We start from the raw sequence: 111,976 nt of genomic DNA, 5'->3' as shown, positions 1-111,976 counted from the left end.
TGAGGCGCTGGATGTCCGCCTGCGTCGGCTGGACCGCCTGCGGGAGGCTGGACAGCAGTCCACCACCGCGGGTCGGCTGCCCGATGACCGTGGCGTCCCCCGGGGTGAGCAGCGGGTTGCCCAGATACAACGAGCCGATGAGCTGGCCCCGCTCCGCCAGAGCCTCCTCCTGGGGAGCGAGGACGAGCGCGCCCTGGGAGTAGCCGATGAGAATGTAGCCGGGCGCACACCCGGTCCGCTCCTCCCAGGCGTCGATGTAGCCCGGGGTGCCCCGCACGCCGGCCCGCAGGCTCTGGGCGAAGCCCACGGTGGCGTCGTACGCCATGAGGTGGGCGGGACGCTCCTTGACCGCCCCCACCGCGCGACGGGCGAACTCGCGATTGTCCACCTCCTCGTCCTTCTCCGTGAGCTGCGGGGACGGGAACTCGGCCGGGTACACGCTGGCGTCCAGCCCCAGCACGTACACGTCCTTCATCAGCGAGGTGCCGGTGTTCGCCCGGTGACGCTCCTCGGAGTACTGCAGGAAGGCGCGGATCGTGCGCTCCTCGTAACCGTTGGAGATCCAGGGTGCCTCCGCGGAGTAGCGGGTGGGTTCGAGAAACTCGTTCTGGTCACTGCCTCGGGCGGCGACGACCGCCACCGCGGGGCACTCCTGCGCACCCGCCTGTGCCTCCACCGACGGTGCGACGATGACCCCCGCCGCCACCGCGGCTGCCACGAGAAAGCGAAAAGACCACATAACTCGTGAGCATACCCTGAGGGGCTCCTAGGGGCGCGTCTGGCCGGTACCCTGCAGGATCCACTTCGTGGAGGTCAGCTCCGGCAGGGCCATGGGGCCGCGGGCGTGGAGCTTCTGGGTGGAGATGCCGATCTCCGCGCCCATGCCGTACTGCTCACCGTCGGTGAATGCGGTGGAGGCGTTGACCATGACGGCCGCGGCGTCGACCTCGTCGGCGAACTTCTGCGCGGTGGCGATGTTGCTCGTGGCGATGGCCTCGGTGTGGCCGGTGGTCCAGCGGGCGATGTGCCCGATGGCCCCCTCGACGCCGTCGACGACCTTGGCGGCGATGTCCATGGACAGGTACTCGTCGCCCCAGTCCGTGTCGTCCGCCTGGACGATGTCCTGCGCGCCGAAGGCCTCCAGCTCGGCGATCTCACCGTGGACGGTGACACCTGCCTCCTGGAGAGCCTCGATGATGCGCAGCTTGGCGGCGTCGTCGTGCGCGGCGTCGATAAGTACCGTCTCGGTGGCGTTGCACACCGAGCAGCGACGGGTCTTGCCGTTGAGCATCATGGCGATGCCCTGCTCGAGGTCGCCCTCGGCGTCGATGTAGAAGTGGCAGTTGCCGGTACCGGTCTCGATGGCCGGGACGGTGGCGTTGGTGACCACCGTCTCGATGAGGCGGGCACCGCCGCGCGGGATGACCACGTCGACGAGGCCGCGGGCGGTGATGAGGTCCTGGACGGAGTCATGGGTGTCACACGGCAGCAGCTGCACCGTCTCCCGCGGCAGACCGAAATCGGCGACGACGCCCTGCAGGATGTCGACGAGCTTGGCGTTGGAGTGCTTGGCGGTGCGCGAACCGCGCAGCAGCGGCACGTTGCCCGACTTCAGAGCCAGGCCGAAAGCGTCGACGGTGACGTTCGGGCGGGCCTCGTAGACCATGCCCATGACGCCCAGCGGGACGCGGATCTGGCGCATCTGGATGCCGTTGGGCATGACGCCGCCGGTGAGCACCTCACCCACCGGATCCTTGAGGCCGGCGACCTGGCGCAGGCCACCGGCGATGCCCTCGATGCGCGCGGCGTCGAGGGAGAGACGGTCGATGAGGGCCTCGGTCAGGCCCTCGGCGCGACCGGAATCGATGTCCTGCTGGTTCGCGGCGATGATGTCGTCGGTCTGCGCGATGAGGGCATCGGCGGCCGCGTGGAGGATGTCGTTCTTCTTCGCGGACGGCAGCTGCGCCAGAACCGGGGCGACAGCCTTGGCCGCACGGGCCTTGGTCAGGACTTCTTCACGTTCAATGGCGCGGGTGTCAGTCATGGGTATCGAGTGTAGCGAAACACTCAGTACCCTGCGTCGAGGTTGACCTCGTTCGGCATCCTCTCCCCCGCCTCGAAGGCGGCCGCATTCTCGACGACCAGACGCCCCGTCCGCTCCTGGATGATCGTGTACGTGTTCGCGGTGTGCGGCGTGATCATGCAGGTCTCGATGTCCCACAGGGGGTGGTCGTCGGGCAGGGGCTCAGGCTCGGTGACATCCAGCGCCGCACCCGCGATCGTGCCGTTCCGGAGCGCCTCGACGAGATCGTCGGTGTGCACCAGCGGGCCGCGGGCGACGTTGACGAGCACCGCGTTCGACCGCATCTTCCCGAACACGTCCCGGTTGATCATGTGGCGGGTCTCCGGCGTGAGCGGCGCGAGCACCACGACCACGTCCGCCTTGCCCCACACCCGGTCGACGTCGGCGATGGCATAGGACTCGTCGGCGCCGTCGACCATGCGCCCCGAGCGGGTGACGGCGATGATCCGCACCCCGAACACCGACAGCATCTCGATGAGCTTCACCGCGATGCGCCCGGCACCGATGATGGCCACCGTCTTGTTGTCGAACAACCACTGTTTCCGCTTATCGACGTCCCGCCGCACCGACCACTGCCCCGCCAGCGTGATCATCTTGTGCATGTGCATCTGCGCCAGCAGGATGGCGATCGTCGACTCGGCGACCGTGTCGTCGTACAGGCCCGAGGCACACGCCCAGCGCACCCCGCCGGGGCGGATGAGGCCGGCCTCGTGGAGGGCGTCGATACCGGCGAACGTGGCCTGCACGTAACGGATGTTCTCGGGCAGCGGATCCGGGAACTTGCCCGGACCGCCGTTGAACACGAGGAAGTCCGCGTCATGGACGTCCTCGACGAACGTGTGACCGGCGGCCTCGATCTCGGCGATGGCGTCCGGCCACTGCTGGGGCTGGAATGCGAACTTCATGTGCCCACGCTACCGAAACTCAGTAGCCGAGTGTGATGTCCACCTCAGTCGGCATCCGCTCGCCCGCCTCGAAGGCCGCGGCGTTGGCGATGACCTGAGGAGCGATCATCTGCTGCGCGATCCGGCCCGTCGCGGCGATGTGCGGGGTGATGGTGCAGTTCGGCAGCCGCCACAACGGGTGTCCGTCCGGCAGGGGCTCCGGGTCGGTGACGTCCATCGCGGCCCCGGCGATCTCCCCGTCCCGCAGGGCGGCGACGAGGTCGTCGGTGACGATGAGCTCACCACGCCCGACGTTGACCACCACGGCGGAACGCTTCATCCGGGCCAGCACGCCCGCGTCGACCATGCCGGAGGTCTCCTCGGTGAGCGGCGCGGCGAGGATGAAGGCGTCCGCCTCCTCCCACACGTGGCCGGCCTCCGACTGCGGGTACGTCTCGTCCGCGCCCTCCACGGGGCGACCGGAACGGTTGACCGCGATGACCTTCACCCCGAAGGGGCGGAGCATGGGGATGAGCGCGTCGGCGATGCCACCGGCACCGATGATGGCGACCGTGCCGCCGTCGATGAGCCAGCCCTGCGCGGCGTCGATCGGGCCGCGGGCGCTGAACGACGACGCCAACGTCGCGGTCTTGACGTGGTGGAGCTGCGACAGAAGCAGGGTCAGGGCGATCTCGGCGACGGGACGGCCGTAGACGCCCGCGGCGTTGGCCCAGCGGACGCCGGGGCGGATGACGCCGGCGTCGAGAAGCCGGTCGATCCCGGAGAACACGAACTGGACGAAGCCGACGCTCTCCGGCAGCGGATCCGGCAACGGGCCGCCGGTGTAGATGAGGAACTCCGCCTCCTCGAGGCCCACGGGCTCGTGGCCGGCGGCCGCGACCTCGGCGACGACCCCGGGCCACACGCCCGGGTGCATGCAGAACTTCATGTCTACAGGCGCGACGCGTAGTTCGACAGGTAGTCCGCGTGGACCACGGGGCGTCGCTGCCCCTCGGGAAGTTCATCGGTGTGCTTGCCCAGCATGCCCGTGAGCTGCTCGGAGTCGTACGCCACCTCGCCGCGGCCGACGACCTGGCCGTCCGGGCCGATGATGTCGACGATCTCCCCGGCGTGGAACTCACCCTCGACGGCGGTGATGCCCACCGCGAGCAGCGAGGTGCCGCCGGCGGTGACGGCCTTGACCGCGCCTTCATCGAGACGCAGGGTGCCGCCGGTGTCCGCGGAGTACAGCGCCCAGAATTTCCAGGCGGACAGGCGCCCCTCGCGCGGATGGAAGACGGTGCCCACCGAGGCGTCCTCGAGGGCGGGGCCGATGTTGTCGGCCGAGGTGAGCAGCACCGGCACGCCGCCACGGGAGGCGAGACGCGCGGCGGAGACCTTCGAGGCCATACCGCCGGTACCCACCAGGCCACCGTCACCGGCGACGACCCCCTTGAGGTCCTTGCCCGTGCGCACCTCGGAGATGAAACGCGCATCCGGCTCGGCCGGGTTACGGTCGTAGAGGCCGTCGACGTCCGACAGCAGCACCAGGGCATCAGCGCTGGTCAGGTGCGCCACGATGGCGGATAGGCGGTCGTTGTCGCCGAAGCGCATCTCGGAGGTGGCCACCGTGTCGTTCTCGTTGACGATCGGGATGGCACGCAGCTGGCGCAGGCGGTCGATGGTGCGCTGGGCGTTGCGGGCCCGGTCACGGCGGCCGGCGTCCGACGCGGTGAGCAGGACCTGACCGATGGTGCGGTGGTAACGGGCGAAGGAACGACCCCACTGGTGCGCGAGGTGCACCTGGCCCACGGCCGCCGCCGCCTGCTTCGTCGCCAGGTCCGTGGGGCGCTGGGTGAGACCGAGCGGGCCCATGCCCGCGGCCACGGCACCCGAGGACACCACGATGATGTCCGAGTTCACCATGCGGGCCTGCAGGGCGTCGACGATGTGGTTGATCTTGTTGGGGTCGACCGTGAAGTCGTCGTTCGTCAGGGACGAGGAACCGATCTTGACCACCACGCGCTTCGCCTGCGCGATGTGGGAACGCATCTCCGACTCGTGGCCGAACGCGGGACTCTGCTCCGGCGGTACGGCCGGACCCGGGAACTCGACGTCGTCGTCATGATTCCGGTACGGGGACAGGGGCAGTCCAGAAGGTCGCGTAGTCATGATTAATCAGCCTACCGAACTGCCCCGGCCCGGACCGCCCGGCCGGCGTCGGCAGGCGGCAAAGAAGGCCGCGAAGGCCTCCCCGCCTCGGCGGAAAGGGGGCTTCGAGGCACGTTCTGCCGCGCCACCCGGTTGCCCCGGTCCCCTAGCCCTCCCAGCGCTCGCGGGAGGCCTCCTCGCCGTCGCCGTAGTCGAACTCGTCGATGAGACCACGACGGGCCTGGGAGGCACGCTTGCGCTCCGCCGCCGAGGTGCGCTCGGTGGACATGAGGCGGGCGTCCTGGCCGCGGCCGGCCACCGTCGGGTCGACGCCGGAGCCGGTGAGCGGCTCCCACTCGAAGGAGATGTCGCCGATGGTGACCTGCGCGCCCTCGCGGGCCCCGGCCTTACGCAGCGCGTCCTCCACGCCGATCTTGTTGAGGCGGTCCGCCAGGTAGCCGATGGCCTCGTCGTTCTCGAAGTCGGTCTGGTTGATCCAGCGCTCGATCTTCGCGCCGCGCACGATGAACGCGCCCTCGAACTCCGGGTCCTCCTCGACGGTGAACTCCGGCTCGCCCTTGCGGCGCGCATCGACGGCCTGGGGGCGGATGATGGTGTGCTCGGTGTCGACGGCCACCTTCGGCCGGCGACGCCGGTCCTTCTTCACGATCTCCAGCAGCTGGTACTTCAGCGGCTCCAGGCCCTGGTGGGCGACGGCGGAGACGATGAACACCGGCCAGCCGAACTTCTCCTCCAGGTCCTCCTTGAGGAACTCCGCCAGCTCCAGCGCCTCCGGGACGTCGGCCTTGTTGAGCACGACGACGCGCGGGCGGTCCCGCAGGTCACCGAGGCCGAGGTCGCCGTCGAGAACCGACTCGTAGGCGGCGAGCTCCGCCTCGAGGGCCTCGATGTCGGAGATCGGGTCGCGGCCCGGGTCCATGGTGGCGGTGTCCACCACGTGCACGAGCACGGAGGTGCGCTCGATGTGGCGCAGGAAGTCCAGGCCCAGGCCCTTGCCCTCGGAGGCACCCGGGATGAGACCCGGGACGTCCGCCATGGTGAAGGACTCGTGGCCGACGTTGACGACGCCGAGGTTCGGGGCCAGCGTCGTGAAGGGGTAGTCGGCGATCTTCGGCTTCGCCGCCGACAGCACCGAGATGAGCGAGGACTTGCCCGCCGAGGGGAAGCCCACGAGGCCGACGTCCGCCATGGTCTTCAGCTCGAGGACGAGGTCGTGCTGCTCGCCCTCCTCTCCCTTGAGCGCGAAGCCCGGTGCCTTCCGACGGTGCGACGCCAGCGCCGCGTTACCCAGACCACCGACGCCACCCTCGGCGGCGATGAAGCGGGTCCCCGGGATGGTGAGGTCCGCGAGGAACTCCCCCGCCTCCGACATGACGACCGTGCCCACCGGCACCTCCAGCACGAGGTCCTCGCCGCGGGCGCCGTGGCGGTGGCGGCCGGCGCCGTTGGCACCACGCGGGGCCTTGAGGTGGGGGCGGAAGTGGAAGTCCATGAGCGTGTGCACCTGGGTGGACACCTCGAGGATGATGTCACCGCCGTGGCCGCCGTTACCGCCGTCCGGGCCGCCGAGCGGCTTGAACTTCTCGCGGTGGACGGACACGCAGCCGTGGCCGCCGTCGCCGGCGGACAGGTGCAGGACAACGCGGTCTACGAAGCGGGACATGGGGTCTCCTCCTGGAGGTGTGGTGTGTTCACCCAGAATAGTCGGGTGATGCGCGAAGCCCGCCGCTCCCTCACGGGATGCGACGGGCTCCAGGCTGTTGCGGGCGACTAGGCGTCGACGGTCACAGCCTCGTTCTCGACGATGTTGACCATGCGACGGTTGCGCTTGATGCCGAACTGGACGGCACCGGCCTTCAGGGCGAAGAGAGTGTCGTCGCCACCGCGACCGACGTTCTCGCCCGGGTGGAACTTGGTGCCGCGCTGGCGGACCAGGATCTCACCGGCCTTGACCTGCTGGCCACCGAAACGCTTCACGCCGAGGCGCTTGGCCTCGGAGTCGCGGCCGTTGCTGGAGCTGGATGCACCCTTCTTAGTTGCCATTGGTTACCCTCCTTGGCTTACTTGATACCGGTGACCTTGATGACCGTCAGCGGCTGACGGTGACCCTGGCGCTTCTTGTAGCCGGTCTTGTTCTTGTACTTGAGAATGTCGATCTTCGGGCCCTTGGTGTGCTCGACGATCTCCGCAGCGACGCTCACCTTGGCGAGGTCCTCGGACTTGGAGGTGACGTTGGCACCGTCGACGAGCAGAACCGGGGTGAGAGCCACGGACGCGCCCTGCTCACCCTCGATCTTCTCGACCTTGACGAGGTCGCCTTCGGCAACCTTGTACTGCTTGCCGCCGGTCTTGACGATCGCGTACATAGAGGGTTACCCCTTATCTAAACTCGGATCAGGCCCGCCGACCGCGCACCTGAATGGACGTATTTCATTTGCGTTCCGGGGCAGCAGCACGCCTGACCTGCTAAGATCTGGCGGCGCAATATCCCCAAAACAGCGACTGTCAAAGACTACCCCGTCAGGGGCGGAAAAGACAAACCACTGCTAGCGGCCACTTGTCCGGCGCGCCACGCGACGCCGCCCACGACCCCGCTTCTCGACGTCGCCCTGTTCCTGCTTCGCAGGCACCTCCGGCTTCTCGACGCCCGCCGTTGTCCGGCGCACCGCGCGACGGCGGCCCCGGGAGCGGGTCACCGTCGGCGCGCCCGAGGAGACCTCGGACGGCCGGTTGGAACGCGGCTTCTCCTCCTGCGGCTCCTGCGGTTCAGTCTGCTCCACCTGCTCCGGCGCGCGGCTGCGGGTGGCGCGCCGACGACGGCGACGGCCGCCCTCCTCCTGCTCCGGCTCCGGCTCGGGGCGCTCGGACACCTTGATCATCGTGTCCTCGGCCTGCGCGACGGGGCCGCTCGGGACGGATCCCGGGAAATCCTCGCGCTGCGGGCGACGGTCCGAGCGGGAGTTGCCGCGGGTCCGGCGACGACGACGCGGGGAGGCGTCGAACTCGGCGACGGCCTCCTGGAAGGACTTCTCCGGCACATAGTCGGCGCCCGTCGGCTCGTCCGGGTCCTCCTCGCCGGCGTGGTCGAGGGCGGCGGAGACGATCTCCTCGATCTCGGTGACGTCGGTGACGTCGGTGGCAGCCTCGCGTCCGCGGCTCGTGCCACGGCGCCCGCGGCGGGAACGGCGGCGTCGGGAAGCTCCCTCCCTGGCGTCGTCCTCGGTGACGACGACCGCGGCGGCGAGCTCCTCAATATCAGAGGTGTCGGAGGTTTCGGTGGTGTCGGTGCTCTCCTCCGTCTCCTCCTGCTTCTCCTCGCGGTGCATGGCGCGGGCCGCCGGGTGCTCCTGCGGCTTCTTGCGCGGCTTCTCGGGGATCTCGATGGGCTCCTCGACCGGATCCTCGTGGAGGATGAGGCCGCGGCCGCCGCAGTGCTCGCACTCGGTGGAGAAGGTCTCCAGCAGGCCGGTGCCCAGGCGCTTGCGGGTCATCTGGACGAGGCCGAGGGAGGTGACCTCGGAGACCTGGTGGCGCGTGCGGTCGCGGCCGAGGGCCTCCTTGAGGCGGCGCAGGACGAGCTCCTGGTTCTCGGGCAGGACCATGTCGATGAAGTCGACGACGATCATGCCGCCGAGGTCGCGCAGGCGCATCTGACGGACGATCTCCTCGGCCGCCTCCAGGTTGTTGCGGGTGACGGTCTCCTCGAGGTTGCCGCCGGAGCCGGTGAACTTGCCGGTGTTGACGTCGACGACGGTCATGGCCTCGGTGCGGTCGATGACCAGGGAGCCGCCGGAGGGCAGCCACACCTTGCGGTTGAGGGCCTTCTGCAGCTGCTCGTCGACGCGGAAGCGGGCGAAGGCGTCGACGCCCTCGTGCTCGGAGCGCTGGTACTTCTGCAGGCGGTCGAGCAGGTCGGGGGCGACGGACTTCACGTAGGCGTGGACGGTGTTCCAGGCGCGGTCGCCGTCGACGATGAGGGAGGTGAAGTCCTCGTTGAACAGGTCGCGGACGACCTTGACCAGCATGTCCGGCTCTTCGTACATGGTGACGGGCTTGGAGCCGCGGGAGTTGATCTCGGAGTCCGCGCGGGTCTGGATGTCCTCCCACAGGCGGTGCAGACGATCGACATCCGCCGCGATGGCCTCCTCCGAGACGTTCTCCGCGGCGGTGCGGATGATGGCGCCACCCTGCCCCGGCACGACCTTGGCCAGGATCTCCTTGAGACGCTTGCGCTCCGGCCCGGGCAGCTTGCGGGAGATGCCCGCGCTGCGCCCGCCCGGCACGTACACCAGGTAGCGGCCGGCCAGCGAGATCTGCGTGGTCAGGCGGGCACCCTTGTGCCCGACCGGGTCCTTGCTCACCTGGACGAGCACCTGGTCGCCGGACTTCAGTGCCTGCTCGATCTTGCGGCTGCGGCCACCCAGGCCGGCGGACTTCCAGTCGACCTCACCGGCGTAGAGGACGCCGTTGCGACCCTTGCCGATGTCGATGAACGCGGCCTCCATGCTCGGCAGCACGTTCTGGACGCGGCCCAGGTAGATGTTGCCGATCATCGAGGCCTGCGCCTCGCTGGTGACGAAGTGCTCGACGAGCAGATCGTCCTCCAGCACGCCGACCTGCGTCACCATGCCCGGATGATCGTGGCGCTGGCGCTCGCGCACCACCATGGTGCGGGCCACGGATTCGCGGCGCGCCAGGAACTCCGCCTGCGAGACGATGTGCTTCTTGCGACGCCCCTCCTCGCGCAGCTCCGCGCGACGGCGGCGCTGCGACTCCAGACGGGTCGAGCCCTTGAGGGCGACGGGCTCCTCGGGGAGATCGTCGTCATCCTCCGGCTCCTGCTTGTCGACGCCGCCTTCCTCGGCCTTCTCGGTCTCCTCGGCACCGCGACCGCGGCCTGCACCGCGGCGGCCGCGACGGCGACGTCGGAAAGCGGCGGGCTCCTCCTCGTCGTCCTCCTCCTCGGCGGGGGCCGGCGCGGGTGCGGAGGTGTCGGGGGCCATGAACAGCGGCACGAACTGGGCCGGTTCCTCGGACGGCTTCGGGGTGACCTCCGGGGTGACGTCCTCGAGGAGGTCCTCCTCCGGCTGCTCCTTGAGCAGTTCCGCGAGGTCCGCCTCGACCTTCTCCTCGATCTGGGAGATCTCGTTGGCGACGTTCTTACGCACCCGGGTGCGGATCTTCTCCTCGTCCTGTGCGGGCTCCTCCGGCGCGGGCTCCAGCGCGGCCTTGACCTTCTCCACCTCCTCGACGGTGAGGGTGGACTGGGCGACCTTCTTCAGGTCCATGCCCGCGAGGACCTCGATGATCTCCTTCGAGGTCCTGCCCAGCTCCTTGGCCAGGGCGTGGACGCGGACCTTCGAGGCGGCGGGCTCAGCGGTCTTCCGGGTGGCCCGGCGCCGCTTCTTCGGCGTCTCCGCCCCTGTCTGGCCGTCGTTGTGGTCGGTGGGTTCGGTGGAATCAGCCACGGGTGCTCCTGTAGTTGTGTTCGGCCGACTCCCCGGGCGCTGGCGAAAGAGGCTCGCCGCCGCCGCACAGGGGCCGACCGCAAAATTTCTCGGTCGTCTTCTGTATTCACTTGTGACTTCTGCGGGTACCGCATCGTGCGGCCCGCGTCCCATTGTGGCACACCACGGGCCGGAGGTTCGCGAACGACTATGGTGAGCGGCGATGAGCACTCCGACGGTCCCCCTGCACCGGGCGCTGGCACCCAGCCTCGGCATCGCCGCCAGCTTCACCCTCCTCCACCTGGGGATGGTTCTGGCGGGGCTGGTCGCGGCGGTGGTCTCGGCCGGGGTGGCGTTCCTGGTTCTGCCGCGTCACGTTTTCAGCGGCGGCATGGACATGATGAGCACCTCGGACGCCGACTACACCCGCTGGGATCACATCCGACCCTTCCTCCCGGGCGCCCTCGGTTTCCTTTCGGGGTCGGTCCTCGCCGACCTGCCGACACCCTCGGTCGTTTGGCCGTTCTACTTCGTGTCGGTCACGGGAGTGATCCTGTGGTCCTTCGCCGCGGAGGGGCGGCGTGCCGCAGCGATCGGTCGGCGGCGGGCCCGGCGTGCCCTGGAGCAGACGTCACTGGAGGATGCCACCACCACCCGCCTCGACGCCGCGGACGCCCACCGCGAGTTGCTCAAGGGTCTGGCGGAACTCGGCGCGGTCGACGGGATCCGCGCGCGGATGTGGCGGCTGGCCGGGCACCTCGACCGGGAGGTACCCGGAGTACACGAGGAGGTGCGTGCGCTGCAGCAGGTCGGGGTGGTCGGCGTCTCGACGGTCGACGCCGGCGCGGACATCTCCCGCCACCTGGTGGAGATCACCCCGGTGGGGGTGCGGGTCCTGGAGGAGCTGCGGAATCGATAAGGGCCGCCCCAGGTGGTGCGGCCCTTCGTCGAGAAGCGAACTACAGGTTCGGGAACCAGATGTTGATCTCGCGCTCGGCGGACTCCGAGGAGTCGGAGCCGTGGACGACGTTCTCGCCGACGGTCAGGGCGAAGTCACCGCGGATGGTGCCCGGGGTGGCCTTGGAGACCGGGTCGGTGCCGCCGGCCAGCTGACGCCAGGACTCGATGGCACGCTCGCCCTCGACGATGCCGGCGACCAGCGGAGCGGAGGTGATGAACTCAACGAGCTCACCGAAGAAGGGCTTGTCCGAGTGCTCCGCGTAGTGCTGCTCGGCGGTGGCGCGGTCGGCGACGCGCAGGTCCAGAGCGGTGAGCTTGAGGCCCTTGCGCTCGATTCGGGCGATGATCTCGCCGACGTGGCCGTTCTTGACGCCGTCCGGCTTGATGAGGATGAGAGTGCGTTCAGTCATGGTTGGACATCCTACCGGACACCCGCCCACCCGGCGCGGGAAGGTTGTGGGACAGGCATCACATCCCGGCGCCTACCTCAGGTCCCGGACGACCTCCCGGGCATGTTCCGGTGTGGCGTCGCGGAACCACAGCTGGACCTGGCGGACGGCGGCCCCCTCGTCACCGCGGTCGAGCATGGCGCGGAGGGTGTCGCGCTTCTCGTCGTCGAGGACGATGGGCTTCGGCTCGCGGGTGGCGGCCGTCATCTTGAGCCCGAGGACGAGGAAGACGCCGGCGACGAGCAGGGCCAGCACCGCGGCGATGTCGGAGACCGGGGAGAACTTGAGGACAAGTGCCGCCACGCACAGGGCGGCGGCGAGTCCGAGGTAGAGGGCGCGCATGGGGGTCATCCTACCGCCGCCCCACATTGCGTATATGTCAACAACTTCGGTGGTATGGTGAACTCATGTCCGTCACCGATGCCCATCCCGAGGAGCTGGTCCTCTCCCCCGACGCCCCGCACTGCGCGGACGGCGCCCGCGTCGAGATCATCACCTCCCGCCCCGTCCCCCTCGGTGGGCCCCGCGCCATGACCGTCAACCGCACCCTGCCGCAGAAGCAGCGCAGCCTCATCGGCGCCTGGTGCTTCGTCGACCACTACGGCCCCGACGACGTCTCCGTAACCGGCGGCATGGACGTCGCCCCGCACCCCCACACCGGCCTGCAGACCGTGTCCTGGCTCTTCGAGGGCACGATCACCCACCACGACTCCGGCGACAACCACGCCGTCGTCCGCCCCGGCGAGGTCAACCTCATGACCGCCGGCGCCGGCATCTGCCACTCCGAGGTGACCACCCAGGCCACCACCACTCTCCACGGCGTCCAGCTGTGGACCGCGCTGCCCGACGCCGACCGCCACGGCCCCCGCCGCTTCGACCACTACGCCCCCGAACCCGTGCTTTTCGACGGCGGCAGCGCCCTCGTCTTCCTCGGCTCCCTCCTCGGCTCCACCTCGCCCGTCACCACGTTCTCGCCCCTCGTCGGGGCGGAGATCCGGCTGGACGCGGGGGCGTCGATAAGCATCGATGTCGACCCCGCCCACGAGCACGGCTTGCTCGTCGACGCCGGGGACATCGACCTCGAGGGCGTCACCGTCGCCCCCACCGAACTCGCCTACACCGGCGTCGGCGAGAAGCGGCTGCGCATCCGCAACAACGGCTCCGACAAGGCCCGCCTGCTGCTCATCGGCGGCGAGCCCTTCGAGGAGGAGATCATCATGTGGTGGAACTTCATCGGCCGCACCTACGACGAGATCGAGACCTACCGCGCCGAATGGCAGGCCGAGGACGACCGCTTCGGCGTCACTGAGGGCTACATCAGCCACGACCCCGACGGCCTCCCCCGCCTGCCCGCCCCCGAGCTCCCCAACGCCCGGATCCGCCCCCGCGTCAACCCCGCGCCCATCGCCCGCCCCGAGGAGAGGATCTGATGATCACCCAGGAGACCAACCGCTTCGTCATCACCGACGACGGCCACCGCGCCGGCCACACCGACTACCGCGACCACAACGGCGAATGACTCTTCTTCCACACCGAGATCGGCCCCGAGTTCGGCGGCCGCGGCCTCGCCGGCCGGCTCGTCGAGGGGGCGCTCGAGCAGACCGACCTCCCCATCGTCGCCATCTGCCCCTTCGTCCGCGGCTGGCTGGAGAAGAACGACCACACCCACACCTGGCGCACCCCCACCCCCGCCGACATCACCTGGCTGCAGAAGGAGCTCTCCCGATGACCCGCAAGGCCCCCTACCTCGACAAGTTCTACCCCGAGGTCTACAAGTCCCTTACCGAGGTGTCCAAGAAGCTCAACATGCTCTACCCGGACGTCGACCTGCCGAAATCCCTCATCGAGCTCGTCGCCGTCCGCGTCAGCCAGATCAACGGCTGCGGCACCTGCCTGTCCATCCACGTCCCCGCCGCCCGCAAGGCCGGCGTCCCCGACAACAAGCTCGACGCCCTCCCCGCCTGGCGCATGGTCGCCGAGTTCACCGAGCAGGAGAAGGCCGCCCTCGAGCTCGCCGAGACCCTGACCCTCCTGCCGCGGGACCGGGACAACTCCCGCGCCGCCCTCCCCGCCTGCGAGATCTTCGCCGAGGAGCAGGTCGCCGCCCTGGAATGGTCGATCATCATGATCAACGCCTTCAACCGCGTGTCCATCGCGTCGGGACACCCGCTGCTGTCGCGGTAGGCGGAACATCATACTTCCAAGGCCACTCCGCCAGGGGGCCGAGGGGCCTTCGCGGTACTTACCGCATTCCGACGGCACTCGGCTGCACCCAGGCCGCGTGCCACTCCCCCATGAGTTCCACCTCCCGCTCCTCCCCCTCGATCACCGCGACGATGATGTCCACGACCCGCGCCAGGTGCAGGTCAATGCAGATGTCCGAGAAACTCAGGTGCCGGTACCCGCGGGCCACCGCGTCGTTGGCCTTCCAGTAGTCCTTGACCTGCACGTTGATGTGGTTGTGGTACCTGTGCCCGTGCACCTCCACCATCACCTTCTTCGGCTCGTACACGCCGTCCCGGAAGTAGTTGCCGACCAGCTTGTTGCACTCGAAGGCGTATCCCCGTTTCCGCAGCGCACGAAAGAGGGTCCGTTCCGTCTCTGAGTCGGCGCCTATCGACGCCCCGTTGATCTGCCTCCGCAGTATCGTCGGTGTTCTTCCGAAAGCGGTGAGGTCCTTCTCCACCTGCGCCCGGGCGTGTCGGCCCGTGTAATGGCGGTCGAGCAGTGCGACTGCGGAACCGTCCTCCTCGGCGGGGATGTCGAGAGCCGCCCGCAGTGGGGTGGCGACCCGGAGGCCGTCGATGAGCGTGAACGGCCGGTGCTGTGCCCTGATCACCGTGACCAGCAGGCCGGAGCGGAAGGTTTTGTCGCGCGCCACGAGCACCGTGACCGGTGTGGTGACCCGATGGCCGTTGTGCAGCTGGGCCGCGGTGCGGCCGGTGAACACGATGTCGGGGCGTTGATGCTGGAGCGCCTGCAGGAGAAACTTCCCGTAGGGGCGGGAGGTGGTGTAGAGCCCGGGTATGGCGCGATGGAGTGCGCCGCGCCGGACCAGAGATGAGATGCGGTGCCTGCCGATGCCGGCGTCGTAAAGCTCTTGAGTGGTGAAGATGCAACGGCCGAGAGGGAGAGTCATGCCCTCTTAGACTGCGCCGACGGCCGGAAGGTTCCCCCCGTCGGCGGAAAAGAACGCCGCGAGGCCCCTCCGGGGATGCTCACGGAGGGGCCTCGCGGTACGTTTTACCGCGCCTACAGGTGCTGGGTGGTCAGCCAGCCGCGCTTCATGCGCTCGATGAGCGTGGAACGCAGGTGCAGCAGGTACCACCAGACGATGATGAAGATGATCGCCACCATCACCGCGGAGTAGTGCACGAAGAACCCGCCGATGAGGAGCACGGCCTGGAGTACCAGGTTGACCGGCAGCGCCCAGGAGAAGCGCTGCAGGAACGCCATGAGGATGTGGGCGACGCCGACGGCGGTGATGAATCCCCAGTTGAAGGTCGTCCAGTAGACGCCGTCGTTGACCTTGAGGATCACGGTGAGGATGAGCAGGATCGTGATCGCCTCGAGGAAGAGCGTGCCGGCCATGACGCCGCGGATGCCCTTCATCGGGTCCTTTTCCGGGGCGTGGCCGGGGCCGAGGGGGCTGACCTCGGGCTGTTCTGCCTGGCTCATGCGGGGTCCTTTCCGAAGAGGGTACGGGCCTCGCCCGCGGTGACCACCGAACCGGTGACGACGACCCCGGCACCCGACTGGATGTCTGCGTCCTCGGCCAGTTCGACCGCCAGCTCGTAGGCACCGGCGAGGTTCTCGTCCACGTGGACGCGTTCCTCACCGAAGATGTCACGGGCGTACTCGGCAAGATCGTACGCATCCAACGCCCGGGGGGAGGAATTCCGGGTGATGACGACCTCGGAGAGGTACGGCTCCAGCGCCACGAGGATTCCGCGGGCGTCCTTGTCGTCGAGCACGCCGACGACGCCGATGAGGCGCTGGAAGTCGAAGTCGCGGTCCAGTGCCGCGCCCAGGGCGGTGGCGCCGTGGGGGTTGTGGGCGGCGTCGACGAACGTGGTCGGCGAGGTGCGGACGCGCTCGAGGCGGCCCGGGGACTGTACCTGGGCGAAGCCGTTGCGTACCGACGCCACGTCCAGCGGCCGGCCGGCGCCCGCCCCGAAGAACGCCTCCACCGCGGCCAACGCGACGGCGGCGTTGCGGGCCTGGTGCTCGCCGGACAGGGGCAGGAAGATGTCCTCGTACTCGCCGCCGAGGCCGCGCAGGGTGAGCTGCTGGCCGCCGACGGCGACGGTGGCGGAGACGACGCCGAACTCGGCACCCGCACGGGCGACGGCGGCGTCGACCTCGACGGCACGCTGCAGGATGACCTGCATCGCGGCCGGGTCCTGCTCGGCGACGATGGCGACGTTGTCCGGCGGGGTGAGCAGGTCCCCGGTGTCCCAGCGGGACTTGATGATGCCGGCCTTTTCGGCGGCGATCTCCTCGATGGTGTCGCCGAGGTAGTCGGTGTGGTCCATGCCGACGGGCATGACGACGGCGACGTCCGACTGGATGACGTTGGTGGCGTCCCAGGTGCCGCCCATGCCGACCTCGACGACGGCGACGTCGACGGGGGCGTCGGCGAACGCGGCGTACGCCATGGCGGTGAGGACCTCGAACTTGGACATGCGGCCGGCCTTGTCGTCGACAAGCTCGACGTAGGGCTGGATCTCCCGCCAGGTACGCACGTAGTCGCGCGGGTGGATGGGCAGGCCGTCGATGCCGATGCGCTCGGTGACCAGCTGCAGGTGCGGGCTGGTGGTGCGGCCGGTGCGGCGGTGGAAGGCGCGCAGCAGCGACTCGATCATGCGCACCGTGGAGGTCTTGCCGTTGGTGCCGGAGACGTGGATCGCCGGGAAGGAGTGCTGCGGCGAACCGAGCAGGTCCATGAGCAGCTCGATCCGCTCGAGCGACGGGTCGATCTTGGTCTCGGGCCAGCGGGTGTCCAGCTCCGCCTCGACGGCGGCCAGCTCGGCGAGGTCCTCGGGGGTGATCTCCACCGGTTCCGGCTTGACGACGTCGCCGAGCTCGATGTTGAGCTTCAGCCCCTGATCGGTCACCTCGACGGCGTCGTTGAGGTCGGCCAGATCCTCGAGGTCCTCGTCGTCGGCGGCGTTGTTGAGGATGTCCTCCTCGCGGCTCACTTGAGGGCCTCCAGACGGGCGGTGATGCGCTCGACCTCCTCCTGGGCGACCTGCTGACGGGTGCGGATCTTGTCCACGACGGCCTCCGGGGCCTTCGCCAGGAAGGCCTCGTTGCCGAGCTTCTTGGCGGTGCCCTCGAGCTCCTTGTGCGCGGCGGCGAGATCCTTCTCGAGTCGCTTGCGCTCGGCCTCGACGTCGACGGTGCCGGAGGTGTCCAGGGCGACGGCGATGGTGGCCTGGGACAGGCGCAGCTCGATGGAGGCGGACTCCGCAAAGCCCTCCTCCGGGGCGGTGACACGGGCCAGGGCGCGGACGAGGTCCTCCTGCTCGGCTAGGTCGGCGGCGGCGAAGTCGATCGAGGCCGGGACCGGCTGGGAGGGCTTGACGCCCTGGTCGGAGCGGAAGCGGCGGATCTCGGTGATGAGCTTCTCGGCGTCGGCGATGCGGCGGACGGCGGTCTCGTCGGTGGGGGCGCCGCCGTTGGTGTCGTCGGCGGTGGGCCACGGGGCGGTGACGATGGTGTCCTGCTCGGTCAGTGCCTTCCACAGGACCTCGGTGACGAACGGCATCGCCGGGTGCAGCAGACGCAGGACCACGTCGAGGACGCGGCCGAGGACGATCTGGGTGTTCTCGCCCTGCGGCGTGGAGCCCTCGCGCGGGATCTGGGTCTTGGCGATCTCGAGGTACCAGTCGCAGACCTCGTCCCACGCGAAGTGGTAGAGCTCCTCGTTGGCCTTGGCGAACTGGTAGTCGTCGAGGAAGGTGTCGACGCTGGCGCGGACCTCCTCGAGGCGGTCGAGGATCCAGCGGTCGGCGTCGGTAAGTTCTTCGCGGGCCGGGAGCGGGCCGACCTCGGCACCGTTGAGCAGCGCGAACTTGGTCGCGTTGAACAGCTTGGTGGCGAAGTTGCGCGACGACTGGGCGGCGTCCTCGCCGACGGGCAGATCGACGCCCGGGTTGGCGCCGCGGGCCAGGGTGAAACGCAGGGCGTCGGCGCCGTACTCGCGGACCCAGTCCATGGGGTCAATGCCGTTGCCGAGGGACTTGGACATCTTGCGGCCGTGCTCGTCGCGGACGAGGCCGTGGAGGAAGAGGTCGGTGAAGGGGATCTCCGGGCGTCCGTCCCGGCCGGTGCCGAGCACCTCCGGGGTGATCTGCGCGGCGAAGGTGCCGAACATCATCATGCGGGCCACCCAGAAGAACAGGATGTCGTAGGCGGTGACCAGCACGGACGTCGGGTAGAACTTGGCCAGCTCCGGGGTCTTCTCCGGCCAGCCCATGGTGGAGAAGGGCCACAGGGCGGAGGAGAACCAGGTGTCCAGGACGTCGGGATCCTGGGTGTAGCCCTCGGGGGCCTGCTCGTCGGGGCCGACGCAGACGATCTCCCCGTCCGGTCCGTACCAGATCGGGATGCGGTGGCCCCACCACAGCTGGCGGGAGATCGTCCAGTCGTGCATGTTGTCGACCCACTCGAAGTAGCGGGGCTCCATGGACGTGGGGTGGACGGTGGTGTCGCCTTCGCGGATGGCGTCGCCGGCCATCGCGGCCAGCTCCTCGACCTTGACGAACCACTGCAGCGACAGGCGCGGCTCGATGGCCTCGCCGGAGCGCTCGGAGTGGCCGACGGAGTGCAGGTAGGGGCGCTTCTCGGCGACGATGCGGCCCTGCTCGGCCAGCGCCTCGCGGACGGCGACGCGGGCCTCCTCGCGGGTCATGCCGTCGAAGCGGGTGCCGGTGTCGCAGATGCGGCCGGTCTCGTCCATGATCGTGGGCATGTCGAGGTCGTGGCGCAGGCCGAGGGCGTAGTCGTTGGGGTCGTGCGCCGGGGTGATCTTCACGGCGCCGGAGCCGAACTCGGGGTCGACGTAGTCGTCGGCGACGACGATGAGGGAGAGGTCGTCGCGGAAGGGGTGCGGCAGGGTCCGGCCGACGAGGTCGGCGTAGCGGGCGTCGTCCGGGTGGACGGCGATGGCGACGTCGCCGAGCATCGTCTCCATGCGGGTGGTGGCGACGACGATGTGCGGCTCGGAGTCATCCATCGAGCCGTAGCGGAAGGACACCAGCTCGCCCTCGACGTCCTTGTACACGACCTCGATGTCGGAGACGGCGGTCTCGAGCACCGGGGACCAGTTGACCAGGCGGTTCGCACGGTAGATGAGCCCGCGGTCGTAGAGCTCCTTGAAGATGGTCTGCACGGCGCGGGACAGGCCCTCGTCGAGGGTGAAGCGCTCGCGGGACCAGTCGACGGAATCACCGATGGCGCGCATCTGGTCGGCGATGGCGCCGCCGTACTGCTCCTTCCACTCCCACACCTTGGAGATGAACTCCTCACGGCCGTAGTCGTAGCGGTCCTTGCCCTCGGTCTCCTTGAGCATCGTCTCGACCTTGGTCTGGGTCGCGATACCCGCGTGGTCCATGCCCGGCAGCCACAGCACCTCGTAGCCCTGCATGCGCTTGCGGCGCGCGAGCGCGTCCATGAGAGTGTGGTCGAGCGCGTGGCCCATGTGGAGCTGGCCGGTGACGTTCGGCGGCGGGAGGACGATGGAGTACGCCGGCTTGTCGCTTCCCGGGTCGGCCGTGAAATGTCCGGCGTCGACCCAGCCCTGGTACAGCCCGGCCTCCACCGACTGCGGATCCCAGGACTTCGGCAGTGCGTCTGCTCGGTTCTTACCCATCAGTTCTCATTCCCCTTGGTCTGGTCGGTCACTCGCACAATCATAGCGCCCGCCGCTCGGGCCTTGACCCTCACGTGACGTCATGGTTCATGCTGGTGCCATGAGAATCTCCGAGGTCGCCCGCGCCGCCGGTTGTTCGGTCCGCGCGGTGCGTCATTACCACGCCTCCGGGGCGCTGCCGGAGCCTGCTCGCACCGCCGGCGGTTACCGCGATTACGGTCTCGCGGACCTGGCCGCGCTGCTGCGCGTCCGTGCGCTCGTCGACGACGGCATCACCCTCGCCGACATCCGTTCCGACTCGTCCTCGCTTATCGACGCCGCCCTCCACCGCATCGACTCCCAGCTCGCCATCCTCCGCTCCGGATCCGGGAACTGCTCGGAGACGGTGCCCCCGCCCGGATGGAGATCGACGCTCTCGACCTCATGGGGCTCACCGGGGTGGCCTCCCCGGAGACGTGGGAGGTGCTGCGCCGCAACCTGGCCGAGCCGGCCCGGCGCGCGGAGACCCGGCGCTTCCGGGACCTGTGGGAGGAGCTCGGCGACACGGCCCCGGCGGACGCCGACGACATCATCGCCGAGCTGCGGACGCTCCGCGGGATCACCGACGGCGTCCTCCCCACCCTCACCCCGGGCGATGCTCCGCTGACCACCCGCGACATCACGACCCGCGGTGCCCAGTCCCGGGCCCTGGCCGAACTGGCGGGTGCGCTGTGAGGCGGCTACTGCCGGTGGCGGTGGTGGCCGTCGCGCTTGCCGACGCCTGGCTCTGGTGGACGGGGCGGGTCTCCGGGGTCGGCGCGGTGGCCCTCTTCCTCGCGGTGGAGGCAGCCCTGGGCGGAACCTACGTGTGGAGTTCCCTGCGCCGGGGGATCCGGCCGCTGCCGGTGCGGATCCTCCTCCACGAGATCCGCGCCACACGCCGACCTGGGACAGTTGCCCGCGCGGACCAGGTGGTGGCACCTCCCGGCGATGTTCACGGTGGCGATCGTCATCGAGATCATCGTCATCGAACTGCTCGTGCCGTGGCCCTGGCTGCGCCTGCTGCTCCTCCTCGGCTCCCTGTACTCGATCCCGCTGCTGTGGGGATACCTCGCCGGGCGGGTCGTTCACCCGCACTATCTCGGCGAGGACCTCGTCCTGCGGGAGGGGCGCACGGAGGTCCTCCGGGTGCCGGCCACGGACATCGTGGCGGTCAGGGAGGTACGGGGCTTTGCGGCCCGGCGCGAGGGGCTCATCCTGGGCGGGCCGGAGGGAACCAATGTGGAGATCCACCTCGCCGGCGGCCGCACGGTGGCGCTGTGGCTCGACGAGGGGGTGGCTCCGCTCACTCCCCCACGGACACCGTCGCGGTGACCTCGAAGCCGTCCTCCGGGCACTGGATGCTGATCGACGCGATGCCGTTGGGGTCGATGCGCACGGTCTCGATGACCTCGGGGCCGTTCTCCTGTCGCTCGACCGGGGTGGCGAGCAGCTCGGCGTCGGTGAGCGAGCGCAGCGCCGGGTCGAAGGGGACGACCACCTCGGCCAGCAGGGTGAGGTCGCCGGGCTGCGCGGAATCGGCCTCGAGGGCGGAGTACTCGACGTAGCGGAACCAGCCGACGTTGTGGGCGGCGCGGTAGCGGCGGGTGACCGTGATGGCCTCCCCGGCGTCGGCCTGGGCCTCCGGGCCGACGAGGGTGTCGAAGCTCACGGCCGCGCCGGCGTCGCGCTCGCGGAAGACACCGATGCCGCGGGAGAGACGGTCGCGCAGGAGGTAGTCGGAGTCCGGGTCGGCGGCGATCGCCAGGCCGACGGCGGTGGAGGCGGTGGGCAGCGGCGAGCGGTGGACGCGGCGGCCGAAGCGCTCGCGCAGCATGCGGGGCACGAGCGGCAGGGCGCTGGCACCGCCGACGAGGTAGACGCCGGCGATGTCGGTGTCGGCCAGGGACTCGTCGGCGCCGATGAGCGGGGCCATGGCCTCGAGGGTCTGCTCGACGAGGCCGGTGACGGTGGCGTAGTACTCGGGCACGGGGACGATGACGTCGTCGTCGCCGAGCTCCATGATGATGCGGCGCGACTGCGGCTTGAGCTGCTCCTTGGCGGTGCGGGCCTCGTCGAGAAGCTTCTGGCGGGCGCGGCGGCCGAAGACGTCGTCGGCGCGGCCGGCGGTGGTCAGGGCCAGGTCGGCGAGGGCCTCGTCGAAGTCGTCGCCGCCGAGGCGGGAGATGCCGAGGGAGGTCTCGACGACGTGCTCGGTGCCGTCGATACGCATGAGCGTGACGTCGAAGGTGCCGCCACCGAGGTCGTAGACGATGACGCTCGACCGGCGGGCCGTCAGCGTGCGGGCGTGCCGGTGCGTGTACTCGAAGGCGGCGGCCGAGGGCTCGTTGACCATACCGAGGACGTCGGCCCCGGCACGTCGGAAAGCATCGAGGGTGAGCAGACGCTGCGCGGAACGCGCGTTGGCGGGCACGCCGAGGACGATCTCGATCGACTCCCCGCCGGCGTGGGCCCGCAGATGCCTGACGACGCCGTCCGCGAAGGTCGCGAGCACATCCCCGAGGAGGCGTTCCCGGCTGCCCATCGGCACGGGGGTGTCGGCGGTGACGCTGCCCGAGCTGAGCAGCCGCTTGAAGGAGCGGGTGACGGTCGGGTTGTCGACCGCCAGGGCCTCCCACCCGCCGACCAGGCGGTCGCCGTCCAGGGCGACGACCGAGGGAATGTACTCCCGTGGGTCTCCGTCGGTGTCGACGACGTTGACCACGGGATAGTTCCCGCGGTCAACGGCCGCAATCACAGTGCGGGTGGTGCCGAAATCAATCCCGAAGCGCATGCCCCAGAACACTACCGGGAATGAGCGCAGATGCTACTTGAGCAGGTTGGCCACCGCGTCGCGCTCGGCCTTGAGCTCGGCGACGTTCCTGGCGATCATCTCCCGCTGGAAATCGTTGAGCTCCAGACCCTGGACGATCTCCCACTGTCCGTTGCGGGAGACGGTCGGCAGACCGGCCACGAGGCCCTCGTCGATGCCGTAGGAACCGTCGGACGGCAGAGCGGCGGAGGCCCACTGCTCGGTGCCCTGGACCCAGTCACGCATGTGGTCGATCGCTGCGGAGGCGGCGGAGGCGGCGGAGGACTTGCCGCGGACGTCGATGATCTCGGCGCCACGCTTGGCCACGCGCGGGATGAACTCGTTGACGTACCAGTCGTGGTCGACCTTGTCGATGACCGGCTCGCCCTTGACGGTGGCGAAAGTGATGTCCGGGAACTGGGTGGCGGAGTGGTTACCCCACACGACGACGTCCTCGAAGTCCGTGGTCAGCACGCCGAGCTTCTCGGCCAGCTGGGACAGGGCGCGGGAGTGGTCCAGGCGCATGAGGGCGGTGAAGCGCTCGGCCGGGACGTCCGGGGCGTTGCGCTGGGCGATGAGGGCGTTGGTGTTCGCCGGGTTGCCCACGACGAGGACACGGACGTCGTCTGCGGCGTGGTCGTTGATGGCCTTGCCCTGCGGGCCGAAGATGCCGCCGTTGTTCTTGAGCAGGTCAGCGCGCTCCTCACCGGCACCGCGCGGCTTCGCGCCGACGAGGAAGGCGGCGTTGGCACCGTCGAAGGCGGTCTCGGCCTTATCGGTGATGGTGATGTTGCGCAGGAGCGGGAAAGCGGAGTCGTTGAGCTCCATGGCGACACCCTCGGCCCCACGGAGGGCGTCCGGGATCTCCAGGAGGGTCAGCTCGATCGGGGTGTCGTGGCCGTAGACGTCGCCGGCGGCGATGCGCCACAGCAGGGAGTAGGCGATGTTTCCGGCGGCACCGGTGACGGCGATCTTCACGGGGTTCTGGGACATACGGGGTTCCTTTCGTGGGAGGGCACCAACGCCGCCGAGTCTAGCGTCTCGGGCCGTTCGCGGCAGGCACCCCCGGATGGGCGTAACAGCCCGGAGGAAGCGGCTGTTTCCGCAGGAAAGCGGCCCCGGAATCGGGTGGTGTGCAACTTTTGTTGGTCGGCAGCCCCACGGTCAGACCACCAATCGGGCACGATGGTGGTCGACGCACACCCCGCGCCTCCCCCATCCCCACCCCGACCCACACTCCCGGAGGGCACCCAGCCATGCACGACGACGATCTGACGCTTCTCGACGACACCACCTCCCTGGACTCCGTCGTCGACATCGCCATCGGTCAGTTCGCGGAGCAGGGATTCCAGGAGACCCGCCTGGAGACCATCGCGAAGATGTCGGGCATGTCGAAGCGGATGATCCACTACCACTTCGGCGACAAGAAGGGCCTCTACCTGCGCTGCCTCACGGAGGCCGCCCTGCGGATCCAGCCCCCGGCGGAGGAGCTCCACAGCGACACGCTCGTCCCGGTGGAGGGGGTGACCCGGGTGGTCGATGCGGTGTACCTCACGATGCTCCGCCATCCGGAATCACTGCGCCTTCTACAGCATGAGTGCCTGCACCGTGTGCTCAATCTCACCGGCGTGGCCACCCTCATCCCGGGCACGCAGGTCCTGCTCCAGCTGGACAAGCTGCTCATGCAGGGCCAGGATTCGGGAGCCTTCCGCCCGGGCATCAGCGCCGAGGACATCTTCTTCCTCATCTCCTCCCTGGCGTTCGCGCGGGTGAACAACCGGGATCTCATGGTGAACCTCATCGACGTCGACACGTGCAGTGAGGACAACACGGACGGTCTGCACCGGATGGCCGTTGACTCGGTGCTGGCGCTGCTCACCGCGAACATCGCGGACTCGGGGCACGACAGCTACCTCACCGCGGACCGCATGGACGAGGACTCGCAGTCCGGCCTGGGCATCTACGACGAGCTCACCGAACAAGAATAAAATCACCTTTAGCTGGCTTTTTCTTCGTCATACTTGATACCCCCTGGGGTATATGGCATGGTAGTGTCACATCCAAACGGATATTTATTCAACCCCAGGAGTGACCACCATGCTTCTCGAACGTTTCTATGACGAGGACCTCGCGCAGGCCAGCTACTTCATCGGCTGCCAGGCCCAGAACACCGCCGTCGTCGTCGACGCCCGCCGTGACATCACCGAGTACCTCGACCTCGCCGAGCACCACGGCATGGAGATCGTCGCGGTCACCGAGACCCACATCCACGCTGATTACCTCTCGGGCACCCGCGAGCTGGCCGCCGCCACCGGCGCCAAGATCTACCTCTCGGGCGAGGGCGGCGAGGACTGGCAGTACGGCTTCGAGGGCGAGCTGATGTACGACAAGGACACGATCCAGATCGGCAACATCACCATCGAGGCGCGCCACACCCCGGGCCACACCCCGGAGCACCTCTCCTTCCTCATCACCGACGGCGCCTTCGCCGACACCCCGGGCTACATGCTCTCCGGTGACTTCATCTTCTCCGGCGACCTCGGCCGCCCGGACCTGCTCGACGAGGCCGCCGGCGGCGTCGATACGCGTTTCGGTGGCGCGAAGGACATCTTCCGCAGCCTCAAGGAGGTTTTCCTCCAGCTCGACGACCATGTCCAGGTCTACCCCGCCCACGGCGCCGGCTCCGCCTGCGGCAAGGCCCTCGGCGCCCTGCCGTCGACCACGGTCGGTTACGAGCGCAACTACGCCTGGTGGGCCCCCTACCTGAAGAACGACGACGAGCAGGGCTTCGTCGACGAGCTGCTCGACGGCCAGCCCGACGCCCACGCCTACTTCGGCCGCATGAAGCGCCAGAACAAGTCCGGCCCGGCCGTCCTCGGTTACCCGCTGCCGGAGCTGCCCGAGGTCGAGGCCGCCGAGCTGGCGGACCGCATCGAGTCGGGTGACGCGATCGTCGTCGACACCCGCCACCACAGCGAGGTCCACGAGGGCACCGTCAAGGACGCCGTCAACGTCCCGGGCCTGGCCAAGGCCGCCACCTACGGCTCCTGGGTCTACGACCCGGAGACCGACACCGCGGACCTCATCGTCCTGGCCGCCGATGCCGAGGAGGCCGCCGAGTACCGCGACCACTTCATCCGCGTCGGCATCGACGAGATCACCGGCTTCATCACCGGCTTCGACGGCCTGCCCATGGTCACCCCGGAGGTCCTCTCCCAGGACAAGCTCTTCGACGCCGCCCCGGACATGCTGCTCGACCTGCGCAACAAGACCGAGCACGCCGACGGCCACATCCCGGGCTCCTACCAGCTCTCCGGCGGCCGCGTCCTGTGGAACCTCGACGAGCTGCCCGCCCCGGGCGAGTCCACGATCATCTCCTACTGCCAGTCCGGTGTCCGTAACTCGGTCGCCGCCTCCGCGCTCCGCCGCAAGGGCTACGACGTCCAGGAGCTCGAGGGCTCCTACCTGGGTTACCTCGATCACCAGAACAAGAAGTAAGCCGTGTCCGGAACCCTCATTGCGGTTCTGATCCTCGCCATCGCCATCGGACTCTCCCTGGGTCTGCTCGGCGGTGGCGGATCGATCCTCACTGTCCCGCTGCTCACCTACGTGGCGGGCATGGACCCCAAGGAGGCCATCGCCGCGTCACTCTTCGTCGTCGGAGCCACCTCCGTGCTGTCCACCCTCACCCACGCCCGCATGGGCAACGTGCAGTGGCGCACCGGACTCATCTTCGGTGTCGCCTCCATGGCGGGTGCCTTCCTCGGTGGCCTGCTCGGCGGGCAAATCCCCGGCGTCATCCTCATGCTGGCCTTCGCCGCCATGATGATCGCCACCGCCGTGGCCATGCTCCGCGGCCGCAGGAAGCGCGAGGGCGAGGGACCGACGACGCTGCCGCTGGGCAAGATCCTCATCGAGGGTCTCGTCGTCGGCCTGGTCACCGGTCTTGTCGGCGCGGGCGGCGGTTTCCTCGTCGTCCCGGCGCTGGCCCTGCTCGGCGGGCTGAGCATGCCGGTGGCGGTGGGCACGTCGCTGCTGGTCATCTCGATGAAGTCCTTCGCCGGGCTCGCCGGCTACCTGACCACCGTCTCCCTCGACTGGCCGCTGGTCCTGTCGGTGACGGGCATGGCGCTCGTCGGTGCCCTCATCGGCGCACGCCTGACCAAGGTCGTCCCGGAGAAGGCCCTGCGCAAGGGCTTCGGCATCTTCGTCCTGGTGATGGGCGTGTTCGTCCTGTCCCAGGAGCTGCCGGCCCTGTTCAACTAGCTTATCGACGCCGCCCCGGCCCCTCCTGCACCCGGAGGGGCCGGGGCGGTGTCGTTGTCGGTGGCGAATTCACCCTGTCGAGTTCAGTACCCCCGGGTTCGAAAGGACCCTGGATTCGACCGCGTGATTTCGCAGCGGTCGCGCCTACGCGGTCTCCTGCTGCTCGCCCTCGAGGACCAGCTCCGGCTCGGCCTCGCCGCGGACGACGTCGGCGGTGATGAGGACCTCGGCGACGTCGTCACGGTCGGGGATGTCGTACATGACCGGCACGAGGAGCTCCTCCATGATGGCGCGGAGGCCACGGGCACCGGTGCCGCGCTCGAGGGCCAGTTCGGCGATGACCTCGAGGGAGTCCGGGGAGAAGCTGAGCTGCACGTCGTCCATCTCGAAGAGGCGCTGGTACTGCTTGACCAGGGAGTTCTTCGGCTCGGTGAGGACCTGCACGAGGGACTCGCGGTCGAGGTTGTCCACGGTGGCGACGATCGGCAGACGCCCGATGAACTCGGGGATGAGGCCGAACTTCACCAGGTCCTCGGGGCGGACCTGCTCGAAGAGGTCGGTCTTCTCGCGGTCGGTGGCGGACTCGATCTCCGCGCCGAAGCCGAGGCCCTTCTTGCCGACGCGCTCCTGGATGACCTTCTCCAGGCCCGCGAAGGCACCGGCGACGATGAACAAGATGTTGGAGGTGTCGAGCTGGATGAACTCCTGGTTGGGGTGCTTGCGCCCACCCTGCGGCGGGATGGAGGCGGTGGTGCCCTCGAGGATCTTCAGCAGCGCCTGCTGGACGCCCTCGCCGGAGACGTCGCGGGTGATCGACGGGTTGTCGGACTTCCGGGAGATCTTGTCCACCTCGTCGACGTAGATGATGCCGCGCTGGGCGCGGGGCACGTCGAAGTCGGCGGCCTGCAGCAGCTTGAGCAGGATGTTCTCCACGTCCTCGCCGACGTAGCCGGCCTCGGTGAGGGAGGTGGCGTCGGCGATGGCGAAGGGCACGTTGAGCATGCGGGCCAGGGTCTGCGCGAGGTAGGTCTTGCCGGAGCCGGTGGGGCCGAGGAGCAGAATGTTGGACTTCGCGATCTCGACGTCGTCCTTCTTACGACGCCCCGTCGTCGCCGCGGCGGCCTCCTCGGTGCGGATGCGCTTGTAGTGGTTGTACACCGCGACCGCGAGGATGCGCTTGGCCTTGTCCTGGCCGATGACGTACTTGTCCAGGAAGGCGGAGATCTCGGAGGGGCGCGGGAGCTTGTCCTCCTTCTGCTCGGCGGCCTGGGCGGCTCCGAGCTCCTCCTCGATGATCTCGTTGCACAGCTCGATGCACTCGTCGCAGATGTACACGCCGCCACCGGCGATGAGCTTCTTCACCTGCTTCTGGCTCTTTCCGCAGAAGGAGCACTTGAGCAGGTCGGCGCTTTCTTGCATGCGTGCCATGAGGGGTATCTATCTCGCTTTGCTCTACGCGGACTTCGGACAGGTTCCCCACCACTGTAGTCGGAGGGTCAAACCGTGGGTGGTTGCCACGGGGAGGGTGCCTCACGGGGCGTCGATAAGCGGCAAAGAAGGCCGCGAAGCCCCGCTCCACGCACGGGAGACAGGGCTTCGCGGGATTCTCTGCTGTTTAGACGGCGACCTCGAAGGGGGCGTCGGTGACCGCGCGGACGGACTCGACGGTCTCGCCCTCGGCACACTGCACCAGGGTGAGGCCCTCCTGGGCGTCGACGGTGAAGACGGCGTAGTTGGTGACGATCATGTCGACACACTTCGCGCCGGTCAGCGGCAGGACACACGCGGGCAGGACCTTGGAGTCGCCCTTCTTGGTGGTGTGGTCCATCATGACGATGATCTTCTGGGCGCCGTGGACGAGGTCCATCGCGCCGCCCATGCCCTTGACCATCTTGCCGGGGATCATCCAGTTGGCCAGGTCGCCGAACTGGGAGACCTCCATGGCGCCGAGGACGGCGACGTCGACGGCGCGGGAGCGGATCATGGCGAAGGAGTCGGAGGAGGAGAAGTAGGAGCCACCCTCGGTGATGGTGATGGTCTCCTTGCCGGCGTTGATGAGCTCGGGGTCGAGGGTCTCCTCGGTCGGGTACGGGCCGACGCCGAGGATGCCGTTCTCGGAGTGGAGGACGACCTCGAGGTCCTCGGGCAGGTAGCCCGGGATGAGGGTCGGCATGCCGATGCCGAGGTTGACGTACTGGCCGTTGACGAGCTCTTCCGCGACGCGGGCGGCCATCTGTTCCTTGTTCCAGGTCATCAGTTGCTCACCGTCCTGTTCTCGATACCGGTTTCCTGCTTGCCCACTTCGACGACGCGGTCGACGAAGATGCCGGGGAGGTCGACGTCCTCGGGGTCGATGACGTCGACAAGCTCCTCGACCTGGGCGACGGTGACCTTGCCGGACATGGCGGCGTCCGGGTTGAAGTTCATGGCGGTCTTGTTGAAGACGAGGTTGCCGTAACGGTCGCCCTTGGCTGCGTGGACCAGGGCGTAGTCCGCGCGGATCGACTCCTCGAGGACGTAGAGCTGGCCGTTGAACTCGCGGGTCTCCTTCGGCTTGGAGGTGACGGCGACGGTGCCGTCGGAGTTGTAGCGCTGCGGGAGGCCGCCCTCGGCGACCTGGGTGCCCACGCCGGCGGTGGTGTAGAAGGCGGGGATGCCGGCGCCGCCGGCGCGCATGCGCTCAGCGAGGGTGCCCTGCGGGGTGAACTCGACGGTGAGCTCTCCGGCGAGGTACTGGCGGGCGTACTCCTTGTTGGATCCGAGGTAGGAGCCGATGGACTTGGAGATGCGCTTGTCGGCCAGCAGCAGGCCGAGGCCGAAGCCGTCGGTGCCGAGGTTGTTGGACACGATGGTGAGGTCGGTGGCGCCCTGCTCGCGGAGGGCGTCGATGAGACGGGCGGGGATGCCGACCAGTCCGAATCCGCCGACGGCGATGGTCGCTCCGTCGGGGATGTCGGCGACGGCCGCATCAGTTGAGGGGAGGGTCTTGTCAAGCATGGCCCAGACTGTACACTGGTGTTCAGATAATGCACAAGGGTTCACAAAGCGAACCGCTTTTCCGTACAGAAAGGAGTCGGACGTGGGCACACCGGACACCCCCAACGTCCAGTCGCTCGTCCGCGGCCTCGCCGTCATCCGGACGTTCAACGCCGACCGACCCCGCCAGACTCTCGCCCAGGTGGCCGACGCCACCGGCCTGGCCCGCGCCACCGCCCGCCGCTTTCTCCACACGCTGGTGACCATCGGGTACGCGGGCACCGACGGCACCGATTTCTGGCTCACCCCCCGGGTCCTCGAGCTGGGCTACAGCTACATGTCCGGCCTCGGCCTGCCCGCCATCGCGCAGCCCCGGCTGGAGGAGCTGTCCCGCCACATCGGCGAATCCTCCTCCCTGTCCGTGCTCGACGGGGAGGACGTGGTGTACGTCAACCGGGTGCCGGTGCGGCGCATCATGACGGTGTCCATCACCATCGGCACCCGTTTCCCCGCCTACGCCACCTCCATGGGCCGGGTCATCCTCGCGGGCCTGCCCCCCGAGGAGCTCGAGGCCTACCTGGGCAGCGTGGAGTTCCAGGCCTTCACGCCGTCCACGCTTGTCGACGCCCCCTCGCTCCGCGCCGAGCTCGACCGCATCCGCGAGCAGGGCTTCGCCATCGTCGACCAGGAACTCGAGCCGGGCCTGCGTTCCCTCGCGGCGCCCGTCCACTCCCCCGCCGGCACGGTGGTGGCGGCGGTCAACGTCTCGACGCAGACCGTGGTCCACGACCTGGAGGAGCTGCACGACCGCTTCCTCCCGGCGCTCATCGACACCGCCGAACTCATCTCCGCCGACCTGGCGGCCACCGAACTCTTCTAGATAGGAACACCACACATGACTGAGAATCAGCCCACCGACATCGTCCTGTGCACCCCGCTGCGTACCGCCGTCGGCGCGTACGGCGGGCAGTTCGTCGGCGTCCCCGTCCAGCAGCTCGCCGCGACCGTCGTCAAGGCCGTCATGGAGCGCTCCGGCCTGAAGGCCGCGGACGTCGACGACCTCATCCTCGGCCAGGCCTCCCCCAACGGTGCCGCCCCGGCGCTGGGCCGTGTCGTGGCCCTCGACGCCGGCCTCGGCGAGACCGTCCCGGGCATGCAGCTCGACCGCCGGTGCGGCTCCGGCCTGCAGGCCGTGGTCACCGCCGCCGCGCACGTGGCCACGGGTGCCGCCGATGTCATCATCGCCGGTGGAGCCGAGTCCATGTCGCGCACCGAGTACACCGTCGACGCCGACGTCCGCTGGGGCAAGAAGGGCGGCAACATGGTCTTCCGCGACCGCCTCGCCGAGGCCCGCGAGACCGCCGGCGGCAAGAACCACCCCATCCCCGGCGGCATGATCGAAACGGCCGAGAACCTCCGCGAGGAGTACTCCATCACCCGTGAGGCGCAGGACGAGATGGCCGTCGAGTCCCACAGTCGCGCCGTCGCCGCGCAGGAGAACGGCATCTTCGCCGAGGAGATCGTGCCCGTCGAGGTCCCGCAGCGCAAGGGTGACCCGCTGGTCGTCGACTCCGACGAGCACCCGCGCCCCGACTCCACCCTGGAGAAGCTGGCCAAGCTGCGCCCGATCATGGGCCGCCAGGATGCCGACGCCACCGTCACCGCCGGCAACGCCTCCGGCCAGAACGACGGCGCCGCCGCGATGATCGTCACCACCCGCGCCAAGGCCGCGGAGCTGGGCCTCACCCCGTCCGTCGTGCTGCGCGGCTGGGCCGTGGCCGGTGTCGCCCCGGAGACCATGGGCATCGGCCCGGTCCCGGCCACCAAGAAGGTCCTCGACCGCCTCGGCCTCACCCTCGACGACATGGACCTCATCGAGCTCAACGAGGCCTTCGCCGCCCAGGCCCTGTCCGTCCTGTCCGAGTGGGGCATCTCCGCCGACGACGAGCGTCTCAACCCGCTGGGTTCCGGCATCTCCCTGGGCCACCCGGTCGGCGCGACCGGCGCCCGCATGCTCGTCACCGCCTCCCACCAGCTGGCGCGTACCGACGCGAAGACCGCCCTGGTCACCATGTGCATCGGCGGCGGCCAGGGGCTGGCGGCCGTCATCGAGAAGGCGGAGGCCTAAACCATGATCCTCAACCACGTTGCCTACGGTCCCGAGTCCGACGCGGAGCCGGTCGTCTTCCTCGGTTCCATCGCCTCCACCACCGACATGTGGCTGCCGCAGCTGGACGAGCTGTCGAAGACCCGCCGCGTCATCGCCCTCGACCACCGCGGCCACGGCGGTTCCCCGGACCCGGATGTCCAGCCCGGTGAGACCACCTTCGATCACCTCGCCGCCGATGTCCTGGATACCCTCGACGAGCTCGGCGTCGACAAGTTCCAGGTCGTCGGCCTGTCCCTGGGCGGCGCGATGGCGCAGTACCTGACCGCCACGTCCCCTCGTGTCACCCGCGCGGCCTTCCTGTGCACCGCCGCCTACTTCGGTGGCACCGAGAAGTGGCACCCGCGTTCCGAGCTCACCCGCGCCCAGGGCCTCGAGCCGATGGCCGACGGTGTCATCGACTTCTGGCTGACCAAGGAGTTCCAGGAGTCCCACCCGGCGACGACCGCCGCGTACCGGCGAATGGTCACCTCCACCCGCGGCGTCGGCTACGCCTCCTGCTCCGACGCCCTGGCCCACTGGGACTTCCGCGACCGCCTCGGCGAGATCACCGTCCCCGTCCTGGTCCTGGCCGGCGTCGACGATCAGTCCACTCCCCCTTCGGCCCTCAAGGCGATCGCCGAAGGCGTGTCCGGCGAGACCACCTACGTGGAGGTCTCCCCCGGCGCGCACGTGCCGACCATCGAGGTGCCCGAGCAGGTCACCAAGGCTCTGGTCGACTTCTTCGGCTAGGCCCCTTCACCGCCTGCTTATCGACGCCGCCGCCTCCCCGTTTCCGGGGAAGCGGCGGTGTTGTCATTTGGTGAGCTGGCGGATTCGGAACTCCTCCGGAGGCTGCCCAGTCACCAGTCCCCGGTACGGTAGGTGGTGTTTTCGCATGGCTTCAGTTCCACGTATCGGTGACGGATAGGATCAGATCCATGGATGATGTTCAGGTTCGGGATCAGCTACGGAAGTTCGTCGAGGAGCGGGACTGGCGACAATTCCACACCCCTGAGAACCTGGCCAAAAGCATCTCGATTGAGGCCGCCGAACTTCTGGAGTGCTTTCAGTGGAATTCCGAAGGTGACCGCGACGCTGCCCGGATGGAGCTCGCAGATGTCCTCACCTACGCGTTTCTGCTCGCCGATGCTCTCGGAGAATCACCGCACGACCTGATCGTCGAGAAGCTTGCTCTCACCAAGGCGAAGTACCCCGTCGACCGGGCATTCGGGAAGGCAACGAAGTATGACCAGCTATAGCATTACCCCTTTCGACTTCACGTCGACCATTGAGAAGCAGGCGGCCGAGCACGAACATCTCCGGAACTGGCCCGTCGTGTACGTCCTCAACTCCCCGCCCTCGAGCGGTGAAAAGCAGGGTTACGTCTATTTCGGAGAGACACTGAACTTTTCCGTACGGATGCGCCAGCACTGGGCCAACGAGGAAAAACGGGAGAAACTCCGCACGGCCCGGGTCATCATTCACGAGGAATTCAACAAGTCGGTCTGCCTGGATCTGGAGTCCTTCCTCATCAAACACGCCGCCGGCGACGGTTCCCACGAGGTCATGAACCGCAACACCGGTGTGGTGGACTCCGACTATTTCGACCGCGAGCGGTACAACACGATCTTCCAGGACATTTTCCAGGAAATGCTGGAGGAAGGAGTCTTCCAGCGCTCGATCCCGGAGATCGTCAACTCGGAGTTGTTCAAGCTCTCGCCTTTCAAGTCACTCAATCATGACCAGGCGACAGCCGTCGTGGACATCATGGAGGGGCTGATCGAGGATCTCGACAAGGAAACCGAGCCCGGGAATCTCCTGTTCATCGAGGGTGATCCCGGCACGGGGAAAACGGTCGTCGCAATCTATCTGATGAAACTGATGCAGGACATCGGTGACGGCCGCGACGTCGGAGAAGGTGAAACCGGCGACACGGTGTTCTCCGAGTTCTTCGTCGAAGGAAACCGCGAGAGATTCGACGGGAAGCGCATTGCGCTTGTCGTCCCCCAGCAGTCGCTTCGGAAGTCCATCGGCAATGTCTTCGACAGAACCCCCGGCCTGAACCGGAACATGGTGATGACCCCGCACCAGGTCGCCAGGGATCCGGGGATGTTCGACGTCGTCATCGTCGATGAGGCGCACCGGCTCAATCAACGCTCCAACCAGAATTCCGGCCCGGCGAACAACGAATTCATCGAGATCAACCGCAACCTGTTCGGTGAAGGCGGGGAACTGAAGTCGCAACTTGACTGGCTGCGCAAGAAGTCCCGTCATATCATTCTCATGCTCGATCTGAGGCAGACCGTCAGGCCGCAGGACATCGCCCGCGAGGAGTTCGAGGAGATTCTCGAGCAACAGGGAAAGAAGAAGCGATATCGACTCCACACTCAGATGCGGAGCCTGGGTGGCAACGACTACATCCAGTACATCTACGACGTGCTGTCCCCGATGCCGCCGGCGAAACGACTCAGTTTCGGGGAGTACGAAGTCGGTCTGGTTGACTCACCGCGACGCCTCTACGAGCTCATTCTCCAACGGGACAGGGAGCACGGATTGGCGCGGATGGTTGCCGGGTACGCATGGGAATGGGCATCGAAGAAGAACAAGTCCGCCATCGATATCGATCTGGCCCCAGATGCGCGTTTCCAGTGGAACCAGACGGACACCGACTGGGTCAATTCCCGCAACGCGCTGCACGAAGTCGGGTCGATCCACACCGTTCAGGGTTACGACCTGAACTATGCGGGTGTGATCATCGGCAGAGACCTCCGCTACGACCCCGAAAGCGGGGAACTGATCATCAACCGGGACAATTACCACGACAAGAAAGGTAAGGAGAACAACAAACTCCGCAAGCGTGACACCACCGAAGAGCTTCTCCGGTCGATGATCCTCAACATCTACGCGGTGTTGCTGACCCGAGGGATCAAAGGCACGTTCATTCACGTTGTTGATCCGCCGCTGCGGGAGTACCTCGGCAGGTATTTCAGCGTGATCCACTGACCCTGACCGCAATGCAACGACGGACGGCTCAGGAACGCACAGAGGCTGGTCAGCTCTCCGCCGTACCTGAGCCCAGTGCCGCGCCCACCCAGACCCCCGTGCTCTCCACAACTGTCTCCCAGGAAAGATCCTGCACCCAGGGAGTATGACGCCGAAAAGCGTCCCACAGACCTTCCAACCGACCACTCAATCGCACCCTCTGGAGAATGTCACCGGCGTCATCGAGAACATGCAGTGTCCGGCGTTTGCGAAACGTGGCACCGCATGCCTCCCGGACCTCCCTTGAGAAAAAATCTGTCGCGGTAGGCGGACCGCGACACACGATCAAGAAATCGTTCCATCATGTAAATGCGGAGGAGTACGCGAGGATCGACCCCCTTCTCCCGGGCAAGGTTCTTGATGCGCGCCTTCAGTCCCACACCTCGGGCCGGAGCAGTTCCCGCGCGCCGTCGAACTTCATGCCGACGATGCGGCCGTACGAGTCGAGGTCGAAGATGACCTCGCCGTTCATCCCCTGGAGGGTGAGCCCGCCGACAACACGATGGTTGGGCTGCACCGGGGTTCCGAGGGTGAGGTAGGCGGAGTTGGCGTGGGGGTCATAGGTGAGGTCCATGACCTAAAGGTAGCGTCGATAACCTCCTAGAACGGGAACTGCGCGTTGCCGGGGGCGACGCCGACCCAGTGCTCCGTGGTGAACGCGTCGATGGCCCATTGACCGTTGAAGCGGCCGAGGCCGGAGTTCTTCTCCCCGCCGAACATGACGTGGGCCTCGTCGTTGACGGTGATGTCGTTGACGTGGGTCATGCCGGCCTCGATGCGGCGGGCGAAGCGCACGCCGCGGGCGAGGTCGCGGGTGTAGACGGCGGAGGAGAGTCCGAACTCGGTGTCGTTGGCCAGCTCGAGGGCGTGCTCCTCGTTGTCGGCCTTGACGATGCCGACGACGGGGCCGAAGATCTCCTCGCGGAACAGCTCCATGTCGGGGGTGACGTCGGCGAACAGGTGCGGGGCGATGACGCGGCCCTCGATCGGGCCGGAGAGCAGCTCGCGGGCGCCCTCGGCGCGGGCCTGGTCGATCTTGGCGGTGACGGACTCGACCTGCTGATCGTTGATGAGGGGGCCGACGATCGTGGAGTGGTCGAGCTGGTCGCCGAAGGTCAGGCCGCGGACGCGCTCGGTGAACTTCTCGACGAACTCGTCGTACACCTCCGCCTGCACGATGATGCGGTTGACGGCCATGCAGATCTGGCCCTGGTGGAGGAACTTGCCGAGGGTGGCGGCGCCGACGGCCTGGTCGAGGTCGGCGTCGTCGAGCACAACGAGTGGGGCGTTGCCGCCCAGTTCGAGGGCGACCTTCTTCATGCGCCTGCCACCGACAGCCTTGACACCGACGCCCTGCCCGACCGGGGTGGAGCCGGTGAAGGAGATCAGCGAGGGGACCTCGTTCTCGACGAAGTGGTCACCGATCTCGGAACCCGCGCCGACGACGATGCCCAGCACACCCTCCGGCAGGCCGGCCGCCTCGAAGATCGTGCCCAGCAGCAGACCACCGACGAGCGGGGTGTCCGAGGCCGGCTTGAGCACCACCGAGTTTCCGCAGGCCAGGGCCGGTGCGACGGAACGCATGGACAACGCGAACGGGAAGTTCCACGGGCTGATCACACCGACGACACCCAGCGGCTCGCGGAACACGAAGTTCGTCTTGCCCGGGGTGTTGGACGGGTGGATGGAGCCGGTGATGCGGGTCGGGAACTGCGCTGACTCGCGCAGCGACCCGATCGCCAGACCGGTTTCGATGCTCGCCTTCGCGATCGTCGAGCCCGACTCCGCCTGGATGAGCGCCACGATCGCGTCGAAGTTCTCCTCGATGAAGTCGGCGGCCTTGCTCATCACCGCGGCGCGGTCCTTCGGCGGCAGCTCCGCCCACGCAGGCTGGTTCTGCTTCGCGACGTCGTAGGCCTTGTCGACGTCCGCCTGCGACGCCTGGCGGATCGTCGCGATCGGCTCGTCGTTGAAGGGGTTGACGGTGGTGGCCTCACGCTCGGAGGTGCCGTCGACCCAGCCGTCGATGTAGAGCTGCTCGGAGATGAGATGGGAGTAGTCGGTCATGGGGTGCTCCTTGGTTCGTGACATCCGGCCTCAAATGAGGCTTGTGACACTCAACAATGCCAAAGGTGACACGTCACACGCCAGGTCCATTCGTCGTCGGTTGGCCCTCCCGTATCCTTAAACCCACCATGACCTCCCAGTACCTGCGGCACATCCACCGCCGCCTGCTGCACCGCGCCGCCCTGCACATCACCGCTGCCGGGTCGGGCGCGGTGCTGCTCATCGCGGGTCCGGAGGGGGCGGACCGCAAGGGTGCGCTGGAGGCGGTCGTCGCCCGCCTGGGCAGCCACCACCTCCACCGCGTCGCCTTGTTCCCCTGGAACCGGGACGAGCCCGGCGCGCTGGCGGCGCTGCTGCCCACTCCCCTGGCGGACGTGATCGTGGTGGTCGACGATCTGCAGCACGCGGACGAGCGATCGTTGCGGCAGCTCATCTCGGCGGCGCGGCACCCGGAGTCGACGGTGTCGGTCGTCGCGACGGTGGACGGCCCCGGCCTCGACCACCTGGCCACGGACGTGCTCACCCTGCCGCCGTTGACGCTGGCGGAGACCGCCGGCTACCTCCACGCCGTCACGGGTCGGCGGATCCCGGTGGCGCGGGTCGAGGAGGTCCACGCGGAGACCGGCGGCTGGCCCGGCGCGATCAATGCGCTGGTCACGGCGATGCCGGAGGGTGAGCTGTGGCGGGGCGTCGATAAGCGGGACCATCTGGCCCGGGCCCGCGAGCTGGCGGCCGCCGGCGAACTGCCGACCGCCGAGCTGCACCTCAACGAGTGCTCCCCCGAGCAGGATCCGGCCGAGCAGAACAACCTGCGCGGCTACCTCGCCCTCAACCGGGGCCTGCGTCGCCGCGCTCACGAGCACCTCGCCGACCCCGGCCCCGAGCCCCGCCACCGCGTGCGCAGCGTGCTGCTGTCGCTCGTGGACTGGGATCTGGCGGCCGTGCAGGCCAAGGCCGACACCCTGCTTCTCGACGAGGCCCGGATCCTGCGCCTCGTCGCCGACGCCGCCCTCTCGGGTCGCATGCCGGACATGTCTCTGACGCCGGAATCGGCGCTGGACCGGCAGCGCCTGGCGATGATCCACGGGTGGCTGGCCCTGTCCTTCGACGATCCGCTCACCGCCCGGGAACGCCTGCAGCACCTGCCGGGGCAGTCGGTGATCACGGGCGTATGGCAGGACGCGTGGCTCTCGCGCACCCTCTACGTGCTGGGCGAATGGACCACCGCGGCGCGCGTCGTGGAACGCGGCCTGGCCACCAGCGAGGCCCACGGCATGGAGCTGCTCGAGCCGATGCTCCTGTGGTCCGGCGTGCAGATCGCCGCCATGCAGGGCGACGACCTGCTGGCCCGCAACTACCTCCAGCGCCTGACACTGAGCGAGGACGCCTTCCTGCTGCAGTCGCTGCCCGCCGCAATGGGCCGGATGATCGTCGCCGCCAACTCCGCCGACCTGCCCGCCGCCCTGCGCGCCGGCGACCTGCTGGCCCGGACCGTCGCCTCCACCGACACTCAGCACCCCGGCTTCTGGCCGTGGGAGGACGTCTACGCCCAGACCCTCATCCGGGCCGGGCGTATCGACGCCGCCGACGACCTCATCACTGCCACCGAGGCCCGCCACTCCCCCTCCGGGCTCGTGTCGCTGATGGCGAAGAACGCCGTCCCCCGGGCGACGATCCAGCTCCAGCGCGGCGACGTCGGCGCCGGTCTGCGCACCTTCGAGGACGCGGTCGACGCCATCCTCGACACCCCCATGCCCGCCTACCAGTCGCGCATCCTCTTCGAGTACGGCAAGGTGCTGCGCCGCCACGGCCGCCGCCAGCGTGCCGACGAGGTGCTGTCCCACGCCGCCGAGATCTTCGCCCAGATGGGGGCCAGCGTCATGGTTGAGCGGTGTGCGGCGGAGCGCCGGGTCGGCGGCGTCGGGCTCGTGCACCACACCAATCCGCACGGGCTGACACCCCAGGAAGAGCAGATCGCCGCGCTCGTCGCCGAGGGGGCGACGAACGCGGCGGTGGCCCGCGAGCTGTCACTGTCCACGAAGACCGTGGAGTACCACCTCACGCGGGTGTACCGGAAGCTCGGGGTGCGGACGCGCCAGGAGCTGCGGGAGCGGCTCGGCTGAGGCATATCACCCGAGGCATAGCTCGGCAGGTATAGGTCGAGTAGCCCGGGGCTGCGGGCCCGGACCCTCTCGACTTATGCCTGGGGTGATATCCCTGCCGTGATATGCCTACCGGCGGTACACCGGCCGGGTCAGCGCGAAGATGAGCGCACCGAGCAGTCCGACGGCCGCGTAGGCGAAGAAACCCCACGGGTGCGCCAGGCCGAGGCTGATGAGCAGACCGCCGAGCATCGGGCCGGAGATCGCGCCGAGGCGGCCGATGCCGGCGGAGAAGCCCATGGCGGTGGCGCGCATGTTGGAGGGGTGGTTCTCGCCGACGAAGGCGTAGACGAGGTTCTGCGAGGAGAACACGAACACACCCGTGATGAACACGACCACGTACAGCGCCACGAGCGGCAGCTTGATCGCCATGAGCGCGAGGAACACCGCGGACATGACGAACCACAGCAGACCGGTCCTGCGCGGCGAGTGGGTGTCGGAGACCTTGCCGGCGATGATGAGGCCGACGACGGCGCCGACGTTGAGCACCAGCAGGAAGCCGAGGGAGTTGCCCAGGTCGTAGTCCGCGGCGCGCATGATCTGGGGCAGCCAGGTGTTGAGCCCGTAGACGAGCAGCAGGCCCATGAAGGACGTCGCCCAGATCGCCAGGGAGTTGCGGCGGTACTTCGGGGTGAGCAGGGACGCCAGGGAGCTGCGCTGCTGATCCTCCTGGGCGGCCTGCGCGGCGGAGCGGTCGAGTTCGTCGGACAGCTCCATGCCGTAGCGGCCGGCGATCTCCTCGGCCTCGGCGACGCGGCCCTTGGCCAGCAGGTACTGCGGGGACTCGGGCAGCAGGAAGTACATCACCGGGGCGAGGATGATGCCCGGGACGGCACCGACGATGAACAGGGAGTGCCAGCCGAAGGGCTCGATCATGACGATGGCGAGCAGCGCGGTGAGCACGGCACCGACGTGGTAGCCGGTCATGACGGTGGTGGTGGAGGATCCGGCCTTGGCGCGGCCCCGGAACTCGGTGACCATGGAGATCGCGGTCGGCAGGCAGCCGCCGAGTCCGACGCCGGCGAGGAAGCGCAGGAGCATGAGCATCCACACGGACGACGCGAAGCCCATGCCGAGGGTGAGCAGGGAGAAGCCGAGGACGGAGACGATCATCACCCAGCGGCGGCCGAGCTTGTCGGTGAGGGTGCCGATGGCCAGGGCACCGATCGTCATGCCGATGAGGCCGGCTGTGACGATCTGGGTGCCCTCGGCGGCGGTGACCTGCCAGGTGGGGTCCTCGATCATGGAGGGCAGGACGGCGCCGATGACGACCATGTCGAAGCCGTCGAGAAGCACGGCGATCCACAGCAGGACGGTGACGACGGCGGTGGACCGCACACCGGTGGAGGTGGGGGTCTGTACAGCGGTACTCAGTTACACCTCGAACTTCGGCAGGTCGAGGCCCACGTACTGCTGCGCCAGGTAGGTGCGGCCGGCTTCGGTGGACAGGACGGAGCGGAGTTCGGCGCGGGACCGCTGGGTCTGGAAGTAATCCTGCTCGGGCACGGTGTGCAGCATGGAGGACATCCAGTAGGAGAAGTGCTGGGCCTTCCACACGCGCGGCACGGCGAGTGCGGAGTACTGGTCGAGCAGGTCGCGGTTGTTCTTCTTGATGGCGCGCGCCAGGCCGGGGGCCAGGGCGGCGACGTCGGCGACGGCGAGGTTGAGGCCCTTCGCACCGGTGGGCGGCACGGTGTGGGCGGCGTCGCCGGCGAGGAAGAGGCGGCCGCGCTGCATCGGGTCGGTGACGGCGGAGCGGAAGCGCAGGACGGCCTTGTCGAAGATCTCGCCCTCGGAGACGCGCAGGTCATCGGTGGAGACGCGCTTGTGCAGCTCGTCCCAGATGCGCTCGTCGGACCACATGTCGACGGTGTCGTCGGGGTTGCACTGCAGGTAGTAGCGCTGGATCTGCGGGGTGCGGGTGGAGATCAGCGCGAAGCCGTGCTCGGAGTGGGCGTAGATGAGTTCCTTCTGGGTCTGCGGCGCGTTGACCAGGATGCCGAACCAGGCGTAGGGGTACTCGTGCTTGGCGCGCACGGCGCCGGGCAGCTCGGTGACGAGCTTGCGGCGCGGGGAGGCGGAGCCGTCGCCGGCCATGACGTAGTCGGCGGTGAGGGTGTGCTGCTGTCCGTCGTTGGTGGTGTAGGAGACGGTGACCTGGTCGTCGTCGTACCCGGTGACGTCGGTGACCTCGGTCTCGAAGAAGATGGTCTGGCCGGCGTCGAGACGCGCGGCGATGAAGTCCTTGAGGTACTCGTGCTGCGGGTAGACGGCCATGTGGTGGCCGGTGAGCCCGGCGAGATCGATGCGGGTGCGCTGGCCGTCGATGGCGAGCTCGATGGCGTCGTCGATGTCGGCCTCCGCGTCCATGCGCTCGCCGACACCGGTCTCGCGCATGAGGTTCATGGTGCCCTGCTCGAGGACTCCGGCGCGGACGGTCTCCTCGACATCGGCCCGGGAGCGGGACTCGAAGATGACGGACTCGATGCCGTAACGGACGTGGAGCAGGTGGGCCAGGGTGAGGCCGGCGGGGCCGGCACCGATGATGGCTACGGGGGTGTGGGACATTTACTGGTCTCCTTCGAGGTCGGTGACGGCGCTCTGCAGGAGCTTGAAGCCGTGGTTGGAGTTGGGGACACCGGCGTAGACGGCGGTGTGGAGGAGGACCTCGCCGATGAGGTCGGAGTCGACGCCGGCGCGGAGGGCGGCGCGGATGTGCATGTCGAGCTCGCCGTCGTTGCCCACGGCGGTGAGGATCGCGATGGTGAGCAGGCGGCGCTGCGTGTGGTCGAGCGCGTCGCGGTTCCAGATGTCACCCCAGGCAGTGCGGGTGATGAAGTCCTGGAACTTCTCCGTCACGGGGGTCTGCTTGGCGACGGCCGCGTCCACGTGCGCGTCCCCCAGCACCGCGCGGCGGTTGCGCATGCCGGTCTCATGGGCCGCGGCGCGGCCCTCGTCGTAGGCGGTCATCGGTGGTCCCCTTCCAGGATGAGGTCGGTGATCTCGGCGGCGTGCCCGGTGTGGTCACCGGTGGTGCGCTGCGCCATGGTCTCGGTGTGCACGCGCAGCCCGTCGAGGCTGGCGTGGATGCGGTTGACGGCGGAGGCCGTCGCGGCGAAGATCTCGCGGATGGTCTGCCACTCGGCGTGCCAGCTGCCCGTGCCCCGCTGCCAGCGGCAGTCGAGGGTGTCGAGCAGGGTGGCCGCCAGGCCCGGGGTGCGGCGCGCGTAGCCGTCGCAGGCGACCGCGGCGGCCGGGTTGGCCTTGTGCGGCATGGACGAGCTGCCGCCCGGGGTGGCCTCGGCGACTTCGGCGATCTCGGTGGCCGAGGAGGCGATGACGTCCCCGGCGATCTTGCGCACGGCGCCTGCCACCTGGGCGGCGGCCAGGCCGACGCTGACCAGCGGCAGGCGGTTGGTGTGCCACACGAGCGGACGGGACGCCAGCCCGAGGGAGGCGGCCAGGCGGTCGTGGACGTCGATGCCCCGCGGGTGCGTGTCCACCAGGTTGCCGGTGGCACCGGCATACTGCACCGGCAGCGCCTCCAGCGCCAGGCCGAGCTGCCGGGCGGACTCCCGGACGGCCTCCAGCCAGCCCGCGGCGATGACGCCGAAGGTGGTCGGCAGCGCCTGCTGCCCCAGGGTGCGGCCCATGACGGGCGTGTCCCGGTGGGTGGTGGCCAGGTCGGACAGAAGCTTGACGACGTCGCCCAGGCGAGTGTCCAGCACCCGGCCGGCCCGGCGCAGGCAGAGGACGAGCGCGGTGTCGATGGCGTCCTGGCTCGTCGCCCCGACGTGGATGCCGTTGGCGTCCCCGGCGCGCTTCTTCAGGTCGGCCACCAGCGGGATGGTCGGGTTGCCGCCGGCCGCGGAGGCGGCGGCGACGGCGTCGAGGTCGAGCTCGGTGGCGTTGATGGCGTCGTGCGCGGCGCGCGCGGACTCCAGGGTGATGTGTCCGGCGTCGGCGGCGGCGTCGGCAAGCGCGGCCTCGAACTCGAGGATCGCGGTGATGAACGCGCGGTCGGAGAGGTGCTCGTGGAAGGACGTGTCGCCGGAGGCGACGTCACTGTAGGTGTTGCGGCTGAGATCAGACACGGAAGAACGGGGTCTCCTTCCCCGGATCCGCGTGCTGCATGACGATGGTCTTCCGGTAACCACCGTCGACCGGCTCGGCGATGAGGAGGTCGCGGCGCGCGGCGTCGACAAGCTCGAGGACCGGGTCGGCTGCGTTGTCGTTCTCCGGGAAGTACAGGCGGGTGTAGAGGCGCTCGAGCATGCCGCGGGCGAAGACGCCCACCTTCAGGTGCGCGGCCTCCTCCTCGGTGGCGCCGGGGCGCAGGGTGGTGAAGGTGACGGTGCCCGTCTCGTCAGCCATACCACGGCCCAGGCCGCGGAAGCCCTCGACCTCGTCGGTGTTGTAGGTGCCGTCCGGGCGGGTCTGCCAGATCTCGATCATGGCGTCGGCCACCGGGTCGCCGTTGCCGTCGATGACGGAGAAGCTGACCTCGATGGTGTCGCCCTCGGTGGCGACGATCTCGGAGTCCTCGAGGGTGAGGCCGATGTGGACGTAGGGGCCGACGGTCTGGGAGGGGGTGATGCCGAACTCGGCCTCGTCCTGGTCGCGGATGTCGGAGACCTCGTAGCGGAACTCGCCGGTCTTGTGGGTGTCAATCATGATGTGTCTCGCTTCCAGGGGTGCTTACTCGAAGGGGGTGGCGTTCTTGCCGCGGAGGACGATGTCGAACTTGTAGCCCAGGGCGTAGTTCGGGCGGGTCTCGTCGTAGTCGAAGACGGCGATCATGCGCTCGCGGGCGCCGGCCGGGACGGAGTTGTAGATCGGGTCCTGGAAGAACATCGGGTCGCCCGGGAAGTACATCTGGGTGACCAGGCGCTCGGTGAACTGGCGGCCGTAGAGGGAGAAGTGGATGTGGGCCGGGCGCCACGCGTTGTGGTGGTTGCCCCACGGGTACATGCCGGGCATGACGGTGAGGAAGTTGTAGTGGCCGTTCTCGTCGGTCATGGTGCGGGCGACGCCGTTGAAGTGCGGGTCGAGCGGGGCCGGCCAGGAGTCGTTCTTGTGGCGGTAGCGGCCGGCGGCGTTGGCCTGCCAGGCCTCGACGAGGGTGTGCGGGACGGGCTTGCCGTCCCAGCCGAGGACGCGGCCGTGGACGAAGATGCGCTGGCCGATGGCCTCGCCACCGTTGGCCTGGGTCATGTCGTTGTCGATGCCGCCGAGGTCGCGGTCACCGAAGACGGGGCCGGAGATCTCGCCGAGGCGCTCCGGGACCATGATGAGGTCGTTGGTGGGGTTGCGCTTGATGGTGGTGCGGTACTCCGGGAAGTGGAGCGGCGCGAAGAAGCCGTCGGTGGCGGCGTTAAGTGGCGTGCTCATGGGTGGTCCTTCTGCTGATCCTGATGAGGTGATGCAGGGAACGATAGAGACGTGGTTCACACATTGGCAAGGCGTTCGCTTTGCGAACGGGCGGGGGAGGAATGAAAGGACGCTGGCCAGGGCGTTTGGCCCACGCCCGTGGCCCAGGGGTTAGTTAGGGGTGTGCGCCAGGGCCCTGCAGAGAAGGGTGATGCGACACCATTTCGCCCGGGGGTGCGCACTGTGACCTCCACCACCCCCGCCCCGCGTAACAACGGCCAGCGTGACTATCCTCGGTCGCACCCGGTGAGCCAGCCTCCCGGGCGAGCTTCAGACCCACTCCCCGCCTACCGTTCTCTCGGGCGGGGAGTACCCGATTCCGGGGACCGACGTGAATACAATTGCGGCCTTTGTATGCAGCTGCCGTAATCTCACCGGTCGTGGACATACGACACCTCATCGACACCACCCGCATGAGCACCTACCAGTGGTTCATCATCGGGCTCGCCAGCTTCCTCAACGCCCTCGACGGCTACGACCTCGTCGCCATGGCGTTCACCTCCTCCGCTGTCTCGGAGGAGTTCGCCCTCACCGGCGCACCCCTCGGCTGGCTGCTGTCCGCCGCCCTCATCGGCATCGGTCTCGGATCCCTCTTCCTCGCGCCCCTCGCCGACCGCTACGGACGCAAGACCCTCATCCTCGCCGCCCTGGCCATCGACCTGCTGGGTCTGACCATGTCCGCCCTCGCCGACTCCTTCACCGAACTGCTCCTGTGGCGCGTGGTCACCGGCATCGGCGTCGGCGGCATACTCGCGTGCGTCACCGTGGTGGTCTCCGAGTTCTCCAACCTGCGCTTCCGCGGCCTGGCGATCTCCATCTACTCCGCCGGCTACGGCCTGGGCGCCTCCCTCTGCGGCGTGCTGGCCGCCCAGTTCATCCCCGTGTACGGGTGGCGCTCCATCTTCGCCATCGGTGCCGCACTCACGGCCGCCTCTCTCGCGCTCACCGCTTTCGCCCTGCCGGAATCCGTCGACTACCTGCGTGGACGCGGCGAGCACGCCAAGGTCCGCGCCGTCGCCCGTCGCATCGGCAAGACCGGCGAGTTCGAGGTGCGGGAGGCGGGCGTCGACAAGCAGTCCGCGAGCATCGCGGAACTTTTCCGCGGACCGCTGCGCGCGACGACGATCAAGCTGTGGATCGCCTTCTCGCTCATCACCGCCGGGTTCCAGTTCGCCAACCAGTGGACCCCGAAGCTGCTCACCGAGTACGGGCTGTCCGCCCAGCAGGGCATCATCGGCGGCATCATGCTCTCCTTCGGCGGCACCATCGGCTCGCTGCTCTTCGGCTCCCTGACCACGCGTATCGACGCCCGCCGCGTCCTCACCGCCTTCACCCTCCTCTCCGCGGTCGTCCTCGTCGGCTTCGTCTCCGCCGCCGCCTGGCCGACCCTCATGTTCGCCCTCGGCGTCGGCGTCGGCATGCTGCTCAACGGCTGCGTCACCGGCATGTACACCGTCACCCCGCAGGCCTACCCCGCGGCGCTGCGCACCACCGGCGTCGGCTCCGCCATCGGCATCGCCCGCGGCGGCGCGGTCCTCGCCCCCATCGTCGTCGGCTACCTTCTCGACGCCGGCTGGTCCCCCACCGCCCTCTACTCCGCCGCGGCCGTCCTCGTCGGGGTCACCGCGCTCGTGCTGGTCGGCGTGCGGGAGTACACCGCGCCCGTGGTGGAACGGGAGGGCGTGCGCGTCTGAGCGGCCTGCCGCCAGGGCCGCCTCACTCCCCCACCACCGGCTCCACCGTCACCCGCAACCACGGGTGCAGCGGCAGGTCGGCGATGAGCTGATGGGGCTCGGGGGCGTCGACAAGCGCGACCCACGTCCACCCGCCGGGGATCCGCCACAGCTGTCCCGGCCACTCCCCCAGGAGGTCACGGGTGCGCTGGACGAGGTCGGCGCGGACCTCGGGATCCATGTCGAGGGGGAGGTCGGCGACGAGTCGGATGAGCCACATGGGAGTGAGGATAGCGGAAGGCCCCCTCGGGGTTCCCACGCGGATTCTCCGGGAGAATTGCGTTTGCCCAGGTCGCGGGCAAGGCCGGAGAAAATGTACGTGGGAACCCGGAGGGGGCCGGGCCGCGCCCTAGTCGCGGGTGAAGTGGTTGATCTTGTCCCAGTCGGGCTCGAGGCCCAGGCCCGGACCCTCCGGGAGCTTGACGACGCCGTCGGCGTAGACGAGGTCCTCGGTGGTGTAGGACTCCTTGAGCAGCATGGGGCCGAAGAGCTCGGAGCCGTAGGAGATCGCCTTGGTGGAGCAGGCGAAGTGCAGCGACGCGGCGGTGCCGAAGGGGCCCTCGAGGGAGGTGGCGCCGTGGCAGGCCAGGCCGGCGGCCTCGGCGATGGCGGCGGTCTTCTTCGACTCCAGCAGGCCACCGAGCTTGGTGGTCTTCACGGCGATGACGTCGGCGGCCTCCTCGCGGACCACGGCCAGGGCATCCGCCGGGGAGCACACGGACTCATCGGCCATGACGGGCACGCCGATGCGGCGGGTGATCTCGCGGAGGGTGGCCAGGTCATGGGCCGGGGTGGGCTGCTCGAACAGTTCGACGCCGGCCTCGGCCAGCTTCGGCAGGTACTTGAGGGAGGTGATGCGGTCCCAGCGGGCGTTGACGTCGATACGCAGGCCGACCTTGCCGTCGAGCTCGCGGGCGAGCTCGGCGATGCGGGCGGTGTCGACTGCCGGGTCGCCCGAGCCCATCTTCAACTTGAAGGAGGTGTGGCCGTGGGAGGCGATGCGCTCCTCGATCTCGGAGACGGCCTCCTCCAGCGGCAGGACGCCGAGGGCCCAGGTGACCTCGATGTCGTCACGGACGCGGCCGCCGAGGAGGTCGCGGACCGGGATGTCCAGGGCGCGGGCCCAGGCGTCGTGCATCGCGATGTCGCAGGCGGCCTTGGCGAAGCGCATGTTGGCGACAGAGCGCTCGAAGTCGGACATGATGCCGGCCAGGTCGGAAACCTCGCGGCCGACCATGATGGGGGCGAGGTGGCCGTCGACGATGACCTTCATGGTCTCGGCGGACTCACCACCCCACCACGGGCCGCCGGGGACGACGCCCTCGCCGAAGCCGGTGACCCCGCCCTCGAGGACGACGGAGACCAGCAGAATCGGCTGAGCGGTGGCGGTGTAGGTGGCGAAGCCGTGGGGGCGGAAGAGGGGGACGTCGAGAAGCCGGGTCTCGACCTTGGCGATCTTCAGATCAGACAATGGGGTTACTCCTTATATACGGGGAAAGGCCCCACGCCCGTGACGGGTGTGGGGCCGGTTAAGGAAAAGACTAGTCTTCCTTGTCCAGGGCGAAGTTGTAGGTGACCTCCTGGATGCCCTCAGCGTTCGGCTGCGGGTTGAGCATGAGCTCCGGCTTCACAGCGGTGGCGACGTCGTTCTCGACCCACTCGCCGCCCTCGAAGTAGAGCTGGGTGGTGATCTCGCGGTAGCCCGGGTGCTTGACCATCAGGTGCAGGTGGGCCGGGCGCCACGGGTGGCCACCGTAGGAGTCGATGAACCAGCCGGTCGGGCCGTCAGCCGGGATCTGGTACGGAGCCGGGAACAGGGTGGTGATCTCGAACTCGCCGTTCTCGTTGGTGCGGATGGTGCCGCGCAGGTTCCACTCCGGGATGCCCGGTGCGAACTGTGCGTACAGGCCCTCCTCGTCGGCGTGCCACAGCTCGACGGTGGCGCCGCCCAGGCCCTGGCCCTCAACGTCGGTGACCTGGCCCTTGAAGATCAGGGATTCGGCGGCCTTGTCCTGCTCGCGCATCGGCATCTCGGTCTTCCAGGGGAGCTCCGGTGCGTTCGGGACGTAGTACGGGCCCTCGATGGAGCCCTTGGTGCCGGTGTAGTCGTTGCGGTTGTAGTTGATCTCCTCGATCTCGTGCTCGACGAAGACGTCCAGCCACAGCGGCCACTCGCCGTACTCGCCGACCTGGATCATCCAGTTCTTCAGGACGCGGTACTCGTCGTAGGTGACCTGGTGCTTGTGGGCGACCTCGGCGATGGCGGCCAGCAGATCGGTGTAGATCGCGTTGGCGCGCTCCTTGGAGGTGTCGGACTTGACGGACTCGCCCTTGAACTTGTCGGTGGCGGCGTTGCCGGAACCCTTGGCGGTGGGGTCACCCTCGTGGGTGGAGAGGTTCTCGAAGGACATGGAGACTCCTTGTGTGGTGGTTCAGAAGAATTGAAGAGGTGAGGCCCAGCGGTGTGCGGTTCGGGTGAACTGCTCGCTGGAGTGATATCACTGTGTCCCACCTCACCCGGTCGGCGCAAGCACTTTTCCGTCGGGGATTCCTTCAGCTTTTCGACGCCCCGCCCACCCCCCCGAGCGTTCCCGCTGGTCACCCCGGGGATTCCGGGACCGCCCCACGGGGACCGCCCCAACCACCCTGGCCGAAGCCTAGGTAACCCCCCAATGATTCCAGCGGCCCGACATGCCTCTTTTCTACCCCCGTTCACCCCCGCCGCGGCGCGAAACCGTCCCGTCAGACCCCGAATGCACCGCGCTTCCATGTCCCGAAAGCGCAGTTGAGGCCGGGTTTATCCGGAAAACGCAGGCGAAAGTTCACCCCCGGCGACTAACCCCGTCCCCGAAAATTCCCGGCCGAACCCCCGGGGCCGGCCCCGGGCGGCATCCCCGCTGGTAGTGGCCGTTGACCGAACGTCGATAAGCAAGAGCGAACGCGAACCCCCTAACTTCCCCTAGGCCTTCCCCCGATGTGGTCCGGCGCACACCTGCCCCATGATGGGCTGCGTCACACTTCCTGGCCCCACGGCCATCCGGCAGATCGGAGACCACATCATGACCACCGCCACCCGCGAGATCCTCTCCCGCGCACTCGAGAACCGCCCCGAGGAGGGCGTCGTCCGCGTCAACCGCGAGATCTTCACCGACCAGGAGATCTTCGACCTCGAGATGAAGTACATCTTCGAGGGCAACTGGATCTTCCTCGCCCACGAGTCCCAGATCCCGAACGTCGGCGACTACTTCACCACCAACATCGGTCGCCAGCCCGTCGTCATCACCCGCTCCAAGGACGGCGAGCTCAACTGCCTCATCAACGCCTGCTCCCACCGTGGCGCCATGCTGTGCCGCAAGAAGGTCGATAACCGCACCACCCTGACCTGCCCGTTCCACGGCTGGACCTTCTCCAACGACGGTGCCCTGCTCAAGGTCAAGGACGAGAAGGACGGCGGCTACCCGGAGCAGTTCAACACCGACGGCTCCCACGACCTGCGTCGCGTCCCGAAGTTCGAGTCCTACCGCGGCTTCCTCTTCGGCTCCCTCAACGAGGACGTCGTCCCGCTGGAGGAGCACCTGGGTGACGCCCGCGTCATCATCGACATGCTCGTCGACCAGTCCCCGGACGGCCTCGAGGTCCTGAAGGGCACCTCCACCTACACCTTCGACGGCAACTGGAAGCTGCAGGCCGAGAACGGTGCCGACGGCTACCACGTCTCCTCCACCCACTGGAACTACGCGGCCACCACCTCCCGCCGCTCCACCGGTGAGTCCACCAACGAGACCAAGGCCATGGACGCCGGCAAGTGGGGTGAGCAGGGCGGCGGCTACTTCTCCTTCCCGAACGGCCACCTCGTCCTGTGGACCGACTGGGCTAACCCGGAGGACCGCCCGATGTACGACCGCCTTGACCAGCTCAAGGAGCTGCACGGCGAGGACCGCGCCAACTTCATGGTCGGTGCCTCCCGCAACCTGTGCCTGTACCCGAACGTCTACATCATGGACCAGTTCTCCACCCAGATCCGTCGCCTGGAGCCGGTCTCCGTCGACAAGACTGAGGTCTCCATCTGGTGCATCGCCCCGAAGGGTGAGTCCGACCAGTCCCGCGCGACCCGTATCCGCCAGTACGAGGACTTCTTCAACGCCACCGGCATGGCCACCCCGGACGACCTGGAGGAGTTCCGCTCCTGCCAGAAGACCTACCAGGCCACCTCCTTCCCGTGGAACGACATGACCCGTGGCCTGCACCAGCAGGTTGAGGGCCTCAACGACAAGGCACGTCAGCTGGGCCTGACCTCCGTCCTGTCCTCCGGCGCCAAGACCGAGGATGAGGGCCTGTACCCGATCCAGCACGCCTACTGGGAGAACGTCATGGAGGCCGCCGTCGACGCCGAGGACGCCGAGGCGCAGGGCGACTCCAAGCAGGTCATCGACGACCGCCAGTCCGCACAGGCCACCGCTGAGTTCGCCAAGGCCCGCGCCGCCGCCCGCCTGGCCGCCAAGGGTGACGCCCCGACCGCCCGCCGTCGTCGCCGCACCCGCGGTTAATCAGCCCCCTCTCCCTCTCCCCCACTTTTCAACTCCGAAGGAGCACATCATGACCACTGCACTCGCCGAGATCACCCGTACCGAGATCGAGGACTTCATCTTCTACGAGAACCGCCTTCTCGACGACCGCAAGTTCGAGGAGTGGCTCGAGCTGTATCGCGAGGACGCCGAGTACTGGATGCCGGCCTGGGATGTCGATGACACCCTGACCCAGGACCCGCAGCGCGAGATCTCCCTGATCTACTACCCGAACCGCGGCGGCCTGGAGGACCGTGTCTTCCGTATCCGCACCGAGCGTTCCTCCGCGACCTCCATCCCGGAGCCGCGCACCAACCACTACTCCACCAACGTTGAGGTCCTGGAGCGTCGCGAAGGTGAGGTGGACGTCCGTTACAACTGGATCTCCTACTACTTCCGCTACAACACCACCGACCACTACTTCGGCACCACCTGGCTGACCCTCGACGTCACCGGTGAGACCCCGAAGATCGCCAAGAAGAAGATCGTCCTGAAGAACGACTACATCCACCACGTCGTCGACATCTACCAGGTTTAAGAAGAAGGAGGACGCCACCACCATGGCCCATCAGATTGCGCTCGCTTTCGAGGACGGGATCACCCGTTTCATCGACTGCGAGGAAGACCAGACGGTCGCGGACGCCGCCTACCAGGCGCGCATCAACATCCCCTTCGACTGCCGTGACGGTGCCTGCGGCACCTGCAAGTCCTTCTGCGAGTCCGGCGACTACGACGAGGGCGAGTACATCGAGGACGCCCTGTCCGACGAGGAGGCAGCCGAGGGTTACATCCTCACCTGCCAGACCAAGCCGTACACCGACATGGTCGTGCAGATCGCCACGACCTCGGCGATGGCCAAGACCGGTGCCTCCACCCTCATCGGCACCATCACCGAGCTGGAGCGTCTGTCCGAGTCCACCGTGAAGTTCGCCGTGCAGATCGAGGACCGCGAGTCCCTCAACTACCTGCCCGGCCAGTACATGAACATCGCCCCGCCGAACGCGGACTGGCACCGTTCCTACTCCTTCTCCTCCGGTCCGTCCGAGGACATCGTCACCTTCCTGGTGAAGCTCACCCGCGGCGGCATGATGAGCGAGTACCTCACCGACACCGCCCAGGTCGGCGACAAGCTCAACCTCACCGGGCCGATGGGCTCCTTCTTCCTGCGCGAGCCGGTCAACCCGATCCTGCTGCTCGCCGGTGGCACCGGCCTGGCGCCGATCATGTCGATCCTGGAGAAGCTCTCCGAGGACGAGCTTCTCGACGTCCCGGTCCGCCTCATCTACGGCGCCACCTTCGACCACGACATCGTCGAGCTGGAGAAGATCGAGACCTTCCGCGACCGCCTACCGGACTTCGACTACTTCACCGTCGTCTCCGACCCGGAGTCCGACCACGAGCGCAAGGGCTACGTCACCCAGCACATGACCGACGAGCACCTGCACGACGGTGAGGCCGACGTCTACCTCTGCGGCCCGCCGCCGATGGTCGAGGCCGTGCGCACCTTCCTCAACGACCAGGAGAACCCGCCGCAGAACTTCTACTACGAGAAGTTCTCCTCCGCGGCCGGCACCAACGAGTCCACCTCCACGGTCACCCGTACCGAGAAGGACGGATTCGAGGAGGTCACCGTCTCCGCACCCGGTGTCGAGACCGGTCAGATCCACCGCGCCAAGGCGGACTCCGAGTCCCAGTTCAATGCCCGCATGGCCCTGGAGATGGGTGTCATCGAGCTGGTCAAGGACCTGCTCGACGAGGAGGACTTCACCCACTTCCGTTCCCTGGCGGAGAAGGCGAACTCCTTCATCGACGGTGACCGGCTCATCGACGCCGCCGGCTACATCGAGGCGAACAACGACTACCACCGCTTCCTCTTCCAGCGTTCGGGCAACGAGGCGATGCTGCAGTCCTACACCAACCTCAACACGGTGGCAGTCATGGACGACGCCCTCGAGGACGCTGTCTTCATCGAGCCGGGCATCGTCGAGGAGCACCTGGCGATCATCGATGCCATCGAGGCCAAGGACATGCAGCGTGTGCGCGAGCTGCTGATCAGCCACAACCAGCACGCCATCTCCACGATGAACAAGGCCATCGAGGGTGCCGAATGACGCAGAAGAAGCAGGTGAAGGGCCAGATGCCGGAGGGTGAGGGCATCTCCGGCCCGCCGGCCCTGGTCACCGCCGACCGTTTCGCCGGGCAGAACGTCCTGGTCACGGGCGCTGCGCAGGGCATCGGCCAGGCCGTCGCCCACCGCATCGCCTACGAGGGTGGCTCGCTCTTCCTCGTCGACCGCTCCGAACTCGTCCACGAGGTCGCGGCGGAGCTGGCGCAGGAAACCGGTGTCACGGTCGGGTCCGCGACAGCGGACCTGGAGACCTGGCAGGGCGCGGCGGACATGGTGGCGGCGGGCGTCGACAAGCTCGGTTCGCTCGACGTGGTGATCAACAACGTCGGCGGCACCATCTGGGCGAAACCCTTCGAGCACTACGCGCCGGAGGAGATCGAGGCCGAGATCCGCCGCTCGCTGTTCACCACCCTGTGGTCGGTGCGTGCGGAACTGCCCGCGCTCATCGATGCCGGTGGCGGCACCATCGTCAACGTGTCCTCCGTGGCCACGCGCGGTGTCAACCGCGTGCCGTACGCGGCGGCGAAGGGCGGCGTCAACGCTCTGGTCTCCGCGCTGGCGCTGGAGGCGGCCGAGAAGGGTGTGCGCGTCGTCGCCACCGCCCCCGGCGGCACCCTCGCCCCGGCCCGCAAGGTCCAGCGTGGACCGGGCCCGGAGGGTGAGCAGGAGAAGGAGTGGTACCAGCAGATCGTCGACCAGACGATCGAGTCCTCCCTGTTCAAGCGCTACGGCACCCTCGCCGAGCAGGCGGCGCCGATCGTGTTCCTGGCCTCCCGCGAGGCCAGCTACATCACCGGCACCGTCCTGCCGGTGGCCGGCGGCGACCAGGGCTGACGCCACAGGGCAAGGGTGGGACATAGGGTCCCGCCAGGGTAGATGAAGGAAGGCAGGTAGTACCGTGGGTATCGTGTATTCGTCGCATAACCTCGGTTCGCAGCAGACGTCCGGCAAGATCCTCCGCACGGTCGTCGACGAGGCCACCGATCTGGAGCCGGGTGGCGGCCTGCTCTTCCTCATCACCGGCCCCATCGGGTCGGGCAAATCCTCCCTGGTCAAGGAGATCGCCCGCTCCCTGCCCGGCTGGTCCGGCATCCGCGTGTCCGCCCTGTCCTGGCACGCCGACAACGAGGGCGACCTGCTCTCCCACATCCTCAACCGCGCCGAGAACCGCGAGGCCGTCGACTCCCTCACCGAGCTCGTCGACCGCGAGGGCGCCCGCACCGCCATCATCATCGACGACGCCCACTGGGCCGACGTCACCTCCCTCCGCGCACTCGTCGAGGCGACCCGCCGCCTGCGGGAGGGCCGCGTCGCGGTCATCCTCACCGCCTCCGACAAGGACGACGCCAGCGAGGACCTGCCCATGACACGCCTGCGGGAGATGGCCGACCACGCCGTCACCCTCGCCCCGCTCGACGTCGAGGACGTCTCCGCCCTCGCCCTCTCCAGCATCGGCGCGCACCTGTCGCCACTGGCCGCCGCGGAACTGCGCGACCTCACCGGCGGCCGCCCGGGCCGCATCCAGGAGGTCCTGCAGGCCGCGCCCGCCGACCACTGGCGCCTGTCCAACCCCCAGATCCCCGTCCCCAAGCCGTGGCGCGCCGCCCTCGAACGCCGCACCCGCGGCCTCGAGGTCGACGCCGTGCTCGCCGCCGTGGCGATCCTCCCCGGCACCGGCACCGGCAGCCCGGACCTCATCCGCTTCCTCGCCGACGACCTCGACGGCTCGCTTCTCGACGCCGCCGTCGCCGCCGACCTCCTCGAACTACTGCCCAACGCCGACGACCCGGTCATCCGCTTCACCCACCCCACCGACCGCGCCGTCATCCGCTCCACCACCGGCCCGTCGCAGGTCACGCGCCTGCACCGCCGCGCCGCCCAGTACCACCGGGCGCAGAACAACCTCGACTCCGCCCTCATCCACGAGGCCCTGGGCACCGAGGGCACCGACGACGCCACCGCCCGCCAGCTCGCCGAACGCGGCGAACAGCTCGGCGCCGCCGGCCAGTGGCTCGACGCCGCCGACGCCTTCACCCTCGCCGCCAAGGTCGCCTCCCACCCCGACGTCTCCCACGACCAGCACCTCAACTCCATCGAGGCGCTCATCGCCGCCGCCGACATCCCGCGCGCCCGCCTCCACGCCGGCACCCTCTCGCGCGTCGTCCGCGACGTCAAGGTCGACTCCATGCGCAGCTACCTCGCCCTCCACGAGGGCCGCCGCTCCGAGGCCGTCAGCCTCATCGACCGCGCCTGGGACACCCTCGAGGAGACCCGCTCCACCGACGCCGCCATGCGCACCCGCGTCGCCTCCCGCAAGGTGCTCGTCCACCTGGCCAACTGGGAACCCGAGAAGGTCGTCCACTGGGCCGGCGTCACCGACGACTGGGCCCCCGAGACCTCACCGACGCGCATCGAGGCCCAGTACATCTCCATGATCGGCCGCTCCGCGCTCACCCGCTCCATCCCGCCGGACGTCCCCCTCCCCGGAGAGACCCCCACCCTGGCGCAGCGCCGCAACATGGCCGCCGGCTGGATCCACCTCGTCCACGACGACCCCGTCGCCGCCCGCCGCTACCTGCAGTTCAACCCCGGCAACGAGGGTTCCGAGCGCATCTCCCTGTGGATGGACGGCTGGCTCGCCCGCACCCTGTTCATCCTCGGCGAGTATCGCGAGGCCGAGCGCACCGTCGAACGCGGCCTGGCCCGTGCCGAGCGCTTCGGCATCCGCTTCCTCGAGCCCATCCTCCTGTGGACCGGCGCGCAGATCGCCGCCTACCGCGGCGACCGCGAACTCGCCCGCTCCTACGTCAACCGCCTCACCTTCAGCCACGACGCCTTCGTCATCCAGCGCATCCCCTCGGCCATGTGCCGCCTGCTCATCGGCGGCATCGAGGGCGACGTCTCCGGCATGAACCGCGCCGGTGAGACCCTGGTCAACATCGCCCAGGAGACCGACATCTCTCAGCCCGGCTTCTGGCCGTGGGAGGACGTCTACGCCCAGCACCTCGTCCTCGCCGGGCGTATCGACGACGCCGACGAGATCACCTCCATCGCCGAGGAACGCGCCTCCGAGTCCGGCATCGGCTCCCTCCACGCCAAGCTCGCCGTCCCCCGCGCCGGCATCCTCATGCAGCGCGGTGACATCGAGGGCGGAATCCGCCGCTTCGAGGAGGCCATCGAGCTGATCGAGACCCTCACCATGCCGACCTACCAGGCCCGCATCCTCTACGAGTACGGCCGCGTGCTGCGTCGCCTGGGGCGGCGTCGCCAGGCGGACGAGTCGTTCGCCCGGGCCGGCGACGTCTTCGCCGCCATGGGTGCCACCGAGTTCGTCAACCGATGCAACCGCGAACGCCGCGCCGGCGGCCTCGGCACCCGCACCACCGGCGCCGGCGGGCTCACCCCGCAGGAGGAGGAGATCGCCAAGCTCGTCGCCGAGGGCGCCACCAACCGCGAGGTCGCCCGCGAACTGTTCCTCTCCTCCAAGACCGTCGAGTACCACCTCACCCGCGTCTACCGGAAGCTCGGCGTGCGCACGAGGAATGAGCTGCCGCGGGTGCTGGACGAGTTGTAGGTACCGTGGACAGCGACCCGAACCCCACGCCCAGAAGGAGTCGCGCCCCATGTTCGACCTGAGCAACCAGACCGCCATCGTCACCTGAGGTGCCGCCGGCATCGGCCGCGGCATCGTCGAATCACTCCGCGAGGCCGGAGCGACCGTCATCATCGCCGACCTCGACCTCGCCGCCGCCCAGATGACCGCCGAGGAGACCGGCTCCCACGCCCGCGAGCTCGACGTCACCGACCGCGAGCAGGTGCGGTCCGTGTTCGCGGACGTCGCCGAGGAGTTCGGCGGCATCCAGATCCTGTGCTCCAACGCCGGCGTCTTCCCGCAGGCCACCCTCGACGAACTCGACGACGAGAAGTGGAACCGGATGTTCGACATCAACACCCGCAGCACATTCGTCGTCGTGCAGGAGGTGCTGCCGTACATGCGCCGCGAGCGCTACGGGCGCATCGTCATCACCACCTCCATCACCGGCTCCCACACCGGCTACCCCGGCTGGTCCCACTACGGCGCGTCCAAGGCCGCACAGCAGGGCTTCCTGCGCGGTGCCGCCCTGGAGATCGCCCGCGACGGCATCACCATCAACGGCGTCCTGCCGGGCAACATCCTCACGGAGGGGCTCAAGGCTCAGGGCGAGGAGTACCTCGCGCAGATGGCCCGCGGCATCCCCGCCCTGCGCCTGGGTGACCCGCGCGACATCGGCAACGCCGCCACCTTCCTGGCCACCCGCGAGGCCGGTTACATCACCGGCCAGACCCTCGTCATCGACGGCGGCCAGATCCTCCCCGAGTCCCCCGAGGCCATCCTCCCGCCGCACGAGGACTGACCGCTCGCGACGGTGACAGCCGGCACTGTGTACCGGCCATCGACCGCGGACCCGGACGTGGGCGTCGATAAGCAATGAAAAAAAGGGGCCCCGGAGGGCCCCTTCGGCGACTGTCAGGCGTTGAGCTTGCGGTAGTCGAAGACCGTGTCGATGATGCCGTACTCGACGGCCTCCTCTGCGGTGAGGATCTTGTCGCGATCGGTGTCGATGCGGATCTGGTCCGCGTCCTTTCCGGTGTGACGCGCCAGTGTGGTCTCCATGAGTCGACGCATGCGCTCGATCTCCGCGGCCTGGATCTCCAGGTCGGACACCTGGCCCTGGGTGCCCTGGGTGGCCGGCTGGTGGATGAGCACGCGCGCGTTCGGCAGAGCGGCACGCTTGCCCGGGGCGCCGGCGGCCAGCAGCACGGCGGCGGCGGAGGCGGCCTGGCCGAGGCAGACGGTCTGGACGTCCGGGCGGACGTACTGCATGGTGTCGTAGATCGCCATGAGCGCGGTGAAGGAACCACCCGGGCTGTTGATGTACATGGTGATGTCACGGTCCGGGTCGAGGCCCTCGAGCACGAGCAGCTGCGCCATGATGTCGTTGGCGGAGGTGTCGTCGACCTGGGTGCCCAGGAAGATGATGCGCTCCTCGAACAGCTTCGCGTACGGGTTGGTCTCCTTGGTGCCGTAGGCGGACTGCTCGATGAAGGAGGGCAGGACGTAACGCGACTGGGGCATCTGGAAGTTGTTCATCATGTTCTCTCTCATTCCCTAGTTGCTGATCGGGCCCTCAGCGTGGCTGATGACGTGGTCGACGAGTCCGTACTCCTTGGCCTCCTGGGCGGTGAACCAACGGTCACGGTCGGAGTCCTTGGTGATCTGCTCGAAGGTCTGGCCGGTGTGCTCGGCGATGAGCTCGGCCATCTCGCGCTTGGTCTGGGCGAACTGCTCGGCCTGGATGGCGATGTCCGCCGCGGTGCCGCCGACGCCGGCGGACGGCTGGTGCATCATGATGCGGGCATGCGGCAGGGCGAAACGCTTGCCCTTCGTGCCGCCGGAGAGCAGGAACTGGCCCATTGAGGCGGCCAGGCCCATGCCGTAGGTGGCGATGTCGCACGGGGAGTACTTCATCGTGTCGTAGATCGCCATACCGGCGGTGACGGAACCACCCGGGGAGTTGATGTACAGCGCGATGTCGCGGGTGGGGTCCTCCGCGGACAGCAGCAGGATCTGCGCGCAGATCTTGTTGGCGATCTCGTCGTCGACCTGCTGGCCGAGGAAAATGATGCGCTCGCGCAGCAGACGCTCGTACACCGAGTCGCCCAGGTTCATGCCCGCACCCGGGGACGTCATCCGGATCTGATCAGTCATGTCAGTCTCACTCCTTTTGTTCGATGGCTCCCAGGGTACTAGTGCCTGTCCCCGGATCGCCCTTCTGTTCGCTCACAGCGTCCCAACGCTTATCGACGCCCCCTCATTCCCTGGAAAGCGTATTATGGGACATGTCACCAATTACTGATATCCAAGGAGCCCAGCATGAAGGCATGGCAGTTCACCAACACCCACGAGCCCCTCGTCCTCAACGAGGTCCCCGAACCGACCGCCGGTGAAGGAGAGGTAGTCCTGGAGATGAAAGCCGCCGGCCTGTGCCACTCCGACGTCGGCCTGCTGGAGGATGAGGGCTGGCTGTCGATGTTGGCCAAGCGCCCCATCACCATCGGCCACGAGAACGCCGGCGTCGTCGCCGAGGTCGGCCCCGGCGTCACCGACTTCCAGGTCGGCGACCGCGTCGGCGTCTGCCCCACCACCCCGGCCGGCGCACCCGGCTACTCCTTCGACGGCGGCTTCGCCCCGAAGATGACCGTCGCCGCCGAGGCACTCGTCCCCCTGCCGGACAACGTCGACTTCCTCCAGGGTGCCGCCGCCACCGACGCGGGCATGACCTCCTACGCTGCCGTCATCACCCAGGGTGGAGTCAAGGAGGGTGACACCGTCGGAATCATCGGACTCGGCGGACTCGGCCAGATCGGCGCGGTCGTCGCCATGCTCGCCGGTGCCGACGTCTACGTCGCCGAGGTCAACGAGAAGGTCTGGCCGCTGGCCGAGGAGCTCGGCGCCAAGGGCGTGAAGAAGTCCATCTCCGAGTTCGAGGACGTCACCTTCGACGTCATCGTCGACTTCGCCGGCTTCGACACCACCACCGCCGAGGCCGTCGACATCATCCGTCGCGACGGCACCGTGGTCGTCGTCGGCATGGGCAAGCTGGAGTCCACCATCTCCACCAAGTCCCTCATCCTCAACCAGGCGCGCCTCGTCGGTTCCAACGGCGGCACCAAGGAGGACGTCGCCGGCGTGTACGAGTACATGGCAACCGGCAAGCTCAATCCCACCATCACCACGATCAGCTTCGACGAGATCCCCGCGGGCATCGAGAAGCTGAAGAACGGTGAAGTCGTCGGACGCCTCGTCGCCAGCTTCGAGTAGCACACTCGGGGCTCGGGGCTCGGTATCGTCCGGTCGCGATCACCGTGATCCCGAGCCCACGAACGGGCCCAACCGCCCCTCCCGAGGGGACGCGCTCGAGCCCCGAGCCCCGAGCCCCGAGCCCAGGGATTGTGGGACAGAAAAAGCGCCCCCGACCACAATGGTCGGGGGCGCGTCATGCGTGAGGACTAGTCCTCGGATGCCTCGGCGTCAGCCTCAGCCTCCGGCTCGTCACCGAAGTACTCGGCCGGGTCGACGTCGTTGCCGGCCTCGTCCTTGACGGAGACGCGGCAGATGGCGGCGGCGAGGGCCTTGCCGCGGCGGACGTCAGAGAACAGGTTCGCGATCTGGCCGGACTGCTGCAGCTGGCCGACGAACTGGTTCGGGTCCATGCCGTAGGACTGGGCGGTGAACAGGATGTGGTCGGTGAGCTCCTGCTGGGAGACCTCCGGGTTCTCCTGCTCGGCGAGGGTGTCCAGGAACAGCTGGGTGCGGACGGCCTCCTCGGAGTCCTCGCGGGCCTGCTTGTCGAACTCCTCGCGGGTCATGCCCTGGGACTTCAGGACCTCCTCGAGGGCCTTCTCGTCGTGGGCCATCTGGCCGAGCAGCTGGTGGAGCTGCTGGTGGACCTGCTCGTCGACGATGGACTCCGGCAGGGCGAAGTCGGTCTTGGCCAGGGCGGCCTTGAGGACCTCGTCGCGGATGTTGGCGGCCTGCTGGGCCTTCTTGGACTCCTCGACCTGGGTCTTGGTGGCGTCGCGGAGCTCGTCGGCGGTGTCGAACTCGGAGGCGAGCTGCGCGAACTCGTCGTCGAAGTCCGGGAGCTTGCGCTCCTTGGTCTGCTGGACGTGGACGGCCACGGTGGCCTCCTTGTCCTTGTGCTCGCCGGCGACGATCTTGGTGGTGAACTCGTTGTCCTCACCGGTCTTCATGCCGCGGAGGGCGGTGTCGAGGCCGTCGATGAGGTCGCCCTGGCCGACCTCGTAGGACAGGCCCTCGGTGGTGGCCTCGTCGACGACCTCGCCGTCGACGGTGGCCTTGAGGTCGATGATGGCGAAGTCGCCGGTCTTGAGCTTGCGCTTGGTGTCCTTGAGCTCACCGAAGCGGGCGCGGAGACGGTCGATCTCCTCGTCGACGGCAGCGTCGTCGACCTCGATGGCCGGGACGGTGACGGACAGGTCGGCGAAGTCCGGGACCTCGATCTCGGGGCGGACGTCGACCTCGGCGGTGAACTCGACGAACTCGTTGTCCTCGATCTTGGTGATGTCGACGCTCGGCTGGCCGATGGCGACGATCTCGTTCTCCTCGACGGCCTTCTGGTACTGGACCGGCAGCATGTCGTTGACGACCTGCTCGAGGATAGGGCCGCGGCCGTAACGGGCGTCGATGAGCTGGCGCGGAGCCTTGCCCTTACGGAAACCCGGGATGGACACCTGCTGGGCGATAGCCGAGTAGGCCTGGTCAATCTCAGTCTTCAGGTCCTCGAAGGGGACGTTGACGGTGAGCTTGACGCGGGTGTCGCTCAGCTTCTCGACGGAACTCTTCACGAGTAACTCTCCTGGTTTCACATTGAATGGCAGTTCATTTGAGCCCGGCCGGAGCCGGTCCCTACGTCGGGGCGACAGGATTTGAACCTGCGACCCCCTGCTCCCAAAGCAGGTGCGCTACCAAGCTGCGCCACGCCCCGTAGGTGTGCAGTGCAGTCTACCGGCAGGCGTGCAGACGCTTCCGCATGGGGGTCGCAAAAGGCCCCGCACCGGTGAATAACCACGGTGCGGGGCCTGAGCGAAAAGTGGAGGGAATGACGGGAATCGAACCCGCGTCTTCAGCTTGGAAGGCTGAGGTATTAGCCACTATACGACATTCCCCTGCGTGTGCCGGACCAGTCTAACGCATCGTCGCGGATTAAAGAAAACCGGAACAAACGGGCGTCGATAAGCGTTGTACGGGTAACTGCATCGACTATCGAAGGTGACCTACACGTGGAACTGCTTCTCCTCCTGCTGATTCTCGGCGGTGGCGCCGCCTGGTTCATGAACCGCAGCAACAAGAACAAGACGGCCGAGCTGGAGCAGACCCGGCTGGCCGACGCCCAGGCGGACGCCCGCCGCTGGATCGAGCGCCTCGGCTCGCAGGTGCTCACCATCGCCGGCAACGACGCGGCGTCCACCCAGGCGATTGCCGACGCCTCCGAGCGCTACAACGCCGCGGCCTCCGCGATCTCCCAGGCGCAGACCGTCAAGCAGGCGCAGCTGGCGCGTGAGTCCGCTCTCGAGGGGCTGCACTACATGAACGCCGCCCGCGAGATCATGGGCATGACCCCCGGCCCGGAGCTCCCGCCGCTGGAGGGTCAGCGCAACGCCGGCAAGGTCACCGAGCGTCGCACCATCGAGCATGAGGGTCAGACCCTGACCGCCTCCCCGGTGGCCACGGACGAGACCCCGAACTACTACCCGGGCGGCAACGTCGCGGGTCGTCCGGTCCCGGCCGGCTGGTACTCCCGCCCGTGGTGGGCCGACGCGATGGCCACCGGCATGTGGACGGCGACGTCGATGATGATGTTCTCCATGATGTTCTCCGGCATGGCCGGTGTGGGCTACGGCGGCGACGCCTGGGCCTCCGGCTACGGCGAGGGCTACGAGGAGGGTCTGGCCGCCGGTGGCGAGGACATGGGCGATGCCGGCGACATGGGTGACACCGGTGACATGGGCGGCGGTGAGGACATGGGCGGCGGCTTCTTCGACGGTGGAGACGGCGGCGGCCTGTTCGACGGAGGCTTCGACTTCGACTTCTGACCGCGGTGCGCGCGTAGCATCGCGGGCATGACCGTTCCCACCATCACTCTCAACGACAACACGTCGATCCCCCAGCTGGGGTTCGGCGTGTTCCAGATTCCGCCGGAGGACACCGAACGCCTCGTCAGTGAGGCCCTCGAGGCCGGCTACCGGCACATCGACACCGCCGCGATCTACCGCAACGAGGAGGGCGTCGGCCGGGCGATCGCCGCGTCGGGCATCCCGCGCGACGAGCTGTACGTGACCACGAAGCTGTGGAATCGGCGGCACGACGACCCGGAGGCCGCCCTCGCCGAGTCCCTCGAGCGCCTCGGCCTCGACCACGTCGACCTCTACCTCATCCACTGGCCGTGCCCGCGGCAGAACCGCTACGTCGAGGCGTGGCGCGGGCTCATCGGGCTGCGGGAGCAGGGGCTGACCACCTCGATCGGCGTGTCGAATTTCCTGCCCGAGCACCTCGACCGCCTGGAGATGCAGACCCCGGTCACCCCGGCGGTCAACCAGGTGGAGCTGCACCCGGCGTTCCAGCCGTGGAAGGACATCGACGCCGCCCGCGTCCACGGCATCCGCGTGCAGGCGTGGTCGCCGCTGGGCATGGGGAGGAACGGGCTTCTCGACGCCCCGGAGGTCGTCGACGTCGCCGCCGCCCACGGGGTGTCGCCCGCGCAGGCGATCATCCGCTGGCACCTGCAGAACGGGGTGATCCTCTTCCCGAAGTCCGCCCACCCGGAGCGCATCCGCGAGAACATCGACGTCTTCGGTTTCGAGCTCACCCCGGACGAGATGGCGGCGATCACATCACTGGACGAAGGTGAAGCGGGGCGCGTCGGGCCGCACCCGAACGAGTTTGAACCCGCGCCTGCCGGGAGTTGACGGCCACCCAGCGGCCGTCGCGGAACTCCACCGCGCCTTCGTCGGCGAACTTCTCCAGCCACCCGGTCATGGGCCAGAAACCCCAGATCTCGTGGAAGCGTTCGGCGTTGCGGAGGATGTCGTGGAAGTGCTCCCACGGCGGGTCGGAGACGGGGTGCCACTGGTGGTAGGCGTCGGCCCCGCCGACCCAGAACAGGGGGATCCGCCTGGCGCGGAGGTGCTGACCGAAGTCGGTGTCCTCCGCGCCGTAGCCGGTGTAGCCCTTGTCGAAACCGCCGAACCCGCGCCGGATGCGCCGCCACGTGTCGGCGGTCAGGGCGAAGGAGAGGGACCAGAAGAGTTCGTAGCCGCGGTCGTCGGCACGCAGGAGGGTGCCGGCGGGCGGGTTGGGGCGCGCCGGATGGGGGTCAGGCCGCGTGGTGCGGCGGTCCCCGTCGGGCAGGTAGGTGACGGGCCCGGCGACGACGGCCTCGGGGTGGGCGTCGAGCGCGAGGCGGTAGTAGCCGATGAGGTTCTCGCCGGGGAGGCAGTCGGCGTCGAGGAAGACGATGATGCCGTCGGCGTTCTTTGCCGCGAGGTCGCCGCCGAGGTTGCGGGCGCCGGCGAGGGAGAACTCCCCGAGGGGGATGACCTCGGAGTCGGGCAGCGCGGCGGCCAGTGCCTCCGCGTCGCCGAGGGCGACGACCAGATGACGGACGTCGCGGGGCAGGCACGCCGCCTGGCGGGCGACGTGGGCCAGTCGCCCGGCGTTGGACAGCGTGACCACAGTAACGGGGGTGTCGGTTGTTGTCATCGACGTTGTCACTGTGTCACTACCTTCCGGATCACATCAGCCGCACGCTGGGCTGCACCGGAAGTCTGCCACCGGATCCACCGGCTGTCCAGCGAATTCGTCACATCGAGCAGGTCGGGCCAGTCCGCGGCGGCGGGGAACTGAGAACGGACCACGGCGAGTCCGGCGGCGTCGAGAAGCGCGGCCGTGGCGTGCTGCTCGGCGAAGGGGCGCTCCTGCGGGAGGACGAGCGCCGGGGTGTCGGCCACGGCGACGTCGGCGACGGAGTTCTGGCCGCCGGCGGTGACCACGACGCGCGCCCCGGCGAGGTACGGCAGGGGGTCGGCGACGGCCGTGTCGCCGCCGAGGAAGCGGAAGGAGCGGCCGGGGCAGGCCTCCTGCACGGCGTCCCACTGCCCGCGGGTCCACCCGGAGCCGCCGCGCCCGCTGAGGACGACGACGTCACCGTCGATGACGTCCTCCACGCCCCGGAAGCGGGAAATGCCGCCGACCTGGTGCACGCGCGGCCCGTGGGCGCGCAGATGCTCGGGCAGCGGCACCCAGTTCGGCCACGCCGCGATGATGGCGGCGGCCTGCCGGTAGCCGAGCTGGTGGGCGGCGTCGTCGCGCACCCCCGGCATGGCGAGGGTGATCACCGGCACGCCCATGAGCCGGGCCAGCAGCGCCACCTCGACGGAGACGTCGACGTAGAAGGCGGCGGGGCGGTGCTCGTCGATCCACGCCGCGATCTGCGCCATACGCCCGCGCAGCCCCGCGTGCCCGGGCGGCACGTGGTGCAGGGTGCCGTGGGCGTCCCGGTCCCCGCTTATCGACGCCCCCGCATCGTCCACCAGCACCACATCCGCGGACGGGTCGGTGGACAGCAGTTGGGCGGGACGGTCGAGGGCGGCCATGATGGCGCGACACCGGTGCACGTGACCGCTGCCGTGGTGGTGGGCGTAGAAACCGATCATCGGGTGGGCACCTCGCTGTAGAGCTCCGCGTAGCGACGCGCGACCTGGGTGAGGCTGTGGTGGCGGACGACCCACTCGCGGACCACGGGCCGGTCGATCCCGGCGGCGACGTGGACGGCTGCGGCGAGGGACTCGACGTCGTCGGGCACGGCCAGGGCCGCGGGGGCGCTGGTGAGGAGTTCGCCGAGGCCGCCGCGTCGGAAAGCGGCGACCGGGGTGCCGCAGGCCATCGCCTCGAAGGCGACGAGGCCGAAGGGCTCCTCCCAGCGCGGGGTGACCAGGCAGACGCGGCACTGGCTGACCAGGGTCTGCAGGCCGACGTGGTCGAGTTCGCCGACCCACGTGGCGGCCTGGCCCGTCATGCGGGGGACGATCTCCGTGGAGAAGTAGCGGTGGTCGCCGACGCGGCCGGCGAACAGCAGGGGGATCCCGGCACGGCGGCAGGCGTCCATGGCCAGGTGCAGGCCCTTCTCGGGGACGATGCGGCCGAACCACACGGCGGCCTCGCCCCCGGGGCCGGGCCGCCAGAGGTCGGTGTCGACGCCGTTGGGGATCACCGTGGCCGGGCGGGGCAGCACCCAGTCCGCGGCGGTGGCGGCGGACACGGCGGTGAAGCGCCCGGCGCGGGGGCCGGCGGCGGCGATGGCGTCCTGCACCTCCGGCAGGGCGGGTGTGTGCAGGGTGGTCAGCAGCGGCAGCGGGTGCTCGAAGAGGACCGGGGTGAGGCTGTTGTTGTGCACGATGTCGTAGCCCTCCCGCGCGAGGTGGCGGGCCAGGCTATGGAAGGCGGCATCCTCCGCGGCGCGCGCCCCGGGCGGGTAGGCGGTGTCGCTGGCCTCGAGGGGGTCGCGGGACCAGGAGATGCCGGGCAGCTCGACGTCGCGGACGTGCCCCTGGGAGCCGGCGGCGGCGTAGAGGTCGACGGTGTGGCCGAGGGAGCGCACGGCGCGGACCAGGGTGTGGCAGAAGGCCTCGAGCCCGCCGGCGTAGGGCTCCCGGATGGGATAGCGCGCGGGCGCGACCAGCGCGATGCGGCGGCGCTGGGTGGTGGCCAGCGTCATCGGCCGCTCACCTCCCGGTACACCTCGCGGTGGGCCTGCCGGATGTCCTCCAGCTGGCGGTCGCGGTCGCCCGTGTAGGGCAACGGTCCCTGCTCGTGGAGGTGGATGAGGGCGCGGGCGGCGTCGAGGGGATCCCCGGTGACGTACTCCTCCACGCCCCGCGGATCGTCGGCCTGGGCGACGTACATGCCGCAGTCGGGGACGGCGACGTCGACCCCGAGGTCGCGGCACATCTCCAGCCAGCCGGAGTGGGTGCCCCGCAGGTACGGCAGGAGCACGACGGCGCACCTGCCCACCGCCGCGTGCAGGGTGTCGTCGGACATCGGGGTGTGGGAGCGCACGTCGAGGAAGCCGGCGGCCTGGTCGCGGGACAGGGCGTGGGTGAGGTGCGCGGTGCGGGAGTCCTCGTGCAGGTGGACGCGCAGGGGCTCGCCGGTGGCGCGGTGCACGGTGCGGGCGAGGATGCGGTAGAAGACGGGGTCGGTGATGACGTTCGCGCGCAGCGACTTGAGGAACACCCCGATCCCCGTGCCCGTCCCGGTGGCCTGCGGCGGATGGGTGACCACGCGCGGGTGCGGGATGATGCGGGCACCGGGGCGCAGCCGGGTGGCGGCGGCATCGGTGAGGGTGATGCGGGCGGCGGCGGCGTCGAGAAGCACGTGTAGCTTGGCGTGGTGCTCGGACTGGTCGACGAAGTGCGGGTTGTCCAGATCGTGGACAGTCACCACGAGCGGCACGCCGCGGGCCCGCAGCACCTCGACGAGGGCGCGGGTGTCGGCGACGCTGAGGTGGTCGAAGCCGAAGTGCAGGTGCACGAGGTCGGGCAGGTCGGCGTCGGAGCGGGTGTGCCACCAGGCGGCGTCGAGGGCCGGGTGCGGCCACCAGTTGCCGTTGATGTCGGGGTCCGGGCGGTAGCGGACGTCGAGGGGGCGGACGGCCTCCGTGTAGACGTGTCCGGCCGGGATGGACAGGACATCGAGTGTGTCCACACCACCGTCTGGGCGCATTTCTCACCTCACTGTCAGTGACTGATCAGGAACAGGGCGAATCTCGGGGCGCTCATCAGCCTCCGCTAATGTCGCCCCACCCGGTCATCATATGCCGGTTGTTATGTTTTGGAAGAAAAGTGTGATCTCGAATATGCAGAAACCTTGATAAATTGGCGTCATGACCTCCCCACACGACCTCCCCCGCCGTCGCCACTACGGCGACTTCTACCAGGTCAACCCGACGAAACGTCACGACAACCGCCCCTTCGTCGTCGTCATGGGCAACTGCCAGGCCGAGTCCCTCCGCATCCTCCTCGACAGCGCCGGCACCGTCGATTCCTTCCGCATTCCCCCGGTTCACGAGTTCACCGCCGAGGACGTCGAGCTGCTCGCCCCGGTCCTCGCGCGCGCCGACGTCCTCGTCTCCCAACCCATCCGCGACGGTTACCGCGACCTCCCCCTCGGCACCGCCGAGCTGGCCGCCCTCCTGCCGCCCGGCGCCACGGTCATCCGCTACCCGGTGCTGCGCTGGGACGGGCTCATGCCCTTCCACGCCATCATCCGCGACCCGGCCGACCCCTCCCGCAACCCGCCGGTCGTCCCGTACCACGACCTGCGCCTCGTCGTCGCCGCCGACCGCGGTCTCGACACCCCCGTCGACGTCGACCCCGGGGCCCCGGCCTTCCGCGAGGCCGCCGCCCTGTCCATCGGCCACCTGCGCACCCGCGAGCAGCACCACGGCACGGTGGTGGTCTCCGATCATCTCGAGACCGCCCCGGTGTGGCACACCATCAACCACCCCTCCAACGAGACACTGGCGTACATGGCGCAACAGGTCCTCGACGAGATCGTCCCCGGCGGCACCGTCACCCCGCCCGCCGACCGCGAGATGCTCGGCGGGCTGCAGGCCCCGGTGGAGCCCCGCGCGGCACACGCCCTCGGGGTGCCGGACGCCGCCGTGGGCCGCGAGCAGTGGACCGCCGCCGGCGACCCCCTCGACTGGCCCTCACTCGTCGCCGAGCAGCTGGCCTTCTACCGGGAGCACCCGCAGATTGTGGCAGCCGGCCTGACGCGCCACGCCGAGCGCCTCGCCCTCCTGGGTCTGGCATGATCTGCCACCTCATCGTCGGCCCCGCCGGCCACGGCGTCACCGAGTACGCCCGCTCGCTGGCCGCGCACTCGGCCGGTTCCGTGTTGGTGGGGATGGGCCCGCTGCCGCCGGGGCCCGTCCACGTCACCTTCACCGACCACCTCTTCGGCGACACCCCGGAGCGGGCCGTCGACGCGGTGCTGGCCCGCTGCGCCGGGCATCCGCTGAGCGTCAGCCTTCACGACATCCCGCAGGAGGCGGAGGGCGCGGCGCGGTTCGCCCGCCGGGCCCCCGCTTATCGACGCCTCGCCTCCGCCGCCGACCTCGCCGTGGTGAACTCCCACCACGAGGCGGCATTCTTCGACGATCCGCTGCCCGTGGTGCCGTTGCCGGTTCCCACCATCGACTCCGCCTATGATCCGGAGCCCTCCACGGTGGGGATCCTCGGCTTCATCTACCCCGGCAAGGGACACGACGACCTGCTCCGCGCGGTGGCGGGCACCGGGCTGCGCGTCCGGGCGCTCGGCGGGGTGAGCGCGGGCCACGAGGACTGGGCCGAGCAGCTGCAGCAGCTGGCCCGAGAGTTGGGCGTCGACTTCGAGATCACCGGCTGGCTCTCCGACTCCGAGCTCGCCGCCGAGATGGGGCGCATCGAGATCCCCGTGTGCGCCCACCGCCACTACTCCGCCTCCGGCTCCCTCATGGCGTGGCTCGGGGCTGGCCGGACGGTGCTGGTCAGCGATTCGCCCTACACCCGGGAGATGGCGCAGCGCTGGCCCGGAGTCGAGGTGGTCGACGACTGGGGTGCGGCGCTGCGGGACTTCTCCCCCGCCCCACCTGCGGCCAACGAGGGCTGGGACTGGCCGGACCTCGCCGCCGAGTGGGAGCGGCACTGGCGTCGGCTGTGGCCGCGCGTGTCCGTCGTGATCCCCCACTACAACAACCCGGAGGGGCTGCGGGAGGTGATGCGGGGCGTCGAGAAGCAGGACTACCCGGGGGAGATCGAGATCATCGTCGCCGACGACGGCTCCACCGTCCCGCCGGACGTCGACGCCATTGTCGTGCGCCAGGAGGACCTCGGATTCCGCGCGGCCGCGGCCCGCAACCTCGGCGCCGGGGCGGCGAGCGGTGAGGTGCTCACGTTCTTCGACGGCGACACCGTGCCCGGGCCCGGATACCTCACGGCCGTCGTGCCGCACGTGGTGGCCGACGGCCGCGCGGTGGTCGTCGGCACCCGCCTCACCGGCCCGGAGCGGGAGGAACCGCAGTGGCTGCGCGACGCCTGGACGCACACCGGGCACCTGCAGCGCGCCGACGACGGCAGCTGGCGCTACGTCATCTCCGCCGCCCTCACCTGTGGGCGGGAGTTCTTCCGGGAGATCGGCGGTTTCGACGGCTCCCTGGTCGGCTACGGCGGTGAGGACTGGGAGTTCGGCCACCGCGCCTGGGAGGCCGGCGCCCGCCTCGTCCACGAACCCCGCGCCGTCGCCGTCCACGACGAACCGGACTGGGGCGGACGCGCCGCCGACCCCGCGGAGAAGAACGCCGAGACCATCGCCCTCGCCCACCGCATCACCCACCCCCTGGCCCGGCCCGCCGGCGTCATCTTCGACACCGCCGACATCGAGGTCCACGTCCCCGGCTGGCCCGAGGCCGGCGTCACCGAGACCGTCATCATCGGGTGGCTGCGCGCCGGTGACGTCCACGTCATCATCGACCCCGTGCCCGAACTCTTCCTCGCCGATCCCCGCGTTCGCCCCGCAGGCAAGGGCGCGCGCTGCACCGTGCTTCTCGACGCCCCCGTCATCCCCGACACCCTCCCCACCACGCACAACGCCACCTGCCTCCGGGAAGGAGAACAGGTGGCGAGGGTGAGGGGGCGGCGTCGGGAAGCTCCCGTCACGGTCGAGGTCACCTGGACGCTCGTCGACGGACCGCGACGCCTCGAACGCGACTTCGCGGGCTGGTGACTACTCGGCCGGGAGCTCCGGGGCGACGCCCGTGCGCTCGTAATCGGCGAGGATGTCGATGCGACGCTGGTGACGCTCCGCCTTCGACCAGTCCTGATCCAGGAACGCATCGACGATCGCCAGCGCCTCCTCCTCGGAGTGCATGCGACCACCCAGGCCGATGAGCTGGGCATTGTTGTGCTCACGCGCCAGGCGGGCGGTCTCCGGGGACCAGGCCAGAGCGCACCGGGCACCCTTGACCTTGTTCGCGGCGATCTGCTCGCCGTTGCCGGAACCACCGAGCACGATGCCCAGGGAACCCGGATCGTTGACCGTGCGGGAGGCGGCCTCGATGCAGAAGGCCGGGTAGTCGTCGTCGGGATCGTAGGTGTGGGCGCCACAGTCGATGACGTCGTGGCCCTGCTTCTTCAGGTGCTCGGCGATGATGTTCTTCATGTCAAAGCCGGCGTGGTCTGCTCCAAGGTAAACGCGCATGGTGCCGATCCTACCGGGGTGGCGTGGGGCGCCGCGGTTTGGCCACTTCTGGGGTGTTTGAACACCCCGGAAGTGGCCAAGCTGCGCCGCAGTGGACCCGGGCCCTACCTCCGCCCGGCCTCGGACCGCGAGGTGAACACCTTCCATGCGATCCAAATGCCCAGGACGAGCAGCAGCACGGGGATGATCCGCAGGACGAGGATCACGGTACCCAGGAATCCCGCCAGCACGGCGACAGCGGCGGCGACGAGGCAGACGACGGCACCGAGGGAGGCCACCGCCTTGTTGGTGTTCCAGGTGAAGTAGGCGACCGCGGCGGCGACGGCCGCGATGATGGTGGCTGTCAGCGTGGTCTCGAACATGCCTTACACCTGGGGGTTCTCGGTGCGGGACCGCTTGAGCTCGAAGAAGTAGGGGAACTGGGCGAGGCGGACGGCGGCGTCGTAAAGCTCGCCCGCCTCCTCCCCCTCCGGCACGCGGGTGATGACCGGACCGAAGAAGGCGGTGTCGCCGAGCTTGAGCACCGGGGTGCCGACATCGTCGCCGACCGACTCCATGGCGGCGTCGTGGAACTCGCGGAGCTTCTCGTCGACCTGCTCGGAGTTGGCGGCGGTGGCATAGATGGAGCTCAGGCCGGCGTCCTTGAGGGCCTGCTCGATGACGCCGTCGTAGGCGCCGAAGCCCTTCTTACCGCTCTCCTTGCCGGCGTGGATGATGGTGCCCATGGCGGTGTAGAGGCCGTCGACGGCACCCGGCTCCTCGAGGGCGACGCGGGTGAACACGCGCGCGGGGCCCCAGGCGGCCTCCATGGCGGACATGTAGCCGGGGTCGAGGTCGCGGCCGTCGTTGAGGACGCTGAGGGACATGGGGATCCACTCGACGGTGATGTCGCGGACCTTCTCGACCTCCTTGATCCAGCGTGAGGTCTGCCAGGCGAAGGGGCAGGTGACGTCGAACCAGAACTGCACAGTATTTGTTGTCATGAGCACATGGTACGTGCGGACTAGTGTGGGCGGTGCGAGAAAATTCATCCGACCGAGGAGTACCCCCGTGACCTCCATCAACCTCACCCGCGAGGAGGCGGCGCACCGCGCCCGTCTGCTCGAGGTCGACCACTACGACATCGCCCTGGACCTGACCGGTGACCGGGAGTTCGGCAGCATCACCACCGTGAGTTTCACTGTGCGGGAGGCCGGGTCGACGTTCATCGATCTGCGGGCCACGCATGTCGACGGCGTGTACCTCGACGGGCAGAACATCCGCCGGGAGGCGCTCACCCTCGACGAGGACGGCTACGACGACACGTACGGCATCGCGCTGACGGATCTCACCCCGGGGCGTCACTCCCTGCGGGTGACGGCGACGATCCCCTATTCGCGGACCGGCGAGGGCCTGCACCGGTTCGTCGACCCGGCAGACAACGAGGTCTACCTCTACTCCCAGTTCGAGACGGCCGACGCCAAGCGCGTGTTCGCCTGCTTCGACCAGCCCGATCTCAAGGCCACGTACGACATCGCGGTGACCACCCCGGCGGACTGGAAGGTCATCTCGAACGGCGCCCAGACCACCAGCGTGCAGGGTGAGCGTGCGACCCACCGCTCGAGCATCGACTACCCGCTGTCCACCTACCTGGTGGCGGTGTGCGCGGGCCGGTTCACCGAGGTCACGTCGACGTGGCGCGGCACCCTCACTCACCACCCGGAGACACCGGCGGATCAGCCGACCGAGCTGACCGTGCCGATGGGCCTGTACTGCCGCCGTTCCCTGGCCAAGCACCTCGACTCCGACCGGCTGTTCGCCGAGACGAAGCAGGGTTTCGACTGGTACCACGCGCATTTCGGCATGGCGTACCCCTTCGGCAAGTACGACCAGGTCTTCTGCCCCGAGTTCAACTTCGGCGCGATGGAGAACGCGGCGTGCGTGACCATCCGCGACGAGTACGTGTTCACCTCCAAGGCCACCCACTACCGCTACGAGCGTCGGGCGGAGACGATCCTCCACGAGCTGGCGCACATGTGGTTCGGTGATCTGGTGACCATGCGCTGGTGGGATGACCTGTGGCTCAACGAGTCCTTCGCCACGTGGTCGGCCGCGATCTCCCAGGCGGAGGCGACGCAGTACGACACGGCGTGGGTGACGTTCGCGAACGTCGAGAAGTCGTGGGCCTACCAGCAGGATCAGCTGCCGTCGACGCACCCGATCCTGGCGGACGCCACGGACATCGAGACGGTCGAGCAGAACTTCGACGGCATCACCTACGCCAAGGGCGCGTCGGTGCTCAAGCAGCTGCAGGCCTACGTCGGCCGCGACGCGTTCCTGTCCGGCGTCCGCCGCCACTTCGCCGATCACGCCTGGGGCAACGCCACGTTCGACGATCTGCTCGCCGCGCTGCAGACCGCCTCGGGCCGCGACCTCTCCGGCTGGGCCGACGAGTGGCTGAAGACCACCGGCATCAACCGCCTCTCCCCCGCGTTCACGGTCACGAACGGGGCGTACGACTCCTTCGCCGTCGAGCAGGCCGGCGCGTCGCCGGGGGCCGGTGAGCTGCGCACGCACCGCATCTGCGTCGGCCTCTACTCGCTTATCGACGACCGCGTCTCCCGCACCCACCGCGTCGAGCTCGACGTCTCCGGGGCGTCCACCCCGGTGCCGGAGCTCGTCGGTGTCGAGGCCGCCGACTTAGTGCTAGTCAACGACGAGGACCTCACCTACTGCCTCATGAAGCTCGACGAGGACTCCCTGGCGTTCGTCGTGGACAACATCGACCGCATCGACGACGCCATGGCCCGCACCCTGTGCTGGTCCGCCGCCTGGGAGGCCACCCGCGACGGCCGCATGAAGGCCCGCGACTTCATCCGGCTCGTGGCCCGCGGGGCCGCCGCCGAAACCGAGCTCGCCGTCCTCGAGCGGATCCTCGCCCAGGCGACGACCGCCCTGCGCACCTACGTCGACCCCGCGTGGGAGCGCGAGGGCACGTCCCTGCTCGTCGACGCCTACCTCGCCGGCCGCCGCTCCTCCGACCCGGAGGTCGCCCTCGTCTTCTCCCACGCGCTGACGAAGCTGCCGCTCAACCCACGCGCCGCTGACAAGCTGGCCCAGGAGCTCGAGTCCTCCAAGGATGCCGAGCTGCGCTGGCTGGCCCTGGCCGCGCTCATCGCCTACGACCGCGTCGAGGTGGAGGCCATCGCCCAGGAGCGCGCCCGCGACCGCTCCGCCACCGGCCATCAGTTCGCCCTCCGCGCCGGCGCCGCCGTCAACGACCCGGCCACGAAGAAGCGCATCTGGGACGAGGTCGTCGCCGGCGACCTGTCCAACGTCGACGCGCGTTTCCGCATGGAGGGCCTCGTCTACCCGGGTTCCGCCCCGCACCTGGCGCAGTTCAACGACGAGTACTTCCGCATCGCCGAGAAGCTGTGGGAGCACTCCTCCTCCGAGATCGCCCTGACCACCCTCACCGGCCTGTACCCGGTGTGGGACATCTCCGCGGAGGGCCTGGCCCGCGCCGACGAGTTCCTGGCGAAGGAGCTGCCGGCGGGTCTGCGTCGTGTGGTGGCCGAGCAGCGCGACCGCGTGGCCCGTGCCCTGCGCAACCGGGAGGTCGACGCGGGCTAGGAGGGGGTTGTCGGGGTCGTATTTACGAGGTTCGTAATGACGACCCGAAATCCCATCATCACCCGCTTATAACAACAGGTGGACGGAAAGGTGCTACCTCGTCATTACGATCATCGTAATAACGAGCCACATGAGAGATCCTTCATCGTCGCCTCATCCGGGCTTCACAGCGAAGGCGCAGACTGGTACCCAGAGAATCAGAGAACCCGGAAGGACCATCATGCCCACGCTCCGCCGCTTCGCTCCCCTGCTGGCCATTCTCGGTCTGCTGGCCCTGGTGGCCGTGGCCGGGTCGGTCCTGGCGAACAACTCCTCCACCCCGGCCATCGACCCTGCGGGAGCCACCATCACCCGGGAGGCGGACACGCGGGTGACGGTCACGTCGACGCTGCCGTCGACAACGACGGTCGTGCCCGAGCCGGAGCCCGCCCCCGCTCCCGCTCCGGCACCTGCGCCGGCCCCCGTCCCGGTCCCCCAGCCCCCGCTCAACTACCAGCCGTACCCGCAGGGTAGCTGGGACGATGACGACGACTGGGACGACGACGACTGGGACGACGATGACGACGACTGGGACGACGATGATTGGGACGACGACTAAGGATGACTGAGTGAGCCCCTCCCATTCTCTGCGCTGGCGCATCATGTTCTGGATCACGGCTGTGGTCGTCGTGGCGTTGACCAGCGTCATCGTCATCACCCGCGCGGTCATGCTGGGGCAGGTCGCGGATGCCGCGAATCAGGCGGTGGAGCAGGAGATCGAGGAGTTCCGGCATTTCGCCGCCGAGGGCACGGACCCGGAGACGGCCGACCCGTTCGCCTCCCCGGCGCGCCTGGTGGAGGTGTATCTGTCGCGGCAGATCCCGGATACGCGGGAGTCGCATCTGGGGCTCATCAACGGTCGTCTGCTGCAGATGGACACGTCGGCGTTGAGCGGGGATTTCCCGGCGCCGTTGTCTCCGCAGGAGCCGCTGCTCACGGAGATCCTCGACAGCGCGGAACCGGCCGGTATCACCCGTGACGCGGAGCGCGGCCCGACGCACTGGGGTCGCATGGCCGTCGATTACGGCACGGGGGAGGTCGCCCAGTTCGCGGTGGCGTATTTCACGGCGCAGGACCGGGCGGAGGTGCATCAGCAGATCCGGACGTTGGCGGCGCTGGGCCTGGGTGGCCTGGCGGCGAGTGTGCTCATCGGGTGGCTCATCGCGGGGCAGATCATCGCGCCGTTGCGAAGGTTGCAGTCGGTGGCGGGGTCGATCAGCAACTCGGATCTCACGCGTCGCGTGCCGGTGGGCGGGCGGGATGAGATCACGGAGCTGGCCACCACCTTCAACGCCATGCTCGACCGCCTGGAGCGGGCCTATGCGGAGCAGCGGCAGTTCGTCGACGACGCGGGCCACGAGCTGCGCACCCCCATCACGGTGGTTCGTGGCCAGCTGGAGCTGCTCGAGACGTCCCCGCCGGAGGAGCGTGCGCGGTCGGTGGCGCTGGCCACCGCGGAGCTCGACCGGATGGCGCGGATGGTCAATGACCTGCTCACGCTCGCCGTCGCCGATTCGGGTGAGTTCGTGCGTCCCGAGCTTGTCGACGTCGCCGAGCTCACCATCGACATCGAGGACAAGGCCCGCACCCTCGACGAGCGCGTCAGCCTCGTGGAGCTCGCCGAGGGGACCGTGCTTCTCGACGACCAACGCGTCACCGAGGCCGTCCTCGAGCTGGTGGGCAACGCGCTGCGCTACAGCGACGGCCCGGTGGAGCTGGGCTCGACGTTCGTCGGCGACGTGTGGCGGATCTGGGTCCGGGACTCCGGGCCGGGTGTGCCGGAGGAGGAGCGGGCCGGCCTGTTCAGCCGCTTCCACCGGGGTGACGCCGCGACGGCGCGCACCGGCGGGGCGGGCCTGGGGCTGGCCATCGTGCACGCCATCGGTCAGGCCCACGGCGGCCGGGCCTTCGTGGAATCTGAGGTGGGCGTCGGGTCGGTCTTCGGCCTCGAGGTGCCCACGGTGAAGGAGAATGACCAGTGAGCCGGATACTCATCGCCGAGGATGACCGCGGCATCGCGGACTTCATCGACCGCGGACTGCGGGCGGCGGGTTACGCCTGTGACGTCGTGGACACGGGGGCCCTCGCCTTCGAGATGGCCCGCAGCGGCGACTACGACCTTATGGTGCTTGACCTGGGTCTGCCGCACATGGACGGGGCGGATGTCCTCGAGCAGCTGCGCGCCCTGCGGGTGACGCTGCCGATCATCGTGCTCACGGCCCGCACGAAGCTGGCGGACCGGATCCGCTCGCTGGAGGGCGGCGCGGACGACTACATGCCCAAGCCCTTCCAGTTCGCGGAGCTGCTGGCGCGGGTGCGGCTGCGCCTGGTGGACCGCGCCCCGACGGACAGCGCGGAAGCGTCGTTCCGCCTGGTCCGCGACGACCTGGTGCTGGATCTGCGGACCCAGCGCGTCGAGGTCGACGGCCACACGCGGGACCTCTCCCGACGCGAGGTCGGACTGCTGGAGACGTTTATGCGCCACCCCGCCCAGATCCTCTCCCGCGCCCAGCTGCTCAGCCAGGTGTGGGGCATGGACTTCGACCCCGGGTCCAACGTGGTCGACGTCTACGTGCGCACCCTGCGCAAGAAGATCGGGGCGGAACGGATCGAGACGGTGCGCGGGTCGGGCTACCGGCTGGTGTAGCTAGAGCCGCATGTCCGTGACCACCCGGATGTGGGCGATGTCGGAACGCAGGACGTCCTCGGAGTACTCGATGGGCAGGTTGTCCGCGGTGTAGGCCGTGCGGGAGATGCGCAGCAGCGGCAGGTTGCGGGTGACGCCGAGAACCTGCTGCTCCCAGCTGGAGGCCACGCCGGGGATGATGGTCTCGGATTTCCGGAAGGGGCGGAGGTCCCACTGGGCGTCAAGAAGCTCGTACATGGAGCGCGACAGATCGGCGTCGAGCATGCCGGGCACCCGGAACGAGGGGAAGTGCGAGTTCTCCACGATGAGGGGGGTGCCGTTGACGGAGCGTTGGCGGACGATCTGGAAGACCGGGTCGCCGACGCTGATGTCGAGCGCCTCGGCGACGGCGGTGCTGGCGCGCTTGAGGTCGGATTCGAGGATCTCGGAGCTGACCTCAAGGCCGTGTTCCCGCAGCTGCGGCATGAGACCCTCCATGCGGGTGAGCTCGACCACGGGCGGGATGCTGCGGATGAAGGTGCCGCCGGTGCGACCGCGGCGGCGTTCGATGAGTCCCTCCATCTGGAGGATGTCCAGGGCGTGGCGCACCGTCATGCGGGCGACGCCGAACTCGTCGACGAGCTCGCGCTCGGTGGGGAGTTTGTCGCCGCCACTCAGCTCGCGGCGTTCGATACGACCGCGGAGATCATCGGCGATTGCCAGGTATGCCGGGGAGCGGCGGGACGGGACAGACACTCCCTCAGGGTACCTAACGCATAGAAAGGGTTGCATATGGGGTGCATAAGAGGGACATCGTACGTGATACCACCGGCAGAAAACGGTCCAGCGCTGGAGATCGCTATCGGTCGCCGACCTCGATGCGAGGGCGCACCGCGACGTCCGTGATCTGTGTGCTCTCCCCGGCGTCGACGATCATGCGGATCGCGCGCGCCACCTCGACGGGCTCGATGAAGTGCTCGGCGCGGTACTCCTTGTCGTCCTGCGCGTAAAGTCCCTCGAGCATCGGGGTGTCGGTCGGGCCCGGCGCGACGGTGCTCACGCGCACGCCGGCCTTCGACTCCGCCTTCCGCAGTCCGTCGGCCAGGGCGTAGAGCGCGTGCTTCGTCGCGGCGTAGACGATGTTGTCGCCGTAGGAGCCGCGGCCGGCGCCCGAGTTGATGAAGATCGCCGTGCCGCGCGCCTCCCGCAGCGCCGGCAGCAGGCGGCGGGTGAGTTCCGCGGGGACGTGCACGTTGATGTCCATGGCGTGGCGCCAGTCGGCGACGGTGGCGGTCTCCACGCTGAACTTCGTGGCGATCGCCGCCGCGTGCACCACCACGTCCACCCGCTGCAGGTCGATGAGCGTCTGCAGGCACGACTGGTCGTCGGCCGCGTCGAGCAGGTCCACCACCAGGTCGGTGTTCACCGGGGTGACGTCGGCCAGGGCGCCGAGTTCGGCGAGGGTCGTGTCGTCGCGCCCCAGCGCGTAAACGTGGTGCGTGCGGGCGAGGTCGGCGACGATCTCGCGGCCCATGCCGCCCGTGGCACCGGTGACGATGGCGATAGGTTCGGTCATACCCTGGACTCTAGCCGGGGATACCCTGTGGTTCAGGAGGTTCCCATGCTCGCAGTGGTGTTCGGCGTCGTCGTCGGCATCGTCATGCCGATCCAGACATCGGCCAACTCCCGGCTCCGCCAGTCGGTCGGTTCCCCGTTCCTGGCGTCGTTGGTGTCGTTCACGGTCGGCTTCCTCGCGCTGCTCGTCGCCGTCCTGCTTATCGACGGCGGGTTGCCGCCCCTCACCGCAGCCCTCGACATGCCCGCCTGGATCTGGTCCGGTGGCGTCCTCGGCGTGGTGGTGCTGACGGGCAACATCTTCCTGTTCCCGCGGCTGGGGTCGGTGCAGACGGTGGTGCTGCCCATCACGGGGCAGGTCATCATGGGGCTGCTCATCGACCATTTCGGGTTGTTCCACGCGCCCGTGCACCGGCTCGACCCGACCCGCGTGCTGGGGGCGTTGCTGCTCGTCGCGGGAGTGCTCGGGGCGATCGGGTTCATCGACACGCTGCTGCGCCGGGGCGCGCAGGTGTCCGTGGGCTCGAGCTCGGGGCTGTCGCTGTGGGGCTGGCGGGCGGCCGGCGTGGTGTTCGGCATGTTCTCCGCCGCCCAGACGGCCATCAACGGTCAGCTGGGCGTGGCCTTCGGCTCGGCCGTGGGGGCGGCGCTGGTGTCCTTCGCGTTCGGCGTGGTGACGCTGCTGCTCATCAACCTGGCGCTGCGCAACCGCCCGGCCGCCGGATCCACGGTCGGGCCGTGGTGGATGTGGATCGGCGGCTTCCTCGGCGCGATGTTCGTCTTCGGCAACGCGTTCCTGTCGCCGGTGATCGGCACGGGGCTGACCGTCATGACGATCCTGCTCGGCCTCATGGCCGGCAGCCTCCTCATCGACCACTTCGGGCTGCTCGGCGCGCACCGCAGGAAGGTGACACTGCTGCAGGCCGTGGGCCTGGCACTCATGGTCGCCGGGGTGGGGGTCATCCGGCTGTAGCGGCGCGCGCGACCCCGGGATCCCTACCCCGGGAGGAGCGCCCTACCGGGGTGTGAGCCCGCCGGTTCCCCGGCCCCCGGGGTACGGATACCGGGGTCGCCGAGTGGCATCTAACGTCAGGCGTTGACCTCGGCGGCCGCAGTGGCCGCAGTGGCCGCAGTGGCCGCAGCCACGGCCTCGAGGGCGACGTCGATGTCGGCGATGAGATCCTCGGCGTCCTCGATGCCGATGGAGATGCGCACCAGGTCGCGCGGGACCTCCAGCTGAGAGCCGGTGGCGGACTGGTGGGTCATGGTGGCCGGGTGCTCGACGAGCGACTCCACACCGCCGAGGGACTCCGCCAGGCAGATGAGGCGGGTGTTGAGGCAGAAGACGCGCGCGGCCTCCTCGGAGTGGAAGCGCACGGAGATCATGCCGCCGAAGCGCTTCATCTGCCGCTTGGCCACCTCGTGGCCCGGGTGCGACTCGAGTCCCGGGTAGAGGACGGTGGTGACCTGGTCGGAGCCGTCAAGGTGGGCGGCGACGGCCTCGGCGTTGTCGCAGTGGCGCTCCATGCGCACGGCGAGGGTCTTGATGCCGCGGGCGGTGAGGTAGGCGTCGAAGGGCGAGGGGATGGGGCCGACGCCGCCCTGGAACCACAGGAGCTTCTCGTCGAACTCGGCGGAGTTGGTCACCACGAGGCCGCCGACGACGTCGGAGTGCCCGCCGAGGTACTTGGTGGCGGAGTGGAGGACGTGGTCCGCACCCAGCGCCAGCGGCTGCTGCAGGTACGGGGAAGCGAAGGTGTTGTCCACGACGAGCGCGGCCTCCCCCTTGATGGCGGCGATGGCGGCGATGTCGGTGACGGACAGGGCCGGGTTGGTGGGGGTCTCCAGCCAGATGAGTTTCGTGTTCTCCCGGAGGGCGGCCTCGACGGCAGCGACGTCGGTGGTGTCGACCACCGTGTATTCGATGCCCCAGGCCCCGAAGGCCTCGTCGATGAGCCGCCAGGTGCCGCCGTAGGCGTCGTGACCGAGGATGAGGTGGTCACCGGGGCGCAGCAGAATACGCAGGATGACGTCGGTGGCGGCCATGCCGGAGGAGAATGCGCGACCGTACTCGGCCCCCTCGAGGGAGGCGACGGTCTTCTCCAGGGCGGCGATGGTGGGGTTGCCGCAGCGGGTGTACTCGAAGCCGCCGCGCAACTCGTTGAGCCCGTCCTGCGCGAAGGTGGTCGACGCGTAGATCGGGGTGTTGATCGGGCCGTACAGGCTGTCGGGCTCGTATCCCGCATGGATGGATCGAGACGAGAAACCAGAGAGTCCGTGAGTCATGTCGGCCACTATAGACCAAGCGGTTCACAATTCCTGAAACTCCCGGGAATTATATGCAGATCGCGAACCAACGCCCCCTGACCTGCTGCAACTCCACCTCCAGGCCGTACAGGGCCGACAGGTGGGCACCGGTGAGGGTCGTCTCCACCGGCCCGGCGGCCAGCACCCGGCCGTCCTTCATCAGCAGGACATCGCTTGTCGACGCCGCGATCTCCTCCACATGGTGCGTCACCATCACCGTCGTCAGTTCCGGGCGCAGCGCGCGCAGGTCGTCGATGACGCGCAGGAGGGTCTCCCGCCCGGGGAGGTCGAGGCCGGTGGTGGGTTCGTCGAGAAGCAGAAGCTCCGGTTCGATGATGAGAGCGCGGGCGATGAGGGTGCGTGCCCGCTCCCCCTGCGACAGCGCGGACCACTTCCGGTCACGCTTGGCGGCCATGCCGGTGAGGGCGAGCAGCTCCGCGAGCCGGTCCAGCTCCGCGGCGGAGGGCGACCAGCGCGGCAGCAGGCCGTTGGATCCGGTGACCCCGGAGAGCACCAGTTCCTCCACCGGATAATCCCCGAGACGCTGACGCGGGTCGACCCAGCCGATGAGGCGGCGCAGGCGCTGGAGCTCCACCCGTCCGAGGCGCTGCCCGAGGACGTCGACGGTGCCGGTCGTCGGGTACCACCAGCCGCCGGCCAACTTGAGTACCGTCGACTTCCCCGCGCCGTTGGGGCCCAGCACCGTCCAGTGGGAGCCGGTGGGCACCCGCCACGACACCTCCTCGACGAGGTGGGTGGATCCGCGGCGGACGGTGACGTCGAGAAGCTCAAGGGCGTGAGGCATGGCAGCCAGCCTAGACTGGGGTGCCATGAGCAGCCTCTATGACGCCGTGGGTGGCGACGCCACCTTCTCCCGCCTCGTCGCCGGCTTCTACGCGCAGGTGAAGACGGACGACATCCTCGGGCCCATGTACCCCGACGACGACTGGGAGGGGGCCGAGAACCGTCTCAAGTGGTTCCTCGCCCAGTACTGGGGCGGGCCGAGCACCTTCAACGAACAGCGCGGCGCGCCGATGCTGCGGCGCCGCCACTTCCAGTTCCCCGTCGACCGCGCCGCCGCGATCCGCTGGCTGGAGCTGATGAAGGTCTCCCTCGACAGCATCGACGAGGAGACCATCCCGCCCGCCTACCGCCACCAGATGTGGGAGCACATGGAGCGGGTGGCGGCGATGCTCATCAACCGGGAAGATCCGGGAACGCCTCCCGCACAGGATCGCTGAGCAGCGCCCCGCCGCGGGTCATGAGACCCGGTGCCAGGCCCGGATGCTTATCGACGGCCCCGTCCACCCCGTCCGCGGCGATCGCCCGGACGTACGGCAGGGTCGCGGAGGTGAGGGCGCGGGTCGAGGTGTTGGCCACCGCACCCGGCATGTTGGGCACGCAGTAGAACAGCGAGTCGTGCACCTGGTAGGTCGGCTCCTCGTGCGAGGTCTTACGCGAGGGCTCGAAGCAGCCGCCCTGGTCGATGGCGACGTCGACGAGCACGGAGCCCTTCTTCATGCGCGACACCAGCTCGTCGCTCACCAGGGTGGGGGCCTTGGCTCCGGCGACGAGGACGGCACCGATGACGAGGTCTGCGTCGAGAAGCTCGGCCTCGATGGTCATCGGATCGGAGATGAGCGTGCGGACGTTGCCCTGGTAGAGGTCGTCGAAACGCGCCAGCACCGCCGGGTCGAGGTCGAGGACCGTCACCGATGCGCGCAGGCCCTGGGCGATGGCCACCGAGGACGCGCCGACCTGACCGCCGCCGAGGACGACGACCTTCGCCGGGGCGGTGCCGGGCACGCCGCCGAGCAGCACGCCGCGGCCGCCCTTCGAGCTCATGAGGTGGTGCGCGCCCTCCTGCACCGCGAGGCGGCCCGCGACCTGGGACATCGGGGTGAGCAGCGGCAGCCCGCCGCGGGAGTCGAGGACGGTCTCGTAGGCGAGGGATGTGGTGCCGGCGTCGAGGAGCGCCTGCGTGCACTCGCGTGACGACGCCAGGTGCAGGTACGTGAACAGGATGAGATCCTCGCGCAGGTGGCCGTACTCCTCCGGCAGCGGCTCCTTGACCTTGAGGACCATGTCCGCGGCCCACGCCTCCGCGGCGGTGTCGACTATTCGGGCTCCCTGCGCGATGTACTCCTCGTCCGCGATGGACGAGTTCGCGCCCGCACCGGCCTGCACGATGACCTCATGGCCGTCCGCCACCAGGGTGCCGGCGCCGGTCGGGCCGAGGGCGACGCGGCCCTCCATGTTCATGACTTCCTTCGGGATTCCGATGCGCATGGCGGTTTACTCTACTCAACCGACCGGTCCACCACAGCGGAACCCGCCGCCCCCACCTACCATGACGGGCGTGAGTGAGAAGCACAGCAATGTCGGTGAGGTGGTCCGCAGCTTCGGACTCCTCGGGGTGACGGCCTTCGGCGGCCCCACCGCGCACCTGGGCTACTTCCGGGAGGAGTTCGTGGCGCGCCGGAAATGGCTCTCGGAACGCTCCTACGCGGATATCGTCGCCGTCGCCCAGTTCCTGCCCGGACCCGCGTCCTCGCAGGTGGGCATGGCGCTGGGCTACCACCGCGCCGGCTGGCTCGGCATGCTCGCCGCGTGGGTGATGTTCACGGCACCGTCGGCGCTCATCCTCGCGCTCTTCGGGCTGTTCCTCATGACCGCGGGTGTCGACGCCGAGCAGGGCTGGATCAAGGGTCTGCTCGCGGCGGCGGTCGCCGTCGTCTTCCACGCCGTCGCCGGCATGGCGAAGAACATGGCCAACACCGCGCTCACCGCGACGATCGCGGTCATTGCCGGTCTCATCGTGCTCGCCGTTCCCAGCCCCTTCACCCACCTGGGCGTCATCATCGCCGCCGGGGTGACCGGCTTCGTGCTGCTGCGCAACCGGTTGGCGGAGGAGACGGAGGACTCCGGCCTCGACGAGGTCCGGCCCGTGAGCTCCCACGCCGCCGTGGTCTCGCTCGCCTTGTTCTTTGTGCTTCTCGGCGGACTGCTGCTGGGCGCCCCGACGGTGGGTGGATACCTGCTCACCCGCCTGGCCGCCTACGTGCAGGCCGGTTCCCTCGTCTTCGGCGGCGGGCACGTCGTCCTGCCGTTGCTCGAGCAACTCACCGTCGCGCCGGGCTGGCTGGAGCAGTCGGAGTTCCTCGCCGGCTACTCCGCAGCCCAGGCCGTACCCGGGCCGCTGTTCACCTTCGCCTCCTTCATCGGCGCGGTCGACGGGGGTTGGGCGGGGGCCCTGCTGGCCACCGTCGCCATCTTCCTGCCCTCCGCCCTGCTCATGGTGGCAGGGCTGCACTTCTGGGGCCGCTGGCGCCACTCCCCTCTCCTGCGCACGGCGTTCACCGCGGTCAACGCGGCGGTCGTCGGGCTCCTCGGCGCGGCCTTCTGGGACCCGGTGCTCAGCCACGGCGTCACCGGCATCGCCTCCCTCTCCATCGCGGCCCTGTGCTGGCTGGGCCTGGCGAAGTGGACGCTCCCGCCGTGGTCGATCGCGCTCTTCGCCGCCCTGGCGGGGTGGGTTCTGCTGTAGTCCCCCGCCACGGGGACAGCAACACCGCGAAAGGCCCGGAGACGATGATCTCCGGGCCTGACGTTTCGCAGGATCCTTACGCTGCGGGCTGGTTGGTGCGGGCCACCGTGACGCGGCGGACCACGGCGATCAGGAGGACGACGGCCGCTGCCGCGGCGGCTGTCCAGACGAGGGTGTCGCTCTCGAAGCGGCCCCCGGTGCGGGCGACGGCGATCCAGGCCAGGCCCCAGGAGGTGGCCAGGGCGGGGGCGATGCGGCCGCCGTCGAGAAGCGCTGCCACAGCAGCAACCACCCCGGCGACGACGATGCCGACGACACCGAGGGGGATCTCCTCGAGGGCGGTGACACCGGCTGCGGAGAGCGTCGCCCAGGTGTTGGCGAAGGTGGCGGCCAGGACCCAACCGAAGTAGAGGCCGAAGGTGCCGTCGGTGAGGATGAGCTCGATGACGCCACCGGTGCGGGGACGGCCGAGGATGTACATGATGCGGATGAGCACGGCCAGCAGCGCCACGATGACGATCACGGACAGCCACAGCGCATCGAACTGAACGGTGAACAACCAGCCGGCGTTGAGGAAGGCGGAGAGGATCGCCCACGGGCGCAGCACTCGCTGCCGTTCCGAGGCTCGGGCCGTGGGGGTCAGCTGCCACAGGGCGTAGGCGGCGAGCCCGGCGTAGATGACACTCCAGATGGAGAAGGCCGTGCCGGCGGGGGCCAGCGGTGTGGCGTCGGCGGACAGGGCACCCCCGGCGGCCTCGGCGACGGCGGTGCCACCGAGGGCACCACTGCCGATGACGGCCATGGCGATCGCGGCGGCGACACCGAGGACGGTGATGATCGCCATGGGCCAGGGGTTGTGGGTGGACGGATGGGCGCGGGGAGCTTCATTTATTGTCGACATCTTACGTATCGACACTAGAGGAAAATCAGAACAGCGACAGCGACGTGGAGCGGTAGACGGTGCCGAACGGGGCGTCGATACGCACCCAGCGGCCGGCGCTGGACACGCGGAGGTGGCGCGGGACCTCGATGGGGGCGGCGAAGCCCGGGATAAGGCCGAGGGAGGTGCACGTGAAGATCATGCGCATGGGGATCTCCGCGGTGCCGGCGTCGCCGGAGACGGTGAGCACCGTCTGGTCGAGCAGGCTGGCGGGTGGTCCGAGTGGGCCGGAGAACTGCCGGGCGAGGGACTGGCCCTGGTCGGAGAGGTCGCGGACGACGTCGACGGGGATCTCGTCGAGAAGCCGGAAGCCGGTGGCCGGGGGCAGGGCACCGGGCCAGTTCGGGTCGCGGGCGGGGCCGATGGCGGGAGTGCCGGCACGGAGGGCGTCGAGAAGCTCGACGGCGGAGACGACCGCGCCGTCGCGGGAGGCCTCGCCCTCGACGCGGCGGGAGGCGACGACCTGGAAGGGGGTGGTGACGAAGACGTCGACGTGACGGTCGAGCTGGCGGAAGCGCACCGACGCGGAGGCGTCGAGGCCCGTGGCGCGGCCGATGAGGGACTGGAGACCCGGCGCGCCGTCGAGAATCCGCAGGGACTCCGGGGTCACTTGTCGGAGTCGCCCGCCTCAAGCTGGTCGACATCGTCGGCGCGGGTGAGGATCTTGACTTCCTTCTCCGTGATGGAGCGGGGGCGCTCCGTGTTCGTATCGACGGCCACCTGCACGCACTCGACGATGCAGGCGATGCGGCCCTGGCGGTCCTTGATCTCCTGGCGGGTGGTGAAGGAGGTGTTGCCGATCTCGACGACCTGGGTCTCGATGAGCAGCTCGGTCGTGTCCGGCATCACCGGGCGCAGGTAGTCGACGTCGAGGTGGCGGACGAAGACCGCGAAGTCGTGGCCGCGGGCGGTGAACTCATCCTCGGCGAACTGCAGGCGCGCCTCTTGGGCGACCTCGATGTAGTTCGCGTTCATGATGTGGCCGTAGCGGTCGAAATCGGACCAGCGCACCGGGACGGTGGTGACGTGAAGTGCGGAGTTCTGGTCAGCGGTCATGCCGTACATACGGGTGAGTTTCCTTTTCCATGCGGTGACGCGGTCATGCTCCGTCCAATCTATACCTATTGGCCGCGTTTCGGCAGTTAAGGGAATATCGGTCCGCCCCTATATGAACAACAGGTTAACTCCGGTAGAATACCGGGTTATGAACGCGCCCGACCGCACCCGCCTCGACCGGAGAATCTTCCCCGACGGCGACGAACCGGACCCGCAGTTCACCCTGTCCAACGAACGCACCTACCTCGCCTGGACCCGCACCTCCCTCGCCTTCCTCGCCGGCGGCATCGCCCTCGGCGCCTTCCCCGTCGAGGCCGTCTCCGCGGAATGGCGGGCCGCGCTGTCGGCGTTCGTCATCATCATCGGCATGGCCATCGCCCTCGGCTCCGCCTTCCGCTGGATCCGCATCCAACGCGCCATGCGCAACGAACGCCCCCTCCCCTCGGCCACTCCCCTGCTGCTGGTCACCGGTGCCGTCGTCATCGCCTCCGCAGTGGCGCTGTGGCTGTTCATCCTTTCCTGAGTGGGCATCACCGTGAACGGCCGGAGCTTCCCCGAACGCAGCAACCTCGCCTGGACCCGCACCGCCATCGAGCTCGCACTCGTGTCCATGCTGCTCTTGCGCTGGGCCCGCTCCTACGGCTGGTGGGTGTTCCTGCTCATCGGCATCCTGCTCGCCCTGTGCGCCGGCATCGCCCTCACCCAGCGGACCCGTTACCGGGAGACCCGCCGCAGCGTCCGCCGCGACGACGCCTCCCCCAAAACCGCCTCCGTCCTCACCGTGACGACCACCCTCGTCCTGCTCGGCCTCGGCGGCGTGGCCCTCGTCCTCATCCCGCTGCCGGGCGGGGTGGAACCCGCCCTGTAGGAACGCGGAAACGCCCGGCACCTCGGGTGAGGCGACCGGGCGTCGACGAGCGGACCTAGCGGGTCAGGCGACGGTGGGTGACGCGCGACGGGCGGGCGGCCTCCACGCCGAGGCGCTCGATCTTGTTCTTCTCGTAGTCACCGAAGTTGCCCTCGAACCAGAACCACTTGCCCTCCTCCACGTTGCCCTCCCAGGCCAGGATGTGGGTACAGGTGCGGTCCAGGAACCAACGGTCGTGGGAGATGACCACGGCGCAGCCCGGGAACTTCTGCAGGGCGTTCTCCAGGGAACCGAGGGTCTCGACGTCGAGGTCGTTGGTCGGCTCATCGAGAAGCAGCAGGTTGCCGCCCTGCTTGAGGGTCAGCGCCAGGTTGAGGCGGTTGCGCTCACCACCGGAGAGGACCTTGGACGGCTTCTGCTGGTCCGGGCCCTTGAAGCCGAAGGCGGACAGGTACGCGCGGGACGGCATCTCGTTCTGGCCGACCTTGATGTAGTCGAGGCCGTCGGAGACGACCTGCCACACGGTGGCCTCCGGGTCGATGTTCTCACGGCCCTGATCCACGTAGGACAGCTGGACGGTGTCGCCGACCTCCACGGTGCCGGCGTCCGGCTGCTCCAGACCGACGATGGTCTTGAACAGGGTGGTCTTACCCACACCGTTCGGGCCGATGACGCCGACGATGCCGTTACGCGGCAGCGTGAACGACAGATCCTTGATGAGGGTACGGCCGTCGAAGCCCTTCTCCAGGTTCTTGACCTCCACGACCTTGTTGCCCAGGCGCGGCGGGGTCGGGATCTGGATCTCCTCGAAGTCGAGCTTGCGGTACTTCTCGGCCTCGGCGGCCATCTCCTCGTAGCGCTCCAGACGGGCCTTGTTCTTGGCCTGACGTGCCTTCGGGGAGGAGCGGACCCACGCCAGCTCGTCCTTGAGGCGCTTCTGCAGCTTCTGGTCCTTCTTGCCGGCGACTTCGAGGCGCTCCGCCTTCTTCTCCAGGTAGGTGGAGTAGTTGCCCTCGTACGGGTGCAGCTTGCCGCGGTCGACCTCACAGATCCACTCCGCGACGTGGTCGAGGAAGTAACGGTCGTGGGTGACGGCGAGGACGGCACCCTTGTAGTCGGCCAGGTGCTTCTCCAGCCACAGGACGGACTCGGCGTCCAGGTGGTTGGTGGGCTCGTCGAGGAGCAGCAGATCCGGCTCGGAGAGCAGCAGCTTCGCCAGGGCGACGCGACGACGCTCACCACCGGAGAGGTTGGTCACCGGGGAGTCGGACGGCGGGCAGCGCAGGGCCTCCATGGCCTGCTCGATCTTGGAGTCGACCTCCCACGCGTCGGCGGCGTCGAGGTCCTCCTGGAGCTTGCCCATTTCCTCCATGAGCTCATCGGTGTAGTTGGTCGCCATCTCCTCGGCGATCTCCTCGAAGCGCTTCTTCTTCTCGAAGATGTCGCCCAGACCCTCCTCCACGTTCTCGCGGACGGTCTTCTCCTCGTTGAGCGGCGGCTCCTGCAGCAGAATGCCGACGGTGGCACCCGGATCCAGGAACGCCTCACCGTTGGACGGCTGGTCGATGCCGGCCATCACCTTGAGCACGGACGACTTGCCGGCACCGTTGGGTCCGACGACGCCGATCTTGGCGCCCGGGTAAAAGGCCATCGTGACATTGTCAAGGATGACCTTGTCGCCGACGACCCTTCGCACATTCTTCATCGTGTAGATGAACTCGGCCATTTCTCCCCTAGTGTTCTAGTGCGGTAAAGACACTCCACAGGGTACATGACCGGCCCGGATGTTCTAGAAGGGGACGTCGCCCCCGCCCTCCGTGCTTACCGACGCCCCGTCCGGCCCCGCCACCGGCTCCGGTGCCGGTGCCGGGGCCGGGGCCGGGGCCGGCCCCAGCGGCGAGTCGGGGTTCTCCCACACCCGCTCGCACAGCGACCGCGGGTCGATGTCGGCGGGCAGCGCCGCGCCGATGAGATTCTTCCCCGCGATGTCCACGCGCTGGGAGGCGATGACGTAGCGGGTGAGGTCCAGGCCCACGGAGTAGCCGCGCAGGCGGACCACCTGCCGCTTCTGCTTGGTGTCCTTCTCCACCCACTCGTCGGTGACCAGCGTGCCGTGGGCGAGGACCGGCATGCCCTTGCCCAGGGACTTCTTGCAGTTGACCGCCAACGGCCCCCACACGTCGACGTCGATGAACAGCGGATCCGTGTCCACCCACAGTTCCGGGTTCTTCTTGTCCCGCACCCGGCGGGAGGAGGCGATGCGCAGGCGCGCCTTGTAGGATTCGGACTTCTCGAAGTACTGCAGCGTCGGCTCTTCGGTGAGATTGCCGAGGATGGTCGTGGTGGTCTGAGCCATGGTTGTTCCCCCTGAGTGTGAGTGTGTCGGTGTGACACCTCGCAGCCTGACAGGGAACGGGGGCGGTGACAACCGCGACGTCGATAAGCCTGTGGACAACTCGAGTTATCCACAGAAACCGGCGTCCGGCGGGGACTAGCGCTTGCGCCGGGAGCGCAGATCGAGTACCGGCCCCTCCGGGGGCTCCGGGGTGTCCTCGGCCGGGGTCTCCGCCGCCCGGGGGAACTCCTTCTCCTCGAACTCCTCGCGGGCGGCCCCGCCGGCGGAGATCCGGGCCAGCATCTCGTTGTACGCCTCGTAGTCCTGGTCCTCGCCGGAGGCGACGCGCTCCTCGTAGGCGATCTCGGTGGCGCGGTCGTCGCGCCGCCACCCGATGAACAGCAGCAGGAACACCAGGCCCAACGGGAAGGAACCCGACGCCCAGCCGATGCCGCCGCCGACCTTCTGGTCCTCCAGCAGGTTGAGCTCCCACGGCAGGCCGAGGCTCATGTAGAAGTCCTCGCCCATCACCGTCGTCAGCTGCATGAGGTAGATACCGGCGAACAGGTGGAACGGCATGGAACCCACCAGCCAGGCCAGACGGATCGCCGTCGGACGCTTCACCGGCACCGGATCCGTGCCCACCAGCTCCCAGAAGTAGAGGTAGCCGGAGATGAGGAACGCCCAGTTCATCGCCAGGTGACCCGCATGCTCCGAGATCGCCAGCTCATACAGCGGGATGAACAGGTAGAGGACGTAGAACACGAAGAGGAACTGCATCGTGTTCACCAGCGGGTGCGTGAGCGCCCTGAGCAGCGGGGCCTTCGTGATCGCCAGCGCCCAGTCGTGCGCCGTCGGTCGACCCGGCTCACCCGGCTCGTAGGCCGCCATGATGAGCGTCAGCGGTCCGCCCAGCGCGAGGAACAGCGGCACCACCATCGACAGGATCATGTGCACGATCATGTGCATCGAGTAGGTGGCCGGCATGTTCATGCCCAGGCCCGAGCTCGTGGTGACGAACAGGCTGCCCGTACCCAGCAGCCACATCGCCGTGTAGCGGTGGTCCCACGTCCCGCCCCGGCGGTACACGCGCCAGATGCCGTAGAGGTAACCGGCGGTGATGAGGATGGCGATCGACCCGAACATCACGTCGAAACGCCACATGGTGAAGACGTTGCCCAGGGTGGGCTTCTCGTAGAGGTCGTAGCCCATCTGGATGGCCATCTGCGACAGGTTCGGATCCCGGGGCGGGGGCGGCGGGGTGCGGCCCATGGTGATGGCCACGCCCGTCACCGCCGCCATGAGGATGACCTCCACCACGGCGAAACGCAGGAACATCCCCGGGCGGGAGTTGATCACCGGGATCGTGAGCATCCGGTGCACGAAACCCAGGAAGCCCAGCAGCACCAGGCCCACCGTCTTCGCCACCAGGATGAAGCCGTACGTCGTGGTGAACCAGTCCGACCACTCGACGCGGACCGCCGCGTTGATGAGACCCGAGATCGCCATGACGATGAGCGCGAACAACGCCACGCTCGAGTAGCGGCGCAGGCCGGTCTCCATGTCCGGGCCCAAACGGCGGCCGTGCGCGATGAGCGCCATGAGGCCGCCCACCCACACCGCCATACCGACGAGGTGCCACAGGTAGGAGTTCGTGCCGTAGTCATGCGCACCGCCCGCCGCCGCGTGACCCTCCATGCCGAGCGGCACGATCGTGAGGATCGCCCCGACGAACAGCAGCGGCTGCGCGATCCACTTCCGGAACACCAGCCCCGCCACGCCCACGACCAGTGAGATCCCCGCCACCACCGACCACGCCAGCGCCGTGGACACCTGGCTGATCGCCACGCCCCACATGTCGATGGCCAGCGTGTTCCGGAACGGCGTGCCGGACACGTCCGACAGCGTCAGCGGGATCATGAGCAGCGCGATGAGCCCGAAACACAGCGTCGAGACCGCGCCCGTCCGCGCCGCGATGTCACCGTCGACGCTCAGCGGCGCCTCGACCAGGCGGGAGTTGTCACCCTCCGGCACCTTCGGCGAAATGTAGAAGGCCGCAAACATGAACGACCCGATCGCCAGCGCCGCCAGCATCCAGCCCACCGCGCGGAAGAACGGCAGACCCCACGTCGTCACCGGCCCCGGATCCGGGATACCCAGTGCGACCAGCGAGTCCGTGAGGAACTCGAAGGAGATCGTCGCGCCCACCAGGCCCGCGAACACGAAAAACAGCAGGTAGAGCGGCCAGGTCGACCGCACCTTCCTCGTGCTTGTCGACGCCCGCGTCGTCGTTTCCTTCTCCTGCAGTGCTGACATGCGCTCTACCCTAATCCGCCCGCGGCCGTCGTCCTAGCCGGGGTGCATGCGCGTGAAACTACTCACTACCTGGGAACTTTTTCGGTTCCGTGGGGACGTGCGTTAGTATTTTCTCGCGCAGGCCTCCGTAGCTCAGTGGATAGAGCACCGGACTTCTAATCCGTCGGTCGTTGGTTCGAATCCAATCGGGGGCGCTCAAGAAATTCCGGCGGTAGCAGCGGGATCTACAGCACCATCGCGGCGATGAAGCCGGAGATGAGCAGCGGGATGTTGAAGTGGATGAAGGTCGGGATGACCGAGTCCCGGATGTGGTCGTGCTGGCCGTCGGCGTTGAGGCCGGCGGTCGGACCGAGGGTGGAGTCCGAGGCCGGGGAACCTGCGTCGCCGAGGGCGCCGGCGGTACCGATGATCGCGACGGTGGCCACCGGGGAGAAGCCCATCGCCAGGCAGAGGGGGACGTAGATCGTGGTGATGATGGGCAGCGTCGAGAAGCTGGAACCGATTCCCATGGTGACGATGAGGCCGACCACGAGCATCGCCACCGCGGCCGCCGCCTTGGAGCCGGCGAAGAGCTCGGCGGAGGCGGCGACGAGGGAGTCGACCTCGCCGGTGGCGGACATGACGGCGGCGAAGCCCTGCGCGGTGATCATGATGAAACCGATGAGCGCCATCATCTTCATGCCGGCGGTGAAGATGTCGTCGGCCTGGTTCCACTTGACGGCGCCGGTGGCGAGGAAGATCGCCAGGCCGGTGAGCGCGCCGATGAGCAGGGAGTTCGCCTCGGTGTCCATGGACTGCATGACGACCTGCACGGCGAAAGTCGCGACGATCGCGATGAGCGCCACGATGATGCGGTAGCGGGAGATGGGCTCCTCGGCGGCGTCGGTGCCCACGGTGATCGGCTTATCGACGTAGGCACGGGGGCGTCGATAAGTGAAGAACACGGCGATGAGCAGACCGACGACCATGCCGAGGGCCGGGATGGTCATCGTGGTGAAGATGTTGATGTCGCTGGTGTCCAGGCCGGCGGTCTCGATGTTGCCGAGCAGGATGTCGTTGAGGAAGATGTTGCCGAAGCCGATCGGGATCCACATGTAGGTGGTGACCAGGCCGAACGTCAACACCGTGGCGATGAGGCGGCGGTCGATCTGCAGGCGGTTGAACACGGCCAGCAGCGGCGGGATGATGAGCGGGATGAAGGCGATGTGGACCGGGATGAGGTTCTGCGACATGATCGCCATCGCCAGGATGCCGGCGACCATGCCCCACTTGGTCAGGGCGATCGTCTTCGTGCGTGCCGACGTCGAGTCCACCCCCAACTTCCCGATCAGCCAGTTCGCAAGCAGATTCGGCAGCCCCGAACTGGCCACCGCCATCGCGAACGCACCGAGCAGGGCATAGGACAGGGCGATCTGCGCGCCCCCGGACAGGCCGTCCTGGAAGGCGACCATGGTGCCGTCGAGGCCGAGGCCCCCGAGCAGACCACCGACCAGGGCGCCGATGAACAGGGCCAGGACCACGTGGACCCGGGAGACGGCAAGGACGAGCATCACCAGCACGGCGATCAACACGGCGTTCATGGGTTTCACATTAAATGTCGGCCACATGCGGTCTGACATCGGTGCCGACTAACGTGGACCCCATGACTCTCCCCTCCCCCAGCCCGGATACCTTCGCCCTCGTCACCGGTGCCAGCCAGGGCATCGGCATGGCCATGGCGCGTGATCTCGCGTCGATGGGTCACAATCTGATTGTGGTGGCGCGTCGGGAAGCAGTGCTCCGCGAGCTCGCCGACGCCCTCGAGGCCGCCCACGGTGTGACCGTGGAGGTGGTGGCGGCTGATCTGAGCAAGCACGAGGAGGTCAGCCGGGTCATCGAGCTTTTCGACGCCCGCCCCGTCAACATCCTCATCAACTCCGCCGGCATCGCGTCGTTCGGGCCATTGATGAAGCAGGACTGGGCCTACGAGGTCGACCAGTTCCACCTCAACGCCACCGCCGTGCACCGTCTCACGCATGCCGCGCTCGGCGGGATGCTGGAGCGGAGGTCGGGCGCGATCTGCAACGTGGGTTCCGCGGCCGGCAACGTGCCGATCCCCAACAACGCGACCTACGTGTTCACCAAGGCCGGTGTCAACGCCTTCACCGAGGCCCTGCACTACGAACTCAAGGGCACCGGCGTCACCTGCACGCTGCTGGCCCCCGGCCCGGTGCGGGACGCGGTGATCCCGGACGAGGAGAAGTCGATCGTCGACAAGGTGGTGCCCGATTTCCTGTGGACCACCTACGAGTCCTGCTCCCGCGAGACCCTCGAGGCGATGGCCAAGAACCAGCGTCGCGTCGTGCCAGGCCCGCTGAGCAAGGCCATGAACGCCGCCTCCAAGATCGCCCCGACGGGCCTGCTGGCTCCCCTCATCGGCCGCTTCTACGCCAAGATGGGGGAATGAGCATGGATATCGCAGCCAAGAACGACCGCCTCGTGTGGGTCGACCTGGAGATGACCGGCCTCGACCTCGAACGCCACGTCATCGTCGAGGTCGCGGCCCTGGTCACCGACGCCAACCTGCAGATCATCGGCGAGGGCGTGGATCTGGTCGTCCACGCCACCGAGGACGAGCTGGCGCAGATGGACGACTTTGTCACCAACATGCACGCGAAGTCGGGGCTCACCGAGCAGGTGCGCGCCTCGACGGTGTCGCTTGAGGAGGCCGAGGACGCCGTCCTGGCGCTCATCGCCGAGCACTGCAGCCCCGACCACCCCGCCCCGCTGGCCGGTAACTCCATCGCCACCGACCGGGCATTCATCCGCGAGCAGATGCCGCGTCTCGACGCCGCCCTCCACTACCGCATGGTCGACGTCTCCTCCATCAAGGAACTCGCCCGCCGCTGGTTCCCCAAGGCCTACTTCAACCAGCCCGAGAAGGGACTCGCCCACCGCGCGCTGGCCGACATCGTCGAGTCCATCCGCGAGCTCGACTACTACCGACGCGCCGTCTTCGTCCCCGCCCCCGGCCCGGAGTCCACCGCCGCAGCCGAGTGCGCCACGGCCGCCACCAACCACTACCAGCGGTTTTTGTAATTCCGGCGCGGTAGGTTAATCTGTATTCCGCTGCAGTTAAGCAGCGATGGTGGCTGTAGTTCAGCTGGTAGAGCACCAGGTTGTGATCCTGGGTGTCGCGGGTTCGAGCCCCGTCAGCCACCCCGAAGGAAAACGCCCTCCGGCTTCTTGCGAAGCGGGAGGGCGTTTTCACATTGGGCTACTCCCCCAGGTGCTCCCGTAGCGTCGTCCCCTCGTACTCGGTGCGGAACACGCCGCGTTCCTGGAGGACGGGGATGACCAGGTCGACGAAGTCCTCGATGCCGGCGGGCAGGGAGGGCGGCATGAGGTTGAAGCCGTCGGCCCCACCCTCTGACACCCAACGCTGCATCTCGTCGGCGATCTGCTAGGGCGTGCCGACGAACGTGGCGTGCCCGCCGCCGGCGGCGAGGTAGCCCAGCAGTTCACGGACGGTGGGCTGGCGGGACTCGATGATCCGCAGGATGGTGGCGTAGCGGCCCTTGGGGCCGGTGAACTCGTCCAGCGGCGGCAGCGGGGGCACCGGTGCGTCGAGGTCCCAGCCGGAGGTGTCCTGTCGGATGAAGTACTCCAGCCCACGCAGCGCGTCGTCGACGGGCAGCAGAGCGTTCAGCGCGCGCTGCTTGGCGCGGGCCTCCTCCTCGGTGCGGCCGACGTAGGTGACCAGGCCCGGCATGACCACGATCGAATCCGGGTCCCGCCCCTGGTCGGCGGCGCGGCGGCGGACGTCGAGACGGTACTCGCGCGCCATCTCCAGGTCCCACGCCACGGCGTAGATGCCCTCGGCGTGGGTGGCGGCCAGGTCGCGGCCCGGTTCGGAGGCCCCGGCCTGGAACAGGACGGGGCGGCCCTGCGGGCCGGCGGGGATGTTGAGCGGACCTGCCACCTGGAAGAAGTCGCCGGAGTGGGCGGGTGTCGATAAGCGGGAGGCGTCGGCCCAGGATTCGTCGCAGACGACGGCGTCGGCGGGGAACGAGTCCCACAACTCCCCCACCACCCGGATGAACTCGTCGGCGCGGGCGTAGCGTTCGGCGTGCGGCGGGAGGGCGGGCATGCCGTGGTTGCGGGCCTCGTCGTCGCCCATGGAGGTGACGACGTTGATCCCGGCGCGGCCGCCGGAGATGTGGTCGAGACTGGCCATGAGGCGGGCGGCGTGGAAGGGCGGCCAGAAGGTCGCGGAGATGGTCGTGACCAGACCGATCCGCGAGGTGGCGCGCGCCAGGGCGGCGAGCGTGGTGACGGGTTCGAGGAACCAGGCGGGGCCACCGCCGACGCCCCCGATGGCGGCGGACTGGCCGTCGGCAAGGAAGAAGGCGTCGAGTTTGCCGCGCTCGGCGATCTGCGCGAGCTCCTCCCAGTACGTGATGTCCCCGAGGCGCCCCACCGAGGAGTCGGCGGCGCGCCAGGCGGAGGTGTGGTGCCCGGCCGCAAAGGCGAAGAGGTTGATGTGCACGGACTAGTCCTTGACCAGGCCGCCATCGACGACCAGGTTCTGGCCGGTGACGGAGCGCGCCCACGGGGAGGCGAAGAAGAGGATCGCGTCGGCGAACTCCTCCGGGGTGGTCACGGACTGCAGCGGGGTGCCGGAGGCGATGAGGTCGAAGACCTCGTCCGGGGTGGCGGCGGAGGCGTCGGTGGTACGCAGCAGGCCGCCGGAGAGCATGTTGACGGTCACGCCACGCGGGCCCAGGTCAGCGGCCAGGGTGCGGGTGAGCGAGAGGAGGGCGGCCTTGGCGGCGGTGTAGTCGTGGTAGGGCACGACCGGGTACTGGAAGAGGTTAGTGCCGATGGTGATGATGCGGCCCGAGCCGAACTCGTCGAAGCCGGGCAGGGCGGCCTGGGTGACGTTGAGGGTGCCCTGGACGGCGCCGGCGAACTGGGACTCGAAACGCTCGTAGGCGATGTCCTCGGCCTTGGGGCGGGCGTCGCCGTCGAAGGAGAAGTCGATGAGGGCGTTGGAGACGACGGTGGTCACCGGGGCGCCGAACTCTTCGCGGGCCCGGGTGAACAGGGCGTCGATCTGCGCGCGGTCACGGACGTCGGCCCGGATGGCCACCGCCTGGCCGGGATGCTTGTCGACGATGGCCTGCGCCTCTTGGTCCGAGGAGAAGTAGTTGACGACCACCTTGGCGCCTTCACGCAGGAACGCCTCGGTGACGGCCTTGCCCAGGCCGCGGGCGCCGCCGGTGACGAGGACGATCTGCTGGGAGATGGGGGTGGCGGTGATGGACATGTGTGCGCCTTTCTCTGGGAGAAGGCGAAGGTAGCGCCAGGCGACGCAGCATGTGCGCAGCCTCGTGGACATTCCCTTCGCCAGTACTAACTGGATCAGGTTCGACGGGTGTCATCTCAGCTGCGCGGTGGGCAGCACCCCGTGTCACGTGCCCGCCACCATAGCAAAGGCCGCTGCTAGCCTGGCCGACATGAACGTCCGGTCCGCCGTGGTCCTCACCATTGCCTCCCAGTTCCTCGCCGTGCTGCTGGCCGGGTTCGTCGGGGGTGACGTGGGCCTGCTCCTCGGCATCGTCGTCTCCCTGCTCGGCATCGCCGCGGCGGTGGTCATGATCGCGCGGCCGGCGGAACCCACCGGGCCGACAGCGTTCGAGCAGGCCGAGGCCCACCACCGGGCAGTGCTCGACGAGTACGCGCAGTGGGAACTCGACCCTGAGATGCTGCTGCGCTTCCCCGGACTGTGGGACCGTTCACGCCCGGAGGTGCACCGCTTCTTCGACGCGCTGGCGGCGACCGGCCGGGCCACGCCTGAGGCGTATTCGGAGGCTGTCGACGAACTGCGCATGGCGTGGGCGGGTGCGCAGCGTCATGCGCGGTCGACGGGTACCTCGGCACTGGAACCCGCGCGCCGGAGTGAGGCCGAGACCGGTATCAAGCTCTACCGTCATGCCCGGCGGGCGGCCACCGCCGAGGAGCGGGCGACGTACTACCGCCGCGCCCTGGAGAAGGTGCGTTCGCTCATCGACGCCGGCCTGCTGCCCCGTTCCCTCCCGGCCGTCGAGCGCCTCGAGACGCTGCAGCGCGCTGAGCTGACCTAGAGTTCCCGGCGCTGCTCGGGTGCATCGGGGCCGTCCTTGGTGCGCAGGATGATCCCCGGGTCCTCGGCGCGGATCTGCCAGGCGACGAGGTGGTCGGTGTCGGGCACCGGGTTCTCCCCCACCGGGATGTCCGCCAGGGGGTGGAAACCGAGCTGATCGTCGGGGGTGCGGGGTTCGATGGTGGGGAACTGCCCGATGTGGACGGCGACCTGGAGGTAATCACCGTCGACGGTGCCGCGGAACTCGACGCCGCCCACCAGGGGACGGTCGTCGATGGCGGGGCCGTCGAGAAGCTGGGTGGCGCTGCGGGCGGAGAGGGTCTGGAGTTCGGCGGCGGCGGGGCGGCGGTCGTCGAGCAGCAGGGCGTTGCTGATCTGCTCGCGGGCGGCGTCGATGTCGGTGACATCGAAGTAGGTGTCGGGCAGGGTGCCGTCGGCGAGTACCTGGAGGCGCAGGTCACGGCCGCGGGCACGGGAGTTGAACTGCGCGACGGGCAGTGCCTCCGGATTCGCCACCTCGAGCGGCTGCAGGGCGGAGTGCCCCGGGTAGATCCACACCGTCTCGAAGTCGGGGGTGGTGCCGATGCTCCGGGCGGCGGCGGTGAGCTCCTCGACGGCCCGGTCGTAGGCGAAGGTGACCCGCCGCCCGTCGAAGGTGTCGAGGTCGTGTTCGAGCGATTCCCGCTCCCACTGCCATTCGCGCCGGGGGTGGGTCTCCAGGCGCGCGCGGAACTTCCCGCCCGCGTTGTCGGCGACGTCAATGAGGGTGCCCGCGGAGAGATCGGTGTACAGGTTCATCCGGATGAGCCGGGTGGATCCGCCGTCGGCCAGCTGGTCGGCGACGTCAAGAGCCTGGGCGTGCAGCTCGTCGAGGGTGTCGACCGGCGCGGCCGGCAGCGTGCCCGAGCGGTGCGCCACGACGCTCGGCCCGCCCTGCGGGTTCTGGGCCATCGTCGCGACGAGCACGCCGGTGAGCAGCAGGGCCGGTAGCGCGGCGACGAGAAGGGGGCGCCACCCGCTGCTTCTCGACGCCGCCCACACCACACCCACCGCACCCAGCAGGGTGAGCAGGCCGCCGCCGATGCGCTGTGCGAGGGTCAGGTCCGGCCAGGCCACGGCGGCCAGCCCGGACACCACCGCGAGAGCCCCCAGGGCCGCGAGCCAGGGTGCCCACCTGCGGTTCGATTCGCTCATGAAGGACACCTTAATTGAGGTAGGTTGGCTCTACCTGACACATAAGGTGGTAGCCATGAACAGTCTGCTCGACGATCTGGGCCTCGATCGCCCCCTGGTGATGTTCCTCGGCGACGACATTGACGACGAGGACCACGCCGTCCTGTTCCCCCTGCTGCGCGACCACGGCCTGGCGGTCATCCGCGTTCACCCGCACGACCTGGTCTCCCACGCCGATGCGGACGGGGTCACCGTCTCCGTCGACGGGCGCGGGCTGCGCCCGGACCTGGTCGTCGGGTGGGTCCTCGATGAGCTGCTCATCCCGGGGATGGCGCATCTCGACGTGTTCTCCCGCCTGGGTGTGCCGGTGATCAACGACGCCCTCACCCTGTTCCGGGCGCAGCACAAGTTCCTCGACAGTTCCCAGCTGGCCGCGGCGGGTGCCCTGCACTACCCCGTGATCTCCGGCCACGACCACCGGGCGCTGCGCGGCTGGCTGGAGGACATCGGCGGCCCGGCGGTGGCCAAGCCGCTGTCCGGATTCGGGGGCCGGGGCCTGCAGAAGCTGGAGGGACCCGCCGACGCGGTGCCCGACGGCGCGTACTACGTGGTGCCCTACGTCGAGAACCCGGGCCGCGACATCCGCGTCTACACCGTCAACCACCGGGCCGTGTTCGCCATGTACCGCTACGCGCCGGAGGGGAAGTGGATCACCAACGTCCGCGCCGGCGGCACCATCGCGCCGTGCCCGCTCACGCCGGAGATCGCCGACCTGGCCGAGCGCGCCTCCCGCGGGGCGGGCACGCTCATCGGCGGGGTGGACATCGGAGAGAACACCGCCGCCGGTGAGCTCGTGGTCTACGAGGTCAACTCCTGCCCCACCTGCGAACCGCCGGTGCTGCACGCGGTGGCCGACTTCCTCGCCGCCACCGTCGCCGGCGACGGTGAGCACTGGCACCCCGAGCGCGATTACGCAGCGCTGGAGCCGACCTTCCACGCCAGTAAGCGGCACCTCATCCGCTGAGCATCCCGGCGAGCAGCCGCTCCGACTCCGCGCGTCCCCCGAGGTCGCTCATGCCGCCGGTGACGAGGAGTTCCTCCGCTCCGGCGGCGTCGAGAAGCTCCCGCAGCTGCTTCTCGACGTCCCCCGGCGTCCCGTGGATCGCCGAGGCCAGGGTCTCCTCCATGCGGCGTCGCTCCTGTGCCGTGGGTTCGGGCAGGTCCGCGACGGGCAGCAGCGGGTCGAAGCTGCCCGTGGTGCGGGCGCGCGCCTGCGCGTACGCCTCGGGCAGGAGAAGGTCGCGCGCCGCCTCGGCGGTGGGCGCGACGGCGACGGTGGCGGAGAGGATGACGGAGGGGGCGTCGATACGCCCGGGACAGAAGTTCTCCCGGTACAGACGCGCGGCGGCGACCTGGTTGGGGCCGCCGAGGATGACGCCGAGGCCGAGTTCCGCCGCCAGCAGCGCGGAGCGGAAACCCGCGAGCAGCCACACGGGCGTGCCACCGGCCTGCGGGCGCGCGGTGACGGCCCCCATGCCGTCGAGGTAGCTGAGCAGTTCCCGCAGGTCGTCCGGGTAGCGGGCCTTGAGCGTGGCGACGTCCCCCTGCCGCAGGGCGGCGCGCACGGGCGCGGTGAATCCGAGGGAGGAGCCGATTCCGGCGTCGATACGCGCGGGATGAAGTGCCTCCAGCGTGGCGATCTGCTCGGCGACGATGAGGGGCTGGTGATCGGGCAGCATGATGCCCGCGGTGCCGATGCGAATGTCGCTCGTCACAGCCGCGCACGCCATCGCCAGCATGCCCGGTTGCGAGCCGGGGAGGCCGGGCACGGCGTGGTGTTCGGCGACGAGGAAGCGGGAGAAACCGAGCTTCTCGACGTCGCGCGCATGCTCCACCACCCGCCGCAGCGCGGTGGCGTCACTGTCACCTGTCAGGGAATTGGCACGGTCGAGCACGGACAATCGCATGCCTCCACTGTGCCAGCGGCGACCGCGCGGGGTTTTCCGTACCATCGGAACCATCCAATGCGCATCCGCTAATGAAAGGCAGGTCACAATGGCCGACATCAACGACCCCCGCACCCTCCACCCGAAGATCGATCCGCCGCAGCAGGAGCAGCCCCACCCGGGCCTGGATAAAAGGCTCGAACCGAAGGCCGACCTCGGCCTCGAATCCTACGAGGGCAACGGCCGCCTCACCGGCCGCAAGGCCCTGATCACCGGCGGTGACTCCGGTATCGGCGCGGCCGTCGCCATCGCCTACGCACGGGAGGGTGCCGACGTCGCCATCTCCTACCTCCCCGAGGAGCAGGAGGACGCCGACGTCATCATCAAGGCCATCGAGGACGCCGGGCGGAAGGCCCTGGCCCTACCCGGCGACCTGCAGGAACTCGCCCAGTGCGAGAAGACCGTCGCCGACACCGTCGAGGCCTTCGGCGGCCTGGACATCCTGGTAAACAACGCCTCCCGCCAGATCTGGCACGACGGCATCGGCAACATCCCCGACGAGGACTTCGACGCCACCATGAAGTCGAACGTCTACTCCTCCTACCGCGTCACCAAGGCGGCGCTCCCCCACCTCAAGCCGGGCTCGTCGATCATCTTCACCTCGTCGATCCAGGCGTACCAGCCCTCCCCGCACCTGCTCGACTACGCCCTCACCAAGGCCGCAATGAACAACCTGTCCAAGGGCCTGGCCGAGCAGCTGGCACCCGAGGGGATCCGCGTCAACGCCGTCGCCCCCGGCCCGGTGTGGACCCCGCTGCAGCCCTCCCACGGGCAGCCGCCGGAGAAGCTCGAGGAGTTCGGGCAGCACTCGCCGCTGGGGCGCGCCGGGCAGCCGGCGGAGCTCGCCGGGGCGTACGTGTTCCTCGCCTCCGACGAGGCGTCGTTCGTCATGGGCGAGACCCTCGGCGTCACCGGCGGCACGCCGACCCCCTAGGAGGTCGGCTCGGCGTTGCCCTTCCTCCACGTCTCCCACGGGATGTTCCAGTCGCCGAGGCCGTCCCATCCGGAGAGGGTCCCGCCGACGGTGTTCTGCACGATGACCGGGTCGCCGCGCTTGACCTGATTCTGGAACCACTGCGCGGCCTCGTTGGTCACGTTGATGCAACCGTGGGAGACGTTGCGGTAACCCTGGTCCCCCACCGACCACGGGGCGCCGTGGACGTAGATGCCCGACCAGGACATCTGCGTGGCGTAGGCGACCTTCGTCTTGTAGCCGCCCTGGTCATACTCGAGTCCGTAGGTCATCGAGTCCATCACCAGCGATTCGTGCTGGTCACCGATGATGTACGTGCCGTTCGGGGTGGCCCAGCGGGCGGTGTCGCGCCCCAGGGAGACAGGGATGGTGCGCAGCGCCTCGCCGTTCCGGTAGACGGTCATCGACTTGGTGGCGTCGTCGACGATGGTGCGGACATCCTCGCCGATGCTGAAGCTCATCCTGTTGTCCTGCGAGCCCCACGTTCCGCCACCGAGGTCCGCGCCGTACAGGTCGGCCTCGACGGTGACCTTCGTGCCGGGCGCCCAGTACTCCTCCGGACGCCACCGCAGCTCGGCGTTGTTGAGCCAGTAGAAGGCCCCCTCCACCTGCGGCGACGTGGTGACGGTAATGGCGTCCTGCGCCGCCTGCCGGTCCTTGACGGCGGTGCCGAAACGCATCGTGATCGTCTGCGCCACGCCCACCACGGCCCCGTCGAGCGGCGCCAGGGCGACCCCGCTTGTCGACGCCGGGCTCGGCGTCTGAAACACCGTCGTCGTCTTCTGCCCCGCCGCATCCTCCGCCACGAGCGTGTACGTGCGGTGGTAGCCGAGCACCTCCGCCGTCGTCCACGACTTCTTGTCCGCGGACATCTCCGACTCGACGACCTTGCCGTTCTGGTTCGTCATGGTGACCTTCTTCAGGCCCTCCGCCGAGGTGACCGTGACAGGCTCGGAAGGATCGACATCCTCCGCACCGTCTCTCACCGACACCTTCATCGGCGCCGGCTGCGCCGTCTCGCTGGTCTCCGCCGCGGTCTCGCTTATCGACGCCCTGTCAATCGTGCACGCCGTCAACGTCCCCGCCGCCAGCACGGCCGACAACAGCAGCGCACCACCCCATCGCAACGGGGACCTCAACACCTTCACGAACTACCTTCTGACACTTCGCCGGCGGCGATCCTTAGTCGCCGTGAACTACCGCCACCATACTTCCCACCGCACGTATGACCAATACGAGACACGTCACAATAGCGAAACCGACATGAACAGCACGTTAAAAACAGCGCGTGACCTGGCGATTTTGTAGGTTGCACGATTGCCTGTTATATTTTTCTTCGTTGCCCGGACAGCCCCGAACAAGGGAAAGAACGGAAGACACCAGCGCCATTAGCTCAATTGGTAGAGCAACTGACTCTTAATCAGTGGGTTCGGGGTTCGAGTCCCTGATGGCGCACCACACAAACACCGTCTGCCCAGCGCAGACGGTGTTTTTCGTGCTACAGCAGCTTGACCACGCCGAACAGCGTCAGGGCCACGGCCACGATATAGCTGGCGAGCTTGACGACGACCTCGCGATTGCCCCGCATCCACTCGAAGGCCCGCCCGAACACCGAGTACGGGTAGGCGCGGACGAGGCCGACGAAGACCGCCGACAGGGCCGGCAGGCTCAGCGCCAGGCTGGCGTAGACGACGAGCCCGCCGTAGCGCACCGCCGCGTGGTAGTCCCCCGCCGACAGGTAGGCCAGGCCGGTGAAGAAGGGGATGGACGTCGCCGACTGGGCGAGACCGAGGATGAAGCCGACGACGACCGTCTTGAAGGACGGGGCCTGGAGGGGGTCGAGGATGCGGCGGACGAGCGGGGAGTCGCCGCCGCCGTCGCCACGCAGGGTGGCCACGAAGGTGAGCACGCCGGTGATGATGAGCAGGATGCCGAACACCGGAGAGTCCAGGGCACGCTGCACCAGGTCCCGGATGCCGTCGAAGACGACCATCGTGATGAAGGACAGCACGAAGACGCCGAACCAGTCACCGGCGATGAGGAGGGTGACGATGCGTCGATAAGCAGCGTTGCGGGGCAGCATGACGCCGAGCGCCACGATGACACCGATGAGCAGGGCGTTGAGGGAGTCCAACAACCCGAAGGAGACCGCCTGAATCATTCCTCGACACTACCCCGGCGCCAGGCCCGCACCGACGCGAGCACTCCTCCGCAGAACACAGCGAACCACACGACCGGCTCCCACAGGGAGGGGCCGAGGAAGGCGGACCCGGGCAACGGCAGGTACACGGTCCAGCCGTAGGCGGCGGAGATCGGTGACACCGGGAGGAGACGGTGCAGCAGGAACACGGCCGCCAGACAGGTGAGGGGGAAGGCGACCCAGAACCAGGGGAAGGCGGCGCGTGGATGAGCGCTGACCGCGACCAGCACGACGATGAGCACAGTGAACGACCCGAGCACGATGAGACCTTCAGTCGCCATCAGCGCCGCCCCTTGTGCCAGACCCGGACGGACAGTGCTGCGCCGAGCAGCGCCAGGATCGGCCAGGCGGTGGTGGCGAGGTTCCAGAAGAAGAAGTGGTCGTGGCCGGGGCCGCCGAAGACATCGAAGGTGTCCGGCCCGAAACCCGCCCAGAACATGGTCGACGCCGCGACCGCCAGCATCGTCAGCGGAAACACCACCCAGAACCAGGGGAACCCGCGACCACCCCCACCGGAGCGCCGCGCCACGGCGAACACGGCCACCACCACGGCGAAGGCCCCCCGAACACGATCCAGACCATCAGAAGCTGTCGACCGTGTCGGCGGTGGTGCCGTCGGAGAACTCGAGGTCGGTGACCACGCCCTCCGGGTCGTAGATCGCGCACTCGAAACCACCCTCGCGCAGGAGGCGCAGCCCCTCCTTGACCATGCGGCGGCCCATCCGGTTGAAGGAGGTGACCCGGGAGACGTCGAGCACCAGTTCCTCGCCGCCCAGGTTGTGGGTGGTGAGCTGGTGGAGGATGTTCTCCGCGGCCGTGAAGTTGATGGTGCCCTGCAGGCGGATGATGGTCTGGTCGCCGTCGCGGGTGATCGACCGCACCCCCGGCACGGAATGCTGGTCGGAGGACATGAGGTGCAGGCCCATGTCGCGGGAGAGGTACTCGAAGATCTTCACGCCGCGCACCGAGTTGCCCTGGGTGTCCAGGCGCGGGGAGAACGTCGCGATGCCCAGCTGCCCCGGCAGGGTGCCGATCAGCCCGCCGGCCACCCCCGACTTCGCCGGGATACCCACCCCGGCCATCCAGCGGCCCGCACCGTCGTACATGCCCGCGGAGCTCATCACCGCGAGGGTGAGGCGGCAGGCCTCGGCGCTGAGGATCCTCTCCCCCGTCACCGGCTGGGTGCCGCCGTTGGCCAGGGTGGCGGACATGACCGAAAGGTCACGCGTGGTCACCAGGGTGGAGCACTGGTGGGTGTAGGAGAGGACGGCGTCGTGGGCGTCGTCCTTGATGATGTCGTAGCTGCGCAGCATGTGCGCGATGGAGAGGTTACGGTCCGCGCCCTCGAGCTCGGAGGCGGAGAGCTCAGCGTCGATGTGCAGCTCCCTCCCGGCGAGGCGGGAGAAGAGGTCACGGATCTTCTCCACGCGGTCCTCCACGCTCGAATCCTCCCCGTTGATGAGCTGGTTGACCGCGATGGCACCGGCGTTGATCATCGGGTTGACGGGGCGCTTGTCGTTGTCGTCGAGGGAGAGCTCGTTGAAGGCCTCCCCGGAGGGCTCGAGACCGACGACGTCGAGCACCGCCTCCGGCCCCAGCTCCTGCAGCGCCAGGGCGAAGACGAAGGGCTTGGAGATCGACTGGATCGTGTACTCGACGTCGGCGTCCGGGCCCGCCTCGTAGACGTGGCCCGAGGCGGTGCACAGGGCGATGGCGAGGCGATCCGGGTCCGCCTCGGCGAGCTCGGGGATGTAGTCGGCGACCTCACCGCCGTCCTCGTCGCGGACATGGTCGAGGATCTCCTGGAGGTAATCCGGGATCGGCATCTTCATGGGCCCGAGCCTACCGGCCCTGCCGCCCCCACCCGGTCCGGTTACCATGGCGCCATGACCCACGGTGCGGACAAAGATGTGACGATCTACGACATCGCGCGCCTGGCCGACGTCTCCCCCTCGACGGTGTCCCGGACCTTCTCCCGCCCCGACCGCGTGAGTTTCCGCACCGCCGAGAAGGTCCGCAGGGTGGCCCGCGAACTCGGCTACCGCACCGACACCGAGACCGTCACCCCGTCCGGCGCCTCCCACGCCACCGGAAACCTGGGCCTGGTCGTCGCCGACATCACCAACCCCTTCTTCCTGGAGGTCTTCCGCGGCGCCGAGCACGCCGCCCGCGCAGAGGGCATGCTGCTGACCATCGCCGACACCCACGAATCGGTGCCCCGCGCCCGGGCCACCCTCGAACACCTGCTGCCCACCTTCGACGGGCTGCTGCTGGCGTCGACCCGCCTGGCCAACGGCGACATCCAGAAGATCGCCCGCCGCGTGCCCACCGTGTGCATCAACCGGCCGGTCCTCGGGGTGCCGAGCGTGCTGGTCGACAACTACGAAGGGGTGCTCAAGGCCGTCGCCCACCTGGAGTCGCAGGGGGTGCGCAGCATCACCTACCTGGCCGGGCCCGTCGACTCGTGGGCCGACGGGATCCGCTGGCGCGGGCTTCTCGACGCCGTCGACCCCCACTCGGCCGGCCCCGACGCCGCCACCGCCGCCTACACCCGCCAGCCCCCGGCGAGCACCAGCGGCTCCAGCGGCATCACCGTCCGTCAGCTCCGCGTCGACGAGCCCACCACCCTCGGCGGGCGGCGCGCCTTCGCCGCCTGGCAGCGCCACCCCACGGACGCCGTCATCTGCTTCAACGACCTCGTCGGCGTCGGCTTCCTCGACCAGGCCCGCCACGCGGGGGTCGACGTGCCCGGCGACGTCGCGGTCCTGGGTTTCGACAACACCGAACTGACCGCGCTGGTGCCGCCGGGGCTGACCACCGTGGCCGGGCCGCTGCGCACCCTGGGGAGGGTGGCCACCGCCAACCTCATCGCCATCGTCCGCGGGATGCGGCTGCCGACGGCCGAACCACGCGTCCTGCCGACCCGGCTCATCGTGCGGGGCTCCACCCTGCGGCAACAACCTGCAACCCATTGATTGTGAGGCGGTTCACGCGGTGAGATGGTTGTATGAGCACCTCACACGCCGCGCACCCGGACCGCCTCCTCCCGGTGGACTCCACGACCCGGGCCGTCGCCCGTCGGCTGCTGGCCCACGTCGAGGACCTCCCCGTCATCTCCCCGCACGGTCACCTCGACCCCGCGATGTTCGTCACCGACGACCCCTTCCCTGACCCCACCACCCTCCTGATCACCCCCGACCACTACGTCACCCGCGTCCTCCACTCCGCGGGCGTCGACCTCGCCGACCTCGGCGTGGGAGGCAGCAACCCGGACGTCGACAAGCAGGCCGCCTGGCGGATCTTCCAGCAGCACTGGCCGCTGTACGCCGGCACCGCCTCCGGCTACTGGCTGGAGCAGGAGTTCGAGCACGTCTTCGGCATCCACCCCGAACGCCTCAACACCGACGACCCGGACGACATCTACGCCGAACTGTCCGAGGTCATCGCCCGCCCCGATTTCCGCCCCCGCGCCCTGGCCGACACGTTCGGCCTCGAGGTGCTGGCCACCACCGACGACCCGCTCGACGATCTCGCCGCCCACCGCACCCTGGCCGCCGACCCGACGTTCTCCCCGCGGGTGCTGCCCACCTTCCGCCCCGACGCGTACACGAAGATGTACAACGCGGGGTTCGCGGAGAACGTCGAGAAGCTCATCGACGTCGCCGGTGACGGGCAGACCGGCTACGCCGGCTACCTGCAGGCGCTGCGCAACCGCCGCGCCTACTTCCTCGACCACGGCGCGACGTCCGCCGACCACGGCACCCACAACGCCGACACCACCCCGCTTGACGACGCCACGGCGCAGCGCCTCTTCGACAAGGGTCGGGCCGGCACCGCCACCCGCGCCGAGGCCGCCGCCTTCGAGGCGAACATGACCTACCGCTTCGCCGAGATGAGCCGGGACGACGGACTGGTGATGACGCTGCACCCGGGCGCCTACCGCAACCACTCCGCCAGCGCCTTCGCCCGCTTCGGCGCCGACACCGGCCACGACATCCCCTTCGCCCTCGACTACACCCGCGGGCTGCAGCCCCTGCTCAGTGACTTCGGCGAGAACCCCGACTTCCACTTCGTCCTGTTCACCATGGACGAGACGGTCTTCTCCCGCGAACTCGGCCCCCTCGCCGGCTACTACCCCAGCGTCTACCTCGGCGCCCCCTGGTGGTTCATCGACGAGATCGACGCCATGAACCGCTACCGGGCCGCCACCACCGGCGCCGCCGGTTTCTCCCGCTACTCCGGCTTCATCGACGACACCCGCGCCTACTGCTCCATCCCGGCGCGCCACAACACCTCCCGCCGCGTCGACGCCGCCTACCTCGCCCGCCTCGTCGGCGAGCACCGTCTCACCGAGGACCGGGCCGCCGACATCATCGTCGACCTGATCGACTCCTCTCCCCGAAGGGTGTTCAAGCTGTGACCGCTCTCAACCGCACCACCGTCTCCTCCCCCACCCCGCCGGTCCGGCTCGTCCACCTGGGCCTCGGTGCCTTCCACCGCGCCCACCAGGTCTGGTACACGCAGCAGGCGGAGGCCGACCCGGAGCACCCGGAGTGGGGGTACGCCTCCTTCGCGGGCCGCAGCGCCGGCATCTCCCTGGAACTGGCCGCCCAGGACGGCCTGTACACCCTGGTCACCCGCTCGGGGGACGGCGACAGCCCGGAGCTGATGACCTCCCTGGTGGAGTCCCACCCGGCGGAGAACACCGCCCGGTTCATCGAGCTGCTCGCCGATGCGAACGTCGCCGTGGTCACCCTCACCGTCACCGAGGCCGGCTACCACCTCACCGAGGACCTCGAGCTCAACACGCAGGCCCCGGACATCGTCGCCGACCTGGCCACCCTGCGCGTCGGCAGCAGCGACGGCCCGCTGCTCAGCGCCGCCGGCCGCCTGGTCGCCGGGCTGCGGGCCCGCCGCGCCGCCGACGCCGGGGGCCTGGCCGTGATGAGCTGTGACAACCTCAGCGACAACGGCACCACCACCCGCGCCTCCGTCCTCGGTTTCGCCCGCGCCCTCGACCCGGAGCTGGCCGAGTGGATCACCGCGCACGTCACCTTCCCGTCGACCTCCATCGACCGGATCACCCCGGCCACCACCGAGGAGTTCGTCGCCGAGGTCGCCCGTGCCACCGGCCGGGAGGACGCCGTGCCGGTGGTCACCGAGCCCTTCGCCTCCTGGGTCATCGAGGGTTCCTTCCCCGCCGGGCGGCCCGCCTGGGAGCGGGCCGGCGCGCAGTTCGTCGCCGACATCGCCCCCTTCGAGCGTCGCAAGTTGTGGCTGCTCAACGGCGCGCACTCGCTCATGGCCTACCTGGGCCAGCTGCGTGGCCACACCACCGTCGCCGAGGCCATCGCCGACCGCGAGATCCGCCACCACGTCGAGCTCCTGTGGGACGACGCCGCCGAACACCTCACCGCCCCAGGGCTCGACATCACCGCTTATCGACGCGCCCTCCTCGACCGCTTCGCCAACCCCCGCATCCGCCACAACCTCGCCCAGATCGGCATCGACGGCGGCACCAAGCAGCGCATGCGGGCCGTCCCCATCCTCAAGACGCAACGGGCCAACAACCTCCTCGGCCACGGCGCCGCGTACTCCATCGCCGCGTGGATCGCCTTCCTCCTGCGGGGCGAGGACATCGCCGACACCCGCGCCGCCGAGCTGCTCGCCGCCCGTCGGGCCGACGACCCCGTCCGGGCCCTGCTGGCCGCCCTCGACCACGACCTGGCCGCCGACCCGCACGTCCTCTCGCTCATCCGCACCTTCGTCACCGAGCTGACCCGCTGACGCCCTCGAGAAAGGAATCCCATGCTTCCCGCCATCTCCTCCCCCACCCGCGACATCCGCCCCCTCGACGGGATGTGGCGTTTCGCGGTGGACTGGGACAACACCGGCATCGACGACGGCCTGTACACCGCCACCCTGCCCGGGACCCGGGAGGTCGCCGTGCCGGCCTCCGTCAACGACCTGTTCGCCGACGAGGACATCCGCAACCACGTCGGCTACTGGTTCTACCAGCGCACCGTCCGCGTGCCCCGCGGCTGGGACGGCGAGCGCGTGATCCTGCGCTTCGGGTCCGCCACCCACCACGCCGTCGTGTGGGTCGACGACACCGAGGTCGGCCGCCACAAGGGCGGCTACCTGCCCTTCGAGTTCGACGTCACCGACCACGTCACCGCCGGCGACACCTTCCGCCTGACCGTGGCGGTGGACAACCGCCTCGACAACACGTGCATCCCGCCCGGTTCCGTCGTCGAGCTTCCCGACGGCCGCCGCCAGCAGCACTACCTGCACGACTTCTACAACTACTCCGGGCTGCACCGCTCCGTGCTGCTCTACTCCCGCCCCGCCCGCCACGTCAGCGACATCACGATCACCACCGACTACTCCGGCACCACCGGCCAGGTCACCTGGGCGGTCGAGCAGTCCGCGCCCGGCGACATCCGCATCAGCGTCGTCGACCAGCAGACGGGCGAGACGGTGGCCACGGGTGAGGGGGCGGAGGGGGTGGCGTCGATAAGCGATGTCACCCTGTGGACCCCCGGCATCGGCGGGCTCTACGACCTGGTGGTCCAGCTGGTCGACGGTGACGAAATCGTCGACGAGTTCCGCCAGCCCTTCGGCGTGCGGACCGTGCGTATCGACGGCTACCGCTTCCTCATCAACGACGAACCCTTCTACTTCACCGGCTTCGGCATGCACGAGGACCACGAGACCCTCGGCAAGGGCCACTCCGACGCCCACATGCTGCAGGACGCCGAACTGCTCAGCTGGATCGGCGCGAACTCCCTGCGCACCTCGCACTACCCCTACTCCGAGGAGTTCATGGACTACTGCGACCGGCAGGGCATCGTCGTCATCGACGAAACCCCCGCCGTCGGGCTGAACTGGCTCATGGCCGGCGGCATCATCGACTCCGGCGGCGGCGAAACCTACGAGGACGGCCACGTCGACGACCACACTCAGGCCACCCACGCCGACGAGATCCGCCGCCTCATCGCCCGCGACAAGAACCGCCCCTCCGTGGTCATCTGGTCCATCGCCAACGAACCCGACACCGCCTCTCCCGGCTCCGTCGACTACTTCCGCCCCCTCGTCGACCTGGCCCGCGCATGCGACCCCACCCGCCCCGTCGGCTACGTCAACGTCATGTTCGCCCCGCACGACGTCTGCCGCATCTCCGGCATGTTCGACATCCTC

General features: G+C 68.8%; 105 protein-coding genes, 5 tRNA genes, 3 pseudogenes and 1 riboswitch (2 of these 114 cut by a window edge). Of the genes and pseudogenes, 49 read left to right on the top strand and 64 right to left on the bottom strand.

The features are described from left to right. The 9 genes from B9Y70_RS00850 to B9Y70_RS00810 form a co-directional block, all read right to left on the bottom strand. Window positions 1-739, bottom strand: the 5' portion of a protein-coding gene (locus B9Y70_RS00850) for a hypothetical protein (RefSeq protein WP_143337434.1). Its footprint begins 188 nt before the window's first position; the window shows 739 of its 927 coding nt (coding positions 1-739); its start codon is at window positions 737-739; the stop codon falls past the left edge of the window. 27 nt (window positions 740-766) lie between these two features. Beyond that, entirely contained in the window at window positions 767-2,044 is a 1,278-nt protein-coding gene (locus tag B9Y70_RS00845; RefSeq protein WP_085548364.1) for a glutamate-5-semialdehyde dehydrogenase, read from the bottom strand. Window positions 2,045-2,067: 23 nt separating this feature from the next. Continuing rightward, window positions 2,068-2,988 carry a D-isomer specific 2-hydroxyacid dehydrogenase family protein gene (locus B9Y70_RS00840; protein ID WP_085548363.1) on the bottom strand — a complete coding sequence of 307 codons (921 nt, stop codon included), beginning with the start codon at window positions 2,986-2,988 and terminating at the stop codon, window positions 2,068-2,070. Window positions 2,989-3,007: 19 nt separating this feature from the next. Further along, window positions 3,008-3,916, bottom strand: a complete 909-nt coding sequence (locus B9Y70_RS00835) for a D-isomer specific 2-hydroxyacid dehydrogenase family protein (RefSeq protein ID WP_085548362.1) — start codon at window positions 3,914-3,916, stop codon at window positions 3,008-3,010. A gap of 2 nt (window positions 3,917-3,918) precedes the next feature. Further along, entirely contained in the window at window positions 3,919-5,139 is a 1,221-nt protein-coding gene (gene proB, locus B9Y70_RS00830; RefSeq protein ID WP_085548361.1) for a glutamate 5-kinase, read from the bottom strand. A gap of 145 nt (window positions 5,140-5,284) precedes the next feature. Next, window positions 5,285-6,802, bottom strand: coding sequence for a GTPase ObgE (obgE, locus tag B9Y70_RS00825; protein ID WP_085548360.1), 1,518 nt, complete (start codon window positions 6,800-6,802; stop codon window positions 5,285-5,287). A 107-nt stretch (window positions 6,803-6,909) separates the two neighbouring features. After that, a complete protein-coding gene (rpmA, locus tag B9Y70_RS00820; protein ID WP_085548359.1) occupies window positions 6,910-7,182 on the bottom strand; it encodes a 50S ribosomal protein L27 in 273 nt (90 codons plus the stop codon). Between the two features lie 17 nt (window positions 7,183-7,199). Next, window positions 7,200-7,505, bottom strand: a complete 306-nt coding sequence (rplU, locus tag B9Y70_RS00815; RefSeq protein ID WP_085548358.1) for a 50S ribosomal protein L21 — start codon at window positions 7,503-7,505, stop codon at window positions 7,200-7,202. Window positions 7,506-7,685: 180 nt separating this feature from the next. Further along, window positions 7,686-10,607 (bottom strand): translation initiation factor IF-2 N-terminal domain-containing protein, encoded by a 2,922-nt coding sequence (locus B9Y70_RS00810; protein ID WP_240309075.1) that lies wholly within the window; start codon window positions 10,605-10,607, stop codon window positions 7,686-7,688. Between the two features lie 202 nt (window positions 10,608-10,809). On the opposite strand from B9Y70_RS00810, the gene B9Y70_RS00805 reads away from it, so the two are divergent. Then, entirely contained in the window at window positions 10,810-11,505 is a 696-nt protein-coding gene (locus B9Y70_RS00805) for a hypothetical protein (RefSeq protein WP_085548356.1), read from the top strand. Window positions 11,506-11,545: 40 nt separating this feature from the next. Here the strand turns inward: B9Y70_RS00805 and ndk are convergent, their stop codons facing one another. Continuing rightward, on the bottom strand, window positions 11,546-11,956 hold the full coding sequence (gene ndk / locus B9Y70_RS00800; protein ID WP_085548355.1) for a nucleoside-diphosphate kinase: 411 nt from the start codon (window positions 11,954-11,956) through the stop codon (window positions 11,546-11,548). Between the two features lie 72 nt (window positions 11,957-12,028). Next, entirely contained in the window at window positions 12,029-12,337 is a 309-nt protein-coding gene (locus B9Y70_RS00795; RefSeq protein WP_143337432.1) for a hypothetical protein, read from the bottom strand. Between the two features lie 65 nt (window positions 12,338-12,402). Between B9Y70_RS00795 and B9Y70_RS00790 the strand changes: the two genes are divergently transcribed. The 3 genes and pseudogenes from B9Y70_RS00790 to B9Y70_RS00780 all read left to right on the top strand — a co-directional run bounded on the left by B9Y70_RS00790 (window position 12,403) and on the right by B9Y70_RS00780 (window position 14,179). Beyond that, window positions 12,403-13,425: a pirin family protein gene (locus B9Y70_RS00790; RefSeq protein ID WP_085548353.1), complete on the top strand. Its 1,023-nt coding sequence runs from the start codon at window positions 12,403-12,405 to the stop codon at window positions 13,423-13,425. 104 nt (window positions 13,426-13,529) lie between these two features. Next, a pseudogene (locus tag B9Y70_RS12970) lies at window positions 13,530-13,724 on the top strand (N-acetyltransferase); the annotation flags it as partial. Next, on the top strand, window positions 13,721-14,179 hold the full coding sequence (locus B9Y70_RS00780) for a carboxymuconolactone decarboxylase family protein (RefSeq protein WP_085548352.1): 459 nt from the start codon (window positions 13,721-13,723) through the stop codon (window positions 14,177-14,179). The pseudogene B9Y70_RS12970 and the gene B9Y70_RS00780, both read left to right, overlap by 4 nt. Before the next feature lie 58 nt (window positions 14,180-14,237). Here the strand turns inward: B9Y70_RS00780 and B9Y70_RS00775 are convergent, their stop codons facing one another. The 4 genes from B9Y70_RS00775 to B9Y70_RS00760 all read right to left on the bottom strand — a co-directional run bounded on the left by B9Y70_RS00775 (window position 14,238) and on the right by B9Y70_RS00760 (window position 19,871). Then, complete coding sequence (locus B9Y70_RS00775) at window positions 14,238-15,134, bottom strand: type IV toxin-antitoxin system AbiEi family antitoxin domain-containing protein (protein ID WP_085548351.1); 897 nt, start codon at window positions 15,132-15,134, stop codon at window positions 14,238-14,240. Window positions 15,135-15,247: 113 nt separating this feature from the next. Beyond that, window positions 15,248-15,673 carry a DUF4233 domain-containing protein gene (locus B9Y70_RS00770; protein WP_085548350.1) on the bottom strand — a complete coding sequence of 142 codons (426 nt, stop codon included), beginning with the start codon at window positions 15,671-15,673 and terminating at the stop codon, window positions 15,248-15,250. Next, on the bottom strand, window positions 15,670-17,112 hold the full coding sequence (gene folC, locus B9Y70_RS00765; protein WP_420838422.1) for a bifunctional tetrahydrofolate synthase/dihydrofolate synthase: 1,443 nt from the start codon (window positions 17,110-17,112) through the stop codon (window positions 15,670-15,672). Before folC ends, B9Y70_RS00770 begins: the two co-directional genes overlap by 4 nt. Before the next feature lie 80 nt (window positions 17,113-17,192). After that, window positions 17,193-19,871 (bottom strand): valine--tRNA ligase, encoded by a 2,679-nt coding sequence (locus tag B9Y70_RS00760; protein WP_085548348.1) that lies wholly within the window; start codon window positions 19,869-19,871, stop codon window positions 17,193-17,195. Between the two features lie 82 nt (window positions 19,872-19,953). Here B9Y70_RS00760 and B9Y70_RS12965 point away from each other — a divergent pair. The 3 genes and pseudogenes from B9Y70_RS12965 to B9Y70_RS00750 form a co-directional block, all read left to right on the top strand. Then, window positions 19,954-20,103, top strand: a pseudogene (locus B9Y70_RS12965) (MerR family DNA-binding transcriptional regulator); the annotation flags it as partial. A 167-nt stretch (window positions 20,104-20,270) separates the two neighbouring features. Next, on the top strand, window positions 20,271-20,585 hold the full coding sequence (locus B9Y70_RS12960) for a hypothetical protein (protein WP_240309121.1): 315 nt from the start codon (window positions 20,271-20,273) through the stop codon (window positions 20,583-20,585). A 264-nt stretch (window positions 20,586-20,849) separates the two neighbouring features. Then, complete coding sequence (locus tag B9Y70_RS00750; protein WP_159449755.1) at window positions 20,850-21,224, top strand: hypothetical protein; 375 nt, start codon at window positions 20,850-20,852, stop codon at window positions 21,222-21,224. On the opposite strand, the gene B9Y70_RS00745 is transcribed toward B9Y70_RS00750, so the two are convergent. Further along, window positions 21,196-22,683 (bottom strand): Hsp70 family protein, encoded by a 1,488-nt coding sequence (locus B9Y70_RS00745; protein ID WP_085548796.1) that lies wholly within the window; start codon window positions 22,681-22,683, stop codon window positions 21,196-21,198. The genes B9Y70_RS00750 and B9Y70_RS00745 overlap by 29 nt on opposite strands. A gap of 33 nt (window positions 22,684-22,716) precedes the next feature. Beyond that, on the bottom strand, window positions 22,717-23,694 hold the full coding sequence (locus B9Y70_RS00740) for a malate dehydrogenase (RefSeq protein ID WP_085548345.1): 978 nt from the start codon (window positions 23,692-23,694) through the stop codon (window positions 22,717-22,719). Window positions 23,695-23,957: 263 nt separating this feature from the next. On the opposite strand from B9Y70_RS00740, the gene B9Y70_RS00735 reads away from it, so the two are divergent. The 3 genes from B9Y70_RS00735 (at window position 23,958) to B9Y70_RS00725 (ending at window position 26,967) form a co-directional block, all read left to right on the top strand. Then, the gene (locus B9Y70_RS00735) at window positions 23,958-24,689 is read left to right on the top strand and encodes a TetR/AcrR family transcriptional regulator (protein WP_085548344.1); all 732 of its coding nucleotides are present in this window, start codon (window positions 23,958-23,960) and stop codon (window positions 24,687-24,689) included. Between the two features lie 109 nt (window positions 24,690-24,798). Further along, window positions 24,799-26,199, top strand: coding sequence for an MBL fold metallo-hydrolase (locus B9Y70_RS00730; RefSeq protein ID WP_085548343.1), 1,401 nt, complete (start codon window positions 24,799-24,801; stop codon window positions 26,197-26,199). A gap of 3 nt (window positions 26,200-26,202) precedes the next feature. After that, complete coding sequence (locus B9Y70_RS00725) at window positions 26,203-26,967, top strand: sulfite exporter TauE/SafE family protein (protein ID WP_085548342.1); 765 nt, start codon at window positions 26,203-26,205, stop codon at window positions 26,965-26,967. Window positions 26,968-27,111: 144 nt separating this feature from the next. On the opposite strand, the gene clpX is transcribed toward B9Y70_RS00725, so the two are convergent. The 3 genes from clpX to B9Y70_RS00710 all read right to left on the bottom strand — a co-directional run bounded on the left by clpX (window position 27,112) and on the right by B9Y70_RS00710 (window position 29,964). Then, window positions 27,112-28,395, bottom strand: coding sequence for an ATP-dependent Clp protease ATP-binding subunit ClpX (gene clpX / locus B9Y70_RS00720; protein ID WP_085548341.1), 1,284 nt, complete (start codon window positions 28,393-28,395; stop codon window positions 27,112-27,114). 187 nt (window positions 28,396-28,582) lie between these two features. Then, window positions 28,583-29,221 carry a 3-oxoacid CoA-transferase subunit B gene (locus B9Y70_RS00715; protein ID WP_085548340.1) on the bottom strand — a complete coding sequence of 213 codons (639 nt, stop codon included), beginning with the start codon at window positions 29,219-29,221 and terminating at the stop codon, window positions 28,583-28,585. Next, on the bottom strand, window positions 29,221-29,964 hold the full coding sequence (locus B9Y70_RS00710) for a CoA transferase subunit A (RefSeq protein ID WP_085548339.1): 744 nt from the start codon (window positions 29,962-29,964) through the stop codon (window positions 29,221-29,223). The genes B9Y70_RS00715 and B9Y70_RS00710 overlap by 1 nt, the downstream gene beginning before the upstream one ends. A gap of 82 nt (window positions 29,965-30,046) precedes the next feature. Here B9Y70_RS00710 and B9Y70_RS00705 point away from each other — a divergent pair, with 82 nt between their 5' ends. From B9Y70_RS00705 to B9Y70_RS00685, 5 genes are all read left to right on the top strand, one after another. Continuing rightward, on the top strand, window positions 30,047-30,823 hold the full coding sequence (locus B9Y70_RS00705) for an IclR family transcriptional regulator domain-containing protein (protein WP_240309074.1): 777 nt from the start codon (window positions 30,047-30,049) through the stop codon (window positions 30,821-30,823). A 15-nt stretch (window positions 30,824-30,838) separates the two neighbouring features. After that, window positions 30,839-32,071: an acetyl-CoA C-acetyltransferase gene (locus B9Y70_RS00700; protein ID WP_085548337.1), complete on the top strand. Its 1,233-nt coding sequence runs from the start codon at window positions 30,839-30,841 to the stop codon at window positions 32,069-32,071. Window positions 32,072-32,074: 3 nt separating this feature from the next. Next, a complete protein-coding gene (locus B9Y70_RS00695) occupies window positions 32,075-32,842 on the top strand; it encodes an alpha/beta fold hydrolase (protein WP_085548336.1) in 768 nt (255 codons plus the stop codon). A gap of 188 nt (window positions 32,843-33,030) precedes the next feature. Then, complete coding sequence (locus B9Y70_RS00690) at window positions 33,031-33,351, top strand: nucleotide pyrophosphohydrolase (protein WP_085548335.1); 321 nt, start codon at window positions 33,031-33,033, stop codon at window positions 33,349-33,351. Beyond that, the gene (locus B9Y70_RS00685) at window positions 33,338-35,095 is read left to right on the top strand and encodes a DUF2075 domain-containing protein (RefSeq protein WP_085548334.1); all 1,758 of its coding nucleotides are present in this window, start codon (window positions 33,338-33,340) and stop codon (window positions 35,093-35,095) included. The genes B9Y70_RS00690 and B9Y70_RS00685 overlap by 14 nt, the downstream gene beginning before the upstream one ends. Window positions 35,096-35,504: 409 nt before the next feature. Here the strand turns inward: B9Y70_RS00685 and B9Y70_RS00675 are convergent, their stop codons facing one another. Together B9Y70_RS00675 and B9Y70_RS00670 are read right to left on the bottom strand one after the other, a co-directional pair. Continuing rightward, complete coding sequence (locus B9Y70_RS00675) at window positions 35,505-35,708, bottom strand: DUF2283 domain-containing protein (protein WP_085548332.1); 204 nt, start codon at window positions 35,706-35,708, stop codon at window positions 35,505-35,507. Window positions 35,709-35,734: 26 nt separating this feature from the next. Then, window positions 35,735-37,201, bottom strand: coding sequence for an aldehyde dehydrogenase family protein (locus B9Y70_RS00670; RefSeq protein WP_143337430.1), 1,467 nt, complete (start codon window positions 37,199-37,201; stop codon window positions 35,735-35,737). Between the two features lie 128 nt (window positions 37,202-37,329). On the opposite strand from B9Y70_RS00670, the gene B9Y70_RS00665 reads away from it, so the two are divergent. Continuing rightward, window positions 37,330-39,324 carry a helix-turn-helix domain-containing protein gene (locus B9Y70_RS00665; protein WP_085548330.1) on the top strand — a complete coding sequence of 665 codons (1,995 nt, stop codon included), beginning with the start codon at window positions 37,330-37,332 and terminating at the stop codon, window positions 39,322-39,324. 108 nt (window positions 39,325-39,432) lie between these two features. On the opposite strand, the gene B9Y70_RS00660 is transcribed toward B9Y70_RS00665, so the two are convergent. Genes B9Y70_RS00660 through pcaH form a run of 6 tightly spaced genes read right to left on the bottom strand, consistent with a single transcriptional unit; the run spans window position 39,433 to window position 44,754 of the window. Beyond that, the gene (locus tag B9Y70_RS00660; protein ID WP_085548329.1) at window positions 39,433-40,701 is read right to left on the bottom strand and encodes an MFS transporter; all 1,269 of its coding nucleotides are present in this window, start codon (window positions 40,699-40,701) and stop codon (window positions 39,433-39,435) included. A gap of 36 nt (window positions 40,702-40,737) precedes the next feature. Next, entirely contained in the window at window positions 40,738-41,931 is a 1,194-nt protein-coding gene (locus B9Y70_RS00655; protein WP_085548328.1) for a 4-hydroxybenzoate 3-monooxygenase, read from the bottom strand. Continuing rightward, complete coding sequence (gene pcaC / locus B9Y70_RS00650) at window positions 41,932-42,333, bottom strand: 4-carboxymuconolactone decarboxylase (protein ID WP_085548327.1); 402 nt, start codon at window positions 42,331-42,333, stop codon at window positions 41,932-41,934. Next, window positions 42,330-43,457 carry a 3-carboxy-cis,cis-muconate cycloisomerase gene (gene pcaB / locus B9Y70_RS00645; RefSeq protein WP_085548326.1) on the bottom strand — a complete coding sequence of 376 codons (1,128 nt, stop codon included), beginning with the start codon at window positions 43,455-43,457 and terminating at the stop codon, window positions 42,330-42,332. Before pcaB ends, pcaC begins: the two co-directional genes overlap by 4 nt. Further along, window positions 43,450-44,037, bottom strand: coding sequence for a protocatechuate 3,4-dioxygenase subunit alpha (pcaG, locus tag B9Y70_RS00640; RefSeq protein WP_085548325.1), 588 nt, complete (start codon window positions 44,035-44,037; stop codon window positions 43,450-43,452). The genes pcaB and pcaG overlap by 8 nt, the downstream gene beginning before the upstream one ends. 24 nt (window positions 44,038-44,061) lie before the next feature. Next, on the bottom strand, window positions 44,062-44,754 hold the full coding sequence (pcaH, locus tag B9Y70_RS00635) for a protocatechuate 3,4-dioxygenase subunit beta (protein WP_085548324.1): 693 nt from the start codon (window positions 44,752-44,754) through the stop codon (window positions 44,062-44,064). A 419-nt stretch (window positions 44,755-45,173) separates the two neighbouring features. On the opposite strand from pcaH, the gene B9Y70_RS00630 reads away from it, so the two are divergent. Further along, complete coding sequence (locus B9Y70_RS00630) at window positions 45,174-46,487, top strand: MFS transporter (protein WP_085548323.1); 1,314 nt, start codon at window positions 45,174-45,176, stop codon at window positions 46,485-46,487. A 22-nt stretch (window positions 46,488-46,509) separates the two neighbouring features. Here B9Y70_RS00630 and B9Y70_RS00625 read toward each other — a convergent pair whose 3' ends face one another. From B9Y70_RS00625 to catA, 3 genes are all read right to left on the bottom strand, one after another. Then, window positions 46,510-46,746: a muconolactone Delta-isomerase family protein gene (locus tag B9Y70_RS00625; RefSeq protein ID WP_085548322.1), complete on the bottom strand. Its 237-nt coding sequence runs from the start codon at window positions 46,744-46,746 to the stop codon at window positions 46,510-46,512. Between the two features lie 129 nt (window positions 46,747-46,875). Further along, on the bottom strand, window positions 46,876-47,997 hold the full coding sequence (locus tag B9Y70_RS00620) for a muconate/chloromuconate family cycloisomerase (RefSeq protein ID WP_085548321.1): 1,122 nt from the start codon (window positions 47,995-47,997) through the stop codon (window positions 46,876-46,878). Between the two features lie 70 nt (window positions 47,998-48,067). Further along, entirely contained in the window at window positions 48,068-48,937 is an 870-nt protein-coding gene (gene catA, locus B9Y70_RS00615) for a catechol 1,2-dioxygenase (protein WP_085548320.1), read from the bottom strand. A gap of 648 nt (window positions 48,938-49,585) precedes the next feature. On the opposite strand from catA, the gene benA reads away from it, so the two are divergent. The 6 genes from benA (at window position 49,586) to B9Y70_RS00585 (ending at window position 57,613) form a co-directional block, all read left to right on the top strand. Further along, window positions 49,586-51,073 (top strand): benzoate 1,2-dioxygenase large subunit, encoded by a 1,488-nt coding sequence (gene benA, locus B9Y70_RS00610; RefSeq protein WP_085548319.1) that lies wholly within the window; start codon window positions 49,586-49,588, stop codon window positions 51,071-51,073. 49 nt (window positions 51,074-51,122) lie between these two features. Then, window positions 51,123-51,629 (top strand): benzoate 1,2-dioxygenase small subunit, encoded by a 507-nt coding sequence (gene benB, locus B9Y70_RS00605; protein WP_085548318.1) that lies wholly within the window; start codon window positions 51,123-51,125, stop codon window positions 51,627-51,629. A gap of 22 nt (window positions 51,630-51,651) precedes the next feature. Beyond that, the gene (benC, locus tag B9Y70_RS00600) at window positions 51,652-53,202 is read left to right on the top strand and encodes a benzoate 1,2-dioxygenase electron transfer component BenC (protein WP_085548317.1); all 1,551 of its coding nucleotides are present in this window, start codon (window positions 51,652-51,654) and stop codon (window positions 53,200-53,202) included. Between the two features lie 26 nt (window positions 53,203-53,228). Next, complete coding sequence (locus B9Y70_RS00595) at window positions 53,229-54,053, top strand: 1,6-dihydroxycyclohexa-2,4-diene-1-carboxylate dehydrogenase (protein WP_085548795.1); 825 nt, start codon at window positions 53,229-53,231, stop codon at window positions 54,051-54,053. Window positions 54,054-54,126: 73 nt separating this feature from the next. Beyond that, window positions 54,127-56,793, top strand: a complete 2,667-nt coding sequence (locus tag B9Y70_RS13100) for a helix-turn-helix transcriptional regulator (protein WP_143337426.1) — start codon at window positions 54,127-54,129, stop codon at window positions 56,791-56,793. A 100-nt stretch (window positions 56,794-56,893) separates the two neighbouring features. Then, on the top strand, window positions 56,894-57,613 hold the full coding sequence (locus tag B9Y70_RS00585; RefSeq protein WP_240309111.1) for an SDR family oxidoreductase: 720 nt from the start codon (window positions 56,894-56,896) through the stop codon (window positions 57,611-57,613). A gap of 113 nt (window positions 57,614-57,726) precedes the next feature. On the opposite strand, the gene B9Y70_RS00580 is transcribed toward B9Y70_RS00585, so the two are convergent. Then, on the bottom strand, window positions 57,727-58,353 hold the full coding sequence (locus tag B9Y70_RS00580) for an ATP-dependent Clp protease proteolytic subunit (protein WP_143337487.1): 627 nt from the start codon (window positions 58,351-58,353) through the stop codon (window positions 57,727-57,729). A 15-nt stretch (window positions 58,354-58,368) separates the two neighbouring features. Next, window positions 58,369-58,968, bottom strand: coding sequence for an ATP-dependent Clp protease proteolytic subunit (locus B9Y70_RS00575; protein ID WP_085548315.1), 600 nt, complete (start codon window positions 58,966-58,968; stop codon window positions 58,369-58,371). A gap of 165 nt (window positions 58,969-59,133) precedes the next feature. Between B9Y70_RS00575 and B9Y70_RS00570 the strand changes: the two genes are divergently transcribed. Beyond that, a complete protein-coding gene (locus B9Y70_RS00570) occupies window positions 59,134-60,081 on the top strand; it encodes a zinc-binding dehydrogenase (RefSeq protein WP_085548314.1) in 948 nt (315 codons plus the stop codon). Between the two features lie 188 nt (window positions 60,082-60,269). Here the strand turns inward: B9Y70_RS00570 and tig are convergent, their stop codons facing one another. From tig to B9Y70_RS00555, 3 genes are all read right to left on the bottom strand, one after another. Then, window positions 60,270-61,628 (bottom strand): trigger factor, encoded by a 1,359-nt coding sequence (gene tig, locus B9Y70_RS00565; RefSeq protein ID WP_085548313.1) that lies wholly within the window; start codon window positions 61,626-61,628, stop codon window positions 60,270-60,272. Window positions 61,629-61,694: 66 nt separating this feature from the next. Beyond that, window positions 61,695-61,768, bottom strand: a tRNA-Pro gene (locus B9Y70_RS00560). Between the two features lie 106 nt (window positions 61,769-61,874). Further along, a tRNA-Gly gene (locus B9Y70_RS00555) sits at window positions 61,875-61,949 on the bottom strand. Window positions 61,950-62,114: 165 nt separating this feature from the next. On the opposite strand from B9Y70_RS00555, the gene B9Y70_RS00550 reads away from it, so the two are divergent. Next, window positions 62,115-62,876, top strand: a complete 762-nt coding sequence (locus B9Y70_RS00550) for a DUF1542 domain-containing protein (protein ID WP_240309110.1) — start codon at window positions 62,115-62,117, stop codon at window positions 62,874-62,876. A gap of 27 nt (window positions 62,877-62,903) precedes the next feature. Continuing rightward, on the top strand, window positions 62,904-63,749 hold the full coding sequence (locus B9Y70_RS00545) for an aldo/keto reductase (protein ID WP_085548312.1): 846 nt from the start codon (window positions 62,904-62,906) through the stop codon (window positions 63,747-63,749). Here B9Y70_RS00545 and B9Y70_RS00540 read toward each other — a convergent pair. The 4 genes from B9Y70_RS00540 to B9Y70_RS00525 are packed head-to-tail and all read right to left on the bottom strand — an operon-like array spanning window position 63,670 to window position 67,545. Beyond that, a complete protein-coding gene (locus tag B9Y70_RS00540) occupies window positions 63,670-64,542 on the bottom strand; it encodes a glycosyltransferase family 2 protein (RefSeq protein WP_143337424.1) in 873 nt (290 codons plus the stop codon). The two genes, B9Y70_RS00545 and B9Y70_RS00540, sit on opposite strands and share 80 nt — an antisense overlap. Window positions 64,543-64,550: 8 nt before the next feature. Beyond that, window positions 64,551-65,495 carry a hypothetical protein gene (locus B9Y70_RS00535; protein ID WP_085548311.1) on the bottom strand — a complete coding sequence of 315 codons (945 nt, stop codon included), beginning with the start codon at window positions 65,493-65,495 and terminating at the stop codon, window positions 64,551-64,553. Beyond that, window positions 65,492-66,556, bottom strand: coding sequence for a glycosyltransferase family 4 protein (locus B9Y70_RS00530; RefSeq protein ID WP_085548310.1), 1,065 nt, complete (start codon window positions 66,554-66,556; stop codon window positions 65,492-65,494). The genes B9Y70_RS00535 and B9Y70_RS00530 overlap by 4 nt, the downstream gene beginning before the upstream one ends. After that, window positions 66,553-67,545, bottom strand: coding sequence for a glycosyltransferase family 4 protein (locus B9Y70_RS00525; RefSeq protein ID WP_240309073.1), 993 nt, complete (start codon window positions 67,543-67,545; stop codon window positions 66,553-66,555). Before B9Y70_RS00525 ends, B9Y70_RS00530 begins: the two co-directional genes overlap by 4 nt. A 178-nt stretch (window positions 67,546-67,723) precedes the next feature. Between B9Y70_RS00525 and B9Y70_RS00520 the strand changes: the two genes are divergently transcribed. Both B9Y70_RS00520 and B9Y70_RS00515 read left to right on the top strand, forming a co-directional pair. Then, complete coding sequence (locus B9Y70_RS00520) at window positions 67,724-68,656, top strand: WcbI family polysaccharide biosynthesis putative acetyltransferase (protein WP_159449754.1); 933 nt, start codon at window positions 67,724-67,726, stop codon at window positions 68,654-68,656. Next, window positions 68,653-70,605, top strand: a complete 1,953-nt coding sequence (locus B9Y70_RS00515) for a glycosyltransferase (protein ID WP_085548308.1) — start codon at window positions 68,653-68,655, stop codon at window positions 70,603-70,605. The genes B9Y70_RS00520 and B9Y70_RS00515 overlap by 4 nt, the downstream gene beginning before the upstream one ends. Here B9Y70_RS00515 and B9Y70_RS00510 read toward each other — a convergent pair whose 3' ends face one another. From B9Y70_RS00510 to B9Y70_RS00500, 3 genes are all read right to left on the bottom strand, one after another. Next, complete coding sequence (locus B9Y70_RS00510) at window positions 70,606-71,079, bottom strand: ribose-5-phosphate isomerase (RefSeq protein ID WP_040086563.1); 474 nt, start codon at window positions 71,077-71,079, stop codon at window positions 70,606-70,608. It lies immediately after the preceding gene. Between the two features lie 104 nt (window positions 71,080-71,183). Then, window positions 71,184-71,441, bottom strand: a complete 258-nt coding sequence (locus B9Y70_RS00505; protein ID WP_040086564.1) for a hypothetical protein — start codon at window positions 71,439-71,441, stop codon at window positions 71,184-71,186. Between the two features lie 3 nt (window positions 71,442-71,444). After that, the gene (locus B9Y70_RS00500; protein ID WP_085548307.1) at window positions 71,445-72,062 is read right to left on the bottom strand and encodes a mycothiol-dependent nitroreductase Rv2466c family protein; all 618 of its coding nucleotides are present in this window, start codon (window positions 72,060-72,062) and stop codon (window positions 71,445-71,447) included. A gap of 67 nt (window positions 72,063-72,129) precedes the next feature. On the opposite strand from B9Y70_RS00500, the gene pepN reads away from it, so the two are divergent. The 4 genes from pepN to B9Y70_RS00480 all read left to right on the top strand — a co-directional run bounded on the left by pepN (window position 72,130) and on the right by B9Y70_RS00480 (window position 77,377). Beyond that, window positions 72,130-74,691 (top strand): aminopeptidase N, encoded by a 2,562-nt coding sequence (gene pepN, locus B9Y70_RS00495; RefSeq protein ID WP_085548306.1) that lies wholly within the window; start codon window positions 72,130-72,132, stop codon window positions 74,689-74,691. A 220-nt stretch (window positions 74,692-74,911) separates the two neighbouring features. Next, window positions 74,912-75,289: a hypothetical protein gene (locus tag B9Y70_RS00490; RefSeq protein WP_085548305.1), complete on the top strand. Its 378-nt coding sequence runs from the start codon at window positions 74,912-74,914 to the stop codon at window positions 75,287-75,289. Window positions 75,290-75,332: 43 nt separating this feature from the next. Further along, window positions 75,333-76,712 (top strand): sensor histidine kinase, encoded by a 1,380-nt coding sequence (locus B9Y70_RS00485; protein ID WP_085548304.1) that lies wholly within the window; start codon window positions 75,333-75,335, stop codon window positions 76,710-76,712. Next, window positions 76,709-77,377, top strand: a complete 669-nt coding sequence (locus B9Y70_RS00480; protein WP_085548303.1) for a response regulator transcription factor — start codon at window positions 76,709-76,711, stop codon at window positions 77,375-77,377. The genes B9Y70_RS00485 and B9Y70_RS00480 overlap by 4 nt, the downstream gene beginning before the upstream one ends. Here B9Y70_RS00480 and B9Y70_RS00475 read toward each other — a convergent pair whose 3' ends face one another. Together B9Y70_RS00475 and B9Y70_RS00470 are read right to left on the bottom strand one after the other, a co-directional pair. Continuing rightward, complete coding sequence (locus B9Y70_RS00475) at window positions 77,378-78,112, bottom strand: GntR family transcriptional regulator (protein WP_159449753.1); 735 nt, start codon at window positions 78,110-78,112, stop codon at window positions 77,378-77,380. A 103-nt stretch (window positions 78,113-78,215) separates the two neighbouring features. Further along, window positions 78,216-78,932 carry an SDR family oxidoreductase gene (locus B9Y70_RS00470; protein WP_085548301.1) on the bottom strand — a complete coding sequence of 239 codons (717 nt, stop codon included), beginning with the start codon at window positions 78,930-78,932 and terminating at the stop codon, window positions 78,216-78,218. A gap of 45 nt (window positions 78,933-78,977) precedes the next feature. Here B9Y70_RS00470 and B9Y70_RS00465 point away from each other — a divergent pair, with 45 nt between their 5' ends. Then, complete coding sequence (locus B9Y70_RS00465; RefSeq protein WP_085548300.1) at window positions 78,978-79,904, top strand: DMT family transporter; 927 nt, start codon at window positions 78,978-78,980, stop codon at window positions 79,902-79,904. Between the two features lie 116 nt (window positions 79,905-80,020). Here the strand turns inward: B9Y70_RS00465 and B9Y70_RS00460 are convergent, their stop codons facing one another. Together B9Y70_RS00460 and B9Y70_RS00455 are read right to left on the bottom strand one after the other, a co-directional pair. Further along, the gene (locus B9Y70_RS00460) at window positions 80,021-81,217 is read right to left on the bottom strand and encodes a cystathionine gamma-synthase (RefSeq protein ID WP_085548299.1); all 1,197 of its coding nucleotides are present in this window, start codon (window positions 81,215-81,217) and stop codon (window positions 80,021-80,023) included. 49 nt (window positions 81,218-81,266) lie between these two features. Beyond that, window positions 81,267-82,043, bottom strand: coding sequence for an ABC transporter ATP-binding protein (locus B9Y70_RS00455; protein ID WP_085548298.1), 777 nt, complete (start codon window positions 82,041-82,043; stop codon window positions 81,267-81,269). Between the two features lie 25 nt (window positions 82,044-82,068). On the opposite strand from B9Y70_RS00455, the gene B9Y70_RS00450 reads away from it, so the two are divergent. Continuing rightward, a complete protein-coding gene (locus tag B9Y70_RS00450) occupies window positions 82,069-82,479 on the top strand; it encodes a globin (RefSeq protein WP_085548297.1) in 411 nt (136 codons plus the stop codon). On the opposite strand, the gene ald is transcribed toward B9Y70_RS00450, so the two are convergent. Continuing rightward, a complete protein-coding gene (ald, locus tag B9Y70_RS00445; RefSeq protein ID WP_085548296.1) occupies window positions 82,436-83,527 on the bottom strand; it encodes an alanine dehydrogenase in 1,092 nt (363 codons plus the stop codon). The two genes, B9Y70_RS00450 and ald, sit on opposite strands and share 44 nt — an antisense overlap. Before the next feature lie 61 nt (window positions 83,528-83,588). Between ald and chrA the strand changes: the two genes are divergently transcribed. Continuing rightward, window positions 83,589-84,785 carry a chromate efflux transporter gene (gene chrA, locus B9Y70_RS00440; RefSeq protein WP_143337422.1) on the top strand — a complete coding sequence of 399 codons (1,197 nt, stop codon included), beginning with the start codon at window positions 83,589-83,591 and terminating at the stop codon, window positions 84,783-84,785. 76 nt (window positions 84,786-84,861) lie between these two features. Here the strand turns inward: chrA and B9Y70_RS00435 are convergent, their stop codons facing one another. The 3 genes from B9Y70_RS00435 to B9Y70_RS00425 all read right to left on the bottom strand — a co-directional run bounded on the left by B9Y70_RS00435 (window position 84,862) and on the right by B9Y70_RS00425 (window position 86,781). Next, window positions 84,862-85,629: a tryptophan-rich sensory protein gene (locus B9Y70_RS00435; protein ID WP_085548294.1), complete on the bottom strand. Its 768-nt coding sequence runs from the start codon at window positions 85,627-85,629 to the stop codon at window positions 84,862-84,864. 82 nt (window positions 85,630-85,711) lie between these two features. After that, window positions 85,712-86,335, bottom strand: a complete 624-nt coding sequence (locus B9Y70_RS00430; protein WP_085548293.1) for a DUF8185 domain-containing protein — start codon at window positions 86,333-86,335, stop codon at window positions 85,712-85,714. After that, window positions 86,332-86,781: an acyl-CoA thioesterase gene (locus B9Y70_RS00425; protein ID WP_085548791.1), complete on the bottom strand. Its 450-nt coding sequence runs from the start codon at window positions 86,779-86,781 to the stop codon at window positions 86,332-86,334. Before B9Y70_RS00425 ends, B9Y70_RS00430 begins: the two co-directional genes overlap by 4 nt. A gap of 148 nt (window positions 86,782-86,929) precedes the next feature. Between B9Y70_RS00425 and B9Y70_RS00420 the strand changes: the two genes are divergently transcribed. Next, complete coding sequence (locus B9Y70_RS00420; protein ID WP_085548292.1) at window positions 86,930-87,304, top strand: YidH family protein; 375 nt, start codon at window positions 86,930-86,932, stop codon at window positions 87,302-87,304. Continuing rightward, on the top strand, window positions 87,305-87,649 hold the full coding sequence (locus B9Y70_RS00415; protein ID WP_085548291.1) for a DUF202 domain-containing protein: 345 nt from the start codon (window positions 87,305-87,307) through the stop codon (window positions 87,647-87,649). Window positions 87,650-87,704: 55 nt separating this feature from the next. Here B9Y70_RS00415 and ettA read toward each other — a convergent pair whose 3' ends face one another. The 3 genes from ettA to B9Y70_RS00400 all read right to left on the bottom strand — a co-directional run bounded on the left by ettA (window position 87,705) and on the right by B9Y70_RS00400 (window position 92,300). Then, a complete protein-coding gene (gene ettA / locus B9Y70_RS00410) occupies window positions 87,705-89,375 on the bottom strand; it encodes an energy-dependent translational throttle protein EttA (RefSeq protein ID WP_085548290.1) in 1,671 nt (556 codons plus the stop codon). Between the two features lie 63 nt (window positions 89,376-89,438). After that, window positions 89,439-90,005 (bottom strand): single-stranded DNA-binding protein, encoded by a 567-nt coding sequence (locus tag B9Y70_RS00405; RefSeq protein WP_085548289.1) that lies wholly within the window; start codon window positions 90,003-90,005, stop codon window positions 89,439-89,441. 135 nt (window positions 90,006-90,140) lie between these two features. After that, on the bottom strand, window positions 90,141-92,300 hold the full coding sequence (locus B9Y70_RS00400; RefSeq protein WP_143337420.1) for a bifunctional copper resistance protein CopD/cytochrome c oxidase assembly protein: 2,160 nt from the start codon (window positions 92,298-92,300) through the stop codon (window positions 90,141-90,143). A 121-nt stretch (window positions 92,301-92,421) separates the two neighbouring features. Here B9Y70_RS00400 and B9Y70_RS00395 point away from each other — a divergent pair. After that, a tRNA-Arg gene (locus tag B9Y70_RS00395) sits at window positions 92,422-92,494 on the top strand. Between the two features lie 30 nt (window positions 92,495-92,524). Here the strand turns inward: B9Y70_RS00395 and B9Y70_RS00390 are convergent. Beyond that, on the bottom strand, window positions 92,525-93,880 hold the full coding sequence (locus tag B9Y70_RS00390) for a Na+/H+ antiporter family protein (RefSeq protein ID WP_085548287.1): 1,356 nt from the start codon (window positions 93,878-93,880) through the stop codon (window positions 92,525-92,527). Between the two features lie 62 nt (window positions 93,881-93,942). Between B9Y70_RS00390 and cmrA the strand changes: the two genes are divergently transcribed. From cmrA to B9Y70_RS00375, 3 genes are all read left to right on the top strand, one after another. Then, complete coding sequence (gene cmrA / locus B9Y70_RS00385) at window positions 93,943-94,746, top strand: mycolate reductase (RefSeq protein WP_085548790.1); 804 nt, start codon at window positions 93,943-93,945, stop codon at window positions 94,744-94,746. After that, on the top strand, window positions 94,743-95,378 hold the full coding sequence (gene orn / locus B9Y70_RS00380; RefSeq protein ID WP_085548286.1) for an oligoribonuclease: 636 nt from the start codon (window positions 94,743-94,745) through the stop codon (window positions 95,376-95,378). The genes cmrA and orn overlap by 4 nt, the downstream gene beginning before the upstream one ends. A gap of 49 nt (window positions 95,379-95,427) precedes the next feature. Further along, window positions 95,428-95,500: transfer RNA gene (locus tag B9Y70_RS00375), tRNA-His, on the top strand. A 56-nt stretch (window positions 95,501-95,556) separates the two neighbouring features. Here B9Y70_RS00375 and B9Y70_RS00370 read toward each other — a convergent pair. Both B9Y70_RS00370 and B9Y70_RS00365 read right to left on the bottom strand, forming a co-directional pair. Then, window positions 95,557-96,828: pseudogene (locus B9Y70_RS00370) on the bottom strand (LLM class flavin-dependent oxidoreductase). A gap of 3 nt (window positions 96,829-96,831) precedes the next feature. Further along, complete coding sequence (locus B9Y70_RS00365; protein ID WP_085548285.1) at window positions 96,832-97,608, bottom strand: 3-oxoacyl-ACP reductase; 777 nt, start codon at window positions 97,606-97,608, stop codon at window positions 96,832-96,834. A 54-nt stretch (window positions 97,609-97,662) separates the two neighbouring features. Then, window positions 97,663-97,760, bottom strand: a riboswitch (TPP riboswitch). A gap of 38 nt (window positions 97,761-97,798) precedes the next feature. On the opposite strand from B9Y70_RS00365, the gene B9Y70_RS00360 reads away from it, so the two are divergent. Next, window positions 97,799-98,425: a hypothetical protein gene (locus B9Y70_RS00360; RefSeq protein WP_143337418.1), complete on the top strand. Its 627-nt coding sequence runs from the start codon at window positions 97,799-97,801 to the stop codon at window positions 98,423-98,425. On the opposite strand, the gene B9Y70_RS00355 is transcribed toward B9Y70_RS00360, so the two are convergent. Continuing rightward, window positions 98,422-99,618, bottom strand: coding sequence for a hypothetical protein (locus tag B9Y70_RS00355; protein WP_085548283.1), 1,197 nt, complete (start codon window positions 99,616-99,618; stop codon window positions 98,422-98,424). The genes B9Y70_RS00360 and B9Y70_RS00355 overlap by 4 nt on opposite strands. Window positions 99,619-99,673: 55 nt before the next feature. Between B9Y70_RS00355 and B9Y70_RS00350 the strand changes: the two genes are divergently transcribed. Further along, window positions 99,674-100,621 (top strand): ATP-grasp domain-containing protein, encoded by a 948-nt coding sequence (locus B9Y70_RS00350; RefSeq protein ID WP_085548282.1) that lies wholly within the window; start codon window positions 99,674-99,676, stop codon window positions 100,619-100,621. On the opposite strand, the gene B9Y70_RS00345 is transcribed toward B9Y70_RS00350, so the two are convergent. Further along, entirely contained in the window at window positions 100,611-101,564 is a 954-nt protein-coding gene (locus B9Y70_RS00345) for an MsnO8 family LLM class oxidoreductase (protein ID WP_085548281.1), read from the bottom strand. The two genes, B9Y70_RS00350 and B9Y70_RS00345, sit on opposite strands and share 11 nt — an antisense overlap. 88 nt (window positions 101,565-101,652) lie before the next feature. On the opposite strand from B9Y70_RS00345, the gene B9Y70_RS00340 reads away from it, so the two are divergent. Continuing rightward, window positions 101,653-102,537, top strand: a complete 885-nt coding sequence (locus B9Y70_RS00340) for an SDR family oxidoreductase (RefSeq protein WP_085548280.1) — start codon at window positions 101,653-101,655, stop codon at window positions 102,535-102,537. Here B9Y70_RS00340 and B9Y70_RS00335 read toward each other — a convergent pair. Then, complete coding sequence (locus B9Y70_RS00335) at window positions 102,534-103,574, bottom strand: L,D-transpeptidase (protein ID WP_420838421.1); 1,041 nt, start codon at window positions 103,572-103,574, stop codon at window positions 102,534-102,536. The genes B9Y70_RS00340 and B9Y70_RS00335 overlap by 4 nt on opposite strands. A 384-nt stretch (window positions 103,575-103,958) precedes the next feature. Between B9Y70_RS00335 and B9Y70_RS00330 the strand changes: the two genes are divergently transcribed. After that, a tRNA-Lys gene (locus tag B9Y70_RS00330) sits at window positions 103,959-104,034 on the top strand. Between the two features lie 40 nt (window positions 104,035-104,074). Here B9Y70_RS00330 and B9Y70_RS00325 read toward each other — a convergent pair. Genes B9Y70_RS00325 through B9Y70_RS00310 form a run of 4 tightly spaced genes read right to left on the bottom strand, consistent with a single transcriptional unit; the run spans window position 104,075 to window position 106,608 of the window. Next, window positions 104,075-104,737, bottom strand: a complete 663-nt coding sequence (locus tag B9Y70_RS00325; RefSeq protein WP_085548279.1) for a hypothetical protein — start codon at window positions 104,735-104,737, stop codon at window positions 104,075-104,077. Continuing rightward, complete coding sequence (locus tag B9Y70_RS00320) at window positions 104,734-105,057, bottom strand: hypothetical protein (protein WP_085548278.1); 324 nt, start codon at window positions 105,055-105,057, stop codon at window positions 104,734-104,736. The genes B9Y70_RS00325 and B9Y70_RS00320 overlap by 4 nt, the downstream gene beginning before the upstream one ends. After that, on the bottom strand, window positions 105,057-105,326 hold the full coding sequence (locus tag B9Y70_RS00315) for a hypothetical protein (RefSeq protein WP_085548277.1): 270 nt from the start codon (window positions 105,324-105,326) through the stop codon (window positions 105,057-105,059). Before B9Y70_RS00315 ends, B9Y70_RS00320 begins: the two co-directional genes overlap by 1 nt. A 31-nt stretch (window positions 105,327-105,357) precedes the next feature. Continuing rightward, window positions 105,358-106,608, bottom strand: coding sequence for a glutaminase (locus B9Y70_RS00310; RefSeq protein ID WP_085548276.1), 1,251 nt, complete (start codon window positions 106,606-106,608; stop codon window positions 105,358-105,360). A gap of 54 nt (window positions 106,609-106,662) precedes the next feature. Here B9Y70_RS00310 and B9Y70_RS00305 point away from each other — a divergent pair, with 54 nt between their 5' ends. The 4 genes in view from B9Y70_RS00305 to uidA are tightly spaced (at most 32 nt apart) and all read left to right on the top strand, a layout consistent with a single transcriptional unit that may run on beyond the window. Next, entirely contained in the window at window positions 106,663-107,751 is a 1,089-nt protein-coding gene (locus tag B9Y70_RS00305) for a LacI family DNA-binding transcriptional regulator (RefSeq protein WP_085548275.1), read from the top strand. Between the two features lie 32 nt (window positions 107,752-107,783). After that, entirely contained in the window at window positions 107,784-109,196 is a 1,413-nt protein-coding gene (uxaC, locus tag B9Y70_RS00300; protein WP_085548274.1) for a glucuronate isomerase, read from the top strand. After that, window positions 109,193-110,563: a mannitol dehydrogenase family protein gene (locus tag B9Y70_RS00295; protein ID WP_085548273.1), complete on the top strand. Its 1,371-nt coding sequence runs from the start codon at window positions 109,193-109,195 to the stop codon at window positions 110,561-110,563. Before uxaC ends, B9Y70_RS00295 begins: the two co-directional genes overlap by 4 nt. Before the next feature lie 21 nt (window positions 110,564-110,584). Further along, window positions 110,585-111,976: the 5' portion of a beta-glucuronidase gene (uidA, locus tag B9Y70_RS00290; protein ID WP_085548272.1), read on the top strand. It continues 426 nt past the right edge of the window; the window shows 1,392 of its 1,818 coding nt (coding positions 1-1,392); it begins with the start codon at window positions 110,585-110,587; its stop codon lies off the right edge, out of view.

It is taken from the genome of Corynebacterium pollutisoli (genome assembly GCF_900177745.1).
Lineage (GTDB): Bacteria > Actinomycetota > Actinomycetes > Mycobacteriales > Mycobacteriaceae > Corynebacterium > Corynebacterium pollutisoli.
Note: the sequence above shows the minus strand (reverse complement) of the source record. Positions and strands in the feature narration are given on the sequence as shown.

Excerpts from the sequence above, each read along its gene's own strand:
- B9Y70_RS00845 (WP_085548364.1), bottom strand. The coding sequence starts at position 2,044 with ATGACTGACACCCGCGCCATTGAACGTGAAGAAGTCCTGACCAAGGCC.
- B9Y70_RS00840 (WP_085548363.1), bottom strand. The coding sequence starts at position 2,988 with ATGAAGTTCGCATTCCAGCCCCAGCAGTGGCCGGACGCCATCGCCGAG.
- B9Y70_RS00835 (WP_085548362.1), bottom strand. The coding sequence starts at position 3,916 with ATGAAGTTCTGCATGCACCCGGGCGTGTGGCCCGGGGTCGTCGCCGAG.
- proB (WP_085548361.1), bottom strand. The coding sequence starts at position 5,139 with ATGACTACGCGACCTTCTGGACTGCCCCTGTCCCCGTACCGGAATCAT.
- obgE (WP_085548360.1), bottom strand. The coding sequence starts at position 6,802 with ATGTCCCGCTTCGTAGACCGCGTTGTCCTGCACCTGTCCGCCGGCGAC.
- rpmA (WP_085548359.1), bottom strand. The coding sequence starts at position 7,182 with ATGGCAACTAAGAAGGGTGCATCCAGCTCCAGCAACGGCCGCGACTCC.
- rplU (WP_085548358.1), bottom strand. The coding sequence starts at position 7,505 with ATGTACGCGATCGTCAAGACCGGCGGCAAGCAGTACAAGGTTGCCGAA.
- B9Y70_RS00805 (WP_085548356.1), top strand. The coding sequence starts at position 10,810 with ATGAGCACTCCGACGGTCCCCCTGCACCGGGCGCTGGCACCCAGCCTC.
- ndk (WP_085548355.1), bottom strand. The coding sequence starts at position 11,956 with ATGACTGAACGCACTCTCATCCTCATCAAGCCGGACGGCGTCAAGAAC.
- B9Y70_RS00795 (WP_143337432.1), bottom strand. The coding sequence starts at position 12,337 with ATGCGCGCCCTCTACCTCGGACTCGCCGCCGCCCTGTGCGTGGCGGCA.
- B9Y70_RS00790 (WP_085548353.1), top strand. The coding sequence starts at position 12,403 with ATGTCCGTCACCGATGCCCATCCCGAGGAGCTGGTCCTCTCCCCCGAC.
- B9Y70_RS00780 (WP_085548352.1), top strand. The coding sequence starts at position 13,721 with ATGACCCGCAAGGCCCCCTACCTCGACAAGTTCTACCCCGAGGTCTAC.
- B9Y70_RS00775 (WP_085548351.1), bottom strand. The coding sequence starts at position 15,134 with ATGACTCTCCCTCTCGGCCGTTGCATCTTCACCACTCAAGAGCTTTAC.
- B9Y70_RS00770 (WP_085548350.1), bottom strand. The coding sequence starts at position 15,673 with ATGAGCCAGGCAGAACAGCCCGAGGTCAGCCCCCTCGGCCCCGGCCAC.
- B9Y70_RS00760 (WP_085548348.1), bottom strand. The coding sequence starts at position 19,871 with ATGGGTAAGAACCGAGCAGACGCACTGCCGAAGTCCTGGGATCCGCAG.
- B9Y70_RS12960 (WP_240309121.1), top strand. The coding sequence starts at position 20,271 with ATGGAGATCGACGCTCTCGACCTCATGGGGCTCACCGGGGTGGCCTCC.
- B9Y70_RS00745 (WP_085548796.1), bottom strand. The coding sequence starts at position 22,683 with ATGCGCTTCGGGATTGATTTCGGCACCACCCGCACTGTGATTGCGGCC.
- B9Y70_RS00740 (WP_085548345.1), bottom strand. The coding sequence starts at position 23,694 with ATGTCCCAGAACCCCGTGAAGATCGCCGTCACCGGTGCCGCCGGAAAC.
- B9Y70_RS00735 (WP_085548344.1), top strand. The coding sequence starts at position 23,958 with ATGCACGACGACGATCTGACGCTTCTCGACGACACCACCTCCCTGGAC.
- B9Y70_RS00730 (WP_085548343.1), top strand. The coding sequence starts at position 24,799 with ATGCTTCTCGAACGTTTCTATGACGAGGACCTCGCGCAGGCCAGCTAC.
- clpX (WP_085548341.1), bottom strand. The coding sequence starts at position 28,395 with ATGGCACGCATGCAAGAAAGCGCCGACCTGCTCAAGTGCTCCTTCTGC.
- B9Y70_RS00715 (WP_085548340.1), bottom strand. The coding sequence starts at position 29,221 with ATGACCTGGAACAAGGAACAGATGGCCGCCCGCGTCGCGGAAGAGCTC.
- B9Y70_RS00710 (WP_085548339.1), bottom strand. The coding sequence starts at position 29,964 with ATGCTTGACAAGACCCTCCCCTCAACTGATGCGGCCGTCGCCGACATC.
- B9Y70_RS00700 (WP_085548337.1), top strand. The coding sequence starts at position 30,839 with ATGACTGAGAATCAGCCCACCGACATCGTCCTGTGCACCCCGCTGCGT.
- B9Y70_RS00695 (WP_085548336.1), top strand. The coding sequence starts at position 32,075 with ATGATCCTCAACCACGTTGCCTACGGTCCCGAGTCCGACGCGGAGCCG.
- B9Y70_RS00690 (WP_085548335.1), top strand. The coding sequence starts at position 33,031 with ATGGATGATGTTCAGGTTCGGGATCAGCTACGGAAGTTCGTCGAGGAG.
- B9Y70_RS00685 (WP_085548334.1), top strand. The coding sequence starts at position 33,338 with ATGACCAGCTATAGCATTACCCCTTTCGACTTCACGTCGACCATTGAG.
- B9Y70_RS00675 (WP_085548332.1), bottom strand. The coding sequence starts at position 35,708 with ATGGACCTCACCTATGACCCCCACGCCAACTCCGCCTACCTCACCCTC.
- B9Y70_RS00670 (WP_143337430.1), bottom strand. The coding sequence starts at position 37,201 with ATGACCGACTACTCCCATCTCATCTCCGAGCAGCTCTACATCGACGGC.
- B9Y70_RS00665 (WP_085548330.1), top strand. The coding sequence starts at position 37,330 with ATGACCTCCCAGTACCTGCGGCACATCCACCGCCGCCTGCTGCACCGC.
- B9Y70_RS00655 (WP_085548328.1), bottom strand. The coding sequence starts at position 41,931 with ATGTCCCACACCCCCGTAGCCATCATCGGTGCCGGCCCCGCCGGCCTC.
- pcaC (WP_085548327.1), bottom strand. The coding sequence starts at position 42,333 with ATGACCGCCTACGACGAGGGCCGCGCCGCGGCCCATGAGACCGGCATG.
- pcaG (WP_085548325.1), bottom strand. The coding sequence starts at position 44,037 with ATGATTGACACCCACAAGACCGGCGAGTTCCGCTACGAGGTCTCCGAC.
- pcaH (WP_085548324.1), bottom strand. The coding sequence starts at position 44,754 with ATGAGCACGCCACTTAACGCCGCCACCGACGGCTTCTTCGCGCCGCTC.
- B9Y70_RS00625 (WP_085548322.1), bottom strand. The coding sequence starts at position 46,746 with ATGTGGCTCATCCGACTCGTCGCCGACCTCCCCCTCGACATGGATCCC.
- catA (WP_085548320.1), bottom strand. The coding sequence starts at position 48,937 with ATGTCCTTCGAGAACCTCTCCACCCACGAGGGTGACCCCACCGCCAAG.
- benA (WP_085548319.1), top strand. The coding sequence starts at position 49,586 with ATGACCACCGCCACCCGCGAGATCCTCTCCCGCGCACTCGAGAACCGC.
- benB (WP_085548318.1), top strand. The coding sequence starts at position 51,123 with ATGACCACTGCACTCGCCGAGATCACCCGTACCGAGATCGAGGACTTC.
- benC (WP_085548317.1), top strand. The coding sequence starts at position 51,652 with ATGGCCCATCAGATTGCGCTCGCTTTCGAGGACGGGATCACCCGTTTC.
- B9Y70_RS00595 (WP_085548795.1), top strand. The coding sequence starts at position 53,229 with ATGCCGGAGGGTGAGGGCATCTCCGGCCCGCCGGCCCTGGTCACCGCC.
- B9Y70_RS00580 (WP_143337487.1), bottom strand. The coding sequence starts at position 58,353 with ATGATGAACAACTTCCAGATGCCCCAGTCGCGTTACGTCCTGCCCTCC.
- B9Y70_RS00575 (WP_085548315.1), bottom strand. The coding sequence starts at position 58,968 with ATGACTGATCAGATCCGGATGACGTCCCCGGGTGCGGGCATGAACCTG.
- B9Y70_RS00570 (WP_085548314.1), top strand. The coding sequence starts at position 59,134 with ATGAAGGCATGGCAGTTCACCAACACCCACGAGCCCCTCGTCCTCAAC.
- B9Y70_RS00550 (WP_240309110.1), top strand. The coding sequence starts at position 62,115 with ATGAACCGCAGCAACAAGAACAAGACGGCCGAGCTGGAGCAGACCCGG.
- B9Y70_RS00545 (WP_085548312.1), top strand. The coding sequence starts at position 62,904 with ATGACCGTTCCCACCATCACTCTCAACGACAACACGTCGATCCCCCAG.
- B9Y70_RS00540 (WP_143337424.1), bottom strand. The coding sequence starts at position 64,542 with ATGACAACAACCGACACCCCCGTTACTGTGGTCACGCTGTCCAACGCC.
- B9Y70_RS00535 (WP_085548311.1), bottom strand. The coding sequence starts at position 65,495 with ATGATCGGTTTCTACGCCCACCACCACGGCAGCGGTCACGTGCACCGG.
- B9Y70_RS00530 (WP_085548310.1), bottom strand. The coding sequence starts at position 66,556 with ATGACGCTGGCCACCACCCAGCGCCGCCGCATCGCGCTGGTCGCGCCC.
- B9Y70_RS00520 (WP_159449754.1), top strand. The coding sequence starts at position 67,724 with ATGACCTCCCCACACGACCTCCCCCGCCGTCGCCACTACGGCGACTTC.
- B9Y70_RS00515 (WP_085548308.1), top strand. The coding sequence starts at position 68,653 with ATGATCTGCCACCTCATCGTCGGCCCCGCCGGCCACGGCGTCACCGAG.
- B9Y70_RS00510 (WP_040086563.1), bottom strand. The coding sequence starts at position 71,079 with ATGCGCGTTTACCTTGGAGCAGACCACGCCGGCTTTGACATGAAGAAC.
- B9Y70_RS00505 (WP_040086564.1), bottom strand. The coding sequence starts at position 71,441 with ATGTTCGAGACCACGCTGACAGCCACCATCATCGCGGCCGTCGCCGCC.
- B9Y70_RS00500 (WP_085548307.1), bottom strand. The coding sequence starts at position 72,062 with ATGACAACAAATACTGTGCAGTTCTGGTTCGACGTCACCTGCCCCTTC.
- B9Y70_RS00490 (WP_085548305.1), top strand. The coding sequence starts at position 74,912 with ATGCCCACGCTCCGCCGCTTCGCTCCCCTGCTGGCCATTCTCGGTCTG.
- B9Y70_RS00485 (WP_085548304.1), top strand. The coding sequence starts at position 75,333 with ATGTTCTGGATCACGGCTGTGGTCGTCGTGGCGTTGACCAGCGTCATC.
- B9Y70_RS00470 (WP_085548301.1), bottom strand. The coding sequence starts at position 78,932 with ATGACCGAACCTATCGCCATCGTCACCGGTGCCACGGGCGGCATGGGC.
- B9Y70_RS00465 (WP_085548300.1), top strand. The coding sequence starts at position 78,978 with ATGCTCGCAGTGGTGTTCGGCGTCGTCGTCGGCATCGTCATGCCGATC.
- B9Y70_RS00460 (WP_085548299.1), bottom strand. The coding sequence starts at position 81,217 with ATGACTCACGGACTCTCTGGTTTCTCGTCTCGATCCATCCATGCGGGA.
- B9Y70_RS00455 (WP_085548298.1), bottom strand. The coding sequence starts at position 82,043 with ATGCCTCACGCCCTTGAGCTTCTCGACGTCACCGTCCGCCGCGGATCC.
- B9Y70_RS00450 (WP_085548297.1), top strand. The coding sequence starts at position 82,069 with ATGAGCAGCCTCTATGACGCCGTGGGTGGCGACGCCACCTTCTCCCGC.
- ald (WP_085548296.1), bottom strand. The coding sequence starts at position 83,527 with ATGCGCATCGGAATCCCGAAGGAAGTCATGAACATGGAGGGCCGCGTC.
- chrA (WP_143337422.1), top strand. The coding sequence starts at position 83,589 with ATGACGGGCGTGAGTGAGAAGCACAGCAATGTCGGTGAGGTGGTCCGC.
- B9Y70_RS00435 (WP_085548294.1), bottom strand. The coding sequence starts at position 85,629 with ATGGCGATCATCACCGTCCTCGGTGTCGCCGCCGCGATCGCCATGGCC.
- B9Y70_RS00425 (WP_085548791.1), bottom strand. The coding sequence starts at position 86,781 with ATGACCGCTGACCAGAACTCCGCACTTCACGTCACCACCGTCCCGGTG.
- B9Y70_RS00420 (WP_085548292.1), top strand. The coding sequence starts at position 86,930 with ATGAACGCGCCCGACCGCACCCGCCTCGACCGGAGAATCTTCCCCGAC.
- ettA (WP_085548290.1), bottom strand. The coding sequence starts at position 89,375 with ATGGCCGAGTTCATCTACACGATGAAGAATGTGCGAAGGGTCGTCGGC.
- B9Y70_RS00405 (WP_085548289.1), bottom strand. The coding sequence starts at position 90,005 with ATGGCTCAGACCACCACGACCATCCTCGGCAATCTCACCGAAGAGCCG.
- B9Y70_RS00400 (WP_143337420.1), bottom strand. The coding sequence starts at position 92,300 with ATGTCAGCACTGCAGGAGAAGGAAACGACGACGCGGGCGTCGACAAGC.
- B9Y70_RS00390 (WP_085548287.1), bottom strand. The coding sequence starts at position 93,880 with ATGAACGCCGTGTTGATCGCCGTGCTGGTGATGCTCGTCCTTGCCGTC.
- cmrA (WP_085548790.1), top strand. The coding sequence starts at position 93,943 with ATGACTCTCCCCTCCCCCAGCCCGGATACCTTCGCCCTCGTCACCGGT.
- orn (WP_085548286.1), top strand. The coding sequence starts at position 94,743 with ATGAGCATGGATATCGCAGCCAAGAACGACCGCCTCGTGTGGGTCGAC.
- B9Y70_RS00365 (WP_085548285.1), bottom strand. The coding sequence starts at position 97,608 with ATGTCCATCACCGCCACCCCCATCTCCCAGCAGATCGTCCTCGTCACC.
- B9Y70_RS00360 (WP_143337418.1), top strand. The coding sequence starts at position 97,799 with ATGAACGTCCGGTCCGCCGTGGTCCTCACCATTGCCTCCCAGTTCCTC.
- B9Y70_RS00355 (WP_085548283.1), bottom strand. The coding sequence starts at position 99,618 with ATGAGCGAATCGAACCGCAGGTGGGCACCCTGGCTCGCGGCCCTGGGG.
- B9Y70_RS00350 (WP_085548282.1), top strand. The coding sequence starts at position 99,674 with ATGAACAGTCTGCTCGACGATCTGGGCCTCGATCGCCCCCTGGTGATG.
- B9Y70_RS00345 (WP_085548281.1), bottom strand. The coding sequence starts at position 101,564 with ATGCGATTGTCCGTGCTCGACCGTGCCAATTCCCTGACAGGTGACAGT.
- B9Y70_RS00340 (WP_085548280.1), top strand. The coding sequence starts at position 101,653 with ATGGCCGACATCAACGACCCCCGCACCCTCCACCCGAAGATCGATCCG.
- B9Y70_RS00335 (WP_420838421.1), bottom strand. The coding sequence starts at position 103,574 with ATGAAGGTGTCGGTGAGAGACGGTGCGGAGGATGTCGATCCTTCCGAG.
- B9Y70_RS00325 (WP_085548279.1), bottom strand. The coding sequence starts at position 104,737 with ATGATTCAGGCGGTCTCCTTCGGGTTGTTGGACTCCCTCAACGCCCTG.
- B9Y70_RS00320 (WP_085548278.1), bottom strand. The coding sequence starts at position 105,057 with ATGGCGACTGAAGGTCTCATCGTGCTCGGGTCGTTCACTGTGCTCATC.
- B9Y70_RS00310 (WP_085548276.1), bottom strand. The coding sequence starts at position 106,608 with ATGAAGATGCCGATCCCGGATTACCTCCAGGAGATCCTCGACCATGTC.
- B9Y70_RS00305 (WP_085548275.1), top strand. The coding sequence starts at position 106,663 with ATGACCCACGGTGCGGACAAAGATGTGACGATCTACGACATCGCGCGC.
- uxaC (WP_085548274.1), top strand. The coding sequence starts at position 107,784 with ATGAGCACCTCACACGCCGCGCACCCGGACCGCCTCCTCCCGGTGGAC.